This window comes from Streptomyces sp. 11-1-2, assembly GCF_003595545.1.
In the GTDB taxonomy this organism is placed as follows: Bacteria; Actinomycetota; Actinomycetes; order Streptomycetales; family Streptomycetaceae; genus Streptomyces; species Streptomyces hygroscopicus_B.
Genome location: NZ_CP022545.1, coordinates 6519004 through 6633324, shown reverse-complemented (window position 1 = coordinate 6633324; position 114321 = coordinate 6519004). Strand labels below are relative to the sequence as shown.

At 72.1% G+C, this 114321-nt stretch carries 97 protein-coding genes and 2 pseudogenes (2 of these 99 cut by a window edge); 45 read left to right on the top strand and 54 right to left on the bottom strand.

Annotated elements, in window-relative coordinates; translation table 11 throughout:
• A protein-coding gene (locus CGL27_RS28380; protein WP_119990856.1) for an LLM class F420-dependent oxidoreductase crosses the window boundary here: on the bottom strand, positions 1-880 show its 5' portion. Its footprint begins 68 nt before the window's first position; the window shows 880 of its 948 coding nt (coding positions 1-880); it begins with the start codon at positions 878-880; the stop codon falls past the left edge of the window.
• A 212-nt stretch (positions 881-1092) separates the two neighbouring features.
• On the opposite strand from CGL27_RS28380, the gene CGL27_RS28375 reads away from it, so the two are divergent.
• Positions 1093-2139 carry an AraC family transcriptional regulator gene (locus CGL27_RS28375; RefSeq protein WP_078643014.1) on the top strand — a complete coding sequence of 349 codons (1047 nt, stop codon included), beginning with the start codon at positions 1093-1095 and terminating at the stop codon, positions 2137-2139.
• 141 nt (positions 2140-2280) lie between these two features.
• Here the strand turns inward: CGL27_RS28375 and CGL27_RS28370 are convergent, their stop codons facing one another.
• Positions 2281-3510, bottom strand: a complete 1230-nt coding sequence (locus tag CGL27_RS28370; RefSeq protein ID WP_078643013.1) for an amidohydrolase family protein — start codon at positions 3508-3510, stop codon at positions 2281-2283.
• Positions 3511-3667: 157 nt separating this feature from the next.
• Here CGL27_RS28370 and CGL27_RS28365 point away from each other — a divergent pair, with 157 nt between their 5' ends.
• From CGL27_RS28365 to CGL27_RS28355, 3 genes are all read left to right on the top strand, one after another.
• Entirely contained in the window at positions 3668-6130 is a 2463-nt protein-coding gene (locus CGL27_RS28365) for a tetratricopeptide repeat protein (RefSeq protein ID WP_119990854.1), read from the top strand.
• 128 nt (positions 6131-6258) lie between these two features.
• A complete protein-coding gene (locus CGL27_RS28360; RefSeq protein ID WP_119990852.1) occupies positions 6259-9183 on the top strand; it encodes a BTAD domain-containing putative transcriptional regulator in 2925 nt (974 codons plus the stop codon).
• A 214-nt stretch (positions 9184-9397) separates the two neighbouring features.
• Entirely contained in the window at positions 9398-9760 is a 363-nt protein-coding gene (locus tag CGL27_RS28355; protein WP_162953084.1) for a hypothetical protein, read from the top strand.
• 586 nt (positions 9761-10346) lie between these two features.
• On the opposite strand, the gene CGL27_RS28350 is transcribed toward CGL27_RS28355, so the two are convergent.
• On the bottom strand, positions 10347-11957 hold the full coding sequence (locus CGL27_RS28350; RefSeq protein WP_119990848.1) for a FadD3 family acyl-CoA ligase: 1611 nt from the start codon (positions 11955-11957) through the stop codon (positions 10347-10349).
• Between the two features lie 116 nt (positions 11958-12073).
• On the opposite strand from CGL27_RS28350, the gene CGL27_RS28345 reads away from it, so the two are divergent.
• The 3 genes from CGL27_RS28345 to CGL27_RS28335 are packed head-to-tail and all read left to right on the top strand — an operon-like array spanning position 12074 to position 14576.
• Positions 12074-13258: a lipid-transfer protein gene (locus CGL27_RS28345; RefSeq protein ID WP_078643008.1), complete on the top strand. Its 1185-nt coding sequence runs from the start codon at positions 12074-12076 to the stop codon at positions 13256-13258.
• Between the two features lie 8 nt (positions 13259-13266).
• A complete protein-coding gene (locus tag CGL27_RS28340) occupies positions 13267-13812 on the top strand; it encodes an OB-fold domain-containing protein (RefSeq protein WP_240450658.1) in 546 nt (181 codons plus the stop codon).
• Positions 13809-14576, top strand: coding sequence for an enoyl-CoA hydratase/isomerase family protein (locus CGL27_RS28335; protein ID WP_119990846.1), 768 nt, complete (start codon positions 13809-13811; stop codon positions 14574-14576). The genes CGL27_RS28340 and CGL27_RS28335 overlap by 4 nt, the downstream gene beginning before the upstream one ends.
• Positions 14577-14605: 29 nt before the next feature.
• On the opposite strand, the gene CGL27_RS28330 is transcribed toward CGL27_RS28335, so the two are convergent.
• From CGL27_RS28330 to CGL27_RS28315, 4 genes are all read right to left on the bottom strand, one after another.
• Positions 14606-15154 carry a hypothetical protein gene (locus CGL27_RS28330; RefSeq protein ID WP_240450657.1) on the bottom strand — a complete coding sequence of 183 codons (549 nt, stop codon included), beginning with the start codon at positions 15152-15154 and terminating at the stop codon, positions 14606-14608.
• 135 nt (positions 15155-15289) lie between these two features.
• Complete coding sequence (locus CGL27_RS28325; protein ID WP_119990842.1) at positions 15290-15853, bottom strand: hypothetical protein; 564 nt, start codon at positions 15851-15853, stop codon at positions 15290-15292.
• Positions 15854-16009: 156 nt separating this feature from the next.
• Positions 16010-18637: a PQQ-binding-like beta-propeller repeat protein gene (locus tag CGL27_RS28320; RefSeq protein WP_119990840.1), complete on the bottom strand. Its 2628-nt coding sequence runs from the start codon at positions 18635-18637 to the stop codon at positions 16010-16012.
• Between the two features lie 230 nt (positions 18638-18867).
• On the bottom strand, positions 18868-19653 hold the full coding sequence (locus tag CGL27_RS28315) for a VOC family protein (protein ID WP_119990839.1): 786 nt from the start codon (positions 19651-19653) through the stop codon (positions 18868-18870).
• A 500-nt stretch (positions 19654-20153) separates the two neighbouring features.
• Between CGL27_RS28315 and CGL27_RS28310 the strand changes: the two genes are divergently transcribed.
• Positions 20154-20801, top strand: a complete 648-nt coding sequence (locus tag CGL27_RS28310; protein WP_078643001.1) for a TetR family transcriptional regulator — start codon at positions 20154-20156, stop codon at positions 20799-20801.
• A gap of 152 nt (positions 20802-20953) precedes the next feature.
• Here the strand turns inward: CGL27_RS28310 and CGL27_RS28305 are convergent, their stop codons facing one another.
• Both CGL27_RS28305 and CGL27_RS28300 read right to left on the bottom strand, forming a co-directional pair.
• Positions 20954-21436 carry a nitroreductase family deazaflavin-dependent oxidoreductase gene (locus CGL27_RS28305; RefSeq protein ID WP_119990837.1) on the bottom strand — a complete coding sequence of 161 codons (483 nt, stop codon included), beginning with the start codon at positions 21434-21436 and terminating at the stop codon, positions 20954-20956.
• A complete protein-coding gene (locus CGL27_RS28300; RefSeq protein WP_119990835.1) occupies positions 21436-22830 on the bottom strand; it encodes an acyl-CoA dehydrogenase family protein in 1395 nt (464 codons plus the stop codon). Before CGL27_RS28300 ends, CGL27_RS28305 begins: the two co-directional genes overlap by 1 nt.
• 187 nt (positions 22831-23017) lie before the next feature.
• Here CGL27_RS28300 and CGL27_RS53230 point away from each other — a divergent pair, with 187 nt between their 5' ends.
• The 3 genes from CGL27_RS53230 (at position 23018) to CGL27_RS28290 (ending at position 25440) form a co-directional block, all read left to right on the top strand.
• Positions 23018-23146: a hypothetical protein gene (locus CGL27_RS53230; protein ID WP_014054266.1), complete on the top strand. Its 129-nt coding sequence runs from the start codon at positions 23018-23020 to the stop codon at positions 23144-23146.
• A gap of 197 nt (positions 23147-23343) precedes the next feature.
• On the top strand, positions 23344-24522 hold the full coding sequence (locus CGL27_RS28295; RefSeq protein WP_078642998.1) for an acetyl-CoA acetyltransferase: 1179 nt from the start codon (positions 23344-23346) through the stop codon (positions 24520-24522).
• Positions 24523-24747: 225 nt separating this feature from the next.
• Entirely contained in the window at positions 24748-25440 is a 693-nt protein-coding gene (locus CGL27_RS28290; RefSeq protein ID WP_119990833.1) for a pyridoxal 5'-phosphate synthase, read from the top strand.
• A gap of 129 nt (positions 25441-25569) precedes the next feature.
• Here the strand turns inward: CGL27_RS28290 and CGL27_RS28285 are convergent, their stop codons facing one another.
• Positions 25570-26028, bottom strand: coding sequence for a Zn-ribbon domain-containing OB-fold protein (locus CGL27_RS28285; RefSeq protein WP_119990831.1), 459 nt, complete (start codon positions 26026-26028; stop codon positions 25570-25572).
• Positions 26010-26462, bottom strand: coding sequence for a DoxX family protein (locus CGL27_RS28280; protein WP_078642995.1), 453 nt, complete (start codon positions 26460-26462; stop codon positions 26010-26012). Before CGL27_RS28280 ends, CGL27_RS28285 begins: the two co-directional genes overlap by 19 nt.
• 218 nt (positions 26463-26680) lie before the next feature.
• Between CGL27_RS28280 and CGL27_RS28275 the strand changes: the two genes are divergently transcribed.
• The 4 genes from CGL27_RS28275 (at position 26681) to CGL27_RS28260 (ending at position 31847) form a co-directional block, all read left to right on the top strand.
• Positions 26681-27835, top strand: coding sequence for an NAD(P)/FAD-dependent oxidoreductase (locus CGL27_RS28275; RefSeq protein WP_119990829.1), 1155 nt, complete (start codon positions 26681-26683; stop codon positions 27833-27835).
• A 210-nt stretch (positions 27836-28045) separates the two neighbouring features.
• Positions 28046-30295: an acetate--CoA ligase family protein gene (locus CGL27_RS28270; RefSeq protein WP_119990827.1), complete on the top strand. Its 2250-nt coding sequence runs from the start codon at positions 28046-28048 to the stop codon at positions 30293-30295.
• Between the two features lie 16 nt (positions 30296-30311).
• Positions 30312-31127, top strand: coding sequence for an enoyl-CoA hydratase-related protein (locus tag CGL27_RS28265; RefSeq protein ID WP_119990825.1), 816 nt, complete (start codon positions 30312-30314; stop codon positions 31125-31127).
• Between the two features lie 84 nt (positions 31128-31211).
• The gene (locus tag CGL27_RS28260) at positions 31212-31847 is read left to right on the top strand and encodes a flavin reductase family protein (protein WP_240450656.1); all 636 of its coding nucleotides are present in this window, start codon (positions 31212-31214) and stop codon (positions 31845-31847) included.
• Between the two features lie 63 nt (positions 31848-31910).
• On the opposite strand, the gene CGL27_RS28255 is transcribed toward CGL27_RS28260, so the two are convergent.
• Entirely contained in the window at positions 31911-33299 is a 1389-nt protein-coding gene (locus CGL27_RS28255) for an MFS transporter (RefSeq protein WP_346345742.1), read from the bottom strand.
• Positions 33300-33357: 58 nt separating this feature from the next.
• Between CGL27_RS28255 and CGL27_RS28250 the strand changes: the two genes are divergently transcribed.
• Positions 33358-34389 carry a helix-turn-helix domain-containing protein gene (locus tag CGL27_RS28250; protein ID WP_119990823.1) on the top strand — a complete coding sequence of 344 codons (1032 nt, stop codon included), beginning with the start codon at positions 33358-33360 and terminating at the stop codon, positions 34387-34389.
• A 224-nt stretch (positions 34390-34613) separates the two neighbouring features.
• Here CGL27_RS28250 and CGL27_RS28245 read toward each other — a convergent pair whose 3' ends face one another.
• The 4 genes and pseudogenes from CGL27_RS28245 to CGL27_RS28230 form a co-directional block, all read right to left on the bottom strand.
• A complete protein-coding gene (locus CGL27_RS28245) occupies positions 34614-35663 on the bottom strand; it encodes a Zn-dependent alcohol dehydrogenase (RefSeq protein ID WP_119994580.1) in 1050 nt (349 codons plus the stop codon).
• 21 nt (positions 35664-35684) lie between these two features.
• Positions 35685-37150 (bottom strand): annotated as a pseudogene (locus CGL27_RS28240) (aldehyde dehydrogenase family protein).
• Positions 37147-38526 carry an acyl-CoA dehydrogenase family protein gene (locus CGL27_RS28235; RefSeq protein ID WP_119990821.1) on the bottom strand — a complete coding sequence of 460 codons (1380 nt, stop codon included), beginning with the start codon at positions 38524-38526 and terminating at the stop codon, positions 37147-37149. The pseudogene CGL27_RS28240 and the gene CGL27_RS28235 overlap by 4 nt, the downstream one beginning before the upstream one ends.
• A gap of 56 nt (positions 38527-38582) precedes the next feature.
• The gene (locus CGL27_RS28230; protein ID WP_078642981.1) at positions 38583-39494 is read right to left on the bottom strand and encodes an SDR family oxidoreductase; all 912 of its coding nucleotides are present in this window, start codon (positions 39492-39494) and stop codon (positions 38583-38585) included.
• A gap of 110 nt (positions 39495-39604) precedes the next feature.
• On the opposite strand from CGL27_RS28230, the gene CGL27_RS28225 reads away from it, so the two are divergent.
• On the top strand, positions 39605-40531 hold the full coding sequence (locus CGL27_RS28225; protein ID WP_119990819.1) for a cyclase family protein: 927 nt from the start codon (positions 39605-39607) through the stop codon (positions 40529-40531).
• A gap of 372 nt (positions 40532-40903) precedes the next feature.
• Here CGL27_RS28225 and CGL27_RS52295 read toward each other — a convergent pair whose 3' ends face one another.
• The 3 genes from CGL27_RS52295 to CGL27_RS28210 form a co-directional block, all read right to left on the bottom strand.
• Entirely contained in the window at positions 40904-41476 is a 573-nt protein-coding gene (locus CGL27_RS52295) for an ATP-binding protein (RefSeq protein WP_078642979.1), read from the bottom strand.
• Positions 41477-41941: 465 nt separating this feature from the next.
• Positions 41942-42946 carry an acyl-CoA dehydrogenase family protein gene (locus tag CGL27_RS28215; RefSeq protein ID WP_119990817.1) on the bottom strand — a complete coding sequence of 335 codons (1005 nt, stop codon included), beginning with the start codon at positions 42944-42946 and terminating at the stop codon, positions 41942-41944.
• A gap of 8 nt (positions 42947-42954) precedes the next feature.
• Entirely contained in the window at positions 42955-44118 is a 1164-nt protein-coding gene (locus tag CGL27_RS28210) for an acyl-CoA dehydrogenase family protein (RefSeq protein WP_078642978.1), read from the bottom strand.
• A 228-nt stretch (positions 44119-44346) separates the two neighbouring features.
• Here CGL27_RS28210 and CGL27_RS28205 point away from each other — a divergent pair, with 228 nt between their 5' ends.
• The gene (locus tag CGL27_RS28205) at positions 44347-46026 is read left to right on the top strand and encodes an AMP-binding protein (protein ID WP_119990815.1); all 1680 of its coding nucleotides are present in this window, start codon (positions 44347-44349) and stop codon (positions 46024-46026) included.
• 168 nt (positions 46027-46194) lie between these two features.
• On the opposite strand, the gene CGL27_RS28200 is transcribed toward CGL27_RS28205, so the two are convergent.
• A complete protein-coding gene (locus CGL27_RS28200; protein WP_119990813.1) occupies positions 46195-49026 on the bottom strand; it encodes a protein kinase in 2832 nt (943 codons plus the stop codon).
• Between the two features lie 158 nt (positions 49027-49184).
• Positions 49185-51191, bottom strand: coding sequence for a serine/threonine-protein kinase (locus CGL27_RS28195; protein WP_119990811.1), 2007 nt, complete (start codon positions 51189-51191; stop codon positions 49185-49187).
• A 200-nt stretch (positions 51192-51391) separates the two neighbouring features.
• Here CGL27_RS28195 and CGL27_RS28190 point away from each other — a divergent pair, with 200 nt between their 5' ends.
• A complete protein-coding gene (locus tag CGL27_RS28190) occupies positions 51392-52549 on the top strand; it encodes a serine hydrolase domain-containing protein (RefSeq protein WP_240450655.1) in 1158 nt (385 codons plus the stop codon).
• 34 nt (positions 52550-52583) lie between these two features.
• Here CGL27_RS28190 and CGL27_RS28185 read toward each other — a convergent pair whose 3' ends face one another.
• Entirely contained in the window at positions 52584-54290 is a 1707-nt protein-coding gene (locus tag CGL27_RS28185; protein WP_119990807.1) for a glycerol-3-phosphate dehydrogenase/oxidase, read from the bottom strand.
• Between the two features lie 206 nt (positions 54291-54496).
• Here CGL27_RS28185 and CGL27_RS28180 point away from each other — a divergent pair, with 206 nt between their 5' ends.
• Positions 54497-55771 (top strand): nucleotide sugar dehydrogenase, encoded by a 1275-nt coding sequence (locus CGL27_RS28180; protein WP_119990805.1) that lies wholly within the window; start codon positions 54497-54499, stop codon positions 55769-55771.
• Positions 55772-55792: 21 nt separating this feature from the next.
• Here CGL27_RS28180 and CGL27_RS28175 read toward each other — a convergent pair whose 3' ends face one another.
• Together CGL27_RS28175 and CGL27_RS28170 are read right to left on the bottom strand one after the other, a co-directional pair.
• Positions 55793-58111, bottom strand: a complete 2319-nt coding sequence (locus tag CGL27_RS28175; protein WP_240450654.1) for a DUF6049 family protein — start codon at positions 58109-58111, stop codon at positions 55793-55795.
• 406 nt (positions 58112-58517) lie between these two features.
• Positions 58518-59675, bottom strand: coding sequence for a rod shape-determining protein (locus CGL27_RS28170; RefSeq protein WP_078642971.1), 1158 nt, complete (start codon positions 59673-59675; stop codon positions 58518-58520).
• An 89-nt stretch (positions 59676-59764) separates the two neighbouring features.
• Here CGL27_RS28170 and CGL27_RS28165 point away from each other — a divergent pair, with 89 nt between their 5' ends.
• Positions 59765-60118, top strand: a complete 354-nt coding sequence (locus CGL27_RS28165; protein ID WP_119990803.1) for a hypothetical protein — start codon at positions 59765-59767, stop codon at positions 60116-60118.
• A gap of 300 nt (positions 60119-60418) precedes the next feature.
• Entirely contained in the window at positions 60419-61105 is a 687-nt protein-coding gene (locus CGL27_RS28160) for a hypothetical protein (RefSeq protein WP_119990800.1), read from the top strand.
• Positions 61106-61239: 134 nt separating this feature from the next.
• On the opposite strand, the gene CGL27_RS28155 is transcribed toward CGL27_RS28160, so the two are convergent.
• The 4 genes from CGL27_RS28155 to CGL27_RS28140 all read right to left on the bottom strand — a co-directional run bounded on the left by CGL27_RS28155 (position 61240) and on the right by CGL27_RS28140 (position 65625).
• Positions 61240-62367 carry a GuaB3 family IMP dehydrogenase-related protein gene (locus CGL27_RS28155; RefSeq protein ID WP_119990799.1) on the bottom strand — a complete coding sequence of 376 codons (1128 nt, stop codon included), beginning with the start codon at positions 62365-62367 and terminating at the stop codon, positions 61240-61242.
• Positions 62368-62451: 84 nt separating this feature from the next.
• Entirely contained in the window at positions 62452-63954 is a 1503-nt protein-coding gene (guaB, locus tag CGL27_RS28150; protein ID WP_078642967.1) for an IMP dehydrogenase, read from the bottom strand.
• 157 nt (positions 63955-64111) lie between these two features.
• The gene (locus CGL27_RS28145) at positions 64112-64723 is read right to left on the bottom strand and encodes a sigma-70 family RNA polymerase sigma factor (protein WP_078642966.1); all 612 of its coding nucleotides are present in this window, start codon (positions 64721-64723) and stop codon (positions 64112-64114) included.
• Between the two features lie 290 nt (positions 64724-65013).
• On the bottom strand, positions 65014-65625 hold the full coding sequence (locus CGL27_RS28140) for a response regulator transcription factor (protein WP_003948568.1): 612 nt from the start codon (positions 65623-65625) through the stop codon (positions 65014-65016).
• Between the two features lie 408 nt (positions 65626-66033).
• Here CGL27_RS28140 and CGL27_RS28135 point away from each other — a divergent pair, with 408 nt between their 5' ends.
• Positions 66034-66348 carry a WhiB family transcriptional regulator gene (locus CGL27_RS28135; protein WP_078642965.1) on the top strand — a complete coding sequence of 105 codons (315 nt, stop codon included), beginning with the start codon at positions 66034-66036 and terminating at the stop codon, positions 66346-66348.
• Between the two features lie 70 nt (positions 66349-66418).
• Here the strand turns inward: CGL27_RS28135 and CGL27_RS28130 are convergent, their stop codons facing one another.
• On the bottom strand, positions 66419-67327 hold the full coding sequence (locus CGL27_RS28130) for a LysR family transcriptional regulator (RefSeq protein WP_119994578.1): 909 nt from the start codon (positions 67325-67327) through the stop codon (positions 66419-66421).
• Positions 67328-67407: 80 nt separating this feature from the next.
• On the opposite strand from CGL27_RS28130, the gene CGL27_RS28125 reads away from it, so the two are divergent.
• Entirely contained in the window at positions 67408-68076 is a 669-nt protein-coding gene (locus tag CGL27_RS28125) for an MOSC domain-containing protein (RefSeq protein ID WP_119994577.1), read from the top strand.
• 83 nt (positions 68077-68159) lie between these two features.
• Positions 68160-68933, top strand: a complete 774-nt coding sequence (locus CGL27_RS28120; RefSeq protein ID WP_078642963.1) for an SDR family oxidoreductase — start codon at positions 68160-68162, stop codon at positions 68931-68933.
• Between the two features lie 601 nt (positions 68934-69534).
• On the opposite strand, the gene groL is transcribed toward CGL27_RS28120, so the two are convergent.
• The 3 genes from groL to CGL27_RS28105 all read right to left on the bottom strand — a co-directional run bounded on the left by groL (position 69535) and on the right by CGL27_RS28105 (position 73011).
• Positions 69535-71160, bottom strand: a complete 1626-nt coding sequence (gene groL, locus CGL27_RS28115) for a chaperonin GroEL (RefSeq protein ID WP_119990797.1) — start codon at positions 71158-71160, stop codon at positions 69535-69537.
• 91 nt (positions 71161-71251) lie between these two features.
• A complete protein-coding gene (groES, locus tag CGL27_RS28110) occupies positions 71252-71560 on the bottom strand; it encodes a co-chaperone GroES (RefSeq protein WP_014054228.1) in 309 nt (102 codons plus the stop codon).
• Between the two features lie 347 nt (positions 71561-71907).
• Entirely contained in the window at positions 71908-73011 is a 1104-nt protein-coding gene (locus CGL27_RS28105) for a polysaccharide deacetylase family protein (protein ID WP_119990795.1), read from the bottom strand.
• Positions 73012-73055: 44 nt separating this feature from the next.
• Between CGL27_RS28105 and CGL27_RS28100 the strand changes: the two genes are divergently transcribed.
• Entirely contained in the window at positions 73056-74237 is a 1182-nt protein-coding gene (locus tag CGL27_RS28100; protein ID WP_119990793.1) for a methyltransferase domain-containing protein, read from the top strand.
• Positions 74238-74391: 154 nt separating this feature from the next.
• Entirely contained in the window at positions 74392-75801 is a 1410-nt protein-coding gene (locus tag CGL27_RS28095; protein WP_119990792.1) for an acyltransferase, read from the top strand.
• 42 nt (positions 75802-75843) lie between these two features.
• On the opposite strand, the gene CGL27_RS28090 is transcribed toward CGL27_RS28095, so the two are convergent.
• Complete coding sequence (locus CGL27_RS28090) at positions 75844-76314, bottom strand: ATP-binding protein (protein ID WP_119990790.1); 471 nt, start codon at positions 76312-76314, stop codon at positions 75844-75846.
• A 189-nt stretch (positions 76315-76503) separates the two neighbouring features.
• On the opposite strand from CGL27_RS28090, the gene CGL27_RS28085 reads away from it, so the two are divergent.
• The 6 genes from CGL27_RS28085 (at position 76504) to CGL27_RS28065 (ending at position 80841) form a co-directional block, all read left to right on the top strand.
• Positions 76504-77355, top strand: coding sequence for a Scr1 family TA system antitoxin-like transcriptional regulator (locus CGL27_RS28085; protein ID WP_078642957.1), 852 nt, complete (start codon positions 76504-76506; stop codon positions 77353-77355).
• Between the two features lie 10 nt (positions 77356-77365).
• Positions 77366-77578, top strand: coding sequence for a DUF397 domain-containing protein (locus tag CGL27_RS28080; RefSeq protein ID WP_119990788.1), 213 nt, complete (start codon positions 77366-77368; stop codon positions 77576-77578).
• Positions 77579-77659: 81 nt separating this feature from the next.
• Positions 77660-78496, top strand: coding sequence for an arylamine N-acetyltransferase (locus CGL27_RS28075; protein ID WP_119990786.1), 837 nt, complete (start codon positions 77660-77662; stop codon positions 78494-78496).
• A 187-nt stretch (positions 78497-78683) separates the two neighbouring features.
• A complete protein-coding gene (locus CGL27_RS52290; RefSeq protein WP_240450653.1) occupies positions 78684-79763 on the top strand; it encodes a hypothetical protein in 1080 nt (359 codons plus the stop codon).
• Positions 79764-79858: 95 nt separating this feature from the next.
• On the top strand, positions 79859-80422 hold the full coding sequence (locus CGL27_RS52285; protein WP_240450652.1) for a hypothetical protein: 564 nt from the start codon (positions 79859-79861) through the stop codon (positions 80420-80422).
• 86 nt (positions 80423-80508) lie between these two features.
• Positions 80509-80841: a hypothetical protein gene (locus tag CGL27_RS28065; RefSeq protein WP_078642954.1), complete on the top strand. Its 333-nt coding sequence runs from the start codon at positions 80509-80511 to the stop codon at positions 80839-80841.
• Here the strand turns inward: CGL27_RS28065 and CGL27_RS28060 are convergent.
• Positions 80799-81539 (bottom strand): hypothetical protein, encoded by a 741-nt coding sequence (locus tag CGL27_RS28060; protein WP_078642953.1) that lies wholly within the window; start codon positions 81537-81539, stop codon positions 80799-80801. The genes CGL27_RS28065 and CGL27_RS28060 overlap by 43 nt on opposite strands.
• A 213-nt stretch (positions 81540-81752) precedes the next feature.
• Here CGL27_RS28060 and CGL27_RS28055 point away from each other — a divergent pair, with 213 nt between their 5' ends.
• Positions 81753-82619 (top strand): polysaccharide deacetylase family protein, encoded by an 867-nt coding sequence (locus CGL27_RS28055; protein WP_119990785.1) that lies wholly within the window; start codon positions 81753-81755, stop codon positions 82617-82619.
• A gap of 94 nt (positions 82620-82713) precedes the next feature.
• Here the strand turns inward: CGL27_RS28055 and CGL27_RS28050 are convergent, their stop codons facing one another.
• Positions 82714-83649 (bottom strand): alpha/beta hydrolase, encoded by a 936-nt coding sequence (locus tag CGL27_RS28050; protein WP_119990783.1) that lies wholly within the window; start codon positions 83647-83649, stop codon positions 82714-82716.
• Between the two features lie 104 nt (positions 83650-83753).
• On the opposite strand from CGL27_RS28050, the gene CGL27_RS28045 reads away from it, so the two are divergent.
• Positions 83754-86309, top strand: a complete 2556-nt coding sequence (locus CGL27_RS28045) for a BTAD domain-containing putative transcriptional regulator (RefSeq protein WP_119990781.1) — start codon at positions 83754-83756, stop codon at positions 86307-86309.
• Between the two features lie 278 nt (positions 86310-86587).
• Here the strand turns inward: CGL27_RS28045 and CGL27_RS28040 are convergent, their stop codons facing one another.
• The 4 genes and pseudogenes from CGL27_RS28040 to tsaB all read right to left on the bottom strand — a co-directional run bounded on the left by CGL27_RS28040 (position 86588) and on the right by tsaB (position 89337).
• On the bottom strand, positions 86588-86851 hold the full coding sequence (locus CGL27_RS28040) for a hypothetical protein (RefSeq protein WP_119990779.1): 264 nt from the start codon (positions 86849-86851) through the stop codon (positions 86588-86590).
• A complete protein-coding gene (gene tsaD, locus CGL27_RS28035) occupies positions 86848-87966 on the bottom strand; it encodes a tRNA (adenosine(37)-N6)-threonylcarbamoyltransferase complex transferase subunit TsaD (RefSeq protein WP_119990777.1) in 1119 nt (372 codons plus the stop codon). The genes CGL27_RS28040 and tsaD overlap by 4 nt, the downstream gene beginning before the upstream one ends.
• A 235-nt stretch (positions 87967-88201) precedes the next feature.
• Positions 88202-88642 (bottom strand): annotated as a pseudogene (rimI, locus tag CGL27_RS28030) (ribosomal protein S18-alanine N-acetyltransferase); the annotation flags it as partial.
• 26 nt (positions 88643-88668) lie between these two features.
• The gene (gene tsaB / locus CGL27_RS28025) at positions 88669-89337 is read right to left on the bottom strand and encodes a tRNA (adenosine(37)-N6)-threonylcarbamoyltransferase complex dimerization subunit type 1 TsaB (protein ID WP_119990775.1); all 669 of its coding nucleotides are present in this window, start codon (positions 89335-89337) and stop codon (positions 88669-88671) included.
• A gap of 206 nt (positions 89338-89543) precedes the next feature.
• Between tsaB and CGL27_RS28020 the strand changes: the two genes are divergently transcribed.
• Positions 89544-90083 carry a hypothetical protein gene (locus CGL27_RS28020; protein WP_162953082.1) on the top strand — a complete coding sequence of 180 codons (540 nt, stop codon included), beginning with the start codon at positions 89544-89546 and terminating at the stop codon, positions 90081-90083.
• A 57-nt stretch (positions 90084-90140) separates the two neighbouring features.
• On the opposite strand, the gene CGL27_RS28015 is transcribed toward CGL27_RS28020, so the two are convergent.
• From CGL27_RS28015 to alr, 4 genes are all read right to left on the bottom strand, one after another.
• On the bottom strand, positions 90141-90353 hold the full coding sequence (locus CGL27_RS28015) for a hypothetical protein (protein WP_119990771.1): 213 nt from the start codon (positions 90351-90353) through the stop codon (positions 90141-90143).
• Between the two features lie 199 nt (positions 90354-90552).
• Positions 90553-91071: a tRNA (adenosine(37)-N6)-threonylcarbamoyltransferase complex ATPase subunit type 1 TsaE gene (tsaE, locus tag CGL27_RS28010; protein ID WP_119990769.1), complete on the bottom strand. Its 519-nt coding sequence runs from the start codon at positions 91069-91071 to the stop codon at positions 90553-90555.
• A gap of 92 nt (positions 91072-91163) precedes the next feature.
• Positions 91164-92372 (bottom strand): alpha/beta hydrolase, encoded by a 1209-nt coding sequence (locus tag CGL27_RS28005; RefSeq protein ID WP_078647583.1) that lies wholly within the window; start codon positions 92370-92372, stop codon positions 91164-91166.
• Between the two features lie 17 nt (positions 92373-92389).
• A complete protein-coding gene (gene alr, locus CGL27_RS28000; RefSeq protein WP_119990767.1) occupies positions 92390-93544 on the bottom strand; it encodes an alanine racemase in 1155 nt (384 codons plus the stop codon).
• A gap of 83 nt (positions 93545-93627) precedes the next feature.
• Here alr and CGL27_RS27995 point away from each other — a divergent pair, with 83 nt between their 5' ends.
• The 4 genes from CGL27_RS27995 (at position 93628) to CGL27_RS27980 (ending at position 98151) form a co-directional block, all read left to right on the top strand.
• Entirely contained in the window at positions 93628-95142 is a 1515-nt protein-coding gene (locus CGL27_RS27995; RefSeq protein WP_119990765.1) for an NAD(P)H-hydrate dehydratase, read from the top strand.
• A gap of 81 nt (positions 95143-95223) precedes the next feature.
• Positions 95224-95634 carry a hypothetical protein gene (locus CGL27_RS27990; RefSeq protein WP_162953081.1) on the top strand — a complete coding sequence of 137 codons (411 nt, stop codon included), beginning with the start codon at positions 95224-95226 and terminating at the stop codon, positions 95632-95634.
• Between the two features lie 136 nt (positions 95635-95770).
• A complete protein-coding gene (locus CGL27_RS27985; protein ID WP_119990761.1) occupies positions 95771-96907 on the top strand; it encodes a PLP-dependent cysteine synthase family protein in 1137 nt (378 codons plus the stop codon).
• Positions 96904-98151, top strand: a complete 1248-nt coding sequence (locus CGL27_RS27980) for an MFS transporter (RefSeq protein WP_119990759.1) — start codon at positions 96904-96906, stop codon at positions 98149-98151. The genes CGL27_RS27985 and CGL27_RS27980 overlap by 4 nt, the downstream gene beginning before the upstream one ends.
• A 511-nt stretch (positions 98152-98662) precedes the next feature.
• On the opposite strand, the gene CGL27_RS27975 is transcribed toward CGL27_RS27980, so the two are convergent.
• Positions 98663-99031: a holo-ACP synthase gene (locus CGL27_RS27975; RefSeq protein WP_119990757.1), complete on the bottom strand. Its 369-nt coding sequence runs from the start codon at positions 99029-99031 to the stop codon at positions 98663-98665.
• Between the two features lie 16 nt (positions 99032-99047).
• On the bottom strand, positions 99048-100895 hold the full coding sequence (gene glmS, locus CGL27_RS27970) for a glutamine--fructose-6-phosphate transaminase (isomerizing) (RefSeq protein ID WP_119990756.1): 1848 nt from the start codon (positions 100893-100895) through the stop codon (positions 99048-99050).
• 128 nt (positions 100896-101023) lie between these two features.
• Between glmS and coaA the strand changes: the two genes are divergently transcribed.
• Entirely contained in the window at positions 101024-102001 is a 978-nt protein-coding gene (gene coaA, locus CGL27_RS27965; protein WP_107439386.1) for a type I pantothenate kinase, read from the top strand.
• Between the two features lie 12 nt (positions 102002-102013).
• Positions 102014-102934 carry a DUF389 domain-containing protein gene (locus CGL27_RS27960; RefSeq protein ID WP_119990754.1) on the top strand — a complete coding sequence of 307 codons (921 nt, stop codon included), beginning with the start codon at positions 102014-102016 and terminating at the stop codon, positions 102932-102934.
• A 70-nt stretch (positions 102935-103004) separates the two neighbouring features.
• Here CGL27_RS27960 and glmM read toward each other — a convergent pair whose 3' ends face one another.
• The 3 genes from glmM to rplM all read right to left on the bottom strand — a co-directional run bounded on the left by glmM (position 103005) and on the right by rplM (position 105491).
• Positions 103005-104363: a phosphoglucosamine mutase gene (gene glmM / locus CGL27_RS27955; protein ID WP_119990752.1), complete on the bottom strand. Its 1359-nt coding sequence runs from the start codon at positions 104361-104363 to the stop codon at positions 103005-103007.
• 139 nt (positions 104364-104502) lie between these two features.
• Positions 104503-105006 carry a 30S ribosomal protein S9 gene (gene rpsI / locus CGL27_RS27950; RefSeq protein ID WP_078642933.1) on the bottom strand — a complete coding sequence of 168 codons (504 nt, stop codon included), beginning with the start codon at positions 105004-105006 and terminating at the stop codon, positions 104503-104505.
• Positions 105007-105047: 41 nt separating this feature from the next.
• On the bottom strand, positions 105048-105491 hold the full coding sequence (rplM, locus tag CGL27_RS27945) for a 50S ribosomal protein L13 (protein WP_078642932.1): 444 nt from the start codon (positions 105489-105491) through the stop codon (positions 105048-105050).
• Between the two features lie 541 nt (positions 105492-106032).
• On the opposite strand from rplM, the gene CGL27_RS27940 reads away from it, so the two are divergent.
• Positions 106033-106893: a hypothetical protein gene (locus CGL27_RS27940; protein ID WP_119990750.1), complete on the top strand. Its 861-nt coding sequence runs from the start codon at positions 106033-106035 to the stop codon at positions 106891-106893.
• Between the two features lie 51 nt (positions 106894-106944).
• Here the strand turns inward: CGL27_RS27940 and CGL27_RS27935 are convergent, their stop codons facing one another.
• Entirely contained in the window at positions 106945-107700 is a 756-nt protein-coding gene (locus tag CGL27_RS27935) for a hypothetical protein (RefSeq protein WP_119990748.1), read from the bottom strand.
• A 306-nt stretch (positions 107701-108006) separates the two neighbouring features.
• Between CGL27_RS27935 and CGL27_RS27930 the strand changes: the two genes are divergently transcribed.
• Together CGL27_RS27930 and CGL27_RS27925 are read left to right on the top strand one after the other, a co-directional pair.
• Positions 108007-110094, top strand: coding sequence for a glycosyltransferase (locus CGL27_RS27930; protein WP_119990746.1), 2088 nt, complete (start codon positions 108007-108009; stop codon positions 110092-110094).
• A gap of 98 nt (positions 110095-110192) precedes the next feature.
• On the top strand, positions 110193-110729 hold the full coding sequence (locus CGL27_RS27925; protein WP_119990744.1) for a hypothetical protein: 537 nt from the start codon (positions 110193-110195) through the stop codon (positions 110727-110729).
• On the opposite strand, the gene CGL27_RS27920 is transcribed toward CGL27_RS27925, so the two are convergent.
• From CGL27_RS27920 to CGL27_RS27900, 5 genes are all read right to left on the bottom strand, one after another.
• Entirely contained in the window at positions 110723-111928 is a 1206-nt protein-coding gene (locus tag CGL27_RS27920; protein ID WP_119990742.1) for a PP2C family protein-serine/threonine phosphatase, read from the bottom strand. The genes CGL27_RS27925 and CGL27_RS27920 overlap by 7 nt on opposite strands.
• Positions 111925-112944: a SpoIIE family protein phosphatase gene (locus tag CGL27_RS27915; RefSeq protein WP_119990740.1), complete on the bottom strand. Its 1020-nt coding sequence runs from the start codon at positions 112942-112944 to the stop codon at positions 111925-111927. The genes CGL27_RS27920 and CGL27_RS27915 overlap by 4 nt, the downstream gene beginning before the upstream one ends.
• Positions 112941-113324 carry an ATP-binding protein gene (locus CGL27_RS27910; protein WP_078647582.1) on the bottom strand — a complete coding sequence of 128 codons (384 nt, stop codon included), beginning with the start codon at positions 113322-113324 and terminating at the stop codon, positions 112941-112943. The genes CGL27_RS27915 and CGL27_RS27910 overlap by 4 nt, the downstream gene beginning before the upstream one ends.
• A gap of 79 nt (positions 113325-113403) precedes the next feature.
• The gene (locus CGL27_RS27905; protein WP_119990736.1) at positions 113404-113814 is read right to left on the bottom strand and encodes an STAS domain-containing protein; all 411 of its coding nucleotides are present in this window, start codon (positions 113812-113814) and stop codon (positions 113404-113406) included.
• Positions 113811-114321, bottom strand: the 3' portion of a protein-coding gene (locus CGL27_RS27900; RefSeq protein WP_119990734.1) for an STAS domain-containing protein. Its footprint extends 368 nt past the window's final position; the window shows 511 of its 879 coding nt (coding positions 369-879); its start codon lies beyond the right edge, outside the window; its stop codon occupies positions 113811-113813. Before CGL27_RS27900 ends, CGL27_RS27905 begins: the two co-directional genes overlap by 4 nt.

Sequence of the window (114321 nt, the reverse complement as noted above, 5' to 3'; positions counted from 1 at the left end):
CCCGGCAGCGGAACCGCACCTGGATCTGGTCCACCCCCATCGCGGCGTACGCGCGCAGGCTCTCGGCCAGCGACTCCGGCGCGCCGGTCAGGGTGCGGCGCCCCACGTCCCAGCCGGGCTCGCCCACGTACAGCGGTTCGGCGATCGCGCCGATCTCGGCGGGCTCGTCGATCCCCGCTTCTTCCCGCAGCGCGCGCAGCCGGGCGAGCTGGCCGGGCAGCCGGTCCCGCGGATCGCCCTGCGGCAGCCAGCCGTCGCCCCGGATCGCCGCCCGGCGCACCGCCGCGGGCGAGGAGCCGCCGATCCACAGCGGGGGCCGCGGCGTCTGGACGGGACGCGGGGCCTGCCCCAGACCGCTGAACGCGAACCGCTCCCCGCGGAAGCCGGGGAACTCCTCGGGCCCCAGCGCCGCCTTCAGCGCGTCGACCGTCTCGTCCAGCAGCGCCCCGCGCCGGGCGAAGTCCACCCCGAGGGCCTCGAACTCCTCCCGCACATGCCCGGCGCCGACCCCGAGGATCAGCCGGCCGCCGGAGAGGTGGTCGAGCGTCGCGTACTGCTTGGCGGACAGCAGCGGATGCCGCAGCGCGGCGACCGCCACGTGGCTGAGCAGCCGCACCCGCTCGGTGGCCGCGGCGAGCCAGCCGAGGGTGGCCACCGGGTCGTACCAGACGGTGCCCATCGCGGCGGCCAGCCGCCGCGGGATCGCGACGTGGTCGCAGACGGCGAGGTAGGCGAAACCGAGCCGGTCGGCGGCGCGGGCGACCGCGAGCAGCTCGGCCGGGCCGGCCTCCGCCTCCCACGGCTCGGCGTAAAGGGTGGACTGCGACTGGACGGGCAACTGCATGCCGTAGCTCAACCGGCCCCGGGGCAGGACGCGCATGCCGGGCCTCCTCGTCGGTGGACCGCCATCGTCATATCGGACGTCGGCCATGGTGGTATCTGACGGTCCATCAGACAAGGGGTATGGCGTCCTCGTCCCGCATTGGGAGGCCCTGCTAGCGTACGAACGTTCGGACCTCGGGCCCAACGCCCGCCGCCCCGTTCAGGGGCCACCACGGGGGGCACAGTAAGGGGCACACAGAGGGGCACGTGATGATCGAGACGGTCTTCCGCTGCGACGATCTGCCCAGAGCGGATCGGTTCGACTTCTGGCGTGAGCAGATGGCACAACTCATGGCGCCGATGGAGATGAGCAGCGACCACACCCGTGACTTCCGGGGAGAGGTGCGCATCCTCGAGTTCGGCGCCGCCTCCGTGTGGCCCACGAAGTTCCGTGAGATGAACTTCCGGCGGACGCCCAAGCTGATCCGGCAGTCCGACCCCGAGCTGTACCACTTCTCGTTCATCCAGGAGGGAAACCTCCAGGTCTCCCAGTCCCGCCAGGAGGCCGCGCACAGCGCGCAGGGGCTCTACGTCGTCGACACCTCGCGCCCCTTCGACTGTCTGGCCTTCGGCGGCCCTCCCGGAGGCGTGGGCCTGGAGATCCCCAAGGCCCTGATCCCGGTCCCGCACGACCGGATCGACCGGCTGCTCGCCCAGCCCATCCCGGCGCGCGAGGGCGTCGGCGCCCTGCTGACCGGATTCCTCGCCCGGCTGGCCGCGGACCGCGGCTCCTACGGCCCCTCCGACGGCCCGCGCCTGGGGACCGTACTGATCGACCTGGCGGCGGCGCTGCTCGCCCAGGCCGTCGAGGCCGACGACGCCCTGCCGCCCGAGACCCGCCGGCACACCCTGGCCTTACGGCTGCAGAGCTTCATCCAGCGGAACCTGTCCGACCCACGGCTGTCACCGGCCACCATCGCCGCCGCGCACCACATCTCCGTCGGCTATCTGCACCGCCTCTTCCGCGCCCGCGACACCACGGTCTCCGCATGGATCCGGCAGCAGCGGCTGGACCGCGTCCGGCGCGACCTCACCGACCCGGGCCTGTACACCGTCCCCATCCACGAACTCGCCGCCCGCTGGGGCTTCGCCCACCCCGCCGTCTTCAGCCGCGCCTTCCGCGCCGCGTACGGGATGCCGCCCAGCGACTACCGCCACCTGGCACTGGTGTCCAGCGCGCCGGGCGCAACCCCGCGGCGCCCGGTGCGCACGGACTCCCGGCCCTCCGCACCACCCACGGCCCCTGTCACTTCGTAAGGGGTGGGTGACGGCGTTGGGAGGGGGAGGGCCGGTATGCCCCACAGCCTGCCGGAGCACCCGGAGGATGTCATTGACCGGCAGTGACCGCTTTCTTGCTCCTCCGTGACCACCCCGCCGTCCACGCACGGCGGCCCGGCGCTACACCCCCGGCGCCCCCGCCCAGAGCCCGTCCGCCGTGAGCCCCAGCAGGTCGATCGCGTTGCCGCGCACGATCCGCTCCACGACGTCCGGCGCCAGATGCCCCATCTGCGCCTCGCCCACCTCGCGGGACTTTGGCCAGGTGGAGTCGGAGTGCGGATAGTCCGTCTCGTACAGCACGTTGCCGACCCCGATCGCGTCGAGGTTGCGCAGCCCGAAGGCGTCGTCGAAGAAGCATCCGTACACATGCTCCGCGAACAGCTCGGACGGCGGGCGCAGCACCTTGTCGGCCACTCCGCCCCAGCCCCGGTTCTCCTCCCACACCACATCGGCGCGCTCGAGGATGTAGGGGATCCAGCCGATCTGGCCCTCCGCGTACATCACCTTGAGGTCGGGGAAGCGCTCGAACTTCCCGCTCATCAGCCAGTCGACCATCGAGAAGCAGCAGTTGGCGAAGGTGATCGTGGAGCCGACCGCGGGGGGCGCGTCCGCGGAGGTCGAGGGCATCCGGGAGGAGGAGCCGATGTGCATCGCGATGACCGTGCCGGTCTCGTCGCACGCGGCGAGGAACGGGTCCCAGTCGTCGGTGTGGATCGACGGCAGCCCCAGGTTCGGCGGGATCTCCGAGAAGCAGACGGCCCGCACCCCGCGCGCCGCGTTCCGCCGCACCTCGGCGGCGGCCAGCTCGGCGTCCCACAGCGGGACGATGATCAGCGGGATCAGCCTGCCGCGGGCCTCGGGGCCGCACCACTCCTCCACCATCCAGTCGTTGTACGCCCGGACGCCGAGCAGTCCCAGCTCGCGGTCGGCGGCCTCGGTGAAGGTCTGCCCGCAGAAGCGGGGGAAGGTCGGGAAGCAGAGCGCCGACTGGACGTGGTTGACGTCCATGTCCGCGAGCCGGTCGGGCACCGAGAAGGAGCCGGGCCGCATCTGCTCGTAGGTGATGGCCTCGAGTTTGACCTCGTCCCGGTCGTATCCGACGGCGGTGTCCAGCCGGGTCAGCGGCCGGTGCAGCTCCTCGTACACCCACCAGTCCGCGAGCGGCCCGTCGTCCCCGGGTGCGCCCATCTTCGGGGCGAACCGGCCGCCGATGAAGGTCATCTCCTTCAGCGGCGCCCGGACGATGCGCGGCCCGGTGTCGCGGTACCTCGACGGGAGGCGATCCCGCCAGACGTGAGGGGGCTCAACCGTGTGGTCGTCCACCGAGATTATCTTCGGGAAGCTCTCCATGACTGCACGGTAGCGCCGATCTGACGGATCGTCAGCTCACTGGACGCCTCCCGCCAGGATCGGGGGATGCCACGGACACGTCGAACTCTTTACTGACGTACGGCCCGCGGGCACGGCAGACTGGCCGTACAGCGAGGAAGCGTGTGCGGGGGGCACCATGGTCGGCGACGAGCGCCTGGGGCGGCAGGAAGGCTCCACCGGATCCGTACCGGACCGGTGGTGGCGCGGTGACGAGGCGAACCTCGCCCTCGGCGAGGACCCGGACCCCGCCCTCGACCGGACGCGGATCGGGCTGGAGTGGGAGAGCGGCTACCGCGCCGAAGTCGTCCCCGAGCTCCGGCCGCACGCCGCTCCGCGGCCCGCCGCCGCGTTCTCCCGGCCCACCGCCGTGGGCCGCCCGCAACGCCCCCTGGCCGCCGGCACCACCGCCGTCCGCCCCGCGCAACTTCCCGCGGCGGTCGCCGACTTCACCGGCCGGGAGGACCTCGTACGAGAGCTGAACGACCGGCTCGCACCCCCCTCCGACCCGCCGGCCGCCATCGCCATCGCCGGTATCGGAGGCATCGGCAAGACCGCCCTGGCCGTCCATCTCGCGCACACCGCCCGCCACCACTTCCCCGACGGCCAGCTCTACGTCGACCTCGGCGGTGCGGGCTCCTCCCCCGCCGACCCCGAAACCGTGCTCGGCGCCTTCCTGCGCTCGCTCGGCACCCCCGACGCCGCCATCCCGGACGGCACCGAGGAGCGCGCCGCCCTCTATCGCGCCTCCCTCGAGGGCCGCCGGGTCCTCGTCCTGCTGGACAACGCCCGCGACGCCGCCCAGGTCCGGCCGCTGCTCCCGGGCGAGGGCGCACCGGACTGCGTGGCGCTGATCACCAGCCGCGCCCATATGGCCGACCTGGACCGCGCCCACCCGGTCGACCTGGACGCGATGAGCCCGACGGAGGCGTTCGCCCTCTTCGCGCTGATCGTGGGCGAGGAGCGGGCGATGGTCGAGCGCGCGGCGGTCATGGAGGTGGTGTCGTCCTGCTCCTACCTTCCGCTCGCCATCCGCATCGCGGCCTGCCGGCTCGCCTCCCGCCGCACCTGGACCGTCTCCGTTCTCGCCCGCAAACTCGCCGACGAGCGACGGCGGCTGGACGAGCTGCGGGCCGGGGATCTGGCCGTCAAGGCGACCTTCGAACTCGGCTACGGACAGCTCGACCCGGCCCAGGCCCGCGCCTTCCGCCTGCTCGGCCTGGTCGGCGGCCCGGACATCTCGCTGCCGGCCGCGGGCGCGGTGCTCGGACTCGACGTCGAGGAGACCGCCCGGCTCCTCACCTCCCTCGTGGACATCTCGCTGCTGGAGTCCGCCGTACCGGGGCGCTACCGCTTCCATGACCTCGTACGGCTCTACGCACGGGCCTGCGCCGAGCGGGAGTCGCGGGCGGCGGCGGAGCGCGAGGAGGCGCTGTCGCGGCTGCTGGACTTCTACCTCGCCACGGCGGCGCGGGTGTACGCCATGGAGCGGCCCGGCGATCGTATGGTCGAGCACTTGGAGCCCACCGGCCATCCGGGACTGTGCTTCGAGACCTCCAAAGCCGCCCTGGACTGGCTCTTCGCGGAGGGCGACTGCCTGCTCGACTGCGTGCCCAGGTGCAGCGGGGAGACCACCCGCCGCCGCGCCGGGGATCTGCTGCTGGGCGCGCTGGACCTCGCCGAGTCCGGGGCCCGGCCGCGGCAGTACGAAACGGTGGCGCGGGCGGCCGGCGACGCGGCCCACGCCGCCGGGGACTCCCGCACCGAGGCCCGCGCCCGCTCGGCGCTGGGGCATCTGTACAGCTTCACGGGCCGGTACGCCCAGGCCGAGCGCGAGCTTCGGCGCGCGCTGGAGCTGGACGGCGAGGATCCGGTGATCGCCAGCCGCGCCTCCAATCAGCTCGGCATCGTCACCAACGGCCTGGGGCGGTACGACGACGCGGAGAAGTTCCTCGGACAGGCCCTCGACGCGTTCCGCGCCGATGCCAACGAGGCCGGTGAGGCGAGCGCCCTGGCCAATCTCTCCCGGATCCATGTGAGCCGGGGCCGCACCGGGAGCGGTGTGGAACTGGCCGAGCAGGGGCTCGCCATCTACCGCAGGCTCGGCGCCCCGCTGCGGCTCGCCAACGGGATGTACACCCTCGGCATCGCGCTGACGCGTGCCCACCGTCTGGAAGAGGCGTCCGTTCACCTCACCGAGGCGCTCGACCTGTTCCGCGAAGCCCGTCAGCCGCTGTGGGAAGGCATGGCCCATTACCGGCTGGCCGAAATGCATCTGGCAGCGCATCGCCCCACCAAGGCGGTGGCGCACGCCGAACAGTCCCTCGCCCTGGGCGGTCTCGGCGGCGAGTGGCGGCGCTTCTCCTTTCTCACCGTTTTGTCGAAAGCCCTGATGGCGGCCGGGCAGCGCGGCCGGGCCGAGGACTGCTGGAGCCAGGCGCGGGCCCTTCGCGAACGGCTGGGCTCACCCGAGCCCGAGGAGGTGCGCCAACTGCTGGCGACCTCGGCGCCGGACCTCCCGGCGTCCACGGATCCGAATCCCGGCCATCGGGAAGCCTTCGGAGTCGGCCCCCCGGTGTCCGAAAGCGGGCCCTGGAGCTGACGATCCGTCGGTATAACGAGGTCTCGAAGTCGGGCGGGCCTTGTGGAGAGGTCCGGCCCCTACTGACGTGAGGGGTATCGGCAAGGCAAACTGGCCCGTGCAACTGGGAGCAGAGGCAGGGGGAGACCATGACCGGCGAGAAGGAGCGGGCGCAGGAGCAGTCCTTGCGCTTCACCGTGCTCGGACCGGTACGGGCCTTTCGGGGCGAGGAACAGCTCAGCACCGGATCACCGCAGCAAAGAGCCCTGCTCGCCGCTCTGCTGCTGCGCGGCGGGCGCACCGCCACCGCCCCCGAACTCGTCGACGCCCTGTGGGGCGACGATCCGCCGGACGCCGCGATCGCGGCGCTGCGCACCTACGCCTCCCGGCTGCGCAAGGCGTTCACCCCGCATTCGGACATCCTGGTCAGCGAATCGGGCGGCTATGCGGTCCAAGTGGGCCTCGGGGCCCTGGACATCGAGGTGGCCGAGAGCCTGGCGGCGGAGGCGGAGAAGGCCCGGCACTCGGGCGACCGGCTGCGCGCCCATGAGCTCATCGGCCGGGCGCTGGACCTGTGGGACGGTGAGGCCCTGGCCGGGCTGTCGGGGCCGTACGCCACGACCCAGCGCGCCCGGCTGTCGGAGTGGCAGCTCGTGCTCACCGAGACCAGGCTCGACCTCGACCTGGAGCTGGGCCACCACACCGAGGCGGTCTCCGAGCTCACCGCGCTCACCGCCGCCCATCCGCTCCGGGAGCGGCTGCGCGAGCTGCTGATGCTGGCGCTCTACCGCAGCGGCCGGCAGGCCGAGGCCCTGGCGGTGTACAACGACACCCGGCGGCTGCTCGCCGAGGATCTCGGCGTGGACCCCTGCGCGGAGCTGTCCGACCTGCATCAGCGCATTCTGCAGGCGGATGCCGAGCTGGCGGTCCCGGTGGACGACCGCACGCACGCCGGGCCCAGCTTCGTACGCCCGGCCCAGCTCCCCGCGACGGTCGCGGACTTCACCGGCCGGGTCGCCTTCGTCGAGGAGCTGAGCGATGAGCTCGCCACCGCCGAGGGGCGTGTCATGGCCGTGTCAGCAGTGGCCGGAATCGGTGGGGTCGGCAAGACGACCCTCGCCGTGCACGTCGCCCACGCGGCCCGCGCCCACTTCCCCGACGGCCAGCTCTACGTCGACCTCCAGGGCGCCGGCCCGGTGCCCGCTGAGCCCAACGCGATCCTGGGCGCCTTCCTGCGCGCCCTCGGCACCCCGGACAGCGCGATCCCCGAGGGCGTCCACGAGCGTGCCGCGCTCTACCGCTCGATGCTGGACGGCCGCCGGGTGCTCACGCTGCTCGACAACGCGCGCGACGCCGCGCAGGTCAGGCCGCTGCTGCCCGGTACGCCGGGCTGCGCCGCGCTGATCACGAGCCGGACCCGGATGGTCGACCTGGAGGGCGCCCACCTGGTCGACCTGGATGTGATGAGCCCCGAGGAGGCGCTGGTCCTCTTCACCCGCATCGTGGGCTCGGAGCGGGTCAGTTCGGAGCGCGACGCGGCCATGGACGTGGTGGCGGCCTGCGGCTTCCTGCCGCTGGCCATCCGGATCGCGGCCTCCCGGCTGGCCTCGCGCCGCACCTGGACCGTCTCCACGCTGGCGCGCAAGCTCGCCAACCAGCGCCGGCGGCTGGACGAGCTGCGGGCGGGCGACCTGGCCGTACGGGCCACCTTCGAGCTGGGCTACGGCCAGCTCGAGCCGCCGCAGGCCCGGGCGTTCCGGCTGCTCGGGCTGGCGGACGGCCCCGACATCTCGCTCGCCGCGGCGGCCGTCGCCCTGGAGCTGGACACCTTCGACACCGAGGAGCTCCTGGAGTCCCTGGTCGACGCCTCCCTGCTGGAGTCCGCGGCGCCGGGCCGCTACCGCTACCACGACCTCGTACGGCTCTACGCGCGTGACCGCGCGGAGCGGCACCAGTCGGCCGCGGAACGCGAGGCGGCCCTCTCCCGGCTGCTGAGCTTCTACCTCGCCACGGCGGCGCGGGTGTACGCCATGGAGCGGCCGGGCGACCGGCTGGGCGACCACCTGGCCCCCGCCGACCACCCCGGCCTGGCCTTCCCGCATCAGGACGCCGCCTTGGACTGGCTGTTCACCGAGGCCGACTGCCTGCTGGCCTGCGCCCAGCAGGCCGCCTCGGGCACCACCCTGGGCCGGGCGGCGGATCTACTGCTCGCCGCCATGGACCTGGCCGAATCCGGTGCCAACGCCCCGCGCTACGAGGCCGTCGCCCGCGTCGTCAGCGAAACGGCACACACGGTCGGCGACACCCGGGCCGAGGGCCGGGCCCGCACCTGCCTGGCCAAGGTGCGCAACCTCACCGGCCGGCTGGAAGAGGCCGACGCCGAGGCGGAGCGCGCCCTGGCCCTGGGCTCCACGGTCGAGGACCACGTGACCATGGGTCGCGCCCTCACCGAGCGCGGCATCATCGCGCACCTCAGCCGTACCCGCTGGGACGACGCGGAGCGGCATTTCCTCCGTGCCATCGACGCCTACCGGGCCGTGGACGACCAGCCCGGCGAGGCCAGCGCGCTGTGCAACCTGTCCCGTGCGTATGTGGAGATGGGCCGCATCGACAGCGCCGTGGACCTGGCCCGGCAGGGCGTGCGGATCTACGGGAGCCTGGGGCGCACCCTGCGCCTGGCCAACGGTAAGTACGCGCTCGGCATCGCCCTGACCGGGGCCGGAAGCCTGGCGCACGCACTGGAGCAGCTCACCGAGGCCCTCGGCCTCTTCCGTGAGCACCGCCAGCCGCTCTGGGAGGGCATGACCCACCAGCGGATGGCCGAGGCGCATCTGTCCATCGGGCGCCCGGCGGAGGCCGCCACCCACGCCGAACAGGCCCTCGCCCTGCGGGGCATCGGGGGCGAGTGGCGCCGGGCCATCGTGCTGACGCTGCTCGGCAAGGCGCTGCTGGAGCTCGGTCAGAACGAGCGCGCGGACGCCTGCTGGCGTGAGGCGCTGTCAATCCACGAGCGGCTCGGGGCACCCGAGGCGGAGGACGTCCGCGGGCTTCTGGCCCCCGCGACCGCGGCATAGTCGCGCGTCCCGCCGACCGTTCATCAATCGTTTATCGCTGTCCGGGAGTCTTAGTACCGGTCGACCCGTCCCCGCGGGGGGCAGACGGGTCGGTTGCGAGGTCACACCGTAAGGTGGGCGGCCCTTTTGAGACACCTGTCCGGCGACCCACGGGGGAGTCGCCGGGCGGGTGTCAACGGGCCTCTACCGACCAGAGCATCCGATGGAGTTGATCGTGACAAGCACGGACAAGAAGCCCCAGTCCGACACCTACCGGCCACTGGAGGCCGACCCGGCGACCCTCACTCCGCAGGACGAGGGCCACACGCCGGCGCCGCCACAGGTGGCCACCCAGGGCGAAGGCCACACGCCCGCACCGCCGCAGCTGATCACACAGGGGGAGGGGCACACGCCCGCGCCGCCGCAGCTCAGCACCATGGACGAGGGTCACACCCCGGCGCCGCCGCAGCTCAGCACGCAGGGGGAGGGCCACCCGCCCGCGCCGCCGCAGCTCAGCACCAAGGGTGAGGGTCACACCCCGGCGCCGCCGCAGTTGAGCGCCGAGGGCGAAGGCCACACTCCCTCGGCACCCCAGTAGGAGCACCACGGAACGTCGTTCGTATCCAACAGGTAACCGCGGGGCCGATGTCGATGACGCGGAGGGGACGTCATCGGCGTCGGCCCCTCTGTACGGGCGCCTTTGGACGAGCGGCTCCACGCACCACCCGGGCGGGCCCCCTTTCCGCCAAGCTTCGACCACTTCCGGCCAGATGGCCGAACACACGTACCCCTCTTTGTTAATTTGCAGTACAAAATAGATAATCACCCCCCGTATCGGAGGAACCGGAATGACTCGTGCCACAAAGGGCATTGCGACCTTGATTATCGCGATAGGTGCCGCGGTCGGAGCGACAAGCCAGACAGCCGCATTCGCAGCTGCAAGCGATAGTCACACCCCTATCGTCGGCGTGGACAGTAGCGAATACGCCACTGCTGCCGCCCCGGTCCCGCAGGGCGAGGGCCATGCCCCCACCAGCCCGCAGTAGGCGCGGCGAGACGACTTACGAAGGCCGAAGGGGCCGGGCGAACCTGCCCGGCCCCTTGGTGATGCCCCGCCCGCGCACGCCTTGACCCCGCCATGGCCGGGCCACCGCCCGGCGGGTTTCGGGTGGCGGCCGAGGGCTTTACGAGAGTGACCGGCCCGCGCGCAGCTCGGCCTTGAGGACCTTGCCGCTGGCGTTGCGCGGCAGCTCGGCCAGGAACACCACCTGCCGTGGCACCTTGTAGTTGGCCATCTCCCGGCGCGACCAGGCGATCAGGTCGTCCGCGGTCAGCGTCGAATCCGGGCGCCGGACCGCGTACGCCTTGGCCACCTCGCCCAGGCGCGCGTCCGGGATGCCGACGATGGCGACGTCGGCCACATCGGGGTGGCGGGCGATGAGTTGCTCGATTTCGGCGGGATAGGCGTTGAAGCCGCCGACGATGAACATGTCCTTGATGCGGTCGGTGATGCGCAGGTTGCCCTGCTCGTCCATCACCCCGACATCGCCGGTCCGCAGCCAGCCGTCGGGGGTGATGGTGCGGGACGTGGCGATCGGATCCTCGAAGTAGCCGGGGGTGATGTGGTAGCCGCGGACCCAGACCTCGCCCGGCCGCCCCGGGGGGAGTTCGCGTCCGGTGGGGTGGGCGATCTTGACCTCGGTGTCCGGAATCGCGCGGCCCGCCGTGCCCGCGATGACCTCGGGCGGATCGCCACGGCGGCACATCGTGACGGTGCCGGACGCCTCCGTCAGGCCGTACGCCGTCAGGACGGTGGCGACCCCGAGCTCCGAGCGCAGCCGTTCCACCAGCTCCAGCGGGACCACGGCGGCGCCGGTGACGACCAGGCGCAGCGTGGACAGGTCATGGGCGGCGCGGGACGGGTGGTCGAGGAGCGACTGGTGGAGGGTGGGCGGGCCGGGGAGGACGGTGATGCGCTCGGCGGCGATATTGGCCAGGGCCGTCTCCACGCTGAAGACCGGCTGCGGCACCATCGTGGCGCCTCGGCTCAGACAGGCGATGATGCCCGCCTTGTAGCCGAAGGTGTGGAAGAACGGGTTCACGATCAGATAGCGATCGCCCGCCGCCAGCCCCGTGATCTCGCTCCAGGTGTCGAAGACGCGCACGGTCTGGGAGTGCGTGGTCACCACGCCCTTGGGCCGGCCGGTAGTGCCGGAGGTGAAGGTGATGTCGGAGGGGTCCGTGGGGCGCACCGCCTCCGCCCGGGACCGGACCTCCTCCGGCGGCACGGCGTCGCCCATCGCCAGGAAGTCCGTCCAGGTGCGGAAGTCCTCCGGGCCGTTGTCGGCGAGGACGACCACCTCCCGCAGGTACGGCAGGCGCGGCAGGGGGCCGTGGCCCGCCCCGTCCCCCGCCGCCCGGCGCAGCGACGCCACATACGAGGTGCCCAGGAAGGTGCCGGTGATGAACAGGTGCGAGGCCCGGGTGCGGCGCAGCACGTACGCCGCCTCGGCGCCCTTGAAGCGGGTGTTGACCGGGACCAGCACGCCGCCCGCGGTGACCGCCCCGAGCGCAGCCACGATCCAGTCGGTGGTGTTGGGCGCCCAGATCGCGGCGCGGTCGCCCGGTTCGAGACCCGAGGCGACGCACGCGGCCGCGGCGCGTTCGATCCGGGCGCCGAGCTCGGCGTACGAGATCCGGGCGCGGCCCTCGACCACGGCCTCGGCCGGGCCGTACCGCTCGACCGCCGCCCGGATCAGGGCCGGGACGGTGTTCCTCTGTGCCATCCGTTGCATCGGACCGCTCCCCTCCCCGGAACCCGGGACGGACGACCCCACTAGCTGACTACCCGTCAGATTAGCGGTAGCCTTCCCCGCTGTCAGCACCGGTGAACGCGACCACGGAGGCGGCCATGGGGGCGACGAGGACGACGGCGGGGGCGACGGCGGGGGCGACCTTGAAGGACGCGACGGCGATAGCGGGCATCGGGCAGACCCCGTTCGCCAAACGTCTCCCCGAATCCGAGAAGACCCTGGCCTGCCGGGCGATCCTGGCCGCGCTCGACGACGCCGGTATCGCCCCGTCCGAGGTGGACGCCTTCGCCTCGTACACCATGGAGGAGACCGACGAGGTCGAGGTCGCCAAGGCCATCGGCGCCGGGGATGTGACCTTCTTCAGCAAGGTCGGCTACGGGGGCGGCGGTTCCTGTGCGACCGTCGCGCATCTGGCCGCCGCGGTCGCCACCGGACAGGCGAGCGTCGGGGTGGCCTGGCGGTCGCGCAAACGCGGCAGCGGACCGCGCCCCTGGACCAACACCCGGGCGCAGCTGCCCACCCCGGCCCAGTGGACCCGGCCGTACGGACTGCTGCGCCCGGCCGATGAGATCGGGCTGCTGGCCCGGCGCTATATGCATGAGTACGGCGCGACCCGCGATCACTTCTTCAATGTGGCGCTGGCCTGCCGCAACCGGGCCAATCAGAACCCCGCCGCGATCATGTACGACCGCCCGCTGACCCGCGAGATGTATATGACCGCACGCTGGATCAGCGAACCGCTCTGCCTCTTCGACAACTGTCTGGAGACCGATGGCGCGCTGGCCTGTGTGGTGGTGTCGGCCGAGCGGGCGCGCGACTGCCGGCAACGGCCCGTGTACGTGCACTCCGCCGCCCAGGGGCTGCCCGCCCAGCACCACGGGATGGTCAACTACTGGAACGACGACCCGCTCACCGGCCCCTCCTGGGCCGCCGCCCGCCGGCTGTGGAAAACCGCCGACTTCGGGCCGCAGGATGTGGATGTCGCGCAGATCTACGACGCGTTCACCCCGTTGATCCCGCTCTCCCTGGAGGGCTACGGCTTCTGCGCCCGCGGCGAGGGCGCCGCCTTCACCGAGGGGGGCGCGCTGGAGATCGGCGGACGGCTGCCGCTCAACACCGGCGGAGGCGGCCTCAGCGAGGCGTACGTCCATGGCTTCAACCTCATCACCGAAGGGGTCAGACAGCTGCGCGGCACCGGCACCGCCCAAGTCCCCGGCGCCACGACCTGCCTGGTCACGGCGGGTGAAGGGGTTCCCACATCGGCCCTGCTGCTGAGGAGTTGACCGACGCCATGACACAGATGGACACGACGGCTGACGCGACGACGGACACGACGACGGACACGACGGCTGAGACGACGGCTGACACGGCGACGGCCGCGAACGGCGGAAGAGAGGAGTCCGACGGGCTACTGGCGCCCGTGCCCGACGAGGACGGGGCGCCCTTCTTCGCCTACGCGGCGCGCGGCGAACTGCGCGTCCAGTGCTGCGCCGACTGCGGCGAACCGCGCTTTCCGCCCCGGCCCTGCTGCCCCCACTGCCAGTCCTTCGACTGCCTGTGGAAAAAGGTGAGCGGCCGTGGCCGGATCTGGTCGTACGTTCTGCCCCATCCCCCGCTGTTGCCCGCCTACGCGGCACAGGCGCCGTACAACGTCGTCCTCGTGGAGCTCACGGACGCCCCGCGCATCCGGCTGGTGGGCAATCTGGTCGCCGCCGCGGACGCCGCGCTGAACTCGGTCCCGCCGGAGCGGATCCGTATCGGCGCGCCCGTGAAGGCCGCCTTCCACGCGACGGACGGCGGGCTCACGGTGGTGCGCTGGCTGCTGGAGCGGCCATGACGGTCCGCACCCGGGTGGAGGAGAGCGGGGTCGCGGTCGTCACCCTCGACCGGCCCGAGCGGCACAACGCCATCGACCTGGAGACGGTCGGCGAACTGACGGCCGTATGGCGGCGCTTCCGCCACGATGACGCGGTCCGGGCCGTCGTCCTCACCGGCGCGGGCGGCCGGGCCTTCAGCACCGGCATCGACCGCTCGGTGGAGGTCGCGCAGCCGCCGTCGCCCTACGCGATGGACGATCCGCTGCGCACCGTCGGGCCCAAGGCGAACGACCTGTGGAAGCCGGTGGTCGCGGCGGTGGCCGGAATGGCGTGCGGCGGGGCGTTCTATCTGCTGGGCGAGGCCGAGTTCATCGTCGCCGACGAGACGGCGGCCTTCTTCGATCCGCACACCAGCTATGGAATGGTCAGCGCCTACGAGGCCGTCTATATGGCGCAGCGGATGCCGATGGGCGAGGTCGCGCGGATGGCGCTGATGGGGACGGCGGAGCGGCTCTCGGCCCGGCGGGCGTATGAGACGGGCCTGGTCAGCGAGGTCGCCCCGGCCGGTGAGGCCCTTACGGCGGCCATGCGCGCCGCGTCGGTCATCGCGTCGTACCCGACGGAGGCGGTACAGGGGACCGTAAGGGCGCTATGGGCGGCGAAGGAGGCGGCGCTGGCCCAGGCGCTCGCCCAGGCCCCGCAGTTGATCGCGCTGGGCAATCTGCCGCCGGGGCGCCAGGCCGCGCTCTTCGCGGCCCGTACGCCCGGCTTCCGTACGCGGTGAGGCCGCCGGCCCCGGATCGGCTCGGGGCCTCAGGTGGAGCTCGGGTACTTGAGCGCCGAGGTGACCTTGCAGGTGAAGGAGGTCTGCTCGGTGAGGTAGCGGTAGGAGGTGGCGCTGAGGGTCTGGCTGCTGCCGGACGCCACGGTGACGGACTTGTAGTCGGATCCCAGCAGGCTGCCGCCGCTCTGGTCTTCCCACTCGATGGTGATCGAGTAGTGCATGGACTGCGTCTCGGGGTTCCTCAGGTTGAGGGTGTACTGGAACGAGTGGGTCGACTCGTCGTAGTCGCAGCCGGTGGCGGTGATGTCGTTCGTGCCGTTCGAGTTGTAGGTGGGCGGCGCGGAGTAGGTGTAGGAGGGCGAGGGGGCCTCGTACGACGGCACGTCGAGGTCGGAGGGGACGCCGCTGGGCACGCCGGTGGGCAGCCCGGTGGGGAGGTCGGTCGGACTGGACGCCGGGTTGTCGCCGCCGCTCCCGCCCGAGGCGAACCCGCCGAGACCGCCGTCGTGGCTTCGGCCCTTCTTTCCGCAGCCGGTCAGCGCGATGAGTCCGACCAGGGCGACGGCGAATATACGCATGGAGCGGCGTTGCATGGCATTACCCCCGTTGAAAAGACACATTCAAGCCAGCCAGGGCTGGTTGACAAGTGCACGCCACCCTAGCAACGGGTTTTGCTACCCCAAAGTCACCTACAGGCGCGCCTGGCCCGGCTCTCAGAGGACGGAGACGACCTCACACCGCACCACGGTTCCCGACACCGAGGGATCATCGAGCGGCACCCGTACGGTCCTCGACTTCCCCGCGGGGACCCGCACATCGGCGCGCCCGGAGGTCAGGGTCGAGCCGTCCCGGTCCTGGAAGCTCATGTCGACGAGGTAGGTATCGGCCGCGCCCGAGCGGTTGCGCACCTTCACGGTCGCCGCCGGACGGCCGCTCTTGTCCTGGCTCGCCTTGCCCGCGCAGCCGACGACGGTCGCCTGGGGCTCGTTGGACGACGCGGTGCCGCCCGAGGAGCCGCTGGACGCGCTGTCGCCGTAGTCGTCATCGTCGTAGTCGCGGTAGCGGGAGCCACCGGAGCCCGAACCGGTGGTGGAGCTCTCGTCGCCGGAGTCCGAGTAACCACCGGAACCGGAACCGGAGCCCGACCCCGAGTGGTTCGAGGAGGAGCTGGAACAGCCGCCTCCGCCACCTCCGTGGCCATGGCCACGCCCCTTGAACCCGGTCAGCGCCACCAGCACCACGGTGAGCACGGCCGCCAGCCGTAGACCACGCCGCATCACAGACCCCGTCCCCCGACGACCGCGCAGAGAGTTACCCATCGACCTCCCGGCTCCCAGGAGGTCGATGAACGCCCGCAACCGTAGCAGGAATTGTCAGGGACACAGCCCGCGACCAGCCGCCCCGGGCGTCACCGCGTCGCCCTTGGGGATGGGTCAGGCCCGGCCGCCCGACGGCCGGGACTGGCCCGTGCCCTTGACCGCGTCCAGCGCGTAGACGCACCGGTCCTTGCTGCACGCGTACACCACGCCCCCGGCGGCCACCGGGGACCCGGTGATCTCGCCGCCGGTCGCCAGCTTCCAGCGAAGCTGTCCGCCCGCCGCGTCCACCGTATAGAGGCAGTGGTCGGCCGAACCGAAGTGGACCCGGCCGTCGGCGACCACCGGCGAGCCGATGACCTCGCCGCCCGCCGCGAACCGCCACTTGGGCGTGCCGGTGACCGCGTCGAGCGTGTAGAGCGCGCTGCCGCTGCCCAGATGGACCGAGCCGTCGGCCACCAGCACCGGCTCGATCGACTGCCGGGCCTCGGTGGCGATACGCCAGCGGTCGCGGCCGTTCGCCGCGTCCAGCGCGTACACCGTGCCCAGATAGTCGGCGATGTAGATGCCACCGCCGGTCACCGCGGGCCCCGGCGCGTACGCGGGGGCGCACAGGAAGACGGCGGGCGCCTCGAAACGCCACCGCACATCCCCGCGGGCGGCATCGAGCGCGAGCACCCGCGTCCCCGCCGAGACATAGACGACCCCATCGGGCGCCGCCAGCAGACGCAGCGGCACACCGCCGCACGAGGCCGCGTCGCCCACCGGATACGACCAGCGCTCCGCGCCGGTGCGCGCCTCCAGGGCACGCAGCCGCGCGTCCGCCCACACATACACCGTGCCGTCGTGGACGGCCGGGCCGGACTCGGGCGTCTCGAAGTCGGTCTGGAGGCCCTGCATCTCCCACAGCAGCTCGCCGTTGGCCGCCTCCCACGCCTGGACGCCACCGCCGCGCGTCCCGGTGACGACCGTGCCGCGGTCGACCTTGAGGGAGTAGACCCAGCCGTCGGTCGACAGCCGCCAGCGCTCGGCGCCGTCCTCCGCGTCCAGCGCGTACAGCGTGGGGCCGTCGGAGGCGTGGATCCGGCCGTTCTCCACGGCCATCGCCCACGCCACGTCGCGCGTCTTGAACTGGCGTCGGCCGGTGGCCACTTCCAGCGCGTGCACCTCGAACGAGGTCACATACAGCAGATCCCCGGCCACCGCCGGGGTGCCCCAGACGTCGTTGGACATCCGGAACCGCCACGGACGCCAGCGGCCGTGCCCGGCACCTGCGGCATGCGGCTCGGGCGGCTCGGCCGGCGGGGAGTGGGTCGGCGGCGGGACGGCGGCCGTGCCGTCGCCTCCGTTCAGCCCTCCCGTGGTCACCCCGGCAGGCGGGCGCACCCAGCCGGTCGCGGGCCCGGTGCCGTGCTGCGGCTGCGGGTCCCGCGCCTGGTCGGCCCGGAGCCCCGGGCCGATCGGCACCTGTGAACCGGGCAGCCGCACCGACCCGTCGGCCCCGGCGGGCGCCGGGGCGGGCGCGGCGGCGGACGGGGCGGCGTGCCGCCCGGGCCCGATGGAGCCCAGCGCGCTCGGCGGGCTCGCGGCCTCCGGAGCGCGCAGGCCCCCACGCGGATCGCCCACGCCCACGGGCTCCCAGCCGCCCGCACCGGCCGGTCCCGGCGCGGCCGCGCCGTGTCGCCCGCCATGGCCCTCCGCGGGGCCTCCCGCGGCGGGGGCGTACGAGGGCGGCGGCGTGGGCGGACGCTCCGGCGGAAGCGGCGCGGACGGCCGGCTGCCGTCGCTCGCGGCGTGCCCGGGACGGCCGCCGCCGGCCGCGGGCCGGGTGGCGCCGCGCACCTGGTTGCGGCCGCTGCGCTTGCGCTCGATCAGCGCGACGGCGCCGGGCGGCAGCCAGGCCGAGGCCGTACCGCTGTCGTCGGCGTTGGAGGCGAACAGATGCGGGGCCAGCTGGGACTGCAGATCGGCCGGGGACGGCCGCCGCTCGGGCTCCATCTGCATGCACGACTCGATGAGCGGCCGCAGCTCGTCGGGCAGCCCGGCCAGGTCGGGGCCCTCGCGCAGCAGCATGAACACGGTCTCCACCGGGTTGGCGCCGTGGAAAGGCGCATGCCCGGTGGCCGCGAAGGTCAGGGTCGAGCCGAGCGAGAAGATGTCGCTCGCGCCGGTCACGCTGCGTGAGTCGCGCGCCTGCTCGGGCGACATATAGGCGGGGGTGCCGACCGCGACGTTGGTCATCGTCAGCCGGGTGTTCGAAACACCGGAGGCGATACCGAAGTCGATCACGCGCGGGCCGTCCTCGACGACCAGCACATTGGACGGCTTCAGATCCCGGTGGACCAGGCCCGCGCCATGGATGGACTGCAGCGCCTCGGCGACCCCGGCCGCCAGCCACCGCACCGCCTGGGCCGGCATCGGCCCGCACTCGTTGACGATTTCCTCGAGGGAGGGAGCCGGCACATAGGCCGTGGCCAGCCATGGCACCGCGGCGCGCGGATCGGCGTCCACGACGGCGGCCGTATAGAAGCCGCTGACCGCGCGGGCCGCCTCCACCTCACGGGTGAACCGGACACGGAACAGCTGGTCCTCGGCGAGCTCGGTCCGGACCGTCTTGATCGCGACCCGTCGGCCCGATGCCGAGCGGGCCAGATAGACCAGCCCCATGCCGCCCGCGCCGAGACGGCCGAGCACCTCGAAAGGGCCGATCCGCCTCGGATCGTGCTGCGTCAGCTGCTCCACCACTTGCCTGCCACCTCCCCGTGGGGGCTTGAAAAAATACAGCCCCGTGCAGCGTCTCACCGACAAACCAACCGGCGGCACGCATCCTGCATTCTCTCTGGCGAAGGCGGCGGTTGCGAACCCGGGGGCGAATCGTCGTGTCATCGGGCGATACGGAGCCGGGGACCGTCCGGTTCGACCAAGGATCATCTAAGTGCCCTCAGGCCCGTATCGCCCAGTGCTCCGGCCGGGGTTCAGCCTGCCGTCGAGGTCTCGATGACGGCGAAGGTCGCGCCCTGATTGTCCGCAAGGACCGCGAAACGCCCGTACGGCGTATCTTCGGCCGTCTTGAGAACCCGCCCACCCAGCCTGTGGGCCGTGCGCAGCGTCCGATCGCAATCCGCCACCACAAAGTACGTCAGGAAGTGGGCGGGCAGAACGGCCGGGTACTCCTCGCCGATCACGACGCGTCCGCCGATCGCGTGACGGGGGTCCGGGGGCTCTCCGCGCGGCGTCCACAGGACCAGGTCGGCCGACGCGCCCTCGGCGGAGGGCTCCATTCCGTATCCGAAGACCGCTCGGTAGAAGGCGTCCACGGCGCGCGGCTGACGGGTGTGGACCTCGGTCCAGCCGTACGAACCGGGCCCGCCGCGCCGCCCGAAGCCGGTGTGGCTGCCCGCCTGCCAGATCCCGAAGACGGCGCCGCCCGGGTCGGCGGCCGTCGCCATGACGCAGAACCGGTCGATCCACACCGGCGGGGTGATCACCCGGCCACCGGCCTCGCGGATCCGGGCGGCGGTCGCGGCGGCGTCCTGGGCGGCGAAGTAGATGTTCCAGACGGTGGGCATCCGGCCGTCCGGCTTGGGGACCAGCCCCGCGACCTCCTTACCGCCGAGGAGGGCACGGGTGTACGAGCCGTAGTCCGTGGCGATCTCCTCAAAGGCCCAGCCGAACAGCTCACCGTAGAAGCGCCGGCCCGCCGCGAGGTCGGACAGCAGCACATCCGCCCAGCAGGGCACGCCTTCCGCGAATGCCGCCATGGCCCGGGTCCTCTCGCGTCCCTCGGTCCTTCGGAGCTCGGTCCTCGGAGTCGGTCATCGGAGCTCGGAGCTCGGTCCTGGAGCTCGGCCCTGGGTCCTGGAGCTCGGCCCTGGGTCCTGGAGCTCGACCCTCGGAGCTTGCTCACAGCCCGTTTGGAGATGCTTGGCACGTGTTTGGAGCAGCTTGGCTCGTTTACCTCACTTGCCACGCTAACGGGGGATCGCCCGGTCCGCTCGCCCCGGAACTCGAAATATTTGGCCAATCCTTTTCGTGCCAAGACGGATCCGACCGCGTCATCCACCGTTGTTATCCACAGCCTGTTGATAACACAATTCACACGTGTGGGTGAGCGGTGATTGAGGGCTTGACGACGGCGGACAGGGGTCGGAATCAGCCATTCCAGCCTGCTCAGCGCGGCTCACAAACCCTCTCATCCCGCCCTAACCCCATTTGCACGCAGCAGAATCGCGCTCCGATCACCCCTCGGTAAGCTGACGGCATGACAGGACAAGTACGCACAGTCGACGGGCGGGTGGCCGGTCGTCGCGGGCAGGCGACGCGGCAGAAGCTGCTCGACTGCCTCGGCGAGATGCTCAGCACATCCCCGTATCGAGACGTCAAGGTCATCGATGTCGCACGTAAGGCAGGGACCTCGCCTGCGACGTTCTACCAGTACTTCCCCGATGTGGAGGGCGCCGTCCTCGAGCTCGCCGAGGAGATGGCGAAGGAGGGTGCGAACCTGACCGATCTGGTCGCCGACCGCTCATGGGCGGGCAAGTCCGGCGCGGCGGCGTCGGAGGACCTGGTCGAGGGGTTCCTCTCCTTCTGGCGCAAACATGACGCCATCCTGAGGGTGGTCGACCTGGGCGCCGCCGAGGGCGACAAGCGGTTCTACAAGATCCGCATGAAGATCCTCAATTCCGTCACCAACTCCCTTACGGACGCCGTCAAGGAGCAGCAGGCCAAGGGCCGGATCGACGAGGACCTCAACCCCGGGGCCATCGCGGGCTCGCTGGTCGCGATGCTGGCCGCGGTCGCGGCGCACCAGAAGGGCTTCCAGAGCTGGGGCGTCAAGCAGGCCGACCTCAGGCCGAGCCTGACCTGGCTCGTCCACCTCGGCGTCACGGGGCGGAAACCGCCGAAGTAGCGAATCCGCACCCTCCCCCTGCCCCCTCCCTCGGCCTCTCCCTGCCGGCCTCTTGATGCCGGTCGCCCGGCCGAGCCCGCACGTCCTGTCACGCCGCGGCGGATCACCCCGAGTGATCCGCCGCGGCCTTTTTGCGCCCCCGACGGACCGGCTCAGGGCCCCTCGGCGCGGTGGAGGCGGAAGAGGCGGATCTCGCGCTCCACCCGCGACTGATAGCTCGCGTACGGCGGCCAGAAGGCGAGGGCCGCCGCCCAGGCCGCCTCGCGCTCGGCGCCCGCCAGCAGCCGTGCCCGGACGGCGATGTCCCGGCCCCGCCAGCTGATCTCCGCTTCCGGGTGCTTCAGGAGGTTCCCGCTCCAGGCCGGATGGCCCGGGCGGCCGAAGTTGCTGCCGATCAGAAGCCAGGTGCCGCCGTCCTCCGGCATACAGGCCAGCGGCGTACGGCGGGGAAGCCCCGACCTCGCGCCGCGCGCGGTAAGGATCACGCCGGGCAGCATCCGCGCGCTCGGCAGCACCTTGCCGCGGGTCAGCCGGTGGACGGTGCGGTCGAAGGCGGGGATGACATGGGGCGCGACCTTGGCGAAGGCGCGGGTCGAGGACACCTTCCGGACCAGCTTCACGCCGTAACCGGCCATCAGACCGTCACCGCCTTCCGCGGCCCGTCACGGCCGTCGCACCCATCGCGGCCGTCGCGACCGTCGCGCCTGTCAGGCCCATCGTGCCGACTGTGCCCGCCGTATCCATCGTTCCCCCCGCGCCCGTCATGGCCGCCGTAAGGAGCGCGATCGGCCGTGCCGAAGAGTCCCTCCCGTTCCGCGGCCCGGGCCCGCAGCCGGTGGACGGGGCCGAAGAGCAGTTCGTCGGAGGCGGCCCGCTTGAAGTAGAGATGCGCCTCATGCTCCCAGGTGAAGCCGATGCCGCCGTGCAGCTGCACCGCTTCGGCCGCCGCCATGCGCTGCGCCTCCAGCGCCTGCGCGAGCGCGAGCCCGCCCGCGACCGCGGCTTCCGTGCCTTCCGCACCGCCCTGGGCCGCGCCCGGGCCCTCCGCGCCGCCCTGGGCCGCGGCCCAAGCGGCGTAGTACGCCGCCGAACGGGCCGCCTGGACCGCGACGTACACATCCGCCAGCCGGTGCTTGACCGCCTGGAACGAGCCGATCGGGCGGCCGAACTGCTCACGCGCCCGCACATAGCCGACCGTCCGCGCGAGGGCCGCGTCCGCCGCCCCCACGGCCTCGGCGGCGAGCACGGCCGCCGCCGCCGTACCCACTGCCGCCAGCGCCTCCGACACCCCGTCCCCGCTCCCGCCGTCATCCGCCCCCAGCAGTTCGGCGGGTACGTTCCGCAGCTCGATGCGGGCCTGCGGGCGCGTCGCGTCGAGCGCGGTCAGCCGGGTGCGGACCAGCCCGTCCGCCTGCGCCGGGACGAGGAACAGCAGTGTCCGCCCGCGCGTGTAGCCCCCGGCGCGGGCGGCGACCAGCAGCAGTTCGGCGCTGTGCCCGCCCAGCACCTGCTCCACCTGTCCATACAGCCGCCACCCCGCGTCGCCGCCGCTGTCCGGGCGCGCCTGGACACCCCCCGCGCGCCCCCCACCGGCCCACGCGCCGTCCCGCGCTCCTACGAGCCCGAGCACCTCCGGCAGCGCGCGCCCCGGCACCGCGAGCGCCGCCGTAAGGGCGCCCTCCGCGATACGCGGCAGCAGCTCGGCGCGCTGCGCCTCCGTCCCGACCGCGGCGACCAGGGGCGCCGCGAACACGGCGGTGGCCAGGAGCGGCGAGGGCAGCAGCACACGCCCCGTCTCCTCACAGGCCAGCGCCAGCTCGGTGACCCCGCAGCCGACGCCCCCGTGCGCCGACGCAAGGGCGAGGCCCGGCAGCCCGAGCGTCCGGGCGAGCTGCCGCCACAGGGCCTCGTCATAGCCGGGCGCGGTCTGGACCGCCGCCTTGACCTCGTCCGGCCCGCACCGCTCCCGCAGGAGTGTGCGCAGCGTACGGCGGATCTCGTCCTGTTCCTCGGTGAACGCGGCGTCCATCGGCGAGCACCTCCGCTTTCTGACGGACCGTCATACTAGGGACGGGCTCCGGACTTTCCCACCCCTCCGCCCCCCTCCACGGCTAAACTGCCGGCACCTCACCACGTTCCTCCCCACTGGCTCCGCCGGAGCGCAGACCGGCGGTGGCCCTGTCCTCCGGGGCCTATCGGAGGAGCGAGGAGGGGTAATGGACGATCGGAGCACGCAGGAGACGAGCGACGACCGGTGGACCGGCCCTGACAAGTGGCAGGTCATCATCGGAGTGCTGAGCCTTCTGGTGGCGATCGCCGCTTGCGTGGGGCAGTTCCTGCAGTAGCCGGGCGCCTCACGCGTGGTCCGGACGGGGCTTGTGCTCGAGGCGCGAGCACGGCCATACGGGAGAGCGTCCGGACCACCCCCTTCCCCCGGCATGCTCGCGCGCAGCACCCTCGCCCAGCCCCTTTTCCACTCACTCCCCCACCCCCTTTTCCGCTCCCTCTTCCACTCCCTCGAATCTGATGTACCGTCAGATTCATGTCGCCCGCAGCACAGCGCGCCCGTAAGGTCGCCGTCGTCGGCGTCTCCCTCTCCGACTGCGGCCGCGTCGACACGGCCACCCCCTACGCCCTCCACGCCCAGGCCGCCCGCCGGGCCCTCGCCGACTCCGGTCTCGACCGGTCGGTCGTCGACGGCCTCGCCTCGGCGGGGCTCGGCACCCTCGCGCCGGTCGAGGTGGCCGAGTATCTGGGGCTGCGGCCGACCTGGACCGACTCGACGGCCGTCGGCGGCTCCACCTGGGAGGTCATGGCGGCGCACGCGGCGGACGCGATCGCCGCCGGGCACGCCCGCGCCGTCCTGCTCGTCTACGGCTCCACCGCCCGCGCCGACATCCGCGCGGGCCGCCGTACCGCGAACCTCTCCTTCGGGGCGCGGGGACCGCTGCAGTTCGAGGTCCCGTACGGGCATACGTTGGTCGCCAAGTACGCGATGGCCGCGCGACGCCATATGCATGAGTACGGCACCACGCTCGAACAGTTGGCGGACATCGCCGTTCAGGCGCGTATCAATGCCGGGCACAATCCGGACGCGATGTTTCGCGAACCGATCACGGTCGATGACGTCCTGAGCGGCCCGATGATCGCCGACCCCTTCACCAAACTGCACTGCTGCATCCGCTCGGACGGCGGCTGCGCGGTGCTGCTCGCGGCCGAGGAGTACGTACCGGACACCGCGAAACCCCCGGTGTGGGTGCTGGGTTCGGGCACTGCCGTCTCGCATACCACCATGTCCGAATGGGAGGACTTCACGGTCTCCCCGGCCGCCGCCTCGGGGCGGGCGGCCTTCGCACGGGCGGGCGTCCGGCCGTCGGATATCGATGTGGCCGAGCTCTATGACGCCTTCACCTATATGACCCTGGTGACCCTCGAGGACCTGGGCTTCTGCGCCAAGGGCGAGGGCGGGGCATTCGCGGCGAAGGGGCGGCTGACACGGGACGGCGAGCTTCCGACCAACACCGACGGCGGCGGTCTCTCCGCCTGCCACCCGGGGATGCGCGGGCTGTTCCTGCTGGTCGAGGCGGTACGGCAGCTGCGCGGCGAGGCCGGGGAGCGACAGGTGCACAAGGCGGGCGGACGGCTGCCGGAGCTGGCCGTGGCGTCGGGGACGGGGGGCTGGTTCTGCTCAGCGGGCACGGTCGTCCTGGGCCGCGGCTGACCGGGCCCACGCGGGGGCTGGGGACGGTTCGACAGCGGGCCCGCTCGACGGCCGGGAACGGCTCGGTGGTTCGGTGGCTCGGTGGCTCGGTGGCCCAGTGGCTCGGTGGCTCGGTGGCTGGGCCGCTCGACGGCCAGGCCCGCACCGGTCCCGGCTCGGCCCGCCCCGGCTGTACGTACGCCCCCGCTTGCCCCGGCCCGTCGCGGGTGATCGGATGGGTAGCCGATGAGCGATGACCAGAATGAGGCCGAGGAATTCCGCGCACTGCTGCGCGGCCTGCGCGTACCCCATGCGGGCGATCTGCCGGTCTTCGGCCCGGACACAGCCCCGGACGCACCGCTTCCGCTCTTCCGGCGGTGGCTGCGGGAGGTCGCCGAGGCGGGGGAACCCGGCCCGCACACCATGACCCTGGCCACCGCGGACGCCGACCGCCGCCCGTCCCAGCGCACGGTGATGCTGCACGACGCCGATGAGCGCGGATGGCACTTCGGCACCCATCGCACCAGCCGTAAGGGCCGGGAGCTGGCCGAGAACCCGTACGCCTCGCTCGCGTTCCACTGGATGCGGGCGGGCCGCCAGGTGCGCGTCAGCGGACGGGTCGGCGAGGCCGGGCCGGAGGAGAGCGCGGCCGATCTGCGCGGCCGGTCCCCCGCGGCGCTCGCGGCGGCACTGGCCGGGAGCGGACGGCAGAGCGAGGTGCTCGGCTCGTACGAGGAGCTGCTACGGGCCTTCGAGACGGCGCAGGAGCGGGCCGAAGGCGAACCGGACGTGACCGCCCCCACCTGGACCCTGTACGTCCTGGAGGCGGACGAGGTCGAGTTCTACCAGGAGGAGGCGCGGCGGCGGCACGTACGGCTCCGCTACCGCCGCGACCCCGGCGAGCGCGGTGGCTGGCGGCGGGAGCTGCTGTGGCCATAGGGGCGGTGCGGCCGTATGGCGACGACCGTAAGGGTGCGACGAGATGGCGAACGCGACCGTAAGGCGTGCGCCGTTGAGCTGTGCGGCCGTAAGGCGGTCACGCCGTAACGCCAGGCAAGCAACGACCGACTAGACGAGCAGTGGCCGGAAGACGGGAATGGCAGGAGCGTCCCCCTCGGCGGCATCGGCCGCCCGGAACGCCACCCGGAGCCGCATCCCGACGCGCGGGCCGCTCGCCGGGGCCTCGATGAGTTCGGTCATCATCCGCGGCCCCTCGGCGAGGTCGACGACGGCAGCGGTGTACGGGACGCGGGCGCCGAAGGGCGGCAGGTCATTGCGGTGCACCACGGACCATGTGTAGAGCGTCGCGGCGCCGCTCGCCTCCTCCCAGATGACGTCCTCGCTCCAGCAGTACGGGCAGAATTCGCGCGGGTAGTGGTGGGCCCGGCCGCAGTCGGCGCACCGCCGGATCAGCAGCCGGCCCTCGGCCGCGGCGTCCCAGTAGGGGCGGGTGAAGGCGTCGATCTCGGGCAGGTCGAAGCGCGGGGCGCCCGCGGGCGGCGCCGGGCTCACAGGAACAGCCCCCATGCCTCGTCGAGCGACCAGGTCTGCCAGCTCATGCCGAAGAGCCCGACCACGGAGATCAGCACCATCATCGAGTTCTGCCCCTGCTCCGCCCAGTCGTGGATCATGAGCAGGAAATAGAGGAGATTGAGCACGATCGCGCCGACCAGGGCGATGGGGGTCAGAAAGCCGAGCGTCAGACCGAGGCCGAGGGCGAGTTCGGCGTAGACGACCACATACGCCATGACCTTGGGACGGGGTGTGACCACCGCACCGAAGCCGCTGCGGACGAACGCCCAGCGGTGCTTGGCGGCCACGCCCACCGCCCAGCCGATACCGGTGCCGCGCTCGAACCAGTCCTTCTTGTCCTTGTGCCGCCAGCTCTCGAGCCACCACAGGCCGAGTCCGATGCGCAGTACGGCGAGCCATTCGGCCCCGCTGAGCCCGATCGTCCGCATCGTTCCCCACCTCTCCCATCCCAGCGAATCTGACGGTACGTCAGTTTCACGGGCGGGAGGCGGCCCGCGCAAGGGGTCGCACCAGCGGAACAGGGACCGACGGGACACCGGAGCAGCGACCGACAGACCGGCCGTGATCTGTCCGCAATCCATTCGGAATCACTTTGACCGGATCACTTTGACCGAAACCCGTCAAATACCCGGCTACGCTCACCCACATGGCCGACAGCTCCCCCGAGAAATCCTCACCCGTTTATGTGATCGGCGGTGGACCGGGCGGACTCGCCGCCGCTGCCACGCTCAGCCACCGCGGGATCCGCGCCGTCGTCCTGGAGAAGTCCGAGGCGGTCGCCGCGTCCTGGCGCAACCACTACGACCGACTGCATCTGCACACCACGCGCCGGCTGTCCGCGCTCCCCGGCCTGCCGATCCCCCGGTCCTACGGGCGCTGGGTCGGGCGCGACGACGTGGTGCGCTATCTGGAGCGCTACACCGAGCACCACCGGCTGGAGATCGTCACAGGGGTCGAGGTCTCCCGCATCGACCGGTCGTCCGACAACACGGAGTGGGTACTGCGCGCCACGGGCGGCCGTGTGCTGTCCTCGCCCGTAGCTGTCGTCGCCACGGGCTTCAACCACACCCCACGGGTGCCGGACTGGCCGGGCCGCACCGCCTACACCGGTGAGCTGCTGCACGCCGCCCACTACCGCAACGCCCGCCCCTTCGAGGGCCGCGACGTGCTCGTGGTCGGTGTCGGCAACACGGGCGCGGAGATCGCGGTCGACCTGATCGAGGGCGGCGCGGCCCGGGTGCGGCTGGCGATCCGTACCGTGCCGCACATCCTGCGCCGCTCGACGGCAGGCTGGCCCGCGCAGGCGACCGGCATCCTGGTGCGCAGGCTGCCGCGGCGCGCGGTGGACCGGGCGGCGCGGGCGATGTGCCGGCTGAGCATGCCGGATCTGACCGAGCACGGTCTGCCCTGGCCCGACACCGGGCTCTACACCCGCGTACGGGAGGGCGCGATCCCGGTCCAGGACGCGGGGCTGGTCGACGCGGTACGGACGGGGCGGGTGGAGGTGGTCTCGGCGGTCGACTCCTTCGACCTGGACAAGGTGGTCCTCGCCGACGGCTCACGGATCAGCCCCGAGGTGGTGATCGCCGCGACCGGCTACCGGCGCGGCCTCGAGGAGTTGGTCGGTCATCTGGGCGTGCTCGACGACCGCGGCCGCCCCCTCCCCCACGGTCGGCGGACCCTGAAGTCCGCCCCGGGACTGCACTTCACGGGCTATACGAACCCGATCAGCGGGATGCTGCGCGAGCTGGCCATCGACGCCCGGAAGATCGCCAAGACGGTCGCCCGCACGACGGCATGACCGCGGAGCAGGCACCGGGGGCGCGCGACCAGGCGCGCATTCCGCCGCCCCCGCCGTCACCCTGCGTGTTCCCCCCGCCCCGAGCATTCCTGACAGGCCGTCAGTTCAGTAACCTGACTACTGGGTAATGTGACTTGGCGTCAGTTTTGCCGCCGAACCACCCGGTCACCTGCCCGGTTATTGGCCAACGAGCAGGAGTGGCGGATACCGATGCTTGGATCGACCTACGGCACCCTGACCACCAACTCCCGTCATGCCCGCGCCGTCGCCTGCGGGCGCGCCCCCGGCCCCGCCGTGCACGCCTCCAGCAGGGAGGCGGCGGGCGGGACCGTCGAAGGCGCGGACGACGTGGACGTCAGCGGGCGCCCGCTGCACTCCGCCGTCCCCGATCTGGACCGCTTCTTCCATCCCGAATCGGTGGCCCTCATCGGCGCCTCCGACGCGGACGGCCGTCCCAACACCGGTATCACCCGCCAGCTCCTGGCCTGGGCCGAACGCGTCGGCGCCCGGCTGCACCCGGTGCATCCCTCCCGTCCCGCCGTCTTCGGCATTCCGTGCGTACCGTCCGTGGCCGCGCTGCCCGAACCCGTCGACCTCGCCGTCCTCCTCGTCCGTGACCCGCTCCCGGTCATCGAGGAACTCGACGGGAGCAAGGTGAAGTTCGCCGTCGCCTTCGCCTCCGGCTTCGCCGAGACCGGCCCCGAGGGCGCCGCCGCGCAGGCCCGGCTGGCCGCCGCGGCCCGCGGCGCCGGGCTGCGGCTGCTCGGCCCCAACACCAACCTCAACGCCTTCGAGAAGTTCCGCGACGACCTCGGCGGGCCCGCCATCGCCCTCATCACCCAGTCAGGCCACCAGGGCCGCCCGGTCTTCACCCTCCAGGAACTCGGTATCCGGCTCAGCCACTGGGCCCCGACCGGCAATGAGGCCGATCTGGAGACCGCCGACTTCATCTCCTACTTCGCCGACCGGCCCGAGGTCGGCGCCATCGCCCTGTACGCGGAGGGGCTGAAGGACGGCCGCAGCTTCCTCCTCGCCGCCGACCGGGCCGCCCGCGCCAAGGTGCCCGTCGTCGCCGTGAAGGTCGGCCGCACCGAGACCGGCGCCCGCACGGCCGCCTCCCACACCGGCAAGCTGACCGGCTCGGACGCGGTGGTGGACGCGGCCATGCGGCAGTTCGGCGTGATCCGCGTGGACGGCCTGGACGAGCTGCAGGACACGGCGGCGCTGCTCGCCCGCGCCCGCCCGCCGCTCGCCGAGGGCGTCGTGGTGTATTCGATCTCCGGGGGCACCGGGGCCCACTTCTCCGACCTCGCCACCGCTGCGGGCCTCACCCTGCCCACCCTCTCCACCGAGAAGCAGGCCGAACTCCACCAGTGGATACCCGGCGATCTCAGCGTCGCCAACCCGGTCGACAACGGCGGCCACCCGGTCGGCGACTGGCGCGGCCGCAAGATCATCGACGCGATCCTGGCCGATCCCGCCGTGGGCGTGCTGATCTGCCCGATCACCGGCCCCTTTCCGCCCATGAGCGACAAGCTGGCACAGGATCTGGTGGAGGCGGCGGAACAGACGGACAAGCTGGTGTGCGTGGTGTGGGGCTCGCCGGTCGGCACCGAGGACGCCTACCGCACCACCCTGCTGGGCTCCTCGCGCGTGGCCACCTTCCGTACGTTCGCCAACTGCATCACCGCCGTGCGCGCCTATCTGGGACACCACCGCTTCAGCGCCTCCTACCGCTCCCCCTTCGACGACGCCCCACGCACCCCGTCCCCGTCCCTGCGCAAGGTGCGCGATCTGCTGCGCCCAGGAGGCCGCCTGAGCGAACACGCGGCGAAACAGCTGCTGCGGGCGTACGGCATCCGGGTGCCGCGCGAGCAGCTGGTGACCAGCGCCGCCGCGGCCGTCCGCGCCGCCGGGCTCGTGGGCTATCCCGTCGTCATGAAGGCATCCGCGCCGCAGCTCGCCCACAAGACCGAGCTGGGGCTGGTCCGGCTGGGGCTGACCTCGGCCAGCCAGGTCCGCGACACCTATCGGGAGCTCACCGACATCGCCCGCTGCGAAGGTGTCGAGCTGGACGGGGTGCTGGTCTGCCAGATGGTCCAGCGCGGGGTGGAGATGGTCGTCGGCATGAGCCATGACACCCTCTTCGGCCCGACCGTGACCGTGGGTATAGGGGGTGTGCTCGTCGAGGTGTTCCGCGACTCCGCCGTACGCGTCCCCCCGTTCGGCGAGGACCAGGCGCGCGCGATGCTCGCCGAACTGCGCGGCCGTGCCCTCCTCGACGGTGTGCGCGGCGCTCCCGCGGCCGATGTGGACGCGCTCGTGGAGGTCGTGCTGCGTGTCCAGCGCATGGCCCTGGAGCTCGGGGACCACCTCGCCGAACTCGACGTCAATCCGCTGATGGTGCTGGAACGCGGCCAAGGCGCCGTGGCACTGGACGCGCTGGCGATCTGCCGCTGACCGATGGAGCGTTCCCATGACCTCTCCCTCCCCCGAAGAAGCGCTTGACTCCGTTGTACGGCACACCACTGACAACGGCGTCTCGTGGATCACGCTCAACCGCCCCGCCGCGATGAACGCCATCACCCCCGACCAGCGAGAACACTTGATTTCGCTGCTGGACCACGCCTCCGCGGACCCGACCGTCCGGGCCGTCGTGCTGACCGCCACCGGCGAGGGCTTCTGCGCGGGAGCGGATCTGCGCGGCGCACCGGCCGCGGCGGAACGCGTCGCGGGCGATGTCGCCCGGCTGATCCGCGGCGGAGCGCAGCGGCTCATCTCCGCCGTCCTGGACTGCGAGAAGCCGGTGATCGCCGCCGTCAACGGCACCGCGGCCGGGCTCGGCGCCCATCTCGCCCTCGCCTGCGATCTGGTGCTGGCCGCCGAATCGGCCGTCTTCATCGAGGTGTTCATCCGCCGCGGTCTGGTCCCCGACGGGGGCGGTGCGTATCTCCTGCCCCGGCTGACCGGCCCGCAGCGCGCGAAGGAGCTGATGTTCTTCGGCGACGCGCTGCCCGCCACCGAGGCCGAGCGGCTGGGCCTGGTCAACCGGGTCGTCCCGGACGACGACCTGGCCAAGACCGCCCGCGCCTGGGCCGAGCGCCTCGCGGCCGGCCCCACCCGCGCCCTCGCCCTCACCAAGGCGCTGGTGAACGCCTCCCTGGAGTCCGGCCGCCCGGCCGCGTTCGCCGCCGAGGCGGCGGCGCAGGAGACCAACATGACCACGGCCGACGCTCAGGAGGGTGTGAGCGCGTTCGTCGAGCGCCGGCCCCCCGTCTACCGAGGCCGCTGAGAGACCCACGCCGCCAGAGAAGCCAGGAAAGCCGTCACAAAAGTCAGGAAAGCCGTCGGACAAGCCAAGAAAGGGGGACGGGCCATGATGGGACACGCCGGTATGGCCGCCACCGCCGTCCGCTACCTCCGGGCGGTCGGCTCGCCGACCGCCTCCGTACGACCGGTCGAACCGCTGCCCCCGCCGGAGCTGCGCTGTGTGCGCGACGATGAGCGGCCCCCGGTCGACCCCGCCGAATTCCGCCGCGTGCTGGGCCATTTCGCCAGCGGGGTCACCGTGATCGCCACCGTCGACGGGACCGGCCCGACCGGCTTCGCCTGCCAGTCCTTCGCCTCGCTGTCCCTGGACCCGCCGCTTGTCGCCTTCATGGTCGCCCGCACCTCCACGACCTGGCCGCGCATCGCCCGCGCGGGCGTCTTCTGCGTCAATGTCCTGGGCGCCCACCAGGGCGAGCTGTGCCGCGCCTTCGCGGTCAGCGGCTCCCGGCGCCCCGACAAATTCGCGGGCGTCCGCTACGAACCGTCCCCCGTCACCGGCTCACCGCGTCTCGCGGACGTCCCGGCGTGGATCGACTGCGCGGTCCACGCCGTGCACACGGGCGGCGACCATCTGGTCGTGGTGGGCCGCGTCCGGGCCCTGGGAACGGACGAGCCCGCGGCGCGATCGGGGCCGCTGCTCTTCCATCGCGGCTCCTTCGGGGAGTTCACGGCGCTTCCGTGAGCCCGCGCGGCCTTCCGTAAGGCGCCGTACGGCCTTCCGTGGGCCCCGTAAGGCCGCGCGACCCTAGACCGTCGCCGCCGCGGCCTGCGCGTTCGGGCCGCGCCGGATCACCAGCGACATCAGCGCGGCGATCGCGCACAGCGCCCCCGCGCCGTACCAGACCAGGTTGTACGAGCCGAAGGCGTCCCGCGCCATACCGCCCACGAAGGCCACGACGCCGGCTCCCACCTGGTGGGAGGCGAGCACCCAGCCGAAAACGATCGCGCTGTCCTCCCCGTACTGCTCCCGGCACAGCGCCATGGTCGGCGGCACGGTGGCGACCCAGTCGAGACCGTAGAAGACGATGAAGAAGATCATCGGCGGATGCACCGCGTCGTCCAGCAGGATCGGCAGGAACATCAGGGAGAGGCCGCGCAGCGCGTAGTACATGGCCAGCAGCCGGCGCGCGTCGAAGCGGTCGGTGAACCAGCCGGAGGCCACCGTCCCGATGATGTCGAAGACGCCGATGACGGCGAGCAGGCTCGCGGCGGCCGTCACCGGCATGCCGTGGTCGTGCGCGGCGGGCACGAAGTGGGTCTTGACGAGGCCGTTCGTCGAGGCGCCGCAGATCGCGAAGGTGCCCGCGAGCAGCCAGAAGGTGCCGGTGCGCGAGGCCGAGGCGAGCGCCTTGACGGCCCGCCGGGCCGCGCCGCGCCGGGGTGCGGGCCGCGGGGTGGGCGGCCCGTCGGCGCCGTACGGGGCGAGCCCCACGTCCGAGGGGTAGTCGCGCAGCAGCAGCCAGACCAGGGGGACGATCGCCAGTGCGGCGATCGCGACGGTCAGCGCGGCGGGCCGCCAGTCGTGCCGTTCGACGATCCAGGAGAGCAGCGGCAGAAAGATCAGCTGCCCGGAGGCCCCGCCCGCCGTGAGGATGCCGGTGACCAGACCGCGCTGGGCGACGAACCACCGGTTGGTCACGGTGGCGGCGAAGGCCAGCGCCATGGAGCCGCTGCCGAGACCGACCAGCACGCCCCAGCAGAGGATGAGCTGCCAGGGCTCGGTCATGAAGACCGTAAGGCCGCCACCGGTCGCGATGACGGCGAGCGCGGCCGCGATGACCTTACGGATGCCGAAGCGATCCATCAGAGCGGCGGCGAAGGGGGCGGTGAGCCCATAGAGGGCGAGGTTGACGGAGACCGCGAACCCGATCGTGCCGCGCGACCAGCCGAACTCGTCGTGGAGTGGATCGATGAGCAGACCGGGCAGGGAGGCGAATCCGGCGGCACCGATGATCGTCACGAAGGCGACGGCGGCGACCGACCAGGCGCGGTGCGGAAGGCGCGGGAGGGCCCGTCGTGGGGGCCGGTCGGGCTGCTCGCCCTGTTCGGGAGCTCCGGAAAGTTCGGTTGTCTGCGTCACCGGACCAGCATTGAACAGCGGTTCCGTCACGACGAGTGGCCCGTGGGACAGCATTCGCTAGGATCGGGCCACGCCCCTTGAGGGGCCATGTCCGAACGACGGGAGGCCGGAAGTGCCCCAGTCCCCGCCCGGTAAGGCCAACGGGCGCCATCGCGTCGTCGTCCTCGCCCTCCCCGGTGTGATCCCCTTCGAGCTGGGCATTCCGTACCGGATCTTCGGCAAGGCCCGCTCCGTCGACGGCCGGCGGCTGTACGAGGTGGTCACCTGCACCGTCGAGCCCGGTCTGGTGCCCACGGACGCCGACTTCCCGATCGCCGTGGAACTCGGCCCGGAGGCCCTCGCCGAGGCCGACACCATCCTGGTGCCCGCCTCGTACGCACTCGGCCCGGTCCGCGAGGAGGGCCGGATGACCGAGCCGCTCGCCGCCGCGCTCGCCCATGCCCGGCCGGGCGCGCGCTGGGTGTCCATCTGCACCGGTTCGTTCGTGCTCGCCGCCGCCGGTCTTCTCGACGGCCGCCCGGCCACCACCCATTGGTCCAGCGTCGGCCAATTCCAGCGACTCTTCCCGACGATCAAGGTCGATCCGAATGTGCTGTTCGTGGACGACGGCGATGTGCTCACCTCGGCCGGTGTCGCCTCGGGGATCGACCTGTGTCTGCATCTGGTGCGGCGCGACCACGGCACGGCCGTCGCCAACGACGTCGCCCGGCACAGCCTGGTGCCGCCCCACCGCGACGGCGGCCAGGCCCAGTACATCCCGCGCCCGCTGCCCGAGCCCCAGCAGGCCACCACGACGACGGCGCGCGCCTGGGCGCTCGGCCGGCTGGACCGGCCCATCTCGCTGCGGGAGCTGGCCGCCCAGGAGTCGATGAGCGTACGGACGTTCACCCGCCGCTTCCGCGAGGAGGTCGGCGTCAGCCCGGGGCAGTGGCTGACCCGGCAGCGGGTCGAGCGGTCCCGTCATCTCCTGGAGGACACCGATCTGTCGGTCGACCAGGTGGCGCGTGAGGCGGGTTTCGGCTCCCCCGCGTCCCTGCGCCAGCACTTCCAGGCGGCCGTGGGCGTCAGCCCGACCGCCTACCGCCGCACCTTCCGCGCGGGCGCCGAGGCCGGTACGGCTTCCGGCGCCGACGCCCGCGCCTAGGCCCTCCGGCAGGTCTTCGCGGGAAGCGGGACAGGGCCTGGCCCGCTCAGCCCGTCACGGCCGCTTCCGCGCCCCCGAGCCGCCAACTGCGGATGCGCCATCCATGCGGGAACGTTCCACCTGGGCAACGTAACCAGCGGCGCCCACAAGCGGGGGAACGGCGATCGGAAGGCGGGTGAACAGCCCTCGTCGTCAAGACGCCGCCGGAAGTGGTCGGAAGCCCGTCAGAAGGTGAGCACGGCGCGCGCCACCCGGCCGTGGTGGGCGTCGTCGGCTGCCTTGGCGAAGTCCTCCAAGGGGTAGGTCCTGCTGACCAGTTCGTCCAGCAGCAGCAACCCCTGCCGGTAGAGGTCGGCGTACAGGGCGATATCGGCTTGCGGACGTGAGGAGCCGTAGCGGCAGCCCAGGATGGACTTGTCCAGATACATGGAGGAGACGCGAAAGGCCGCCTCGGCGTCGGCGGGCGGCACGCCGAGCAGCACCGCCTGGCCGTGCCGGTCGAGCAGATCGACGGCCTGACGGATGAGCCGGGTCGAGCCGACGCACTCGAAGGCGTGGTCGGCGCCGGTCGGCAGGATCTCCCGTACGGCGTCGGTGGAGGGGACGAAGTGGGTGGCGCCGAAGCGCCGGGCCAGCGGCTCCTTGGCGGGGTTGGAGTCGACGGCGACGACGGGGAACGCCCCGGCGATCCGGGCCCCTTGCAGCACATTGAGCCCGACTCCGCCGCTGCCGATGACGACGACCGACTCACCGCGGTCCACCTTGGCACGGTTGAGCACGGCGCCGACGCCGGTCAGGACGGCACAGCCGATGAGGGCGGCGGAGACGAGCGGGATCTCCTCGGGGATCCGCACCACCTGGACGGCGGTGACGAGGGTGCGCTCGGCGAAGGCGGAGTTCGAGGCGAAGTTGTACAGCCGCTCGTCGCCGCGGCGGAAGGGCCGGGTCGGCCGGCCGATCGCGGCGCGGCACATGGTGGGGCGGCCCCGGGCACAGTCGGCGCAGGTCCCGCAGTTGGCGAGGGTGGACAGCGCCACATGATCGCCGGGAGCGACATGGGTGACGCCGGGCCCGACCTCCTCGACCACGCCCGCGCCCTCGTGGCCGAGAACGGCGGGGAGGGGGAAGGGGATGGTGCCGTCGACGACCGACAGATCGCTGTGGCACAGCCCCGCGGCGGCGATGCGCACCAGCACCTCGCCGGGGCCGGGGTCGCGCACCTCCAGGTCCTCGACCACGCGCGGCGCCGTGCCGTCGAAGATGACGCCTCTCAACCTCATCACCCTTCCGGTGCCTCAGGAGACCCAGACCAGCGACTGGAGTTCGCTGTACGCGTGCAGGCCGAACGAGCCGCCGTCGCGGCCGACTCCGCTTTCCTTGAACCCGCCGAACGGCGTCTCGGGGTGGCGCTGGGCGGTGTTGATGCCGACGTTTCCGCTGCGCAGACGGGCGGCGAGGGTCCAGGCGCGGCCCGCGTCGGCGCTGAAGACATAGTCGTAGAGGCCGTAGGGGGTGGCGTCGGCGATCCGCACCGCCTCGTCCTCGTCGTCGAAGGGCAGTGCCACGACGACCGGTCCGAACAGTTCCTCCCGCGCGACGGTCATCGCGGGGTCGGCGTCGGCGATGAGGGTGGGGGCGACGTAGAAGCCGGGCTTGCGGGCGGGGCGTTCGCCGCCCACGACGATCCGGGCGCCCTGCTCACGGGCGCCGGAGACATACGCCTCGACGCGATCGCGCTGCGCGGCGGAGATCAACGGACCGACGATCGTGGAGTTATCCACAGGGTCCCCGATCTTCAGTGACTCTGCGTAGTGTGTGAGTGCGGCGATGACCTTCTCGTACAGCGATCGATGGACGAGCACACGGGTCGGCGCCGTGCAGATCTGCCCGCTGTGAAAGGAGAAGGTCGAACCGACCGCCCCGACCGCCGACGCGATCGCTCGCTCGTCGGCGTCCCCCAGGACGATGGCCGCGCCCTTGCCCCCCAGTTCCATCAGGGTGCGCTTCATCGACCTCCCCGCGGATTCGGCGATCTTCTTACCCACGGCGGTGGATCCGGTGAAGCTGACCATGTCGACACCGGGGTGCGCGACCAGCGCCTCGCCGGCGGCCGCGCGCGAGCCGGTGACGACATTGAAGGCACCGTCCGGGAGCCCGGCCTCCTTGAGCAGGGGGCCGAGTTCCAAACAGCACAGCGGGTCCTGCGGCGCGGGTTTGGCCACGACCGTATTGCCCATGGCCAGGGCCGGGGCGGCCTTGCCCGCGAGATTCGTGAGAGGAAAGTTGTAGGAGGTGATGCAACCGACGACACCGAGAGGACGGCGGACCGCTGCCGCTCCGATCAGCCCGCCGGGCGCCAGCGGGGTGGCGGCCATGGGCAGCGGGGTGAGCGGCACCGTGTCCGGTTCGAGGGCGCCGCGCGCATAGCGGCGGAAGCGGTCGATCGCCGGGGGCACCTGGAGGGAGGAGGTGACGCGCAGCGTCGCCCCGGTCTCCGCCTGGACGAGGGGCACCAGGTCCGGGGCGTGCTCGGCGAGCAGATCGGCGGCCCTGTCGAGTACGGCGGCGCGCTCCCGGGGGCGGTGCGCGACCAGCCGTCGTACGCGGCGCGGGCGGCCCGGACGGCGGCGTCCACATCGGCCGGGTCGGCCTCGGGGGCATGGCCGACGGCCTCCTCGGTGGCGGGGTTGATGACGGGGTAGTGCCCGTTCCCGGGATCCCGCCACGAGCCGCCGATCCAGTGCGCATAGGTCTTCGTCATCGGCGTGATTCCTTGGGGAGGTGAAGTACGCGCTCGGCGATGATGGTGCGCTGGATCTCGTCCGAGCCGCCGTAGATGGTGTCGGCGCGGGAGAAGAGGAAGAGACGCTGGAAGGCGTCGAGTTCGTACGGCCGGCCGGCGGTCCAGCGCGCCGGGCCGAGTGCGGCCGCGGCGCCTCTCACCTGCACGGCCAGCTCGCCGAGCCGCTGATGCCAGCCGCCCCACAGCAGCTTGGCGACGCTGGGCGCGCCTTGGTCCCGCGGGCCGGGATCCCGTGGGCCGGGGGCCTGGGGGTCCGCGCCCCTCGGGGGGAGGTCATGGGCGGCACCCTTCCGCGAGGCGGGGTCCCGGGCGTCGTTCGGGGCGAGGTGAAGGGCAGGGTCCCGGGCGGGGTTGGGGTTCGGGTTGGGGTTCGGGTTGGGCTTCTGTGCGGCGCCCAGAGTGCGCAGTGCGTTCCAGCGCATGGCCTTGAGCTCGGCCCACTGCCGGATGAGCCGGTCACGCAGGACGGGCTCCTCCGCGGCGCCGGTCTCCAGCGCCAGCCGCACCACCCGGCTCAGCTCCTGGGCGAAGCCGATCTGCTGAACCAGGGTGGAGACCCCGCGCTCCACCGCGAGCAGGCTCATGGCCACGCGCCAACCGTGGCCCGCGCCGCCGACGAGGTGTTCGGCGCGGGCCACGGCCCCGTCGAAGAACACTTCGTTGAACTCCGCGGTCCCGGTCAGCTGCCGGATCGGCCGCACCTCGATCCGTCCCGGCTGGTCCATCGGCACCAGCAGAAAGGAGAGTCCATGATGGCGCTGTGAGCCCTCCTCGGTGCGTGCCAGCACAAAACACCAGTCGGCTTCATGGGCGAGGGAGGTCCAGATCTTCTGCCCGGTGATGCGATAGGTGCCCTCGCCCGGGTCGCGGACGGCGCGGGTCCGCAGCCCGGCGAGGTCCGAGCCCGCGTCGGGTTCGCTGTAGCCCTGGCACCACAGCTCCTCAGCACGGGCGATGGGCGGCAGAAAGCGGGCGCGCTGTGCGGAGTCGCCGTGCGCGAGCAGGGCGGGCGCGAGGAGGTTCTCGCCGATATGGCCCAGTCGGCCGGGCGCCCCGGCGTGGGCGTACTCCTCGGCCCAGACGACCTGTTGGGTCAGCGTCGCGGCGCGGTTGCCGTACGCCCCGTCCGTACGGTCCCAGCCCAGGCCGATCCAGCCGCCCGTGCCCAGCTCGCGTTCCCAGGCGCGGCGGGCGGTCATATCGCCGCGCGCCTCGCCGGGGTGGCCGCCGGGCTCCTGCTTGAGGGCGGCGAACGGTCCGATGAAGTGCTCGGCGAGCCAGTCACGCGCCTCGGCTCGGAACCGCTCGTCCTCCGGTCCGAAAGCGAAGTCCACAGCCTCTCCCCTCGTCGGCGCTGCGGTGTTCCCTGCAAGCCCTGCCGTTGTCGCGGTCAGGCGTTGGGGCGTTGGCCGGTGGCGGCCGCCTGGGCCATGGCCTCCAGCTGGGCCAGCATCGGCATGGGGTCGGTGCCGACCGTGCCCGGGAGGAAGTCGGCGATCTTGTCCGGGGTCCAGGCGCCCTCGGTGTATCCGGCGCGCAGCTCACGAGGTTGAGCCCAGACCGCGATCTTTGGGCCCGCGATCGTATAGACCTGCCCGGTGATCCGCTCCGCGCGGGCGCGTTCGCTCAGCAGATAGACGACCAGGGCCGCCACGTCCTCCGGCTCACCGATCTCCTTGAGCTCCATCGGCACGTTGGCGGACATCCGGGTGCGGGCGACCGGTGCGACGCAGTTCGCCGTGACGCCGTACTTGTGCAGCCCCAGCGCGGCGCTGCGCACCAGGGAGATGATCCCGCCCTTGGCGGAGGCGTAGTTGGCCTGGGCGACGCTGCCCTGGTGGTTGCCGCTGGTGAAGCCGATCAGGGTGCCGGAGCGCTGGCGGCGCATCACCGCCGACGCCGCCCGGAAGACCGTGAAGGTGCCCTTGAGATGGGTGGCGACGACCGGGTCCCACTCCTCCTCGGACATGTTGAAGAGCATCCGCTCGCGCAGAATCCCCGCGACGCAGACGACCCCGTCCAGCCGTCCGTACTGGTCGAGCGCGGTGTCCACGATCCGCTGGCCACCGGCCATGGTCGAGACGTCGTCGGCGACCGCGACCGCCTCACCGCCCGATGCCACGATTTCCTTGACCACGGCCTCGGCGACCTCGCTGCTCGGTTCGCCGCCCTCGATCGAGACCCCGTAGTCGTTGACGACCACCTGTGCGCCTTCGGCCGCGCAGGCCAGAGCCACCGCTCGCCCGATACCGCGTCCGGCCCCGGTGACGGCGACCACCTTGCCGTCCAAGAAGTTGCCCACGTCGCGTCCCCTCCCGGCGTTTCTGACGGTCCGTTAGATTTTTGAGCAGACGCGGCCCGAGTACAAGCCCTCGCGCACAAACGTCGACCGGGAACGACGAAGGAGACGCCATGCCGCTGCCAGCCGAGTTCCACGAGATCGCCAAGCGCGTCAACAACTGGGGCCGCTGGGGGACGGCCGACGAGATCGGCACGCTCAACCTGATCACCGATGCCGTGATCCGGGAGGCCGCCGCGACGATACGGACCGGACGTCGCATCCCGCTCGCGGTGCCGCTGCGGCAGGACGGCATCCAGACCGGAATGATCCCCGGGCGAATCAACCCGCTGCATACGATGATCGCGGTCAACTTCGAGATGTTCGGCCCTGGCACCGTGGCGACCAGCGACGACGCCGTGACGATGGGGCTCCAGGCCGGTACCCACTGGGACGGGCTGACCCACGTCTCGCACTCCGGCAGGATCTACAACGGCCGCCCCGCCGACTCCATCACCCCCCATGACCGCTCCGCCTTCAGTGGTATCGAGAAGGCGGGACCTCTCGTCTCGCGCGGGGTGCTCCTCGATGTGGCGCGGGCCCGGGCCGCCGAGCGGCTGCCCGAGGGGCATACGGTCACCCCCGAAGACCTCGACGCCGCCGAGGAGCTGGCCGGGACGACGGTGCGCCCCGGTGATATCGCCCTCGTCCGCACCGGGCAGATCCAGCGGTATCTGGCGGGCGAGAAGGAGGCATACGCCTACCCCTCACCGGGCCTCTCCCTGCGCACACCGGAGTGGTTCCATGCCCGCGATGTGGCGGCGGTCGCCAATGACACCTTGACCTTCGAGGTCTTCCCACCGGAGATCGAGGACCTCTGGATGCCGGTCCACGCCCTCGACCTGGTCGAGATGGGCATGCTCCAGGGCCAGAACTGGAATCTGGAGGAACTCTCCGATGCCTGTGCCGAGGAGGGGCGTTACGCCTTTCTGCTGTCGGCCCCGCCCGAGCCGTTCGTCGGCGGCACGGGCGCACCTGTCGCCCCCGTGGCGATCCTCTGACGCCCATTCCCCTGGCGCCCGATCCCTCCGACGTCTTGACTCCCTCGACGCCTTGGCGCCTTGGCGCCTTGACGCCTTGACGCCTTGACGCCTTGGCGCCTTGGCGCCTCCAATGCGCGCACCGGGCGGCGCGCGTCGCCCAGGAGGGGACGGCGGGTCGCTGTTCTCGGGCGGCGGTGCGCTCATGCGCGCCCCGAGCACGGCACCGCGCACCGCCACCCGGCTCCCGACACTGAGCCCTGGTTCAGCAGCGGGGGCGCGACCCGCACTCGCCAAGGAACGTCACCGTGAACACAGGGCTCACAGAGACACCACAGCCCTCGGCGTCCCCTCGCGACGAATCGCTGGCCCTAGGGTGATCAACCGAACACGTCACGTCAACACCTGGTCTGGACTTTGCCTGGTTCGCCCCATGTGTGACGGCGCATGAGAGGCCGCTCGCCTCATGGAAAGCGGCTCCTCGCCCTTCGCGCGGTCGATTTCACACCAGATCCGCTTGCCGGAGCCCTCCGGCTGCCAGCCCCATCGGTCGGCGAGACCGTCGACCAGCTCCAAACCGCGCCCATGAGTGTCCTCCTCATCGGCACAGCGCTGGCGCGGCGCGCGGTCGCTGACGTCGGCGACCTCGACCCGGACCGTTCCCAGACCCGCGCCCCGGCTCACGAACGGCCCTGGGACCCCGCCCCCACCGACACCGCCACCGTTCCCGCCGCCGCCCCCGCCGCCCATCGACTGGGCAGGGAAGAGCATCCGCAGCACGGCCGGACAGCCGGTGTGCACCACGGCGTTGGTGACGAGTTCGGAAATGAGCAGAATCAACGTCTCAGCGAGCGGCTCGTCGGCTCCGATCCCTGATCCGACGAGCCGCGAACGGGCCCACCTACGGGCACGGCTCACCTCCGCCGGATCGGGCCGGACCTCCATCTGCGCCTGAAGCACCTGCACTGCTCACACCATCCGAACCGGCACACACATCGCCTTGTACCTCCAAGAGGTCACGGACCGTGACGTTCCCCCAGCTAGCGCTGGGAGACTTGCGCGACAGCATGGTTGACGTACAGTCACCCCAACAAGCGCTTCGGTCATATTCCAGCGCCAAGGAGTATGCGTGGGGCATACTGTGCGACACACGTCCTGAGGACTCGAACACCGAAGCTCAGGCGTCGCATACCCTGTCCGAGCGGGGCACGTCGGCATGCCCGGAATCGCCCCATGGGCAACGCCGGGCTTCTTGCACCCCATAAGCGCTCGCACCCCACGGAGAGTACCCGAGCCCGGGCCCGACTCCCCCCTGTGACGAGTCACGCCTAGGAAACAACCTGGTATCAACGCTCGGTCACCTCAGACACTCTGGGGATCTCCCCAGAGAATGCGACATCCCGACAATTCAGGCGTATCCATCGAGCTCGGCTACAAACATGTTTCAACGGTCGACACGAGCCCGGCCGCAAGTTCCTCCTCCGCCGCCGCCGCGCACTGCCACTGACCTGCCCGCACCCAGGCCCGCTTGAGATGCAGATGGACATCCGCCTCCCAGGTGAAGCCCATCCCGCCATGGACTTGTAGACAATCGCGGGCATTGTGGACAGCGGCCTCATCGGCGAGCAGCTTGGCGGCCGCGATGTCACCCGGGTCTTCTGTGACCGCTGCCGCATACACCACACTTCTGGATGATTCCGCGCGTACCAGCATCTGGGCGCACAGATGCTGTACGGCCTGGAAGGCGCCGATCGGCCGACCGAACTGGGTGCGCCGCTTGGCGTGGTCCACCGCGAGTTCGACCGTTCGGGAGGCGCTGCCGAGCTGTTGTGCCGCGGTCAGCAGCGCCGCCTCGCGGCGCAGCCGGGCGGCGATCCCCGAACGGCCCGGCCCCGCCTGGTCCTGCCGGGTTCGGGGCGGGGCCGTCCGGTGCAGCGGGGTGGCCGGGTCAACGGACCGTATCGGTTCCGCCGCACGCGCCACCTCCGCCGCCGGGATCAGCTCGACCGCCGTCGACCCCAGCGCCAGCACCGCGTCGGCGCAGGCCAGATGCTCCACCGGCGCCTGCGCACCCTCCTCGTCCAGCGCCGTCACCACCGTCTCGCCCTGAACAGCTCCCGCCGCCAAAGCCCCCGAAAGCCCCGCCGCCAGTTCCGTCGCGACCAGCGGCCCCGGCAGCAGCGCCCGGCCCGCCTCCTCGAAGGCCAGCACCGCCTCCGGCAGCCCCAGCCCCACCCCACCCGCCGACTCCGGCACCCGCAGCGCGAAAAGACCCGCCGCGCCCAGCTCCCGCCACAGGGCCCGGTCCAACTCCGCACCCCGCTCCGCGTCCCCGTCCACCACCGCCCGCAGCCGGGTCCGCGGAAAGCGCCGTTCCAGCAGCTCGCGCATCCCCGCCCGCAGCGCCCGCTGGTCGTCCGTGAGCTGGAAGTCCACGGCCCCGCTCACCGCCCCTTCGGCAGGCCGAGGATCCGCTCGGCCACGATGTTCCGCTGAATCTGCGAGGTCCCCGCCGCGATCGTGTACGAGAGCGACGAGAGCCGGTCCGCGACCCACTCCTGACCGGCGTCCAGCGCGTCCGGCCCCAGCACCTCGGCGGCCGCCTCGTACAGCTCCTGCCGCACCTGTGAGAAGCGCAGTTTGAAGACCGAGCCGCCGACGCCCGGCACCCCGCCGGTGCGCTGCGCCTCGCTCACATTCCACTGGGTGAGCCGCCACAGCGCCGCGCACTCCGCAGCGAGCCGCCCCAACCGGCGCCGCAGCACCGCGTCGTCCCAGCGTCCGTTGGCCTTCGCCGTCCGGGCCAGCGCCTCCAGCACCCGCCTGCAGGCGACCACTTCGCCCACGAAGGCCGTACCGCGCTCGAAGGAGAGGGTCACCATGGTCACCCGCCAGCCGTCGTTCTCCTCCCCGACCCGGTGGGTGACCGGCACCCGCACCTCGTCCAGGAACATCTCGGCGAACTCCGCCGTCCCGGCAAGGGTCCGCAGCGGCCGTACCGTCACCCCGGGCGCGTCCATCGGCATCGCAAGCCAGGTGATGCCCCGGTGCTTCGGCGTGTCGGCGTTTACCGGCGCGGTGCGCACCAATAGTTCGCACCAGTCGGCGATCTCGGCGTGCGAGGTCCAGATCTTGCTTCCGCTGACGACATACGTATCGCCGTCCCGTACCGCCCGGGTGCGCAGCGACGCCAGGTCGGAGCCGGCGTCCGGTTCGGAGAACCCCTGGCACCACACCTCGTCCCCGCGCAGGATCGGCGGCAGCCAGCGCGCCCGCTGCTCGGGGGTGCCCTCGGCGGCGATGGTGGGGCCCGCGTGCAGCAGTCCGACGAAACCCGCGCCCACATAGGGCGCGCCGGCCCGCTCGGTCTCCTCCAGAAAGATCAGATGTTGGGTGGGCGTCGCGCCCTGGCCGCCCGCGTCCTTGGGCCAGTGCAGCCCGGCGTACCCCGCGTCGTGGAGCATGCGCTGCCAGCCGCAGTCATAGGCGCGGCGGCCGGGCCAGTCGGCCGGATGCGGGCGGTCCGGCAGCATGGGCAGGGCGTCGGCGAGCCAGGCGCGCAGCCGGTGCCGGAAGTCCTCCTCGTCCTCCGTGAAGGCGAGATCCATCAGCGGCCGACCTCCCTTTCTGATGGCCCGTCAGGCAAGGCGGGCATCCGCAGGCTAGTCCGCACCCCCTGGACCGACAAGGCGCGCGGCCTTACGCTTCCAGCACTATCTGATGGTCCGTCAGCTACCGTCCGGGACGGGCCGGGTCGGGTCGGCGCGGTTCAGCTCCCGCGCCACGAGAACGCGATCGCCTCGAACGGTTCCGGAAGAGTTCCACGGGAGGCCGGGATGACCGACGTCGCGCACGACGCGCAAGAGCTCGGCAGCTCGGCGACGCTGTGGGAACTGCTCGAACGGCGCGCCGCGCTCACCCCCGACGCCCCCGCCCTGCTGCAGGCCGGCGCCTCCGCCCGCCATGACCGGCGGCTGACCTTCGGCGCCCTGCGCACCCGCGCCGAGCGGACCGCCGCCGGGCTGTACCGGATGGGGATAGGCCCCGGCAGCCGGGTCGCCTGGCAGTTGCCCACCCGGATCGAGACGGTCGTGCTGACCATGGCGCTCGCCCGCCTCGGCGCCATGCAGGCCCCGCTGATTCCCTACTACCGCGACCGCGAGGTGCGGTTCGCGCTCCGCGAGTCCGGGGCGCGGTTCTTCGCCGTGCCCGGCCCCTGGCGTGGCTTCGACCACACCGCGATGGCCCGGCGCCTGGCCGCCGAACTGCCCGAACCGCCACTGGTCTTCGAGGCGTACGACACCCTGCCGGTGGCCGACCCCAAGGCCCTGCGGCTGCCGCCACCGCCCACCGACGGGCGGGACGTCCGCTGGATCTACTGGACCTCGGGCACCACCTCCGACCCCAAGGGCGTGCTGCACACCGACCGCAGCCTCATCGCCGCCGGTGCCTGCCTCGCCCACGCGCTGCGGCTCGGCCCGGACGACGTGGGGTCCATGGCCTTCCCGTACGCCCATGTCGCCGGGCCGGACTACACCGTGATGCTGCTGCTGTACGGCTTCCCGGCCGTGCTGCTCGAGCACTTCTCCCTGCCGGAGTCGCTGCCCGCGTACCGGCGGCACGGGGTGACGGTCGCGGGCGGCAGCACCGCCTTCTACTCGATGTTCCTGGCCGAACAGCGCAAGGACCCCTCGCGCAGGCTCATCCCCACCCTGCGGCTCCTCGCGGGCGGCGGCGCGCCCAAACCGCCCGAGCTCTACTACGAGGTCGTACGGGAGCTGGGCTGCACGCTCACCCACGGCTACGGGATGACCGAAGTCCCCATGATCACCATGGGTGCGCCGGACGACACGGACGAGAACCTCGCCACCACCGAGGGCCGGCCGCCCCGGGAGATGGAGATCCGGGTGGTGGACGGGCAGGTGGGGCTGCGCGGCGAGGCGGTCTGCGCCGGATATCTGGACGACGCCGAGACCCGTAAGGCGTTCGACGCGGACGGCTTCTTCCTTACCGGCGACCTCGGCCATCTCACGGAGAGCGGCCATCTGGTGCTGACCGGCCGTGCCAAGGACATCATCATCCGTAAGGGTGAGAACATCTCGGCCAAGGAGATCGAGCAGCTGCTCTACCAGCACCCGGACGTGGGTGATGTGGCGGTGATCGGCCTGCCCGACCCGGACCGGGGCGAGCTGGTCTGCGCCGTCGTCGAGCAGCCGGCGGGGGCGGAGGCGCTGACGCTCGGCCGGGCGGTGTCGTATCTGCGCACGGCGGGGCTGTCGGTGCACAAACTGCCGGAGCGGCTCGAAGTGGTGGACGCCCTGCCCCGCAATGAGACGCTCCGTAAGGTGCTCAAGTACCGGCTGCGGGAGCGGTTCGCGGAGCACGGCGCCCCGGCGGCACGGGACGACGCCCAGGCGGCACGCGAAGAAGCCCGCGCCCGGCCCGGCGGATCGTCGTCGCGGGACGGTGCCCAGGCCCGGTCCGATCCGGCGGATTCGTCGCGGGACGGCTCCTGAGGCCTAGGGTCCTTCTGACGGATCTCCGTGGGCGAAGGAGCGGCGTCCGGTGCGTGCTCTCGGCGTGCCGCGCGGAGGCCCTCGTAGCGGAGCTACTTGGGTTTTCGCGCGGTGCGGCGAGCGGGCGTGCCGGGCGTCGCGACGCCGCGGAGATCCGCCAGAAGGGCCCTAGCCGTTGGTCGTGCTGTACGTGGCCGTGGCCTGCTCGAAGTAGCGGTTGACCGCGCTGCGCTCGTCGGACGGGCCGATGACCAGGACCACGTGGTAGCGGCCGTCGATCAGCATCGCGAGATTGCGCGCGTACACGTTCCGCCCGCTGCTGTCGCGCCAGCGGAACGAGCCCTCCGCCATCGCCGTCCGGCCGACGTCGATCCGCCGCAGCCCCGAGGACGAGGCCCAGGACGAGCCGCGGAAGGCGGACAGTTCGGCCTCGCGGTCCTGCTGGTACGCCATCGGGTCGCCGCCGAAGTCGGACATCTTGTCCCGTCCGGCCACGACCACCAGCTCGAAGTCGCCGCCGATGTAGCGGATCTGGCCGCGGCCGTTCTCGCCCCGGCGGGTCCAGTCCTCGTGGACGGCGACCTTGAAGCCCTTGGGGTCCTTGCGGACCGCGAAGCCCTTCGCCAGCCCGGCCGGGTCGGTGGACTGCGGCTCCTGGTCGCCGGGATCGGCCGGCTTTCCGGCCTCCCCCTCGTTGCCGTCGCCGTCTCCGGGGTCGTTCGGCGCCGCGCTCGGCGTACCGGCCGAACCCGTACGGCCCTGGCCGTCGTCGTCCTTGGCGCGCGGCATGAACATCATCGCGTAGACCACCGCCGCCGCCAGCGCCAGGAAGATCAGCAGCAACAGCATCCGCCCCAGCCTGCGCGGCTTGCGCTCTGCGGGCGCCGACGCCTGCCGGGTCTCCCGGGCCTCCCGAGGCTCTGTCTTCTCCCGGGGCGCCCGAGTTGCCCGAGTCTCCCGGGGCGCCCGAGCCTCCCGGGCCTCCCTCTTCTCCCGCTTGTCGCGCCGGTGCCGGGCGGGCCCGGCCGCCGCGTCGGCCGCCGCCGCGGGGCGGCGGCCCCGGCCCCTGCGCACCAGCCAGCCCCGCCGGCGGACGATCGGCAGCCGCCGGGGGTCGGACGCCCCGCCCGCGCCGAGCGACGGCACCGTGACCGTACTGCTGCCGACGTCCGGCTCGGGCGCCGACCGGATCAGGGACCGCAGCCAGCCGCGCAGCTCCTCGAAGTCCGGGCGCTCGGTGGGGTCCTGGCGCATCAGCGACTCGACGACGGGGCGCAGCGGACCGCATTCCTCCGCGTACGCGGGCGCTTCCCCGCAGACCATCTGCACCAGCTCGGCGGCGCTCTCCTCCGGGTACGGGGCATGGCCCTGGACCGCGCGGAACAGCAGCGCGCCGAGCGCCCACAGATCGGCGGCGGGGCCGACCGGGGGCGCCAGCCGCCAGTTCTCATGGACCGGTCCGGCCTGCTCGGGTGCCCACCGCTCGGTGACGGCGCCGACCACGACGATGCGGGCCTGGCGGGCCCGTTCGGCGGCGAGCGCGGTGGCGGGGCCGCCAGCGGCGGCTCCGCCGGTGTCCCAGGAGCCGCCGCCTTCGGAGGCGGCCGGCTGGTCGCTCTCCGCACGGTCCGGCTGACCGGGCCATCGGGCGCCGCCGGGCTCCGGCTCGGGCTCGGACGTGGCTGCGGGGGCGGGCTCGGGGGCCTGCGGGGAGCGGGTGGCCGCCTCGACGTTGGCCCGCGCGGCGGCTCGCGCGCCCGCCGCGTAGGCGGCGATGGCGCTGGCCCGCGCGGCCCGGGCGGCCGCGCTCGGCGCGTCGGCACCGGCGCCGCCCGGTTCGCCCTCCCTGCTTCCCGGCTGCCCCGCCCGGCGCGGCCCGGGCAGTCCGCCGGCGGCCCCCTTGTCCCGGTAGGGAGCCATGGGCCCGCCGGTCCCCGGACCGAACGTCACCTGATCCCGGTACCCCGGACCGCCGAGGCCGGGCCCCGAACTCGTCTCCGCCGCCCCGTGGTCGCCGTAAGGCGTCCGTGGCTCGGGCGGGCCCGTCTCCGTGCCGTGGCCGCCGTGCTCCCGGCCCTCGGTGTCGGGCCGCGAACCGGCCTCCGCCGGTTCATGGCCACCGTAAGGACCGCCCGGGGGCAGGAAACCTCCGGCGGCCCCCTGGTCGCGGTAGCGCGGGCCGCCGTTCGGCCGCGCCTCGCCGCCCTCTCCCGTTCGGGCCGCGGGGATGGCGGCGCGCCCTTCGTCTCCTCGCCCGGCCTGGCCCTGGGGCCGGTCCGGCTGATCGCCGGAGCCCGCCGGGCCCTGCGGCAAGGCGGCCGGGGGCTCATCCGGCCGGGGCTCCTCCACGGCGGGGTCGCCGGTCGAGGGCGAGGGCGCGGGCGCCGGAACGGGGTCGTAGCCGCACAGCGCCTCTTCCGCCGCGCCCGCCGCCAGCCCCATGAGCATCGCGCGGCCGTCGTCGCACAACAGCACCGTACGGGCGGTGATGTTGCGGTGGACCCAGCCATGGGCGTGCAGGGCGCCCAGCGCCGTAAGGACGTCGTTGGCGACCTCGGCGGCGCGGTGCGGGGACAGCGTGCCCTCGGCGAGCAGCGCGGCCAGCGGGCGGCCGGAGACCAGTTCGCTGACGATCCACAGGCTTCCGGCCTCCGCGAAGACATGGAAGACCTGGCCGAGTCGCGGATGGTCGGGGATCTGCGCCGCGGACGTCGCCGCCGCGATGGCGCGCCGGACGGCCGGATCACCGCCGCCCCGGGCCGTACGCCCGGTACCGGCGAACGTGCCGTTCCGCCCCGCGGACTCAGCGCCGCCGCCCCACCGCGCGCCCTCGTCGACGACTTCGGCGTCGACGACCTCCGGCAGCGGTATCTGCCGCAGATGGACTTCCTGTCCGCTGTAGGTGTCGAAGGCGCGGGTCTCGATGAGTTCGTACTCATCGGCGGGGGGAAGGGGCAGGCGATAGCGGTCGGCCAGCACCCGGCCCGCGTACTCCTCCACGACGCCTCCCCAAGCGCGCGATCAACGCCGCCCTCATCAGCGATCAGCGCAGCATGAAACCGTCAAATGCGGTCGTTTTTGGGCGGGTTCCAGCGGCTGCGCACAGTCTAGGGCCTCTCACAATACGTGCCCGAACGACGCTTCGCCGACAGGAGTGTTCAGTCCGTAATCTTGAAGGTGTTAAAGGCGGTCTCGCGGAGGGTGACGCACTCCTTGTCGTCCCACTTGCTCGCCTCGCAGGTGATCAGTATGGCGAAGCCATGGCTGCCGTCCGCCTTGAAGCCGCGGTTGAGCACCCGGACCCGCTTGCCGTCCTGATCGCGCTCGAACTCCCAGTCCGCGACGGTCGGATAGCCGTTCCAGTCGATCGACTTGATGCCGAGGCCCTTGTAGCCGGCCATGGTGCGCCGGGCGTTGTCCTCGCCCTTGCGCCAGTCCGCCTCCGCGTCCGACCTCGGCGCGTTGGTGAAGTCGATCTGAATACGCGGAATGCTGGACCCGCCGTAGTACTTACGGCTTCCGGCATAGCTTCCGGAGTGGACCGACCAGCCCTTCGGCATGGCCATGCTGAACGGGAAGTCGGCGGACTTCACGGTCTGGTACCCGTCGGGCAGGCCGCCCTTACCGCCGCCGCCCTTGCCCTTACCGCTGTCGTCGCCGCTTCCGCCACGGCCCTTGCCCGAGCTGTCGTCCGAGCTCTCGGAGGCGTCCTTGCCCGGCTGCGAACCCGACTTTCCGCCGGAGTTCCCCGCCTTCGGCGACTCGCCCTCCGACTGGCCGGCCTTGTCGGCGCCCTGGTCGTCCTTGGCGCCGCCCGAGGCCCCCGCGGAGGTGGACTTGTCGCCGCCCGAGGCACCCTTGGCCTTGTCGCCACCGTCCCCGCCGTTACTCAAGACGACGGCGAGCACAGTGCCCACGATGGCGAGCACCACGACCACCGCGATGATGATCAGCGTGCGCCTGGGGACCACATCGGTGATCGAGGCGCGCGGCGGTGCGGCGGGCCGCGGGGCGGGCGCGCCCGCGGGCGTCGCGGCGGCCGGCTCGGCCTTCGCCGCCGCGCCGGACTTCTTCGCGCCGGACTTCGCGGCCCCGGCCTTCGCGGCCCCGGACGCGCCGGACTTCACCGCCGGCTCCGCCGCGCCCCCGGTGTCCGCCTTCTTCATGGCCGCCCCGGCCGTCGCGTTGCGCACGGCCTTCAGCGCACCGCGCCTGCGCTCCGAGACGACCGACTCCTTGGCCCCGGCGGCGGCCTCGTCCTCCGCCGACGGGGCGGGCGGCAGGCTCATCGTGCGGGTCGCGTCGGCGGGGACCTTGGTCTCCTCGGGGGCGCTCACCGCGTGTTCCAGCAGCGCCCGCGCCCCGGCGTCGTCGAGCCGCAGGGCCGGGTCCTTGGTGAGCAGGCCGTAGATGACCTCCTCCAGCGGGCCCGCGTTCTTCGGCGGCTCCACCGGCTCGGTCATCACGGCGGTCAATGTCGCTATGGCCGTGCTCTTGTCGTACGGCGGCACACCCTCCACCGCCGCGTACAGCAGCCCGCCCAGCGACCACAGGTCGGCCGGCGGACCCGGCTTCTGGCCGCGGGCCCGCTCCGGGGAGATGTAGGAGGGCGCGCCGACGAGCATGCCGGTCGAGGTCACCGACGGGTCGCCCTCGACCTGGGCGATACCGAAGTCGGTGAGGACGACCCGGCCGTCGTCCGAGATCAGCACGTTGGAGGGCTTCACATCGCGGTGCAGGATGCCCGCCTGGTGGGCGGCGCGCAGCACATCGAGGACGGCGAGCCCGACCTCGGCGGCGCGCCGCGGGGTCAGCGGGCCGTCGTCACGGACGGCATCGGCGAGCGAACGCCCCTCGATGAGCTCCATGACGATCCACGGGCGGTCGTCCTCGTCGACCACGTCATAGACGGTGACGGCGCCGTTGCTGCGGATCCGGGCGATCGCCTTCGCCTCGCGCAGCGTGCGGGTGATGAGCCGTCTCTTCTCGTCCTCCTCCACGCTGGACGGGAAGCGCAGCTCCTTGACCGCGACCGTACGGCCGAGGGTCTGATCACTCGCACGCCAGACCGTGCCCATGCCGCCCTGACCGAGGATCTCCCCGAGCCGGTACCGCCCGGCGAGGAGGCGCCCAGTCGAACCCTGCGTCTTCTCAGCCTCCGACATGCGACCCCTCTGCGAATCTACCCACCCTGAACCCACCCTGGGAGAGCGTCCATTGTCTCTCATCCGCGGACCCGGAACCGCCCGGGGTCCGGGGCGCGGCGTGGCGGCCACCGCGGTACCTGCGACCATCTGGAGGTACGCAGGAAACGGAGGTCCGTGTCATGCCCATCTCCGCCATACGATGGCACAGGCGGAGCCGTATGCCGACCGCTGTGGCGCTCACGGCCGCCCTCGGACTCGCCCTGTCCGGCTGCGGAACGGCGGCCACGGAAACGGGCCGGGACACCGGCCCGCGGGCGAACGCGGGCGCGGGCGGTGGTCATGGCGGCGCCGTGCGCACCGCCGTACGCCGCTTGGCCGCGCAGGGCAACGCGCCGGGGGCGGGGGTGCTCATCCGCCGGGAGGGCGGGGGCACACGGTTCATCGCGTCGGGGGTCGCGGACGTCCGCACCGGACGCCGGATCCACCGGAGTGACCACTTCCGAGCGGGCAGCCTCACCAAGACCGTCATCGCGGCGTTGACCCTGCGGCTGGCCGCACAGGGGCGGCTCGGCCTGGACGACACGGTGGAGAAGCACCTTCCGGGACTGGTGCGCGGCCACGGCAACGACGGCCGGAACATCACGATTCGTCAGCTTCTGAACCACACCAGCGGGCTGTTCGACTACACCGAGGACCCGGCACTGGCGCGTCAGCTCTCCGCCGCGGCCGACCGCATCCGCACCCCCGCCTCCCTGGTGCGGACCGCCCTCACCCACCGCCCGTACTTCGCGCCCGGGGTCAAATGGCGCTATTCCAACACCAACTACGTACTGCTGGGCATGGTCGTCCAGCGGGTCACCGGCCGCTCCTACGCGGCCGAGGCCCGGCGCGAGGTGCTCGGCCCGCTGCGCCTGCACGACACCTCCTTCCCCGGCACCCGCACCGCCCTCCCGGCCCCGCACGGCCGCGCGTACACACGGGACAGCGGGGCCCGGAGCGACGGCGACCGTCGCGATGTCACCGACCTCAACCCCTCCTTCGCGGGGGCCGCGGGGGAGCTGGTCTCCACGCTCGACGATCTGAGCCGCCTCCTGTCCGGGCTGCTGCGCGGCACGGTCGTGCCCCGGGCCGAGCTGCGGCAGATGCGGAACACCTCCGCCTCCGACGGCCAGTACGGCATGGGTCTTTTCCCGGTGCGGCTGCCGTGCGGGGTGACGCTGTGGGGCCACAACGGCGAGATCAACGGCTCCTACGCACTGGCCGTGGCCACCCCCGACGGCCGCCACACCCTCACCTACCGGCTCAACAGCACGGCCCGTTCCGGACTGACCGCCGAAACGTCTCTCCTCGAGGCCGAGTTCTGCCCTCGCCGGTAAGACACCGACCTCCCACAGCGAGATCACGCACCTCCTACAGCGGAATGATGTCCGGCGCGCCCAGCCGCGCCGCGTCCGCCGTCAGATCGTCCGGCTGCCGCTGGGACTCGCGCTCGGCCTCCACCCGCTTCTCGTAGTGCTGGACCTCCCGGTCGGTCTGGTCCTCGCCCCAGCCCAGCACGGGCGCCATCAGCTCGGCCGCCTCACGGGCGCAGCGCGTACCGCGGTCGAAGGTCTCGATCGAGATGCGGGTGCGGCGGGTGAGGACGTCGTCCAGATGGCGGGCCCCCTCGTGCGAGACGCCGTAGACGATCTCGGCGCGCAGATAGTCCTCCGCCCCGGCGAGCGGCTTCCCCAGCGACGGGTCGGCCGCGATCAGGTCCAGCACCTCCTGCGTCGCCGAGCCGTAGCGGTTGAGCAGATGCTCGATCCGCGCCACATGCAGCCCGACCTGCCGGCCGATCCGCTCCCGGGCGTTCCACAGCGCCTTGTAGCCGACGGCGCCGACCAGCGGGATCTCCTCGGTGACGCAGGGCCCGACCCGGCGGTCGAGGCCGTGCACCGCCTCGTCCACGGCGTCCTTGGCCATCACCCGGTACGTGGTGTATTTGCCGCCCGCGACCACCACCAGGCCCGGCACCGGATGGGCCACGGTGTGCTCGCGCGAGAGCTTGCTGGTGGCGTCCGACTCCCCGGCCAGCAGCGGGCGCAGCCCGGCGTAGACGCCCTCCACGTCGTCGCGGGTCAGCGGCACCGCGAGGGCCTCGTTGACATGCTCCAGCAGATAGTCGATATCGGCGCTGGAGGCGGCCGGATGGGCCTTGTCCAGGTCCCAGTCGGTGTCCGTGGTGCCGACGATCCAGTGCCTGCCCCAGGGGATCACGAACAGCACGCTCTTCTCGGTGCGCAGGATCAGCCCGGTCGTGGAGTGGATGCGGTCCTTGGGGACGACCAGGTGGATGCCCTTGGAGGCCCGGACATGGAACTGGCCGCGCTCCCCGATCAGCGCCTGCGTCTCGTCCGTCCACACCCCGGTGGCGTTGACCACCTGCCGGGCGCGGACCTCGAACTCACCCCCCTGCTCCAGGTCGTGCACCCGGGCGCCGACCACGCGCTCGCCCTCCCGCAGGAAGCCGACCACCCGCGCGCGGTTGGCCACCTGCGCGCCGTATTTCGCCGCGGTGCGCACGAGCGTGGCGACATAGCGCGCGTCGTCCATCTGGGCGTCGTAGTACTGCAGCGCCCCGACCAGCGCGTCCTTCTTGAGGCAGGGCGCGACCTGCAGCGCCCGCCGACGGGACAGATGGCGGTGGGCGGGCAGCCCGCGGCCGTGCCCGGAGGAGATCGACATGGCGTCGTAGAGCGCGACGCCCGATCCCGCGTAGAGCCGCTCCCAGGCCCGGTGTTTCAGCGGATACAGGAACGGCACCGGTTTGACCAGGTGCGGTGCGATCCGCTCCAGCAGCAGCCCGCGCTCCTTCAGCGCTTCGCGCACCAGTGCGAAGTCGAGCATCTCCAGATAGCGCAGTCCGCCGTGGATCAGCTTGCTGGACCTGCTGGAGGTCCCGCACGCCCAGTCCCGTGACTCGACCAGAGCGGTCTCCAGGCCGCGCGTGGCGGCGTCCAGCGCGGTGCCCGCGCCGACCACTCCGCCGCCCACGACCAGCACATCGAGCTCACGGTCCGCCATCCGGGCCAGCGCCTCGCCGCGCTCGGCCGGTCCCAGTGCCGGTGTCTTCACCGCTGCCTCCCGTTGCGATCGACGTCACGCCGCCCTGCCGATTTTCCTGGCTTTCGCTCTTCCGTGCCATGCCGCTGCCGCGCCCACCGCCGCGACACCGCGTCAACACCTCCCATCAATACTGAATACGAGTCATATTTCCGCTTAGTCTGTCTGTGGGGGGTTTGCGCCATCCGACATCGTCCCGGGAAGGACGACACGACGTCATGCCCGCAGATCTCGCCGTCATCGGACTCGGTCATCTCGGTATTCCTCTCGCCCAGGCCGCCACCGCCGCCGGCGTCCGTACCGTCGGCTACGACCCCGATCCGCGCCTCGCCGCCGCCCTCCGGTCCGGACGGCTGCCCTCCGGCTCGGGCGGCGAGGGCCGGCTGTCCGCCGCCGAACTGCGCCGGATGGCCTCCCAGGGCTTCCGGATCACCGCCGACCCCGCCGAGCTCGGCCGCGTCCGCACCGCCGTGATCTGCGCACCGACCCCGCTCGGGGACGACCGCAGACTGGATCTGTCGGCGGTCGGCGAGGCGGCCCGTACGCTCGCGGCGCGGCTGCGTCCGCACACCACCGTTCTGCTGGAATCGACCGTGTACCCCGGCACCACCGAGGAATTCCTCCGTCCGCTCCTCGAGGAGGGATCCGGGCTGCGGGCCGGGCGCGACTTCCACCTCGCCTACTCCCCCTGCCGCCACGACCCGGGCAACCGCGCCCACGGCCCCGCCAACACCCCCAAGGTCATCGGCGGCCTCACCCCCGCCTGCACCGAGGCGGCCGCCGCCTTCTACGGCCGCTTCACCGAAAAGATCGTCCGGGCCCGCGGCACCCGCGAGGCCGAGACCGTCAAGGTCCTGGAGACCAATTACCGGCACGTCAACATCGCCCTGGTCAACGAGATGGCGGTGTACTGCCATGACCTCGGCGTCGATGTGTGGGACGTGGTCCGCTGCGCCGAGACCAAGCCGTTCGGCTTCCAGTCCTTCCGCCCGGGCCCCGGTGTCGGCGGCCACGGCGTGCCGGTCGACCACGGCCATATGGCCGACCAGCAGCGCGGCCTCGGCCTCCCGCTGCGCATGGTGGAACTCGCGCAGCAGGTCAACGGGCGGATGCCGGGCTATGTCACCCGCCGCTGCACGGCCCTGCTCAACGAGTACGGGAAGTCGGCACGCGGCGCGCACGTCCTGCTGCTGGGCGTCGGCTACAAGGCCGACGTCGCCGACGCGGAGGGCTCGCCCGCCCGGGAGATCGCCTCCCGGCTGATCGAGCTGGGCGCCCGGCTCAGCTACCACGACCCGCATGTCGCGCGATGGCGGGTGCTGGGGCGCGAGGTGGAGCGAGCCGACTCGGTGTACGAGGCGGCGGCCGACGCCGACCTGACCGTCCTGCTGCAGCCCCACCGCACCTACGACCTGCAGGGACTCGCGGTGAAGGCCCAGCTACTGCTGGACACCCGGGGGGCGGGACCCGCGGGGACGGCGCACCGGCTCTGACCAGCCCTGACCCTCGCTTGGTCAACGCCGCCGCATACGCCGCGGCCGGAACGCGGCCGCCAGCACGATCAGCGCCGTCCCGCCCAGTACGAAGATCACCGCGCCGGACGGCACCGACCGCACATCCGCCGTGAACGTCATCGGCGCACCCCAGGGCAGTCCGTCGGCGGTGGTGTAGAGCTGGGCGGTCAGCCGTACCGGGCCGTTCGCGTACGCCTTCACCCGGATCCGCACCGTACGGCTCACCGCCCGTGACGCCCGGACCGGCATCGCGCGGTCCCGGGCGTTCAGCCGCTCGGGGCGGCTGGAGAGGACTCGCAGCTCCACCCCGGTGAGGTCCTGCTGCAGTCCGTTGTCGACGGTGACCGGGATGGTCGCCGAGCCCCCGGCCACCACCACCATGGACTTCGGCACCAGCCGCACCGACGCGATCGAGGCGGTCAGATAGCGGGACACCCCCCGCTGGTACGAGGCCGCGCCCGACGAGTCGGCGCGCCAGGCGGTCGCGACGGAGCGGGCCAGCGCGGCCCGGACGGACGCGAAGGTGGCCCGCGCGTCCGACAGCACCTTGGCCAGGGCGCGCATCCGCCGCCGGTCCCGTACCACCGCCGCGAGCCGGGCGGGCGGCAGCTCGGAGGCGTGCCGGGCGAGCGGATAGCCGTCGAAGCCCCGCAACCGCCCCGCCGTGGGCTTGCGCAGCGCGGCCGCGAATCCGGCCGGTTCCAGCCACCCCGCCTTCCGGCCCTCGGCCACCACCGTGAGCAGCACCCGGGCGACCGCGAGCGGCATCCGGCGCGGGGGCACCATCACCAGCTCGCGCCGGGCGTACGGCAGCTCCCGTGCGGCCGTCAGCGTCTCGGCGAGCAGCCGCTGCCGCAGCAGCAGCCGGGCGGGCTCGCCGGAGGCGCCCGCGGCCGGGTGGCTCGCGAAGAGCTGGGCGGCGATCGCCGCGTCGTAGCGCAGCGCGGTCGTCCCGCCCTCGAGCGAGACGGCGCCGTCGTCGGTGGCCCCTTCGGAGACCAGCTCGCCCTCGGAGGCCACCCCGGCGCCGGAGGCGAGCACCGTGTCCAGGCCGAGCTCCTTGGCGTACCGGGCGATCCCGTCGTCCAGCTCACCGCCCGCGGGCCAGCCCACACCGGTACGCGCGTGAACGCCCAGCGCCCGGTCCACCACGCTGCGGCCGGTGCGGGAGGCCCGGCGCAGCAGACTCGCGAGCGGGGCGCCGCCGCCGCGGGCGAGCGAGGCCAGATCCGGGTCCGCGTACGGCAGCTCGATCACCTCCCGGCCCCGGACCGCCCTGCGGAGCGCGGCCAGCCAGTCCGCCGCCGCCTCGCCGCCCTCACCCTCGATGGCCTCCTGCGGATCGCTGTCGCCGGGCGTACGGGCCACCCGGTACCCGGCCGCCATGGCCCGCGCCTGGACGATCAGATCCGGGTCGAGGACCCAGGTGACCGGCTGCCCCTTGCCCATCTCGACCAGCCGCCGCAACCGGCCGCCCGGCCCGAAGGCGGCGGTCAGCTCGTCATCGCGGAAGACCGGCAGCACGCTGTCCTGGGTGCGCAGGGTCAGCGCCTCCATTCGCGGAGTGTCGAGGACCGGCCACAGCACGGTGGTGCGCAGCGGCTCCAGCCGCGTGGTGTCGGGGTACGCGGACAGATGGGTGCGGGTCAGCCCGAGCACCGTCCCGGCGGCGGCGCCGCCCGCGCGGACGACATCTACGGTGAGCGCGTACGACCCGGCGTCGTCCAGCTCCAGGTCGGGGACGGGCACGGTGAGCCGGAAGCCGCGCTCGGCGCCGGTCGGCAGCGCGGCGAGGCGGGCCGTGCGGCCGGGCACCTCGGGGCCGTCGGCCCGGGTCAGGGGCGCGCGGCGGGCGACGGCGGAGAGCCCGCCGCGGGTGTCGATCGCGCCGGACGCGCCGATCCGCACCCCGATATGCGCGGGCCCGAGACGCCGCCCGGAGGTATTGGTGACCCGCCCGGTGATCCTCAGGTCGCCACCCTGGCGGATCACCGCGGGGGTCAGGGAGGCCAGTTCGACGGACACGGGGTACGACCGCGAGGGGCTCTGCGCCGGGGTGACGCCGTACGAACGCGACGGGCCCTGAGGAGCTGTCATGGCGCCGTACGAACGCGATGGGCCCTGCGCCGCGGTGACGCCGTACGTCTCGCGGCCGGGCGCCGGGCCCACGGCCTCGGCGGGCCCGGTGGGCGTCACCGGTACGGAAGTGATCGCGACCAGGATCGTGGTGACGGTCGCGACGACCGCCCGCCCGTACGTCCCGCCGCACCCCACGACCACCACCTCGACGCCCGCGTCTGCCGTCCGCCCGCGCCGCACGGGACCGACGCGGTGTCACCAGCCCACCACGCCGGGGACGATGCCGCACGCTCAAGACCCCCACCCCGGGGAGGGGTCTTGGGAGACCCCGGGCCCTGGGGAGCCTGGCGGGACCCGCCCCGGGGCGGGTCCCGCCAGCACGGCGCGGCCCTAGGCATCACGCCCGCACGGCGCGGCCCGGTCTGTAGCCCCGAGACATCACACCCGCACGGCGCGGCCCGCGACGTCACACCCGCACGTGCGGCCCCGTGCCATCGCACCCGTAAGGTGCAATCCCGGGCTGTGGCCCCGGGGCGTCACGCCCGCACGCCCCGACCCGAGACGTCCCGCACGTACGGCCCCGGGGCGTCAGCCACACAGGTCCGGCCCGCGGCGGGCCACACCCGCACCGTGCGATCCCAAGGCATCACACCCGCACCGTGTCCGGCCGACGAGGCCGTGCGTCCATCGCGGTGCGCAGTGAGGCGAAGTCCTCCACACAGCGGCCGGTGCCGATGGCGACACAGTCCAGCGGGTCGTCGGCCACCAACACGGGGATGTTCAGCTCGCGCCCCAGCCGTACGTCCAGACCGCGCAGCAGGGCACCGCCGCCGGTCAGCACGATGCCGCGGTCCATGATGTCGCCCGCCAGCTCGGGCGGGGTTTCGTCGAGCGTGGCCCGGACCGCCGCGACGATGCTGTCCACCGGCTCGGCGAGGGCGTGCCGTACCTCGTCCGCGGTCAGTTCGAGCACCTTGGGGAGCCCGGTCGCCTGGTCGCGGCCGCGGATGGTGCAGCGGTCCGGCGGCAGCAGCGCCTGGGTGTCCTCGGGGTCCTCGCTCTGGCCCGGGATGAACACCTCGACATTCCGCTCGGGCCGCCGGACGGCCTCCGACACCCGGGGCACGGACAGCGACCCGGCGGGCGAGGCGGATCCGATGGAGACCTTGATCTCCTCGGCGGTCCGCTCGCCGATCGCCAGCGCGTACTGCTTCTTCACATAGGAGGTGATCGCCACATCCATGGAGTCGCCCGCGGTACGCACCGACCGGGCGGTGACGATGCCGCCCAGCGAGACCACGGCGACCTCCGTCGTACCGCCGCCGATGTCGACGACCATGCAGCCGGTCGGCTCGCTCACCGGCAGCCCCGCCCCGATCGCCGCCGCGATGGGCTCCTCGACCAGATGCACCTGACGCGCCCCGGCCTGAGTGGCCGCCTCCATCACCGCGCGCCGCTCAACGCCCGTGATTCCGGAGGGCACGCAGACGACCACACGGGGACGGGCGAGCCGGCGGCTGCCCATCACCTTCTTGATGAAGTACCGCAGCATGCGCTCGGCGATCTCGAAATCGGCGATCACGCCATCGCGCAGCGGTCGCACGGCGACGATGTTCGTCGGCGTCCGCCCCATGGTCTCCTTGGCCGCCGAGCCCACCGACAGCACACTGCCGTCGGCTGTGTTCACTGCCACAACCGACGGCTCATTGAGCACGATGCCCCTGCCCCGTACGTACACCAGTGTGTTGGCGGTGCCGAGGTCGATACCCATGTCACGCCCATTGAACGACTTGTTCTGCGCCATAAGTTGACATTATTGCTTATGCCGGATTCTGTCCCGGCACTGATGTCATTCGCACCACCGTACGGCTATGCCGCTGCTACCTTGCGGTCGTGATCGCGTCCGCGGCTTCCGCAGCTCAGGCCCCACGACCGGCCCATGGTCTCGCGGCGGGCATCGCGGCGGCGCTGCTCGGGGCGCTGGTCTTCGGCTTCATTCAGGGGAAAATCGGCCACCGCGGCCAGGAGGTCGGCTACTGGGCGCTGTGCATCGGGCTGTTGACCGGCGCCGCGCTGGGCAAGCTGGGCGGCCGCGCGCCACTGCTGGCGCTCATCGGCATACCGCTCGCGGTGGTCGGCGTCTCGGTGGCGCAACTGCTCGGCGTCGCGGTGCTGATGGGGGACGAGAGCTCCTGGCCCACCACGGACACCCTGATCGGGCACTTCGGCCTGGTCAGGGACCACTGACGGGATGACATCCTGGGGCGCAACGACATCAACTTCTACGCCGTGGCCGGCGCGGAGAGTTACCTCGTCGCGAAGCGGATCACCGAGTAGCGGCCGACGAAATCCGCATATGCCGGGCCAGCGTGTCTCCGTCCGGTCCCAGCCATGTCACGGACGTCAGACACGACTTGTCTGATTGTCATGCCTGCCTGTTACTTTTATGGCTCGAAAGTTTCCATCCGCGTTCCCAGCCCGCAGCCGCTCATCAGCTCAGCTGCCCCCGGAACGCGGTCTCAACACCTTCATCCCCGGGGGAATTCCATGAGCCAGAACTGGCAGCAGCCACAGCAGCCGGGTGGCTACCCACAGCAGCCCGGCGGTTACCCGCAGCAGCCCGCCCCGCCCCAGCAGGCCGGTGGCTACGGCACCCCGCAGCCGGGCTACGGCTACCCGCAGGGGCAGCCCCAGCAGCCGCAGCAGCCCCAGCCGCAGTACGGCGGCGGCTTCCCGCCGCCCGCGCCGCCGGTCGGCCGTCCGGGCAACCCGATGCTGGCGGTGGGCGCTGCCATCGTGGCCACTCTCGTCGGCGCGTTCCTCTACGCGTTCCTGCTGAGCGCAATGGCGGACACGGACAAGACCCCGCCGGAGGTCACGCAGTTCGGCTACGCCGGTGTGGTCGTCGGTGCGCTCATCGGTCTGGCGATCGCCAAGCTGGGCGGCCGCAACACGGGGCTGTGGGTGGTCGGCGCGGTGCTGGCCCTGGCCGCGGTGTTCCTCGGTGAGCTCTACGGCTACGCGATGATCCTGCACGATGTGATGAGCAACTACGCCGACAAGATCGGCGGCGGCGCCAGCAGCCAGGTGCTCTCCTCGAACGAGATCTTCTTCGACCACTTCAGCGACCTGTGGAAGTCGTGGAAGGAAGACTCGGACGCGCTGACCTACATCCTCATGGCGCTCGCGCCGGTCGCCGCGGTCAGCACCGCGTACCGGATCAGCAACCGCTGACCGCACGCGCGACGCGCACACAGCGACGCAAAGGAAGGCCCCGACCGCGATGCGGTCGGGGCCTTCCCCTTGCTGAAGAACGTCCCGCTGTGAAGAACGTCCCGCTGTGAAGAACGCTCAGCCGTGAAGCAGGCTCAGCTCTTGTCGCGGGCCGACGGGGCGACCGTGACCTCGACCCGCTGGAACTCCTTCAGCTCCGAGTAGCCGGTCGTGGCCATGGCCCGGCGCAGCGCACCGAAGAAGTTCATCGAACCGTCGGGGATGGAGGAGGGGCCGAGGAGGATCTCCTCGGTGGAGCCCACCGTGCCCAGGTTCATCCGCTTGCCGCGCGGCACCTCGTCGTGCACGGCCTCCATGCCCCAGTGGTGACCGCGGCCCGGTGCGTCCGTGGCCCGCGCCAGCGGGGAGCCCATCATCACCGCGTCCGCGCCGCAGGCGACGGCCTTGGGCAGATCGCCGCTCCAGCCGACGCCGCCATCGGCGATGACGTGCACATAGCGGCCGCCGGACTCGTCCATGTAGTCCCGGCGGGCGGCGGCGACATCGGCGACCGCGGTCGCCATCGGCACCTGGATGCCCAGCACATTGCGGGTGGTGTGCGCGGCGCCGCCGCCGAAGCCCACCAGCACACCGGCGGCGCCGGTGCGCATCAGATGCAGCGCGGCCGTGTAGGTGGCGCAGCCGCCCACGATGACCGGGACGTCCAGCTCATAGATGAACTGCTTGAGGTTGAGCGGCTCGGCGGCGCCGGAGACATGCTCGGCGGAGACCGTGGTCCCGCGGATCACGAAGATGTCGACGCCCGCGTCCACCACGGCCTTGGAGAACTGCGCCGTGCGCTGCGGGGACAGGGCGGCGGCGGTCACCACGCCCGCGTCCCGCACCTCCTTCAGGCGCTGGCCGATCAGCTCTTCCTTGATCGGCTCGGCGTAGATCTCCTGCATCCGGGTGGTCGCGGTGCGCTCGTCCAGCTCGGCGATCTCCGCCAGCAGCGGCTCCGGGTCCTCGTAACGGGTCCAGAGCCCTTCCAGGTTCAGCACCCCGAGGCCGCCGAGCTCACCGATGCGGATCGCGGTGCGGGGCGAGACCACCGAGTCCATCGGCGCGGCCAGGAACGGCAGGTCGAAGCGGTAGGCGTCGATCTGCCAGGCGATCGAGACCTCCTTGGGGTCCCGGGTGCGACGACTCGGCACAACGGCGATGTCGTCGAACGCGTACGCCCTGCGGCCGCGCTTGCCGCGCCCGATCTCGATCTCAGTCACGTGGGTGCCTTTCCCTGTTCACGAACAGCCGTCCCAGTATCCCTGCCCGGACCTGCGCAGGGTCGCCCGGGTGAACGGCGCGGGTCAACGGCCGGAGTAGTTCGGCGCCTCGGTGGTCATCTGGATGTCGTGCGGGTGGCTCTCCTTGAGACCCGCCGAGGTGATCCGCACGAAGCGGCCCTTCTCCTTCAGCTCCGCCACATTGGCCGAGCCGACATAACCCATCGACGCCCGCAGACCGCCCACCAGCTGGTGCGCGACCGAGGCCAGCGGACCGCGGTAGGGCACCTGGCCCTCGATGCCCTCGGGGACCAGCTTGTCCTCGGAGAGCACGTTGTCCTGGAAGTAGCGGTCCTTGGAGAACGAGCGGGCCTGGCCGCGCGTCTGCATCGCGCCCAGCGAACCCATGCCCCGGTAGGACTTGAACTGCTTGCCGCTGATGAAGACCATCTCGCCCGGCGACTCCTCGCAGCCGGCCAGCAGGCTGCCCAGCATCACCGTGTCCGCACCGGCGGCGATCGCCTTGGCGATATCGCCCGAGTACTGCAGACCGCCGTCGCCGATCAGCGGCACCCCGGCCGCGTGGCAGGCCCGAGCCGCTTCGTAGATCGCGGTCACCTGCGGCACGCCGATGCCCGCGACCACGCGCGTGGTGCAGATGGAGCCCGGGCCGACGCCGACCTTCACTCCGTCCACCCCCGCGTCGATCAGCGCCTGGGCGCCGTCCCGGGTGGCGACATTGCCGCCCACCACATCGACCGAGACATTCGACTTGACCTTGGCGATCATGTCGAGGATGCCCCGGCTGTGGCCGTGTGCGCTGTCCACGACCAGGAAGTCGGCACCGGCCTCGACCAGCGCCTGCGCCCGCTCGTACGCCTCGTCGCCGACGCCGACGGCGGCGCCCACGACCAGCCGGCCGCCCGCGTCCTTCGCCGCGTGGGGATACTTCTCGGCCTTCACGAAGTCCTTGACCGTGATCAGGCCCTTGAGCAGGCCCGCGTCATCGACCAGCGGCAGCTTCTCGATCTTGTGGCGGCGCAGCAGCTGCATCGCGTCCTCGCCGGAGATCCCCACCTTGCCGGTGACCAGCGGCATCGGGGTCATGACCTCGCGGACCTGGCGGCCCCGGTCGACCTCGAAGGCCATGTCACGGTTGGTGACGATGCCGAGCAGCTTGCCCACCGCGTCCGTGACCGGCACACCGCTGATGCGGAACTTCGCGCACAGCGCGTCCGCCTCGTGCAGCGTGGCGTCCGGCCGGACCGTGATCGGGTCGGTGACCATGCCGGACTCGGAGCGCTTGACCAGGTCGACCTGGTTGGCCTGGTCCTCGATGGACAGATTGCGGTGGAGCACGCCCACCCCGCCCTGCCGGGCCATGGCGATGGCCATCCGGGACTCGGTGACCTTGTCCATGGCGGCGGACAGCAGGGGCACATTCACCCGGACATTCCGAGAGACCCTGGACGAGGTGTCGACCGCGTTCGGCAGCACCTCGGAGGCGCCCGGCAGCAGCAGCACGTCGTCGTACGTCAGCCCGAGCATGGCGAACTTCTCAGGCACTCCGTCGACGTTGTCAGTCATGACACCCTTCCAAATGGTCTTGCCCCAGCGCGGACTCCCATGCTAACGGGCTCCCCGAGTGCCTCATTCCGCCCTGTGGATAACTTCTCAGTGAGCTGCTGAATACGGAAGGCACAACGAGGTAACGAGCGCGACCGGGGACCGGCAGGCCCTCGGATCACTGCTCGGCGAGCGCGCGCAGCCTGCTCAGGGCCCGGTGCTGGGCGACCCGCACCGCTCCGGGGGACATGCCGAGCATCTGGCCGGTCTCCTCCGCCGTCAGCCCGACCGCGACCCTCAGCAGCACCAGCTCGCGCTGATTCTCCGGAAGGTTGGCCAGGAGCTTCTTGGCCCATTCCGCGTCGCTGCTGAGCAGCGCCCGCTCCTCGGGCCCCAGCGAATCGTCCGGCTGCTCCGGCATCTCGTCCGAGGGGACGGCCGTGGAGCCCGGGTGGCGCATGGCGGCCCGCTGCAGATCGGCGACCTTGTGGGAGGCGATGGCCACGACGAACGCCTCGAAGGGCTTTCCGGTGTCGCGGTAGCGCGGCAGCGCGCACAGCACCGCGAGACAGACCTCCTGCGCGAGGTCGTCCACGAAGTGGCGGGCATCACCCGGAAGTCGGGACAGCCTCGTGCGGCAGTACCGCAGGGCCAGCGGATGGACCAGGGCCAGCAGGTCATGAGTGGCCTGCTCGTCCCCTTCGACGGCGCGCCCGACGAGGGCGCCGATCGGCCCCGTGCCCCCGGGAGCGCCCTTGGCGGCTCCTGGGTTCTCGTCGTTACGCGGCATCCATCCATGGTGCCTCGGGCCGGGTGGCTCCGTGGCACCGCGTCCGTAGTTGTGCGCTGAAGCGTTATGAGCAGGTGCGCCGGCTGTCGTCACGTCCTGCGCTCTCCCCTCACGCCCGACCGACTCGTCCCCGAGGAACTCCACACCTTCAAGGATGCGGCATAGCGCGGGGAACTGGTACAGGCCACCGCGACAGGGCCCGCCGCGCACGCTCTCGCCCCGCCCGCCACCCGGCGGGCGGGGACCGTAGCGCCCCCGCTGCGCAGCACGTCAGAACGGTCGTGGCCGAGTCAGCGGACCAGACCCCAGCGGAACCCGAGGGCCACCGCATGGGCCCGGTCGGACGCGCCGAGCTTCTTGAACAGCCGGCGTGCGTGCGTCTTGACCGTGTCCTCGGACAGGAACAGCTCACGGCCGATCTCCGCATTGGAGCGGCCATGGCTCATGCCCTCGAGCACCTGGATCTCCCGCGCGGTGAGGGTGGGCGCGGCGCCCATCTCGGCCGAGCGCAGCCGGCGCGGGGCCAGCCGCCAGGTGGGGTCGGCGAGCGCCTGTGTCACGGTGGCGCGCAGCTCGGCGCGCGAGGCGTCCTTGTGCAGATAGCCACGGGCGCCGGCGGCCACGGCCAGCGCGACGCCGTCGAGGTCCTCGGCGACCGTGAGCATGATGATCCGGGCGCCCGGGTCGGCGGAGAGCAGCCGCCGCACGGTCTCGACCCCGCCGAGACCGGGCATCCGTACGTCCATCAGAATCAGATCCGAGCGGTCGGCGCCCCAGCGGCGGAGGACTTCCTCGCCGTTGGCCGCCGTCGTCACACGCTCGACGCCGGGCACGGTCGCCACCGCACGGCGCAGCGCCTCTCGGGCAAGCGGGGAGTCGTCGCAGACGAGGACGGATGTCATGGCCGTCCTCCGCAGCTGATGCGCGTCACCTTGAGCCTCCAGGCTGGTACATATCGTCACCTGAGCGATTGACAGCCCCGGATATCTGTCCGAGAGCTTTACCCATCAACCGCCTCCGCACTCTCAACGACGGTCACCCGAAAGAGTTACGGGGTTCGGCGGCCACCTTCGACACTCTACGTGAGGGCCCGGACACGGAGCAGCTTCGTCGCACAGGTCGCGCCCTTCGCGTCTCCCCCATAGGGCAGCCCCCGAGGCAGTCCCTTCGGTGGCATTTGGCGACCTTGCTTCCAATTTGCCGGTCTGTGTGGCTAGATTCGCAATGAGTCATATTTACATCTACTTACACCGTAGATGTACGACCCAGGACGCAGCGTCCGCAGCCGATCGCATCGAGGAGATAAGGCAATGGCAGATTTCTCCCGTCTTCCCGGCCCGAATGCCGACCTGTGGGACTGGCAGCTCCTGGCCGCGTGTCGCGGGGTCGACAGCTCGCTCTTCTTCCACCCGGAGGGGGAGCGCGGCGCTGCCCGCAGCGCACGCGAGATGTCGGCGAAAGAGGTGTGCATGCGCTGCCCGGTACGAGCGCAGTGCGCCGCGCACGCCCTCGCCGTACGCGAGCCTTACGGAGTGTGGGGCGGACTGACCGAGGACGAGCGCGAGGAGCTCATGGGGCGGGCACGCCACCGAGCGGTCGCCGGCACCGGAGCCCCCGGAGCCTGATCGGAGTCCGGTCGCAGCCAATCGAAGAAACGTTCCTTCTGCCACCACCCGGTGCGCGAACGCCCGCCGCTCACCTGTGGGCCGCCTGCTCCAGCCGGTCCAGCGTCGCCGCCACCGCCGGGACGCGGGCGAGGTCGGGCAGGGTCAGCGCCACCACTTCCCGGCGCACCGCAGGTTCCACCTCCAGCGTCGTGGCGCCCTTGGCACGTACGGACTCCAGCGCCAGCTCGGGCAGCACCGCGACCCCCAGCCCGGCCCCGACCAGGCCGACGACCGTCGGATAGTCGTCCGTCGCGAAGTCGATCCGCGGCGTGAACCCCTCGGATTCGCACACCTCCACCAGATGCCCCCGGCAGCGCGGACAGCCCGCGATCCACGGCTCCCCGGCCAGCTCGGCGATCCCCACCGCCCCGGCGCCCGCGAGCTTGTGCCCCTCCGGCACCACGCCCACCAGCCGGTCGTTCAGCAGCGGCCGCAGGACCAGGTCGTCCCACTCGGCACCGCCCGAAGCCTCCTCGCTCATCTGCGGATACCGGAAGGCCAGCGCGATCTCGCAGTCGCCCGCGCGCAGCATCTCCACCGAGCCCGGCGGCTCGGCCTCCACCAGCGAGACCCGGGTCCCCGGATACGCCGCGCGCATCTCGGCGAGCGCCATGGGCACCAGGGTCGAGCTGCCACTGGGGAAGGACACCAGCCGCACCCGGCCCGCCCGCAGCCCGGCGATCGCCGCGACCTCCTCCTCGGCGGCGGTCAGCCCGGCCAGGATCCCGGTGGCATGCCGCACCAGCGCCCGGCCCGCCTCGGTCAGCCGCATCTCCCGCCCGCTGCGGATCAGCAACGGGGTGCCCGCGGCGCCCTCCAGGGCCTTCATCTGCTGGCTGACGGCAGGCTGGGTGCAGCCCAGCTCGCGGGCGGCGGCGGAGAAGGAACCGGTGGCGGCCACCGCGCGCAGCACCCTGAGATGGCGGGCCTCGATCATGCCTCCGAGCATAAGCGACCCTTGGGTATGGTCCGGGATATTACGTCGACGCTTTGACCGCCCTGCCCTACCGTGCGGTCATGCTGCAAACTCCAGCCGTTCTCACGGTGAATCTGGGCCGCGCGACGCCGACCGACTACAGCGACTGCCCCACCGGCACCGGTATCGACAAGCGTCCCGTCGAGCGCCCGGTACGGGTCGCGGCCCCGGGGCCGAAGGGCCAGGGTGGCAGCGGTCTGTCCGGTGACTCGGTCTGCGACACCCGCCACCACGGCGGCGACGACCAGGCCGTCTACGCCTACGCCCGCGAGGACCTCGACGTCTGGGAACAGGAGCTGGGCCGCGAGCTGGCCAACGGCGTCTTCGGCGAGAACCTCACCACCAGCGGCATCGACGTCAGCGGCGCCCTCATCGGCGAGCGCTGGCGGGTGGGGAGCGAGCTGCTCCTGGAGGTGACCTCACCGCGGATCCCCTGCCGTACGTTCGCGGGGCGGCTGGGCGAGCGGGGATGGGTCAAGCGGTTCACCCAGGCCGCCGTCCCCGGGGCCTATCTGCGGGTGCTCGAACCCGGCGAGGTCCGCTCGGGCGACCCCGTCGAGATCGTGCACCGGCCCGACCACGAGGTGACGGTCGCCTTCCTCTTCCGCGCCGAGACCACGGAGCGGGAACTGCTGCCGAGGGTGCTGGTGGCGGGCGACGCACTCCATCCGGAGGCGCGGAAGGCCGCCCTCAAGTACCGGTCCAGCTGACGGAAGTGTTCATTCCGGCCCAGATCGCTCACGGTCCCGCTCGGCGGTCCACCAGGGCCTGCCGTGGCCGATAACGTGCGCGTATGACGACTGCATTGATTACCGGAACCACCGCGGGCATCGGGGCCGCCTTCGCGGGCCGGCTCGCCGCCGACGGGCACAATCTGGTGCTCGTCGCACGCGACGAGAAGCGGCTGCGGGAGCAGGCGGCGGATCTGCACGACCGGCACGGCGTGGAGGCCGATGTGCTGGTGGCGGACCTGTCCGAGGATGACGGAATCGCCGCGGTCGAGGCCCGCCTCAGGGACCGCACCCACCCGGTCGATCTGCTCGTCAACAACGCCGGTTTCGGCAACCGCGACCGCTATCTGGAGGTGCCGATCACCGATGAACTGCGGATGCTGAAGCTGCACTGCGAGGCGGTGCTGCGACTGACCAGCGCGGGCGCCGAAACGATGCGCAGCCGCGGCCGCGGCGGGGTGATCAACGTGGCCTCGATCGCGGCCTTCTTCCCGCGCGGCACCTACGGGGCGAGCAAGGCGTGGGTCGTGCAGTTCACACAGGGCGCGGCAAAGGACCTGGCGAGCGCGGGCGTACGGCTGATGGCGCTGTGCCCGGGGTTCGTCCGTACGGAGTTCCACGCGCGAGCGGGAATCAAGCGGGAGAGCGTGCCGAGCTGGATGTGGCTGGACGCCGACCGGCTGGTCACGGCGGCCCTGAAGGATTTCGCCCGGGGCAAGTCGCTGTCCATCCCGGACCCGCGCTACAAGGCGATGACAAGCCTGGCCAAGCTGGCCCCGCGCTCGGCCCTCTCCACCCTCTCCTCCAAGGTCGGCCGCCCCCCGGCCAAGGCATAGCTCTCCCGGGATTACCCGCCCCGAAACCGCACCAGCGCCTCCGGCGGACAGCCCCCACCCCGCCCCTTCCCGAAACCAGGGGGCTCCGCCCCCTGGCCCCCCACCGGGGCTCCGCCCCGGACCCCGCTCCTCAAACGCCGGAGAGGCTGAATAGCGATCCGCCCCGGACCCGGTCTTCAAACGCCGGAGGGGCTGAATTCTCGGCCCCCGGGCTGAACGTGAGCCGGACAGGCGCCCGGTGCCACCGGCGGGTGGCCGCCGACGAGACGGGAGGGGGTGGGGTCGCAGGGGTGGTGTCCTGGACGCTTTCGCATATTTGTGGCGCCAACCCCCGGCCCACCCCACGCCCCCGGGCACCGGCGCCGTAAATATGCGGTCCAGGGCGCCGCACCGGAGACCCCACCCCCGCCACCCACCACGCACCCCACCGCGCACCCCGCACGCGCCGCACCGGAGGCCCCACCCCCGCCACCCACCACACAACCGACCGCGCACCCCATCAACCACCACACACCCGCACCGCGGGACAAACAGCGAAGGCGCGGCCGCCCCCCAGGGCGGCCGCGCCTTCGCACAGCAGCGACGTGCAAACGCAAGTGCGTCAGTGCGCGTGACCGTGACCGTGGCCCCCGGCGTCAGCCTCATCCTCGGCCGGCTTCTCGACCACCAGCGTCTCGGTGGTGAGCAGCAGCGAGGCGATCGACGCCGCGTTCTCCAGCGCGGAGCGGGTGACCTTGACCGGGTCGATGACGCCGGCCTTCACCAGGTCGCCGTACTCCTCGGTGGCCGCGTTGTAGCCGTAGCCCTTCTCGAGCTCGGCGACCTTCGAGGTGATGACGTAGCCCTCGAGACCGGCGTTCTCGGCGATCCAGCGCAGCGGCTCGACCGCGGCGCGGCGGACGACCGCGACACCGGTGGCCTCGTCGCCCTCCAGGCCCAGGCTGTTCTCCAGCACCTTCGCGGCGTGGACCAGCGCGGAGCCACCACCGGAGACGATGCCCTCCTCGACCGCGGCGCGGGTCGCGGAGATGGCGTCCTCCAGGCGGTGCTTCTTCTCCTTGAGCTCGACCTCGGTGGCCGCGCCCACGCGGATCACGCACACGCCGCCGGCCAGCTTCGCGAGCCGCTCCTGCAGCTTCTCGCGGTCCCAGTCGGAGTCCGTGGCCTCGATCTCGGCCTTGATCTGGTTGACGCGGCCGGTGACCTCGTCGCTCTTGCCGCCACCGTCGACGATCGTGGTGTCGTCCTTGGTGACGGTCACGCGGCGGGCGGTGCCCAGCACGTCCAGACCGACCTGGTCCAGCTTGAGGCCGACCTCTTCGGCGATGACGGTGCCGCCCGTAAGGGTGGCGATGTCGCCGAGCATGGCCTTACGGCGGTCACCGAAGCCCGGGGCCTTCACCGCGACGGCGTTGAAGGTGCCGCGGATCTTGTTGACGACGAGGGTCGAGAGGGCCTCGCCCTCCACGTCCTCGGCGATGATCAGCAGCGGCTTGCTGGCGTTGGCCTGGATGATCTTCTCCAGGAGCGGCAGCAGGTCCTGGATCGAGGCGATCTTGCCCTGGTGGATCAGGATGTACGGGTCCTCGAGGACGGCCTCCATCCGCTCCTGGTCGGTGACCATGTACGGCGAGAGGTAGCCCTTGTCGAAGGCCATGCCCTCGGTGAAGTCGAGCTCCAGGCCGAAGGTGTTGGACTCCTCGACGGTGATGACACCGTCCTTGCCGACCTTGTCCATCGCCTCGGCGATCAGCTCGCCGACCTGCTTGTCCTGCGCGGACAGCGCGGCCACGGCGGCGATGTCGGACTTCTCGTCGATCGGGCGGGCGGTGGCCAGCAGGTCGTCCGAGACGGCCTTGACCGCCGCGTCGATGCCCTTCTTGAGGGCGGCCGGGGAGGCGCCCGCGGCCACGTTCTTCAGGCCCTCGCGGACCAGGGCCTGGGCCAGCACGGTCGCGGTGGTGGTGCCGTCACCCGCGATGTCGTTGGTCTTGGTCGCCACCTCCTTGACGAGCTGGGCGCCCAGGTTCTCGTACGGGTCCTCGACCTCGACCTCGCGGGCGATCGTGACACCGTCGTTGGTGATGGTCGGAGCACCGAACTTCTTGTCGATGACGACGTTGCGGCCACGGGGGCCGATCGTCACCTTGACGGTGTCCGCAAGCTTGTTGACGCCACGCTCGAGGGCGCGACGGGCGTCCTCGTCGAACTTCAGGATCTTCGCCATGAGTTGCGTATGTCCTCTCAAACGAACCGCGCCCCGACCCCGGTTTCAGACGCGGGCACCGGGGCACGGCTCATAGGCAAAACTTCGGTGATTACTTCTCGACGATCGCGAGGACGTCGCGAGCCGAGAGGACGAGGTACTCCTCGCCGCTGTACTTCACCTCGGTGCCGCCGTACTTGCTGTAGAGCACGACGTCACCGACGGAGACGTCGAGCGGAAGGCGCTTGCCGTCCTCGAAGCGGCCCGGGCCCACGGCCAGGACGACGCCCTCCTGGGGCTTTTCCTTGGCGGTGTCCGGAATGACCAGGCCCGAGGCCGTGGTCTGTTCGGCGTCGAGCGGCTGGACCACAATGCGGTCCTCGAGCGGCTTGATGGCAACCTTGGAGCTGGTGGTCGTCACGATCCGACCTCCCCCTTCGGAGATCTCACGGGGTCAACTGTCTGAGGTGGCGACCAGGTGGATCCGTCGTCGCGGGTGCCGGACCTGCCCGTCGCTGTATCTCTTGGCACTCATCGGTCCCGAGTGCCAGCCTCGACATTATGACGCGGTTAGCACTCAGTCAACTAGAGTGCCAAGCGACGTGGTGGCGAGCCCCCGCTCGCCACCTCCTCACCGCCTTACGGCCGCCACGCTCCGGGGGGGCTGCGACCACGTCCCGACTCTCTCCGGAACCACGGGCACTCCGCGCAGCCCCGCCCCGCTCCAGAGCCCCAGGCCGTCTGCGCGGCCCCTCCCCCCAGGCGCCGTCACACATAGTCCTCCAGCCGCCCGATCGTGAAGCCCTGGGCCTGGATCGCCCGCACCAGCGCTGTGATCCACTCGGTCATCGACTGCCCCTCAAGCTGCTCCGGCCCCCGGAAGTGCGCGAGGATGATGTCCCCCGGCAGCAGATGGTCGCCGGAGCGGTAGGCCAGCCCGTGGGTCTCCATCTCGGCGCGCCACAGCACCACGGTCCGCGCGCCGCAGAAGCCCGCCGCCTGCAGCGTCGTCTCGTCGTACTCCCCGAAAGGGGGACGGAAGAGGCGCGGCTGTTGACCGAAGCGGTTCCACAGGATGTCCCGCTGGCCGCAGATCTCCCGCACCTGGTCGTCGTAGGCCATACCGGCCAGGCTGGGGTGGGTGAGGGTGTGGTTCTCCATGGGATTGCCGAGCCGGCGCAGCTGGTCGAAGTAGTCGTAGTGGTCCCCGATCACGTTGTCGGTAAGGAACGCGGTGAACGGCAGCCCGAGCTCGCGGGCCTGCTCCACGAAGCGCGGGTCCTTCTCGATCCCGTCGTCGATCGTCACGAAGACCACCCGCTGGTCGGTCGGCACCTGCCGCACGATCGGCGGCAGCCCCCACTGCTGCGGCCCCGACCGCCCGAGCGCGGGCTTGACGGCGGGCGGGGCCGGAGGCCGCTCCAGCGGCCGGTCCAGCCCCCAGCGGCGGTAGGCGTCGGAGGCGCCCACCGGGGCCGAGCGCGACAGCGCGGAGCCCGTGCCGGACGTCCCCGCGGCCGGGGGCGAGGCGGACGCCGAGGCGTCACCGGAGCGCGGCGGCACGTCCGGGAACGCGCCGTCCCGGGCCTCACCCTCGTACCCCTCGTACCCCTGCCCGGACGACGCCGATGGCCGCCGCTCCGGCTCCCGTCCGGACGGCGGCTGCGAGGGCGACGGCGGGTCGTCCAGCCGGGAGGCGAGGGAGGGCGGCGGCATGGGAACACCGTGACGGGAGCCGGTGTGCGGCTCGGTGGCGGCGCCGAGGGATCCGCAGGCCGTGAGCACGGCTGCCGCGCCGACGAGAACCAGACAGCGAGGAAAACCAGTCTTGATCATCATCACATAAGCGATCTTCGGTCCAGGGGCGCGCATATGCGCGCCGTACGCGGGCGAATGCGCTCACGGGAGCGGGGAGAATGGGCCATGTGGACGTTGACGCCTTCGACTCACTGCTCGGCGACGAGGGGCAGGCGCTGCTCTCCGGGCTCCGCGACTACGACCCGGCGAAGGAGCTCGCCACCGCGACGCGGCTGCGCCGGGACCACCCCCCGGCGCTGGTCTCGGCGGCCCTGACCCAGGCCACGCTGCGGCAGCGGGCGGTGGCCAAATTCGGCCCCGAGGACGCGCACCGCATGTACTTCACGCCGAACGGCGTCGAGCAGTCCACCCGCACCTCCGTCGCCGCGTATCGCGCCGCCCGCTTCGCGGAGTTCGGCGTCCGCCGCATGGCCGATCTGTGTTGCGGCATCGGCGGCGACGCGATCGCGCTCGCCCGCACCGGGATCTCCGTACTCGCCGTCGATCGCGATCCGCTGACCTGTGCCGTCGCCCGCGCCAACACCCAGGCGCTCGGCCTGGCCGAACTCATCGAGATCCGCTGCGCCGATGTCACCGACATCGACACCCGGCCCTTCGACGCGGTCTTCGTCGACCCGGCCCGGCGCGGCGGCCGGGGCCGCGTCTTCGACCCCGAGGCGTACTCCCCGCCCCTCTCCTGGGCCATCGAGGCCGCCCGCACCACCCCGCGCGCCGCCCTCAAGATCGCCCCCGGCGTGCCGCACGAGGCGGTCCCCGAGGACGCGGAGGCCGAGTGGATCTCGGACCACGGCCAGGTGAAGGAGGCCGTCCTGTGGTTCGGCACCGCCCGCCCCGGGCTGCGCCGCGCCACCCTTCTGCCGAGTGCCCACTCCCTCGTCGGCACCCCGCACCTTCCCGCCCCCGAGCCCGGCCCGGTCGGCCGCTGGCTCTACGAGCCGGACGGGGCCGTCATCCGCGCCCATCTCGTCGCCGATGTCGCGGCCCGCGTCGGCGGTCGGCTGATCGACCCGACGATCGCCTACATCACGACGGACGAGCTGCGCCCGACGCCGTTCGCCACCGCGTACGAGATCACGGATGTGCTGCCGTTCAACCTGAAGAGACTCAAGGCGCTGCTGCGGGAGCGGGAGGTCGGCATCGCCACCATCAAGAAGCGCGGTTCGGCGGTCGAGCCGGAGCAGCTCCGCAAGAAGCTCCGGCTCGAGGGCGGAAACGCCTGCACCATCGTGCTGACGCGCTCGAAGGGCTCCCCCACGATGCTCCTGGGGCACCCCGCCTAACACGGCCACGACCGCCGAGAAAGATCGAAGCCGAACGGAAGTTGCGGAATTTCCCTAAACCCGGCTCCAGTCCATGAGGCCGCCCGCACCGGGGAGTTAGGGTCAACGCGTCGACGCGACAGCGTGTTCGGTCCCGACGAAAGAGCGTGTGAGTATGACGGCATCCGCCACCGAGAGCGGCGCCAAGCGAACGTTCACCGTGCGCGCCGGAGAAGCGAGCGGTGACCGCATACGGCTGAGCGTCTACGACATGCTCATCGGTCCGATCTATACACCGCGCGCCTTTTTCTACCGGGAGACGCTCGACGGCGAGGCGCTCCGCGCCTCCCTTGCCAGGACATTGCGCAACTTCCCGATCCTTTCCGGCCGCATGAAGAGGGATCCCGACGGCGGCCTCAGTGTGCTCTGCGACGACGGCGGTGTGCGCTTCGTCGAGGCATACGCATCCGAGCCCATGCCGGACTACGGGCCTCGTCATACGGCGAAAAAGGGGCTGGAGCGCCATCTCAGTCACGCCATGCCGTTCTGGGTGGTTGACCACGATACGCCGCTTTTCACGGTGAAGCTCACTCATATGAAGGGCGGGGGCTCCATCCTGGGCCTCACGATGAACCACGCCGTGGCCGACGGGTCCAGCTATATGAGCTTCCTGGAGAGCTGGGTGAACGAGCACCGGGGCCTCGGATACGCCAAACCCAGCCACGACCGCGGCGTCATCGACACGCTCGGCGCGTCGGCCACAGGTGACACCCGTACGGGCGGCGCCCATTTCACCGTCACCGGGCGAGCCCAGAAGGCCGCCTTCATCGGCCGCGCCCTGATGGGCAGCCTCGGCAACGTGACGACGGTGACCACCCGCTTCACGGCCGCCGAACTGGCCACGATGAAGGACGCCGCGATGGCCGACCTCGCGGGCACGAAGCAGTGGGTGTCGACCAATGACGCGCTGACCGCCCATCTGTGGAAAGTGCTCGGCGAATTGCGTGACCGTCCCGACGCGAGCGAGGAAAGGCTCGGTCTCATCGCCGACTTCCGTTCGTTCACCGGCGAAGCCATACCGGATGACTACTGGGGCAACGCCGTCACCAACACCCGGCCCGGAATGACCGCGGCCGAACTGCGCGCCCGCCCTCTCGGCGAGGTCGCCGCGGCGGTCCGCGCGAGCCATGCCATGAACACGGAGGAGAGGATCCGCGAGGAAACGGCGTTCCTCCGCGCCGAACGCGATGCGGGGCGCTTCAAGCGCGTCATGAACACCATGGCCCTGGACGCGTTCGACAGCACCATCGCGATCAACAACTGGTCGAAACTCCCCTTCTACCGCATCGATTTCGGCCAGGGCGCCCCCTTCTGGTACGACTTCACCTCGATCCCCATTCCCTCGACCGTGCACATAGCGCCGACCCCTGCCGACCAGAACGGCGCCCGCGATGTACACATGGCACTGCCCCGCACCCAGGTCCGGGCCCTTCAGGAGCCGTCCTGGGCGAGCCGGTTCCACCGTTACGCGGAGTCCGGCGAGACATTTCCGCTGACTTTCATGGACGCCAAAGCCAAGCGGTAAGGAAAGCGGCACGGAAAGTCGCGCGACCGTAAAGCGCCGAGGCTAACCCTCGCCGTCCTCCTCCTTGCCCGCGAGTTCGAACCAGACCCCCTTCGCGTACGTGCCGACCGTGTCCCCCTGCGCCGTCCCCCACGCGTCGGCAAGGGCCGCCACCAGTCCGAGGCCGCAGCCATGGAGACGATCGCCCTCGGGGAGGCGTGCGGCGGTGGGGAGTTCGGCGGAGGCGTCGTAGACCAGGACGCGGAAGCGGGGCGGCTCGATCACCACGCGCAGCATGAGGGAGTCGCCCTCGGCGTGCAGAAACGCGTTGGTGGCCAGCTCCGAGGTGCACAGCGTCGCCGTGTCGACCAGTTCCTCCTGCCCCACGGAGTTCAGGACGCAGGCCACGAAGTCCCGGCAGACCTTGGGGGAGGTCGCGTGGCGACTGCTCTGGAGGGTGTAGACGTACGGGTCGCTGGAGGGAACGGGCGGGCGGCGTGGGGGACGGTCGTCGGACTCGTGATCGGAATCCATGGGGCAACTCCCTGTGAGGGGGCCGACAGCGCGCGTACCGTTACGGCGATCAACGCGCAGTAGCGGCAACGGCACCTACGGTAGAGGTCGTCACCTAACTAGTGCCACCAGATCGCCGAAATTAGTGAGTAGATAGACCCATTCGTGGCCACGCGCCACACTGGGTGACGACCCACGAGAAAGGCAGGCATGGCTTCGAGGACCACCATCACGGCACGTCAACGCCGACTTGGCACGGAGCTTCGGAGGATGCGCGAGCACGCGGGTCTCACCATCCAGGAAGCGGCCGACCGGCTGGGCACCAACCGCTCGCATGTCACCAACATGGAGCTGGCACGGTTCGGCGTCAGCGAAGAGCGCGTACGCACACTCGCCGCCAACTACGCCTGCCCGGACAAGGCATACGTCGACGCGCTGGTAGCGATGGCGACCGAGCGCAAGCGTGGCTGGTGGGAGGAGTACCGGGGGACACTCGGCGCCGCCGGTCTCGATCTGGCGGAATTGGAGTACTTCGCCACGAGCCTGCGCGTGGTCGAGCTGATGCACATCCCTGGACTCCTCCAGACCGAGGACTATGCCCGGTCGGTACTGAGCACGGCCGTACCCGGCTGGTCTGCCACAGAGCTCCGCCGAAGACTCTCCCACCGTATGAAGCGCCGGGACATCCTGGACCGGGACGAGCCTCCACCCTGCACATTCATCATCCACGAGACCGCGCTCCGCGTACGGTTCGGCGATCGGCGCGTGCTGTGCGCGCAGCTCGACAGACTGCTGGAGTCCTCGGACCGCCCGAACGTCTCCGTTCGGGTTGTCCCGATCGCGGCCGGAGGATTCCATGTCGCCGGTATCTCCGTCACCTACGCCACAGGTCCGGTGCCGCAGTTGGATACCGTTCAACTCGACGTCGCGCAGGACGCGGCGTTCCTCGACGGGGAGTCCCAGCTTCTGAACTACCGGGCGGTCATGGACCGGACCGAAGAGCTGGCGTTGTCAGAGAAGGAGTCACGTGACTTCATCCGCGAGACCGTTCAACACATGTGAGGGCGAAAGAATGTCCGAGGCCAACTGGCGCAAGTCGTCATACTCCGGCGCGGGGGACGGAAACTCCTGCATAGAACTCGCCCTCATAGGCACGACCGTCGCCCTCCGCGAGAGCGACGACCCCCGCACCGTCCTCGCCACGACCCCCGTGAAGCTGGGAGCCCTGCTCAGGTCCATCAAGGCGGGCGAGCTCGATCACCTCGCGGCGGCATCGAAGGCGTAAAGGACCTACGTCCAGGGGACCAGGTGCGGCCCCACCATGAGCGGAGGCCGGTGCCGGGGCCGCGGCGTTACGGTCGGCAGTATGGAACCGGCCCGCACCGACCTCGATCTTGACGCCTATCTGGCCCGTATCGGCTGGACGGGCGACCGGCGCCCCGCGCCCACCGCGGAGACGCTGCGGGCGGTGCATCGGGCACACCTCACGTCCATCCCGTTCGAGAACCTCGAGCCCCTCCTCGGCTCGGCCCCCTCTCTCGCCTTCCCCGACCTCGAGGCCAAGCTGGTCCGCAGCCGGCGCGGCGGTTACTGCTACGAGCACAACACGCTGCTGACCGCCGCCCTCACCGCGCTCGGCTTCGGCGTCACCGGCCTCTCCGGCCGGGTCCGGGTCGGAGCGGCCCCCGGGGCCGTCCGTCCGCGCACCCACATGCTGCTGCTGGTCGAGATCCCGGGCGAGGAACGGCGTTATGTGGCCGATGTGGGCTTCGGCAGCATCGGCAGCCTCCTGGAGGCCGTGCCGCTCGTGGCCGGCACCGAGTTCCACGACGGCCCCCGCCGCCATCGCTACGTCCGCGAGCCGCACCCCGGGGGGCTGGAGGACCTGTGGGTGTTCCAGGCGTTCCTCGACGGCTCCTGGCAGGACCAGTACGCCTTCACCCGGGAGCCCTGCCACGCGTCCGACTACGTGGTGATCAACTGGTACGTCGCCACCAGCCCGCGTTCGCCCTTCCAGCACAGCCTCTACGTCCAGCGCACCACCCTGGACCGCCATCTCTCCCTGTCCGGGCGGACCCTGGTCGAGACCGGCTCCGACGGCACCCGTAAGGAGCGCCAACTCGCCGACGGCGACGAGGTGCTGGGCGTTCTCGCCGCCGACTTTTGCATCGAATTGCCCCCGGACACGGTCCTGCCGGGCTGACCCCTCCGCCCACCGCGCCCACGACTCCCCCACCACGCCGGGCCGTCCAGTCCCTTCGACCGAGGAGAAACAGCAGGTTGCCGACTGTTGATTCGGTTGTTGGCCGTGGTTGGCCAGGGTGTCGCTCGATGGGGTGAACGGGACCGCTTGTGGGGGTGTTGGGGGCGTGGGGAATGCATGATCGGTGGTGGCGAGTTCGTTCGAGACGGCCGAGGGGGGGTGGCTGGTGGCGCGCAAGCGGGGGAGGGGGCGCGAGCTGCGTGTGATAGCTGCCCCGTTCACGGTGGCCGCTCCGTGCGGGGCGCGGATCCGGGACCGGCTGAAGGATCTGACGGCGGCGGATGTGAAGGTCCTGACGCTGGTCGGCGAGCATCTGGGCCACCACCAGCGGGCCGATCTCGCCTCACGCGTCCGGACGGGGAACGTTCCGGCGCGGCAGACCGGGCGGGCAGGGCGGAAGAAGCGGCTGACGGCGGTGTCCTCGTCACGGTGGGCGGGTGCGATGACCCGGGTGTCGGAAGACCAGTACCGGCTGTCGATGCGCTGCCTGATCGATGAACGGGCCGGTCTGCGCTGCCGCATCCGGAAGATCGAGCAGCGGCTGGCGGTGGCGTGCGGGCACAGGCAGGGCCGAGTGCGCGGGTATGCCGACCGGGCTGAGCGCTGGCAGAAACAGCGGCACCTGAGCAAGCTCCAAGCCCGGCTGGCGGTGGTGGAGCAGCAGATCGACCAGGGGCGACCGTCGGTCACGGTGGGCGGGCGCCGGCTGGCCAGGACCCGTCACCGCCTCGCGGAGACCGGCCTGGCCGAGACCGGCTGGCGGGAGAGGTGGGATGCGGCGCGGCTGTTTCTGACCGCCGACGGCGAGTCCGGGGCCCCGCACGGCAACTACACCATCACCGTCGACCCCGCAGATGGCTCGCTCACTCTGGTGCTGCCAGAACCCTTGCGATATCTGGCCAACGCCCCGCGCGGCCGCTACCGGCTCTCCTGCACGGTCACCTTCCACCACCGCCGCCCGGAGTGGCTGGACCGGGTCAGCGCCCACCGGGCCGTGCGCTACGACATCGTCCATGACCCCGCCCGCGACCGCTGGTACCTGGACGCCTCCTGGTCCACCAGCACCACCCCACCCCCCCCAGCCCGGAAGAGATCTGGGCGTCCGGCGCGAGGCTGCTCGCCGTCGACCTCAACGCCGACCACCTCGCCACCATCGTCCTCGACCCACACGGCAACCCCATCGGCGAACCCCACACGATCCCGCTAAAGTCAACCGGCCCCACCACCACACAGGACGGACGCCTGCGAGCGGCCGTCACCCGCCTCATCGCCCTCGCCCACGAGCACGACTGCGCCGCCATCGTGATCGAGAACCTGGGCTTCTCCGACGCCCGCACCACCGGCCGGGAGACCATGGGACGCGGCCGCCGGGGCAAGGCCTTCCGCCGCACCGTGGCCCAGATCCCCACCGCACGCTTCCGCGAACGACTGCGCTCCATGGCCTGTCACCAGGGCCTGGCCGTCATCGCCGTCGACCCCGCATACACCTCGATCTGGGGCGAGAGGTACTGGAAGAACCCACTCCAGCAGCAGACCAAGACCACCGTCACCCGGCACCACAGTGCCGCTGTGGCGATCGGACGGCGTGGCCTGGGACACAGGATCCGGCGTCGGCCAGGCGTGACCGCACCCGACCAGAGGATCGGGCGGCGGAGAGCTACCGGCCAGACCGCATCCCTGCCCAGGCCACGCGGGACCACGAGCCCACCCAGGACAGCGGGCACGCCCCACCAGGGCGGCAAGACCCGACCGCGCCGAAGTGACCAACTCGTGCCGCTCCCCGACCTCGAAGACCGTTCGCGAGGTCACCAGGCCCCAAACAGCCTGGTCTGTGATGAGTTGGCGGACACCGGCCAACTTCCATAGGAGCGGTGGCTCTCCACACCGGCCCCGGTCATGGCACGATCATCCCGCGAATGGGCCGATGGGAGGATGGCAGAGACGGATGGAACATGAGTAAAGACAAACTGTCCGTATCGGACCAGGATCTGTCGGATCTCATCAAAGACCTTGAGGGAATGCTCAGTTACCTTGAGGAACAGATCGAGCGTCTCGGCCACCTGAAGCAGTCGGTCGACCCGGACGACCACAAGGGGCCCGCCGCCGCCGCGTACAAGAAGCTGGAGCGCGACGCCTATATGGACGCCGTGCGGATCAGGCAGCTACTGACCCGCATCGAGGAGGCGGCCAAGCAGCGCGGGGAGAGCCCGAACGAGCGGTACGAGGAGCTGCGGCACCGCTTTCAGTCACTGCAGAAGCCGTCGTCGCAGAAGCCGTCGCCGTAGGGGGAGCCGGGACCGCGCGTGTCCGGACCACACGTGCCCGGATCGCGGGTGTCCGGACCGTGGGCAGCCCGGCCGTGGGTATCCGGAACGCCGGTGCCGGGGCGGAGTTCGCGGCTGACCAGGCGGTAGTAGTCGATCGCCTTGGCCATGCCGAGCGCCCCGGCGACCGCGAAGACGATGCCGATACCGGCGACGGTGCCAAAGCTCTCCGTACCGATGTCCGCGAAGACGGCGAACCCGCCCAGCGCCAGCCCGAGGCAGGTCAGCACGATGGACGGACCCAGCCAGAGGAGCGCGCCGCCGGAGACGCGCCAGTGCGGCAGCGTCTGGGGATCACGCTCCAGCTCCGCCCAGTCGCGGAGGCACGCGCCCACGAAGACGTCGCGCCGGATGCCGGATGCCACCCCGAGGCTGGAGGGGACCGTGGCGCCCAGGGCCAGACCCAGGAAGATCACGCCCAGCACGTGCTCGATGATCTCGCCCTTCACCAGGAACTGGAACCCCGAGACCGCGAGGCTCCACCCCAGCGCGAAGACGAGCGTGGACAGCCACAGCAGCAGCGCCCGATGCGGCGCCAGGTACCACCGCGCCAGCGCCCCCATCGCCCGCGCCCGCTCGTCGAGCAACCCGGCGCGGTCCTTCCACGGCCGCTCGTCCGGGCCGGGCGGCGGTGGCGGAAGCTCGATGGGCGGCGTCATGACGTCCTTCCTCACGGCACTCATGGCACTGCTGGCACGCACGTCACTCGTGGCACTCACAGCACAGCGGGATACGCCGACGCAGTCTCTCAGCTCACGCGGTCACTCCTCATGCGAAGCCCCGCTTGACCTTCTCACTGATGTGAGGGTTTCACGATGCCCATCAAGCGAACCGAACCGAACCGCCGCACCGCACCTATGAGGTGAGCTCTGATGGACAACCAGCTCTTCGACTACAGCCCCATCGTCGAGCGCGAACCGATCCACTGGCCGGACGGCGCCCGCGTGGCCTTCTACGTCGGGCTGAACGTCGAGCACTACCAGGTCGACCGCCCCTCGACCAGTATCTTCGCCGACACCAGGGCGCTGGCGCCCGACCCGCTCAACTACGGGTGGCGGGACTACGGGCCCCGGGTGGGAATCTGGCGGCTGATCGAGAGCCTGGACCGGCACCAGGTGCGGGCGAGCGTGATGCTCAACTCCGACGTCGCCGAGCGCTACCCCCAGATCATCCGGGCCGGCCGCGAGCGGAACTGGGTGTGGGCGGCGCACGGCAAGAACAACTCGATCCTCCAGGCGGACATGTCCCCCGAGGAGGAACGCGCCTACCTCACCGAGGTGATCGACACCATCGAGAAGGCCACCGGCAGCAGGCCGCGCGGCTGGCTGGGACCGGCGCTGACCGAGACCTTCCGGACCCCGGAACTCCTGGCCGAGCTGGGGCTGAGGTACGTGCTCGACTGGGCCAACGACGACCAGCCGTACCGGCTGAACGTGCCGGGCATGCTGAGCGTGCCGTATTCGATCGAGGTCAACGACGTCCAGATGTTCGTGGGCAAGAGCCTCAGCGGGGCGGATTTCGTCCGGATCGTCAAGGACCAGTTGGACCAGCTCTACGCCGACGCGGCCACCAGCGGCCGGGTGATGTCCCTGGTGCTGCACCCGTTCGTGATCAACCAGCCGTTCCGGCACAAGTACGTGGACCAGGCGCTGGAGTACGTCGTGAACCACCCCGGGGTGTGGGTGACGACCAGCGACGAGATCGCCGAGCACTACGCCGGGACGGCGGTGACGGCGTGACGGCGGTGACGGCGTGACGGCGGTGACGGCGTGACGGCGGTGACGGCGTGACGGCGGTGACGGCGAGGCTTTGGCGGACGCCGAGACTCTGGCTCTAGCGGGCGAGCAGCTCCCGCAGGTGCTTGGCGATGTCGGCGGGTGCCTCCTCGGCCATGAAGTGGCCGTAGCCCACGGTGTGGTGCTCCAGGTCGTCGGCCCAGGCACGCCACACCGCCGCCGCGTCATAGCCGAGGGCGGCGCCCCAGTCCTGCTGGAGCACGGTGACCGGCATCGTCAGCCGGCGCCCGGCGTCCCGGTCGGCCCGGTCGTGGTCGACGTCGACACCGGCGGAGGCGCGGTAGTCGGCCACGATCGAGGGCACCGCGGCGCGGCAGGCGTCCAGATAAGCGGTGCGGACCTCGGCGGGGATGGCTCCCGGGTCGCCCGCCCACAGGTCCAGGAAGTGGCCGAAGAAGTCGTCGGGGCAGGCGGCGATCATCCGCTCGGGCAGCCCCGGGGGCTGGGCCATCAGATAGAGGTGGAAGCCGACCGCGGCGGTGGTGCCGCGCATCACGTCCCACATGTCGAGGGTCGGCAGCACGTCCAGGCAGGCGAGATGGCTGATCGCGGCGGGGTGGTCGAGGCCCGCCCGGAAGGCGACCAGGGCGCCGCGGTCATGCCCGGCCAGGGCGAACCGGTCATGGCCGAGGGCGCGGGCCAGGGCGACGATGTCGGCGGCCATGGTGCGCTTGGCGTAGGCGGCGCCGTCGGCATTGGTGTCGGCGTCGACATCGGCATCGGCATCGGCATCGGCAGTGGCGTCGGTGTCGGCGGCCGGTTTGTCGCTGGCGCCGTAGCCGCGCAGGTCGGGGCAGATCACGGTGTGGTCGGCGGCGAGGTCGGCGGCGACATGCCGCCACATCAGGTGGGTCTGCGGGAAGCCGTGCAGCAGCACGAGGGGACTGCCCGAGCCCGCGACGGCCGCGTACAGGGACACGCCGTCGGCGACGGGGACGCGCCGGTAGTCGAAGCCGGGGATGAGAAGGCCCATGTTTCCGCCCTTGCTGTGGATGGTCCGGGTGACCAGGTGTGACCAGGTGCCTGTCAGCCTGCCGGGTGCGGATGAGCATCCGATCAGCGCGCTACGGTGACCGCATGCGGGTCGGGTTCGGGGTGCTGGGGCCGGTGGTGGCCTGGGACGCCGACGAGCGCGCCATCGCGTTGAAGGGGCCACGGCACCGCGCGGTGCTGGCCCGGCTGATCGTCGCCCGCCGTCGCGTCGTACCCGTATCCCGGCTGGTCGACGACCTGTGGACGGAGCCGCCCCCGGGGGCGGTCGGCGCGGTGCGTACGTTCGTGGCCGCGCTGCGCCGCGCGCTGGAGCCGCAGCGCCCGCCCCGCACCCCGGCCCGGCTGCTGGTCACCGAGGGGCCCGGATACGCGCTGCGCGCCGATGCGGACGCGGTGGACGCCTGGCGCTTCGAACAGGACGTGTCCGCCGCCGCGGCCCTGCCGCCGGACGGCGCACTGCCCCGGCTGGAGCAGGCACTGGGCCGGTGGCGCGGCCCCGCGTACGCGGAGTTCGCCGACGAGGACTGGGCCCGGGGCGAACGCGCCCGGCTGGCGGAGCTGCGGCTGCACGCCGTCGAACGGCAGGCGGAGGCCCGGCTGGCGCTGGGCCGAGCCGCCGAGGCGGTCCCGGACCTGGAGGCGCATCTGGCCGAACACCCCTGGCGTGAGGGCGCCTGGCGGGCGCTGGCCCTCGCGCTGTACCGCACCGGCCGCCAGGGCGACGCGCTGGCGGTCCTGCGCCGGGCCCGGACGCTGCTGGTCGAGCAACTGGGCGTGGACCCGGGCCCGGAACTGCGCCGCCTGGAGACGGACATCCTCGACCAGGCGCCCCACCTCGACCCCGCCACGGCCCGGGGCGGAGCGGCCGCCCAGGTATGGGCGGAAGCGGCCGCCGCCTACGACCGCACGGTGGCCTCCGGCGCACGGGCCCGTCTGGAGTCCACGGTCGGCCTGCTCCGCGACCTCTCGATGGCGGGGGGCGACGGCCTGCGGACGGCCCGGCAGCAACGCGTGGCCGCCGTCGCGGCGGCGGAGGAACTGGGCGACCCGGAACTGACCGCCCGGGTCATCGGCGCCTACGACGTCCCGGCAATCTGGACCCGCCTGGACGACCCGGAACAGGCGGCGTCGATCGTAGCCGCAGCTGAACACACCTTGGCCGCGCTCGCGGCCGGTCCCGGGGTGCCAGACGAAGGGGCCCCTGGCGTCGAGCCCCCTGGCCACGGAGCGCCCGGTCGTGGGGCGCGTGGCCATGGGGGGCCTGGCCATGGGGCAATCGGCCCAGGGGCGCCCGGCCCCAAGGCAACCGGCCAGGAGTCCTCAGACCACGAGGCGCCCGCTCACGGGGCCTCCGGCCATGGGGCGCCCAGCCATGAGACAACTGTGCACGGGACGCCCGATCACGAGACAACCGGCCCCGGCGCGCCCGACCACGAAGCACCGGGGCGCGCGGTGACCGGGCATGAGGGCCGCGGTCACGAGGCGCCAGGCAACGAGGTCCCCAGCCATGGGACAACCGCTCACGAGACCCCCACCCACAAGGCAACGGATCACAAGGGCCCTGCTCACGAGGACCCCGGCCACGGGGCAACCGGCCGCGACACGCTTGGCCACGGCGTGCCGGAGCGCGCGGTGACCGGGCATGAGTTGCCCAGCCGCTGGGCCTTCGGCCACGAGACCGTCGGGCCCGGGAGCACCGCCCCTGGGGGGAACCTCGGCGCGCCCGGCCACAGCACGCTCGGGCACGGCCCTACGGGCAACGCAGTCCCGCGTCATGAGGCGGTGCGGGCGCGGCTGTTGGCCACGATTGCCGTCGAGTCGCGTGGCGGTCGTTCCGAACGTGGCCGCCAAGCAGCCCGGCAGGCCGAGGAGATCGCCCGGCGGCTGGATGATCCCGCGCTGCTGGCGTTCGCCCTCAACGGCGTCTTCATGCAGACCTTCGACCACGCGGGGCTGGCCCCGCGCCGGGACGCGACCGGAGCCGAGCTGATCGCCCTGTCGGCCCGGCACGGCCTGGTCACCTTCGAGGTGCTCGGCCATCTCATCCGGCTCCAGGCCCGCAGCGCGCTCGCGGACTTCGCGTCGGCCGACCGGCACGCGGCCGCCGCCGACCGTCTGGGCCAGCGCCATGAGCGGCCGCTGGTAAGCGTGTTCACTGAGTGGTACCGGGCACTACGGCTGGCCGCGACGGGGCAGGCGGCCGAGGCCGAGGCGGCCTACCGGGACGCGGCCACACGGCTGGACGGCGCCGGGATGCCCGGTCTGGAACACGGTCTGCTGCCGCTCGCGCTGCTCTGCCTGCGCGTGGAACAAGGGCGGCCCGCCCCGACCGACGCGGACCTCGACTGGGGGCCGTACGCGCCCTGGGCCCGCCCGCTGGTACTGCTGGCCCGGGACCACCGCGCCGAGGCCGCGGCGGCGCTGCGCGCGGTCCCGGAGCCGCCCCGCGATCTGCTGCTGGAGGCCCTGTGGTGTCTCACCGGCCGGGCGGCCATCGCCGTCGGCGACCGCGAGACGATGGCGCGCGCCCGCACCGCCCTTGCCCCGGCGGCGGCCGAGCTGGCCGGGGCGGGCAGCGGACTGCTCACCCTGGGCCCGGTCTCCCGGCACCTCGCCGATCTCGCCCATGCCCTCCGGTGAGGGCGTGGGGTACGCCGGGGGCACGGGGTACGACCGGGGACGGCACCGTCAGGGGCCGTACAGCCGGGGCGCGCGGTACGGCCGAGGGCCGCACAGCCAGGGATCAGGACACGGCCAGGCCCGCCGCACAGCCAAAGCGCAAGACACAAGCCGAGGCCGCCGTACAGCCAGAGCACGCGGTACGGCCGAAGGCGCGCCACACAACCGAGGCGCGCCGCACAGCCGAGGCGGGCCGTAATGGCCAAGGCGCACCGTATGGCCAAGGCGCGCCGTGTGGCTCAGCTCTCGTCCGTGAGCGCCTCGAAGCGCCAGCGGTGCACCGCGCGTCGGGCCAAGTCCTCCCCCGGTTCGGGGAGTTCCGGCAGGCCCGGGGTGTCGTAGGCGCCGTCCCACCAGGTGATGACGAGGACGCGGTCCTCGGGCGCGCGGAAGGTCTCACGGCGCAGCGGGGCCGGGTCGAGGGGCTGGCGGGCGGCCCACGCCAGCATCTCCTCGCCCTTCCCCGCCACGGCTCGGGCTTCCCACATCAGCGCGACGGTCATGCGTACAGGTTCTTCCGGCTCAGCTCGTGCACATGGTCGTGGGAGTGTGAGTGGGCGTGGGCGTGCGCGTTCGGGTCCGGGACATGCGGATCGGTCACCGGAAGCGAGGAGTCCGCCGACAGGTCCCAGGCCGAGGCGGACCGTCCCCGCGCCACCATCTCCGCGCCCAGCGCCGCGACCATCGCCCCGTTGTCCGTGCACAGCTTCGGCCGCGGCACCCGCAGGGTGAGGCCCGCGTCCTCGCAGCGGCGTTCGGCCATGGCCCGCAGCCGGGAGTTGGCGGCGACGCCACCGCCGATCATCAGATGCTCCACGCCCTCGTCCTTGCAGGCGCGGACGGCCTTACGGGTCAGCACGTCCACGACCGCCTCCTGGAAGGAGGCCGAGACATCGGCGACCGGGACCTCCTCGCCCGCCGCCCGCTTCGCCTCGATCCAGCGGGCGACCGCGGTCTTCAGCCCCGAGAAGGAGAAGTCGTACGCGGCATCCCGCGGACCGGTCAGCCCGCGCGGGAAGGCGATCGCGTCCGGATCGCCCTCGCGGGCGATGCGGTCGATGACGGGGCCGCCGGGGAAGCCCAGGTTCAGCACCCGGGCGATCTTGTCGAACGCCTCGCCCGCCGCGTCGTCGATGGTCGAGCCGAGCGGGCGGACGTCGGAGGTGATGTCGGGCGCGAGGAGCAGCGAGGAGTGGCCGCCGCTCACCAGCAGCGCCATCGTCGGCTCGGGCAGCGGCCCGTGCTCCAACTGGTCGACGCAGATGTGGGAGGCGAGGTGGTTGACGCCGTACAGCGGCTTGCCGAGGGCGTAGGCGTACGCCTTGGCGGCCGAGACGCCGACCAGCAGCGCGCCCGCGAGCCCGGGGCCCGCGGTGACGGCGATGCCGTCGAGGTCGGAGGCGGCGACCCCGGCCTCCTTCAGCGCACGCTGGATCGTGGGGACCATCGCCTCCAGATGGGCGCGGCTGGCGACCTCGGGGACGACACCGCCGAAGCGGGCGTGCTCGTCCACGCTGGAGGCGACGGCGTCGGCGAGGAGGGTGTGGCCGCGGACGATGCCGACGCCGGTCTCGTCGCAGGAGGTCTCGATGCCGAGGACGAGGGGTTCGTCAGCCATGGGTCTCGGTTCCTTGTACTGAGGTCGCGGGGTTCGCGGTGTTCGCGGAATTCGCTGTGTTCGCTGTGGACGCGCTGGTCTCGGTGGACGCGCTGGTCTCGGTGGACGCGCCGGCGTCAACGGGCGCGCTGGTCTCGGTGGGCACACCGGCCTCGGGGGACACACCACTCTCGGGGGACACACCAGCGTCGCCGTCCGCGGCAGTCGCGATGCCCCCCGTCGTCACACCCGGCGCCGCCGGGTCGGACAGCCGCATGACCAGGGCGTCCACATTGCCGGGCTGGTAGTAGCCCCTGCGTATGCCGATGGGCTCGAAGCCGAAGCGCTCGTACAGCCGCTGCGCGCGGGCGTTGTCGACCCGCACCTCCAGCAGCACCTCACGGCATTCGAAGGCGGTGGCGGCCGTAAGGAGGTCGGTGAGGAGGCGGGCGCCGAGGCCGGTGCCCCAGTGGTCGCGGGCGGAGGCGATGGTCTGGACGTCGCCGGTGCGGTCGAAGACGGCGAGCCCGGCGTATCCGACCAGCCGGGGCCCGCTCTCCGCCACCACGTAGTGCCGGGTCGCGTCCCGGCCCCTGGCGTGGGCGAGCTCGGACCAGAACATCCCCCGCGACCAGGCGTCCTCGGGGAACAGCTCCTCTTCGAGCTCCATCACCCGGTCCAGGTCCCACCAGCGCATCTCGCGCAGCGTCACGGTCGCGCCGCTCACTTCGGGGTGACCACCTTGTAGTTGGCGGGCACCTTGGCGTCGGGCCGGCGCAGATACAGGGGCCGGGGCGGCGGCAGCTCCTCGCCGCGCGCCAGCTTCTCGGCGGCGAGCGAGGCGAGCGCCCCGGCCGACTGATACTCCGGCATCCCGGGCGGTACGTCGGCGAAGGACGCCGGGTAGAGCAGCGCGCCCGCGCCGACCACGGGCAGCCCGGCGACCCGCTCGGCGAGATCGGCGGGGTGGTCGACGGCGGGCTCGGTGACGCGGGTCCGGGCGTCGTCGTAGCGCGCCCAGTAGACCTCCTTGCGCCGCGCGTCCGTGGCCACGACGAAGGGGCCGTCCAGACCGGCCAGCCCGGCGGCGTACGCGATCCCGTCCAGGGTGCACAGCCCGTGGACGGGGATGCCGAGGGCCGACCCGAAGGTGGCCGCGGTCACCAGGCCCACGCGCAGTCCGGTGTACGGGCCGGGGCCCGCCCCGACGACGATCTCCGTCACCGCGGCCAGCTCGGTGCCCGCCTCTTTCAGCGTCCGGTGCACGGCGGGCAACAGCAGCTCGCCGTGGCGCCGGGCGTCCACGTCCGAGGACTCGGCGATCACTGCGGAGCCGTCGTGCAGGGCGACGGTCACGGCGGGGGTGGCGGTATCAAGAGCGAGCAACAGCACGAGAACAGCCTACGGCGCGCCGGAAGGTCGTTCTTTCGTACCGACCTTTCGTACCGACGGTGGAACAGCTCGGTCACCGGTCGGCCGGAGCGCGGCGGGGCGGCGGGCGCCGGTGCTACCGTCGCCGTAAGTGTGTACGGGCCGTCAGCACGTACTGACCGCAGGAGAGGGTTGCCGCCGTGCCAAGGAGCAGTACCGGGCCTGCTGTGGCCGTACTCACCGCCGCCGCGCTGGGCGTCGTCGGGTTCCTCGGCTACCAGGCCGCCGCGACCGCGCCCGACCATCCCACTCAGGCCCGGCCCGGGTCGCACGCCGCCGAATCCAAGAAGAAGGACAAGGACGGGGCGGGGGCGAAGCAGAAGTCCACCGCCCTTCCGGCCGGCTCCGGCACCGGCGTACGGGTCGTCTACGCACTGGGCGACAAGCGGGTCTGGCTGGTCGGTGCCGACGGTAAGGCCACCCACACCTTCCAGGTGGGCCCGAGCCCGGCCAGCCCCGACCCGGGGACCTATTCCGTGACCTCGCGCAACAAGGGCGGGGTCGGATCGGACGGAGTGCAGGTCGAGCACGTCGTCGTCTTCCACTCGGAAGGGGGGGTCGTGTTCGGTTTCAGTGCGGCGGTGGACGGTTCGATGCCGGACCCGAACGCGCGCAAGCGGACCGGGGCCGTCCGGGAGAGCCGGGCGGACAGTGCGGCGATGTGGGACTTCGCCCAGGTGGACACGAAGGTCGTCGTCATCCCGTAGCCCGGTAGTCCGGTGGTCCCGTAGTCCGTAGCGGAGATGACGCAGCCGCGACGGGCGCTATGCCGCGTCGCGCTCCTCGTCGTCCGCCTCGGGCTCGGACTCGAACTCGGCTGACGCGGGCGTCCGGGCGGACGCGGGCCTCTCCTCCTCGGCCGGCCGCGGGGGCGTCGAGACCGCGCTCGCCGCCGCACACGCCGCCAGGAGCTCCGACATCGACGGTGACCGGTCGTCGCGCGCGCCGGTCCCGGCCACAGGGTCGTGGGCCGACATGGATGCCTCCTGAGGGTGCTGGGGCAGTCGAGCGGAGTTAGGCAGACCTAACCCACGCTTTCTCCCCCCATGTGACCACGGGCGATGCCCGGAATGCAACAGCATGCCGACGGCTTGTCGGAAACTACCCGGCATCTGCACGCGAGCTCTACCCGGCGGTTCTGCCGGGCCGGGCCGCCCCGCGGCGCTACCCGCCGCGCTACCCGGCGAGCGACGCCAGGTCCTCCCCCGCCCAGCGGGGGCCGACGCCCGTCACCACCACATCCCGTACGTCGTCCACATCGGCGGCCATCGCGTCCGTGACCGCCATGTCGCTGCCCACCGTCCGCTGGATCACCACATGCAGCCGGTCGTCCGCCAGCCCCTCGACCTTCCCCTCGCCCCACTCCACGGCCACCACCGAATCCGGCAGGGAGACGTCGAGGTCCAGGTCCTCCATCTCGTCGAGGCCGCCGTTCAGCCGGTACGCGTCGACATGGACCAGCGGCGGGCCGTCGCCCAGCGAGGGGTGCACCCGGGCGATCACGAAGGTGGGGGAGGTGACGGCGCCACGGACGCCCAGGCCCTCGCCCAGCCCCCGCGTCAGGGTCGTCTTGCCCGCGCCGAGTTCACCGGTGAGCAGGACCAGATCGCCGGGGCGAAGCAGCTTGGCGAGTCTGCGGCCCAGGTCCCGCATCTGGTCGGGAGAAGTGACGGTGATGCGCGTGCCTACGTCCATACTCGCCGATGGTACGGGCACGAAAAGCCCGGCGCGGACCGGTACGAACGCCCTGGCCGGGCGGTCGGACAGGCCAAGCGGGCCCCCGCTCCTCAGCCCGACACGCCCCACTTCGCCCGGTCGCCCGCCCCGTCCACGGCCCGTGAGAGCAGCTCGGTCAGGTGGCCGTTGACCACCTCGGGATGCTCGAGGATCACCAGATGCCCGGCCTCTTCGAGGATCACCAGCTCAGCCCCGGGAAGCAGCTCCGCGATCGCCTCGCTGTGTTCCATCGGGGTGATCAGGTCCTTGTCGCCCGCGAGCACCAGCACCGGCCGCCCGTCGAAGTGCGGCAGCGCGGCCGCCTTGTCGTGGGCGATGAACGCCGGGTAGAACTCCGCCACCACATCGATCGGCGTCGCCTCGATCAGCCGCTCGGCGAACCGCGCGACCCCCGGGTCCACGTCCTTCGAGCCGAACGAATAGCGCTTGATCAGCCCCGCGAAGAGATCGGCGGTCGCCCGCCGCCCCCGCTCGACCAGGTCGGCCTGCCAGCCCAGCGCCTTGAGCAGCCCCGGCAGCACCCGCCGCACCGCGTTCACCCCGACCACCGGGAGGCCGAAGCTGACCTCGCCCAGCCGGCCCGCCGAGGTGCCGATGAAGGCCGCGCCGATCACGCGCTCGCGCACCAGGTCGGGGTACTGCGCGGCGAGCGCCATCATCGTCATCCCGCCCATGGAGTGGCCGACCAGCACCAGCGGGCCCTCGGGCGCGGCCGCGTCTATGACCGCTTTCAGATCGCGGCCGAGCTGGTCGATGCTGATCGCCTCACCGTCCGCCTGGGCGCAGCCGCGCGCCGAGCGGCCGTGGCAGCGCTGGTCCCAGTAGACGGTGCGGACCACCTCGCGCAGCGCGGAGCGCTGGAAGTGCCAGGAGTCCTGGCCGAGGCAGTAGCCATGGCTGAAGACCATGGTGACGGGGGTGGGGGTGCGGCGCCCGAACCGCCGCTTGCGCCGCGGCGAGGGCGCGGCGGCGTTCTCCCGCACCTCTTCGACCTCGTAGTAGAGCTCGGTGCCGTCGTCGGCGATCGCCCTGCCCGGGGTGCCGCGCAGGGTGCCGTACGGGCCCTCGGCGTCCAGTGCGAGCCGGGCCTTGCGTCGTACGCCGCGGCCGACCGTCAGCCGCTCGAGCGCGACGCCCGCGGCCGCCCCCGCCGCGAGCACGCCGATCGTGGCTCCCGCGAATCCGGCGCCCCGGCGCCAGCTCACGGCTGTGGCCCCCGCCGCGACTCTCGTCGCCATCTCTGCCGTACTGCCGGCCATGCTCTCGTCGCCCATGGTCAGTTCCCTGTGCCCCCGTCCTCACCTACATAAACGCGGGGGATCCGGGCCGAGATTCGCGTCACGATCTCATAGGCGATCGAGCCCACGGCACGTGCCCAGTCCTCGGCGGTCGGCTCGCCCCGGTCACCCGGACCGAACAGCACCGCCTCGTCCCCCGGGGCGGCGGTGTCCCCGCCCAAGTCCACCACGAACTGGTCCATGGCGACCGTACCCGCGATGGTCCGCCACTTTCCCGCGACCAGCACCGGGCCGGTGCCCGAGGCATGGCGCGGAATGCCGTCCCCGTATCCGACGGGCACCAGCGCGAGGGTCGTCTCGCCGGGGGTCACATAGCGGTGCCCGTAGGAGACGCCGTGCCCGCCCGGCACCCGCTTGACGGAGGCGAGCGCGGCGGAGAGCGTCATCACCGGCCGCAGGCCGAAGTCGGCGGCCGTGCCGAGTTCGGGGCTCGGGGAGATGCCGTAGGTGGCGATGCCGGTCCGGACGAGGTCGAAGTGGGACTCGGGCACGGTCAGGGTCGCCGGGGAGTTGGCCAGATGGCGCACCTCCGGCCGCAGCCCCGCCTGTTCGGCGTGCGCCACCATTTCGCGGAAGACCGACAGCTGGGCACCGATGGACGGATGGCCCGGCTCGTCCGCGCAGGCGAAGTGGGACCACAGCCCCGTCACCCGAATGGCCCCTTCGGCCTCGGCCGCGCGGGCCTCGTCGACCAGGGCGGGCCAGTCGGCGGGCTGGCAGCCGCTACGGCCGAGCCCGGTGTCCGCCTTGAGGTGGAGCCGCGCCGTACGGCCGCACGCGCGGGCCGCCGCGACGACCTCGCGCAGCGCCCACAGCCCGCTGGCCGAAACGTCGATATCCGCCTCGATCGCCTGCCGCCAAGGCCCGCCGGGCGTCCACAGCCAGCACATCAGCCGGCCCGTGTCCCCCGCCGCCCGCAGCCCGAGCGCCTCCTCGGGCGTGGCCGTGCCCAGCCAGCTCGCGCCCGCCTTACGGGCGGCGCGCGCACACGGGATCATGCCGTGGCCATAGGCGTCCGACTTGACCACGGTCATCAGCTCGGCCGTGGGCGCCGCGTCGCGCAGCGCCCTTACGTTGGCCCGTAGGGCGGCCAGATCGACCACGGCACGGGCGCGCATAGGTGTCTCGTCCATCTCCGTCAGTCTCTCAGGCCGATCAGCCGACCGGAGTGTGTGCTTCCACGCACGGAGTGCCCTCTGTTCGGGAGACTAAGAGCATGAGGATTGCCTACAGCGTGGAAACCGTAAGGGCCGCCGAGCGCGAACTGATGGCGCGGCTGCCCGAAGGAGCGCTTATGCAGCGCGCGGCGGCGGGGCTCGCGGCCGCGTGCGCCGATCTGCTGGGCCGGGTGTACGGCTCCCGGGTGGCCCTGCTCGTCGGCAGCGGCGACAACGGCGGTGACGCGCTCTACGCGGGCGCCCGGCTGGCCCGCCGCGGCGCCGGGGTCACGGCGGTGCTGCTCAACCCCGAACGGGCGCACGGGGGCGGCCTTGCCGCCTTGCGGGCGGCGGGCGGGCGGGTGGTGACCGCCGGTGGCGGGGCGGCGGGCGGCAGCGCGGCGACAGGCGGTGGCCCGGCAGCGGGCGGCAGCGCGGCGGCGGACGGCCGCGCCGAAGCGGCCGTCGCGCGCGCCGATCTCGTCATCGACGGAATCGTCGGCATCGGCGGCAAGGGCGGGCTGCGGCCCGACGCGGAGCGGCTGGTCCGGGCGGTGCGCGGTATCGCCGTCGCCGTGGACCTGCCCAGCGGGGTCGACGCCGACACCGGCGAGGTGCGCGGCTCCGCCGTGCGCGCGAACGCCACGATCACCTTCGGCGCGTACAAGCCGGGGCTGCTCATCGACCCCGCCCACACTCACGCGGGCGCCCTGCGGCTGATCGACATCGGCCTGGACGCCCATCTCCCGGCCGACCCCGACGTGGAGGCGCTGCAGCACGAGGACGTGGCGGCGCTGCTGCCCCGGCCCACGCCCGAGAGCGACAAGTACCGGCGCGGCGTGGTGGGCGTCGTCGCGGGCTCCGCCCGCTACCCGGGCGCGGCCGTCCTGGCCGTCTCGGGCGCGCTGCGGGGCGGCGCGGGGGCGGTGCGCTACGTCGGCCCCGCTGCCGACGACGTCATCTCGCGCTTCCCCGAGACCCTCGTCCACACCGGGCCCCCGGCCAAGGCGGGCCGCGTCCAGTCGTGGGTCGTCGGCCCCGGCCTCGGCGACGGCGCGGCGGCCAAGCACTCCCTGGACGACGTCCTCGCCTCCGACGTCCCGGTCCTGGTCGACGCCGATGGGCTCCACCTGCTGCCCACCGGGAGCGACCTGCGCAAACGCGAGGCGGCGACCGTCCTCACCCCGCATGCGGGCGAGGCCGCGGCGCTGCTCGGCGTGAGCCGCGAGGAGGTCGAGTCGGGCCGCCTCGCCGCCGTGCGGGCCCTGTCCGAACGCTACGGCGCGACCGTGCTCCTGAAGGGGTCCACCACGCTGATCGCCGCCGAGCACCAGCCGGTACGCGTCAACCCCACCGGCACCGGCTGGCTGGCCACGGCGGGCAGCGGCGATGTGCTCTCCGGACTGATCGGCTCCCTGCTCGCCACGGGCCTCCCCGCCCGCGATGCCGCCTCCGTCGGCGCCTACCTCCACGGCCTCGCCGCCCGCCGCGCCACGACCCCGCATGGCGCGCCCATCGCGGCGTACGACGTCTCGACGGCGCTGACGGACACGTGGCGGGACGTGCTGGCCTGACGGCGTAGGCGATCACTCATGAGAGGGAGGGGCCTCGACCTAACAAGCACCTTATGCAGTTGATCGGTTACTTTGAGCGATGTGACTGTCGGAGTGCCGCACCGTGGCGGCCGGACCGGGTGGTGGGCCCTGGCCGGGCTGGTCACGGCGCTGGCCACGTTGGTCCATCTCCTTGTCTGTGCGCACGGGCCCCAGCGGATGGGCGGCGTGGATTCGCTGAGTGCTGTCCGCTCGGCGGTGACGGCGCCCGTCGCGACCGGCGACCATCCCTGGACGGCGGACGGCGATGCCGCCTCGCGCTGTCACGACGGGGACGAGCCCGGCTGGGTCCAGCAGGACTGCCCCCTGGTGTTTCCCGCCGCGGTGGCCGCCTCCGGCGCCGCGTTCGCCTCGGATGACCTGCCGCCGCCCGGTTGGCAGGCGGGAGCGGGCGGAGGCAAGAGGGCGCCGCCCGCCGAGCGCCGGGCGGTACTGGGGGTCTGGCGGATCTAGAAGCGGCCGCGCCGCCGCGCGCGGAGCGGGACGCACATCGTCGCCGTTCACGTGTCCGCGGCGGTACGCAGGCCATCTTCTTCTCCAACCCGAGCGGCCGGCCCCGTCGCGGGGCGGGCCGTCGAAAGAGACGCCGATGAACACCATCACCGCTGTGACTTCCCCCTGCCCTCCCGCCGGCCTGCTGGCCGCGACCGCACCCAGCGTGCGGACCCCGGCCGGGCTGGTCGGCAACACCCCGCTGCTGTGGGTGGGCGAGCCGTTCGCCGCCCCGGGCCGCGGCTTCTGGGCCAAGCTGGAGGGCGCCAACCCCGGCGGGATCAAGGACCGCACCGCCCTCTACATGGTCCAAGCCGCCTGCGGCCGGGGCGAGTTGCTGCCCGGTGCCCCTATCGTGGAATCGACCTCCGGCACCCTGGGCCTCGGACTGGCGCTGGCCGGGAACGCCTTCGGCCACCCCGTCACGGTGGTGACCGACCCCGGCATGGAGCCGATGATGAGCAGTCTGCTGGCCGCCTACGGCGCCACCGTCCACGTCGTGGCGGAACCGCATCCGGTCGGCGGCTGGCAGCAGGCCCGCCGGGACAAGGTCGCCGAACTGCTGGCCGCCCGCCCGGACACCTGGTGCCCGGACCAGTACCACAACCCCGACAACGTGGCCGCCTACCGGCCGCTGGCCCATGAGCTGGTCGCCCAGCTCGGGCGGATCGACGCCCTGGTGGTCAGCGTCGGCACCGGCGGCCACTCGGCCGGGGTCGGTTCGGTGCTGCGCGGCTTCTTCCCCGACCTGAAGGTGGTGGGCGTGGACACGACCGGCTCCACCATCTTCGGCCAGCCCGCTGCCCCGCGGCTGATGCGCGGCCTGGGCAGCAGCATCCATCCCCGCAACGTCGCCTACCACCTCTTCGACGAGGTCCACTGGGTCGCCGCCCCCGAAGCGGTCTGGGCCGCTCGGCGGCTGGCCCGCTGCCACTACGCCACCGGCGGCTGGAGCGTGGGCGCGGTCGCGCTGACCGCCCGCTGGCTCGCAGGGGTCCTGCCTGCCGAGGCCCGGATCGCCGCGATCTTCCCCGACGGACCCCAGCGGTATACCGGCACCGTCTTCTGTGAGACCTACTGCCGCGAACACGGTCTGCTGCACGACTTCCCGCCCGACGCACCGCAGGAGATCGCCCACCCCCGGGAGCGGACGGTCACCTCCTGGACCCGGTGCACCACTGTGACCGACCCGCTAGCCGACCTCACCCACACCACGGCGGGGGTGCGGCGATGAAGGCCCTGTGGCGCAGCACCCGCTCCTTCCCGCCCAGCGCCCAGCTGTTGATGGCGAACCAGTTCGCCATCAATCTGGCGTTCTACATGCTCATGCCCTACCTCGCCGCCCATCTGACGGGGGACCTGGGCCTGGCGGCCTGGGCCGTCGGCCTGGTCCTCGGGGTGCGCAACCTCTCCCAGCAGGGCATGTTCCTGATCGGCGGGACCCTCGCCGACCGCTATGGCTACAAGGCTCCGATCATGGCCGGATGTCTGCTGCGGACCGGCGGGTTCGCGCTGCTGGGCTGGGTGGATGCGCTGCCCGCCCTGGTGATCGCCTCGGCAGCCACCGGTTTCGCCGGCGCGCTGTTCAACCCCGCCGTCCGCGCCTACCTCGCGGCCGAGGCGGGGACGCGGCGGGTGGAGGCGTTCGCGACGTTCAACGTCTTCTACCAGGCCGGGATGCTGCTCGGCCCGCTGGTCGGCCTCGCGCTGCTGGCCGCCGACTTCCGCCTCGTGTGCACGAGCGCGGCTTTGATCTTCGCGCTGCTGAGCGTTCTGCAGTGGCGGGCCCTGCCCGCCCGCCACGCCGGCGAGACAGCGGCGGGCGGCGCGGGGGTGCTGGCGCAGTGGCGCACGGTCGTCGCCAACCGACCGTTCCTGCTGTTCTCCGCCGCGATGATCGGCTCCTACGTGCTGACGTTCCAGGTCTACCTGGCACTCCCGCTCGCCGCCGACCGGGCGCTGGGCACGGACGGCACAAAGGCCACCAGCGGCCTGTTCGTGCTCTCCGCCGCCGTCGCGGTGGCCGGACAGCTGTGGCTGACCGGCTGGGCCAAGCGGCGCTGGAGCGCGGACCAGGCCCTGGTCCGCGGGCTCACCGTGATGGGCCTGGCGTTCCTCCCGCTCGCCCTGACGCCGTCCGCCGGCGCGGCGGTCGTGGCCGCGCTCGCCGCCGCCGTGACACTACTCGCGGTGGGCAGCGCGGTGGTCTACCCCTTCGAGATGGACACCGTCGTCTCCCTCGCCGGGGACCGCCTGGTGGCCACCCACTACGGGCTCTACAACACCGTCTCCGGTCTCGGCATCACCCTGGGGAACCTGGCCACCGGCGCGATCTGGGACCACGCCCAACGCCACAACGTCACCTGGCTGCCCTGGCTGGTGCTGACCGCCACCGGTCTGGGCTGCGCGGCGGCCGTGCGCGCCCTGGCCCGTAACGGGCGCCTCACCACCCCCGCACCCCAGCCCGTGCCCGCCTGACGACCCGCCACCAGGCGCTCCGGAATCGGGCCGGGGCAGGGGGCCACCGACGGGTGGCCGCGAGACGGCGGGAGGGGGCGGGGTCGCACCCACCCGACACCCGGCCCCCGGGCCGAACACGGAACAGGCAGGCGCCCTTGTGCCACCGGCGGGTGGCCGCGAGACGGCGGGAGGGGGCGGGGTCGCACCCACCCGACATCCGGCCCCCGGGCTGAACGTGAGCCGGACAGGCGCCCGGTGCCACCGGCGGGTGGCCGCCGACGAGACGGGAGGGGGTGGGGTCGCAGGGGTGGTGTCCTGGACGCTTTCGCATATTTGTGGCGCCAATCCCCGGCCCACCCCACGCCCCCGGGCACCGGCGCCGTAAATATGCGGTCCAGGGCGCCGCACCGGAGGCCCCACCCCCGCCACCCACCACACAACCGACCGCGCACCCCAGCAACCACCACACACCCGCACCGGCATCCGCACCCGCACCCGCACCCAGCGGAACGCGCACCCAGCGGAACCCTCACCCCTCCGCGATCACCACCGCCGACGCGACCCCCGCGTCATGGCTCAGTGAGACATGCAGCCCCCGCACCCCCAGCCGCTCCACGCATACGGCGACCGTGCCGCGGACGGAGAGGCGGGGGCGGCCGCTGGGCTCGGTCAGGACCTCCGCATCGGTCCAGCGGAGGCCGCCGGGCGCGCCCAGGGACTTGGCCAGCGCCTCCTTGGCCGCGAAGCGGGCCGCCAGCGAGGCCATGCCACGGCGTTCCCCGCTCGGCAGCCACAGCTCGCGCTCGACGAACAGCCGGTCGGCCATCCCCGGGGTGCGCTCCAGCGCTTCCGCGAAACGGTCGATACCGGCCACGTCGATGCCCACGCCGACGATCACGCCGTCATCCGTCGGGTCACTCCACGGTCACCGACTTGGCGAGGTTCCTCGGCTGGTCGACCTCGTTGCCGCGCGCCGTGGCCAGCTCGCATGCGAAGACCTGCAGCGGCACGGTGGCGACCAGGGGCTGCAGCAACGTGGGCGTGGCGGGGATCTCGATCAGATGGTCGGCGTACGGGGCCACCGTCTCGTCCCCGCGCTCGGCGATGACGATCGTGCGGGCGCCGCGCGCCCGGATCTCCTGGATGTTGGAGACGATCTTGTCGTGCAACACCGACCGCCCGCGCGGCGATGGGACGACTACCACGACCGGCACATCCTGCTCGATCAGCGCGATCGGCCCGTGCTTCAGCTCACCCGCCGCGAAGCCCTCGGCGTGCATGTACGCGAGCTCCTTGAGCTTGAGCGCGCCCTCCAGGGCGACCGGGTAGCTCACGTGACGGCCCAGGAACAGGACGGTGTTCTTGTCCGCCAGGGTGCGGGCCAGCTCGCGCACCGGCTCCATGGTCTCCAGGACCTGGTCCACCTGGGTCGCGATCTCCGACAGCTCGCGGATCACGGAAAGGATCTCGTCGCCCCACTTGGTGCCGCGCACCTGGCCCAGGTAGAGCGCCACCAGGTAGCAGGCCACGAGCTGGGTGAGGAACGCCTTGGTGGAGGCGACGGCGACCTCGGGCCCGGCGTGGGTGTAGAGCACGGCGTCCGACTCGCGCGGGATGGTGGAGCCGTTCGTATTGCAGATGGCCAGCACCTTCGCGCCCTGCTCCCGCGCGTGCCGCAGCGCCATCAGGGTGTCCATGGTCTCGCCGGACTGGGAGATGGCGATCACCAGCGTCCGCTGGTCCAGGATCGGATCGCGGTAGCGGAACTCGCTGGCCAGCTCCGTCTCGCAGGGGATCCGGGTCCAGTGCTCGATGGCGTACTTGGCGATCATGCCGGCGTGGTAGGCCGTTCCGCACGCCACGATCACGACCTTGCTGACCTCGCGCAGCACCGAGGCGGGGATGCGCACTTCGTCCAGGCAGAGGTTCCCGGCCAGGTCGATGCGGCCGAGCAGGGTGTCCGCGACGGCCTTCGGCTGCTCGGCGATCTCCTTGAGCATGAAGTAGTCGTAGCCGCCCTTCTCGGCGGCGGAGGCGTCCCAGTCCACGTGGTACGGGCGGACCTCGGCCGGCGCCCCGTCGAAGTCGGTGACGACCACACCCTCCCGGCGGGCCTCCACGACCTGGTCCTGGCCCAGCTCGATGGCCTCGCGGGTGTGGGCGATGAAGGCTGCCACGTCGGAGGCGAGGAACGCCTCGTCCTCCCCGACGCCGACTACCAGCGGCGAGTTGCGGCGCGCCCCGACCACCACATCGGGCGCGTCCGCGTGCACCGCGACCAGAGTGAAGGCGCCCTCCAGGCGGCGGCAGACCTGCCGCATCGCCTCGGCGAGGTCGCTACAGGACGAGAACGACTCGGCGAGCAGATGCGCCACGACCTCGGTGTCGGTCTCGGAGGCCAGGTCGTGGCCGCGCTCGGCCAGCTCGGCGCGGAGCGCGGCGAAGTTCTCGATGATGCCGTTGTGGACGACCGAGACCCGGCCCGCGTTGTCCAGGTGCGGATGGGCGTTGGCGTCGGTCGGGCCGCCGTGGGTGGCCCACCGGGTGTGGCCGATGCCGGTACTGCCGGTGGGCAGTGGTCGGTCGGCCAGCTCCTTCTCCAGGTTGGCCAGCTTGCCCGCCTTCTTGGCGGCCGCCAGCCCGCCATCGGCCAGCACGGCGACGCCCGCCGAGTCATAGCCGCGGTACTCCAGCCGCTTGAGTCCGGCGAGGACGACATCGAGGGCCGACTGCCCTCCCACATAACCAACGATTCCGCACATGGACGCAGCGTACGACCCCCGGCCCCGGGCCGGGGTGACCGACCCCACGCCGGGGCACCGGTCACTCGGCCGGTCCCTGGCATGACAATGAGGGGGTGATCACGTCAAGCGCGCGCGAGGCGCGCACCGTGCGCGGCCCGCAGCGGCGGAGCGGCGAGGCGACCCCGTATGTGGATCTGTCCCGCGCCGAGTGGAGCGCGCTGCGGGACAAGACCCCGCTGCCGCTGACCGCCGACGAGGTGGAGAAGCTGCGGGGACTCGGCGACGTCATCGACCTCGAAGAGGTGCGGGACGTCTATCTGCCGCTGTCCCGGCTGCTCAACCTCTACGTGGCCGCCACCGGCAATCTGCGCGGCGCGCTCAACACCTTCCTCGGCGACACCAAGCGGGGCAACGGCGCCCAGCCCGGTACGCCCTTCGTCATCGGCGTGGCGGGCAGCGTCGCGGTCGGCAAGTCGACCACCGCCCGGCTGCTCCAGGCGCTGCTGGCTCGGTGGCCCGAGCATCCGCGGGTGGAGCTGATCACCACCGACGGCTTTCTGTACCCCAACGCCGAGCTGCGGCGCCGCGGGCTGATGTCCCGTAAAGGGTTCCCCGAGAGTTACGACCGCAGGGCGCTGACCCGCTTCGTCGCCGATGTGAAGGCGGGCCGGGCGGAGGTGTCGGCGCCGGTCTACTCACACCTGATCTACGACATCGTGCCGGACGAGCGGCAGACCGTGCACCGCCCCGACATCCTGATCGTCGAGGGGCTCAATGTGCTGCAGCCCGCGCTGCCGGGGAACGACGGGCTGACCCGGGTGGGGCTCGCGGACTTCTTCGACTTCAGCGTGTACGTGGACGCCCGGACCGAGGACATCGAGCGCTGGTACCTGGGACGCTTCAGGAAGCTGCGCGAAACGGCCTTCCTGGACCCGTCCTCGTACTTCCGCAAGTACACCCAGGTCTCCGAGGAGGAGGCGCTGGACTACGGCCGGATGATCTGGCGGACCATCAACAAGCCCAATCTGAAGCAGAACGTCCAGCCCACGCGGGGCCGGGCGACGCTGGTGCTGCGCAAGGGGCCGGACCACAAGGTCCAGCGGCTGTCCCTGCGCAAGCTGTGAGGAGCGTACGCGATGCTGCACTTGCGGTTGATCGTCCCCGCCGACCGCACCGAGGCGGTGGTGCGTGCCGTCGAGAAGACGGTCGGCACCACCCATCTTGTGGTGCTGCCGGGCGCCGCCCGCAACCCCGCGGGGGACGTCGTCATGTGCGACGTGGCGCGCGAGGCCGGGGACGGTCTGCTGGGCGAGCTGCGTGAGCTGGGGCTGGACGAGACCGGGTCGATCGCGGTGGAGAACATCGACCTGTCGCTGTCCAAGCGCGCCGACAGGGCGGAGGAGGAGGCGCCCGGCGAGGGTGCGGACGCGGTCCTGTGGGAGCACCTGGCCGACGCCACCCATGAGGAGTCCACCCTCTCGGTCACCTACCTCGCCTTCCTCGCCATCGCGACGATGATCGCGGCATGCGGTGTGGTGCTGGACAACGCGATCCTGATCGTCGGCGCGATGGCGGTGGGCCCGGAGTTCGGGCCGCTGGCGGGGCTGTGCACCGCGCTGGTGCGGCGCGCGCCGCGGCTGGCCGCCCGCTCGGCGATCGCGCTGCTGGTCGGGTTCGCGGCGGCGATGGCGCTGACCACCGGCTTCGGCGTGGTGATGGACGCGTTGGGTCTCTTCAGCAGGGAGATGCTGGACGCCGCCCGGCCGAACACGGACTTCATCTGGAAGCCGGACATGTTCTCGTTCGTGGTCGCCGTGCTCGCGGGAATCGCCGGAACGCTCTCGCTGACCTCGGCGAAGTCCGGCGCGCTGGTGGGTGTGGCGATCTCGGTGACAACGGTGCCGGCGGCGGCCAACGCGGCGGTGGCGCTCGGGTATGGGGAGATCGAGCAGATGTGGGGCTCTACGGAGCAGTTGCTGCTGAATCTGGTGGGGATCGTGGTGGCGGGGACGCTGACGTTGGGCGTGCAGAAGGTTTTGTGGGGGCGGCGGGGGTAGCCTCCCCCGCCCCGCCCCGCCCCTTCCCGCAGCAGCGATCTGCGGGACGGGCGGGGAGGGGAGAGATCCGCTAGCCCAGGGCCGACTTCACCGCGTCCGCCAGGCGTCCGGCGACCGAGCGGGCCTGTTCGATGTCGGCGGCCTCGACCATGACCCGCACCAGCGGCTCCGTGCCCGACGGGCGGAGGAGTACTCGGCCGGTCTCGCCCAGCTCGCGCTCCGCCTCGGCGACGGCCGCGGCCAGGTCGGCGCTGGAGGCGACGCGGGACTTGTCCACGTCGGGGACGTTGACCAGCACCTGGGGCAGTCGCTCCATGACGGCGGCGAGGTCGGCCAGGGTGCGGCCGGTCGCGGCGACGCGGGCCGCCAGCAGCAGACCGGTGAGCGTGCCGTCACCGGTGGTGGAGTGGTCGAGGACGATCACATGGCCGGACTGCTCGCCGCCGAGCGCGTAGCCGCGGGTCTTCATCTCCTCCAGGACATAGCGGTCCCCGACCGCCGTCTGGACCAGCTCGACGCCCTCGCGCTTCATGGCCAGCTTGAAGCCGAGGTTGGACATCACGGTGCCGACCACCGCGTCCCCCCGCAGCTCGCCCGCCTCGCGCATGGCCAGGGCCAGGACGGCGAGGATCTGGTCGCCGTCGACCTCGCGGCCACTCGCGTCCACCGCGAGACAGCGGTCGGCGTCCCCGTCGTGGGCGATGCCGAGGTCCGCGCGGTGCTCCACGACGGCGGCCTGGAGCCGGGCGAGGTGGGTGGAGCCGTAGCCGTCGTTGATGTTGAGGCCGTCCGGGTCGGTGCCGATCGTGACGACCTCGGCCCCGGCGCGTGCGAACGCCTCCGGGGAGACCCGGGCGGCGGCGCCGTGAGCGCCGTCGATGACGACCTTGAGGCCGTCGAGCCGGTTGGGGAGGGCGCCGACCAGATGGGCCACGTAGGCGTCGAAGCCCTCCTCGTAGGGCCGGAGCCGGCCCACCCCGGCGCCCGTCGGCCGGTCCCACGGCTCACCGGAGGCATGCGAGCGGTAGGTGGTCTCGATACGGTCTTCCAGCTCGTCGGCCAGCTTGTGGCCGCCGCGGGCGAAGAACTTGATCCCGTTGTCGGGCATCGGGTTGTGGCTCGCGGAGAGCATCACCCCGAGGTCCGCGTCCAGCGCCCCGGTCAGATGCGCGACGGCCGGCGTGGGCAGCACGCCGACCCGCAGGACGTCCACTCCGGCGCTGGCCAGCCCCGCCACCACGGCCGCCTCCAGGAACTCCCCGGACGCTCGCGGATCCCGCCCGACCACCGCCACCGGCCGGTGGCCCTCGAAGGTTCCCGCCTCGGCGAGCACATGCGCCGCCGCTACCGAGAGGCCGAGCGCCATCTCAGCCGTCAGATCGACGTTGGCGACGCCGCGCACACCATCCGTACCGAAGAGTCGTCCCACTGGTGTCCTCCGAAGTTACGAGCTGGGGGGCAGAAGCTTGCTTGTAGGTATACGCCCCCTGGTGGCGATAGCCGAACGCCCCGGGGCACAGGTGGTGCCGCCGGGGCGTTCGGGTGAAGCAGCGGTGCCGCGATGGGCGTCAGCGCTTGCTGTACTGAGGCGCCTTGCGGGCCTTCTTCAGACCGGCCTTCTTACGCTCGGTGGCGCGGTCGTCACGGGTCAGGAAGCCGGCCTTCTTGAGGGGGGCGCGGTTGTTGTCCACGTCCGCCTCGTTCAGCGCGCGGGCGATGCCCAGACGGAGCGCACCGGCCTGGCCGGACACGCCGCCGCCCGCGATGCGGGCGATCACGTCGTAGCGGTCGTCCAGCTCGAGCACCTTGAAGGGCTCGTTGACTTCCTGCTGGTGAACCTTGTTGGGGAAGTACTCCTCGAGAGTACGACCGTTGATCTTCCACTGCCCGCTGCCCGGCACGATGCGGACGCGCGCCACGGCGTTCTTGCGACGCCCGGTGCCGGCGGCCGGCTGCGGGTCACCGAAGCGGGAAGCGAGCGACTCGGAGGTGTACTCCGACTCGACCGTCTCAACGCTCTCGGTGGTGTACTCCTCGACCTCGATGGGGGTCTCGGCGGTGGTCTCGGCCACGATGCTCCTCAGATTCTCTTCGTCGTAAGGGGTGGCCGGGACTACTGCGCGACCTGGGTGATCTCGAACGGGACCGGCTGCTGAGCGGCGTGCGGGTGCTGGTCACCCGAGTACACCTTCAGCTTCGAGAGCATCTGACGGCCCAGGGTGTTCTTGGGGAGCATGCCCTTGATGGCCTTCTCGACGGCCTTCTCCGGGTTCTTCTCCAGCAGCTCGTCGTAGCGGATGGAGCGCAGACCACCCGGGTAGCCGGAGTGGCGGTACGCCATCTTCTGGGTCCGCTTGTTGCCGGAGAGGTGCACCTTGTCGGCGTTGATGATGATGACGAAGTCACCAGTGTCGACATGCGGCGCGTACACCGGCTTGTGCTTGCCCCGCAAGAGGGTGGCGGCCTGAGTGGCCAGACGGCCGAGAACAACATCGGTGGCGTCGATGACGTGCCACTGACGCTGGACGTCGCCGGGCTTGGGGCTGAACGTACGCACGGTCGTAGCCTTCGCTTCTTCAGTGAGTGGGGTCTCCCCGGATCCGCTAGGACCGAGGGGACGGGTCCGGACAAGGCCACCCGGACGATCACGACAGCCTTGGCCGCACCTCGGTGACGCATCCGAGTGCCTGCCGCTGGTCATCGGCCCGGTGGACCGGCGTAACGGCCTCTCACGTGAGAACGAGCAAGCCAATACGCATAACGAACTGGCAGAATACCGGCCCGCCCCACCGCGGGTCAAAACGCCCCCGCGCTTGCGGATGGATCCGCCAACCGTATGCGATCGCGGCCCGCACCCCTGGAGCGCCGCCCGAGCCCGCACGCCTCACAGAAGCTCCGTCCACCGCCGGGGGCGCCTGCCCACAGGGGCACCACGGCCATCCTGGCCGAACGCGGACATCGCAACGTCACAACACACCCCCGCGAGTCAAAACGCCCGCGCGCCGCGGCTGGGCCCCCGACGCGGGCCGGGCACGGTCCGCGCCCGGCGTCCCGCCGGTGGGTCCAAAGCATCACCCGGCCGGTCTAAGATGCGCGCCATGAGCTTTGGGCAAGGGGGGCCTTACGGGCCCGGGGGATCTCAGCCGCCTCAGCCGTCGACACCGGACTGGTCGGCGCTCGCCGACCAGTCAGCCGCGCGCAACCGGCGCCGCAAGCTGCTCTTCATCGGCGGCGGGGCGCTGGCCACCGCCGCCGTCGCCGCGATCGTCGCCACCGCCGTGGTCAGCAGCGGCCACAAGGACAAGGGCGGCGGCGACTCGGCCGGCGGGCTGCCCACCCCCCAGGACCTCCCCAGCGAGTCGGCGGCGCCCGAGCCCACCTTCTCCGATGTCGCCCCGCCCGCGCCGCCGAAGCCGCTGGACATCATCTCCAGCGCGCGGCGGGACAAGGCGCCGCTGTCCGCGGTCACCCTCTTCCCGGAGAAGCGCGCCGCGAAGGACGACCGCTCGTACACCAAGGCGGCGTCCGCCTCCACGACGAGCTGCGCCGCCGGCACCCAGGGGGCGCTCGGCTCGGTGCTGACGAACAACGGCTGCCGCAAGCTGCTGCGGGCCACCTTCTCCCGGGACGGGGTCGCGGTGACGGTCGGCGTCGCGGTCTTCGACGGCACGGCGGCGGCCGAGAAGGCCAAGGACCAGTACAAGCCCAATATCGCCTCGCTGACCGGCGGGGGCGTGCCGGCCTTCTGTCGCCGGACCGCCTGTCAGAGCTCGGCGAACGCGATCGGGCGGTACGCCTACTTCACGATCTCCGGCTATACGTCGGGCAAGGCGGTCACGGCGTCGGACACCGCCGCCCTCCAGGCCGGGCGCGATGTGGCCGACTACACCTTCCGCCGCATCCTGGCCCGCGGCAGCGCCCAGGCATCGGCGGAGGCGGCCGCCACCACCGGCAACTGAGCCGCCGCCGACTGAGCCCCCGGTCCCCCCGCCGGGGGCACCGGGAATCCGCTACGACGCGGCGCCCCGCGTCGCCTTCTCCACCTTTGCCACCTGCGCGTCCACCAGCGCGGCCGGGATCTCGGACTTCGCGGGGTCCGCGATGTTGACCCCGAAGAACACCGTCACCTGCGGCCCCGTCCGCACGACCGTGAACTTGATGACGGCGTTCTCCTTGCCCGCGTCATGCAGGCTGAAGGCCACCGCCTCGTCCCCGCGCTTCGGCGCGTCGAGCGGTGTCACCTTCGTGACGTCCGCCTTCGCCCCGGTGCCGTCCTCGGCCGGGAAGCCGCCCCGGCAGGCGGTCACCGCCTCGCGCAGGTCCTTCACCGTCCGCTCGGCGTCGCCCGGCCCGTAGGAGGAGATGCGGATCAGGCCGGCGCCGCCGACCTTCGCCTTGGTGAGGTCGGTGGCGTAGGCGCGGTGGACGCTGGCCTTGGGCGCCGGGTCGTAGCGGGTGCCCATCAGCGCGGCCAGCGGCTGGCAATCGGCCTTCGCGGACTTGGCCGAGCCGCCCTCGCTGACCTCCTTGTCCGTCATCTTCTGGACTTCGAGCCCCTTGACCTCGCCCTTGGTCAGGGCGGCCCGCTCCAGGGCGGACGCGGACAGCGGCTTCGCGGCCGGGGCGGTGCTCGCGGGCTTGTCGTCCTGCTTGGCGCCGTCGGACTTCCCGTCGCCGGAGTCGCTGCCGCATCCGGTCATCAGCCCCAGCGCCGCCACCGCCGCGATGGCCGCGCCCATGGTCCGCTTCGCACCGGACTCGTTCATTTCTCTGTCCACCCCTGGTCGATATCGGGCCCGTACGGCCACCGCACGGACACCCCGCAGACTCCCAGACCACCGGGAGGGTTGTACTCCCTTTCCCGAATGTGGTGGTTCCCATATCACCATGCGCATAAGCAACCTTCGCGGCCCAGACCAGTCTTACCGACCGATCGGTCCTTACTGGCTTCATACCGGCATCACACCGGCCCCATATCGGCCCAATGCAGCCTGGTTCGGAACCAGAACGAAGCACGGCCTCGGAGGGGAGGGCACGCCGCGGCGGATCAGCTACGCCGCGCGTACATCACCATGAAGATTTCTTTCCTGCTCCACAACGCCTATGGCATCGGTGGCACCATCCGGTCGACCTTCAATGTGGCCGGGGCTCTCGCCGCTCACCACACCGTGGAGATCGTCTCCCTGATCCGCACCATCGACACCCCGAACCTCCCCCTCCACCCCGCCGTACGGCTCAGACCCCTGATCGACCTGCGCCCCCACGACGACGGCGTCCGGGCGGGCGACCTCGGCCATCCGCTGCTGTCGCGGCCCAGCGCCCATGTCCCGGACGCCGAGGCCAGGGGCACCACCAATTTCAACGCCCTCACCGATGAACGGGTCGCCGGCCATCTCGACCGCACCGACGCCGATGTCGTCATCGCCACCCGCCCCGGCCTGGTCATCTACCTCGCCGCGCTCGGCCGCACCGGCCGCTTTCTGCGGATCGGCCAGGAGCACCGCCTCTACGGCACCCACCGCGCCGAGATCCGTGCCGCCTGCGACGCCGCCATACCCCATCTCGACGCGTACACCTCGGTCTCCGAGGCCGACGCGGCCACCCACCGGGCCCACCTCCCCGGTGTCACCACCCGGCTGACCGCCCTGCCCAACGGGGTGCCCGCCACTGGGATCGAGCCCTCCGACGGCCGCGCCAAACTGGTCGTGGCCGCGGGCCGGCTGATCCCGGTCAAGCGCTACGACCTGCTGGTGGCCGCCTGGGAGACGGTCGCCGCCAAACATCCCGACTGGCGGCTGCGCATCTACGGCCGCGGCCCCCAACTCCCCGCGCTGCGCCGTCAGATCGACAAGCTCGGGCTGGCCGATCACATCACCCTGATGGGCGCCCACTCCCCCATCGAGACCGAGTGGGCCAAGGGTGCGATCGCCGCCGTCACCTCCCGCGAGGAGTCCTTCGGCATGACGATCGTCGAGGCGATGCACTGCGGGGTGCCCGTGGTCGCCACCGACTGCCCGCACGGGCCGGGCGAGATCATCACCGATGGCCGGGACGGGCTGCTGGTGCCGCTCGGCGACGCCGACGGGATCGCCAAGGGACTGCTGACCCTGATCGAGGACGGCGAACTGCGCCGCTCGATGGGCGAGGCGGCCCGTATCGCGGCGCGGCGGTACGCCCCGGAGCGCGTGGCGGCCTCCTACGAGCGGCTCATCGAGGAACTCCACACCGCCCGCGGCACCGAGGCCCCGGCCGGGCGGCGCCGTACGGTCACGCCCCTGCGCGGCCGGGCGACCGGGACGCCGCTGGCCGTCACCCTCAAGGGCGCGGTCAAGCAGCTGGTCCGCAGGCCGCTGCGGCCCATCGCGTCCTGCCGGGTCACCGCCGAGGGAAATCTGTCGGTGCTGCTGGAGCCCGCCGAGGTGCGCGGCGGCGGGCTCGAACTGACCGTCACCCGCCGGAAGAGCGACGAGGCGCCGCTCCGCGTTCCGCTTCTGCCCCCGGCGGGCATCGCGCCGTCCGAGCCCTGGACGGCCACGCTCGACCGCGCGACGCTCGATCTCGCCGAGGGCCGCTGGGATCTGCATGTGGTCCGCCGCTCCGATGGCGTCCGCCGCCGGGTCGGCTGCCGCTTCGCCGAGGGGCGCGGGCTGTTGGACCTGGAGCCGCTGCCCGGCTCGCCCGTCGCCTGGTGGATCCCCTACGCCACCGTCGACGGCTTTCTCGCGCTGCGCGCCTGGCGGCGCCCGGTCCACGCCGAGGCCCGGGTGATCCGTATGGACGCCGAGGGGCTCGCCGTCGAAGGCACCCTGTACGGGGCGCGCTTCGGGCCCGGCGCCGCCCCGACCGCGGTGGCCACTCCGTCCCGCGGTCCGGCCCGCTCGTTCCTCACCGGTGCCACGGCGCTGGACGGCGGCCGGTTCCGCTTCACCGTCCCGTACGAGCGGATCCAGCAGGCCCGTACGGACGACGAGGGCGTCGCCGCCTGGACCCTGACGCTCCATAAGTCCGCCGGGTCCGAGATCCCGATCCCGATCGGCCGCATCGTGGGCGACATTGTGGACCGCAACAAAACGGACCTCTTCCCGGTCACCCACGGTGTCCGGCCCCACCTCACCGGCACCGGCGACCTCACCATCATCTCCCCCATCACAGACAATTGAGAGACGTGAGTCATAGGTGCGGTGTTTGCCGCGGAGATCACCGGTAACACTCGGTGATACCAGCCTCGAGCGAGGAAGACTCTGCGGAAGGCATAGCGATGTCAACTGTCACGCTCATCATCCTGGTGGCGGCCCTGGCCGCCATTGCCGGCCTTGTGATCGCCCCCTCGGTCCGGCAGGGCCGCAAGGGCGAACTGCCGGTCCGAAGCCTGCCCTCGGAAGCCAGGGAGCAGTACGCGGCGCGGTGGGCGGGAGTGCAGGAGCGATTCGTGGACTCTCCCGGGTGGGCGCTGCGCGAAGCCGACCGGCTGCTGGGCGCCTTGGCCGTCGACCGCGGCTATCCGGCCGAGTCCGACGGCAAGCGGATGGACGCGCTGTCCATCCGTCACCCCGGGGAGATCGACGGCTACCGCCGACTGCACGCCATGGCGGCACAGGTGCACGAGGGTCAGACCGCCGAAGCCGCCACCGAGCGGATGCGGGAGGCCCTGGTCGCGGCGCGGCCCCTGTTCGAGCAACTCGTGCGCGCACAGCCGCACGACGAGCGCCCGCTCCCGCCCCCGGTCCCCCGCCAGCGAGATCTTCAGCGGGGCCGTATCCCGCGGCAGCGCTTCGGCCCGGCCGCCGATCACTGACCGGTGAGCCGCACCGCCAGCGCGAGGGTGTCATCCGGATGCAGGATCACCGTGTGCATATCCTCCGCGATGGCGCCGGGGACCTCCTCGATCGGGCTCTGCAGATGCTTGTGCGCGGCCTCGATCAGGCGCCTCTCGCCCTCGATCGGGTCCCGGCGGCTCTCGGTGAGCCCGTCGGTGTAGAGCAGGAGGAGGTCCCCGGGGGCCAGCCGCTCGGTCAGCGGGGTCTCGCTCCCGGGCAGCGGAAAGCCGATCCCGCGCCCCCGGGCCTCCAGATAGCGGGCCGTTCCGTCGCGGCGCAGCAACAGCGCGGGCGGATGGCTCCCGTTGGCCAGCCACAGCTCACCGGTGACGGGATCGATCCGGGCGAGCAGCACGGTGGCCATCACGGCCCGGTCGAAGGGGTACAGGATCTCGTCGGTGCGGGCCACGATCGACTGGAGGCGGTGGCCCTCCAGGGCGAGGGTGCGCACCGCGTGGGTGACGTTGAGCGCGCTGCGCGTACTGGTCACCCCATGGCCCAGGGCGTCCACGATGGTGATGTGGACGGTGCCGTCGGGCAGCACGAACCAGTCGTACAGATCCCCGCCGGTCGGCGCGTCGGTGCCGGCCGGCTCGTAGTGCACGGCGAGTTCGAGACCGTCGGCCTCGATGAGCGGCGGGCGCAGCGCGTCCTCCAGCTCCCGCAGGGTCTGGCCGTGCGCGGTGCGCAACTGCTTGTCCCGCTCGTCGAGCTGGACGTAGAGCGCGAGCACCCCGCTGTTGGTCTCCTCGAGTTCGTCCTTGAGGCGGCGGTGCTCGGCGGTGAGCGCGTCGGCGGCGGCCAGAACGGCGCGCAACTCCTCCGCGGCGAGGGCGTCGTCGCCGGGGGCCTCCTCGGCGTCGTCCACCGGCGGGCCCGCCGGGAGGCGCCAGACCACCTCGTCCTCGGTCACCGCGTCGGGGGCCATCGGCAGCCCCGCCGCCGGCCCCGTATCGCCCGGCGTCCGCAGCACCACCGTGAGCAGCCCTGCGCCCGGGTCGTACGCCCACTCGAGGCCGGTCTCCCGCCCGGCGCGCAGCGCCGCCCCGGCGGCCTCGGCGGCGGACAGCACAAGGCGCCCCCGGACCTCCGGGTCCAGGGCGTGCTCCCGGGCCAGCGCCCGAACGGCCCGGCTGAGCCCGGCCGTCGTGGCGCAGGTGAGGTTCCTCGTCGTCATGGAAGCCTTAAGGGTGACCTGGCCGCGAGCACCGTGGCGTCGTCGCGGACGCGGCGATGGCCATGGGCGAGTGCGGCGGACAGCAGGGACGGCGGAAGACGGAGCACGGCAGGGGGCGGGTCCAGCGCCCAGCGGGCGTCTATACCGTCGCTGTGCAGCACCGCCGTGGCGCCCTGGGACAGCGGGAAGCCGTGGACGCGCGGGGTGGGCATGCCCCAGCCGACGATCCCGGGCTGTCCGATCAGCCGGTGCTCGACCCCGCCCGGGGTCAGGGCGAGGGCGCGGATGTTGCCGATGCCGCAGTAGTCGGCGCGATCGTGGTGCAGCCGCAGCAGCCCCACGGCGGCCCCGCGGGTGTGCCGCAGGGCCCGGTTCATCCGGGTGAGCGCGTCCGGCAGCGGCCGGTCGGGGTCGGTGTGGAAGGTCCGCAGCGCCGCCTGGGCCGCCTCCTCGGCGGCCCGGCCATGGCCGAGGCCGTCGAGGACGACCGCGGTGCGGGCGGTGTCCGTGTCGACGATCCCGCGGGCGTCGCCACAGCCCTCCTCCCCTTCGGCGGGCAGACAGATCGCGCCCACCCCCTGCCACTCCGGCCGCTGCTCGCCCGGCGCGGTGAGGCGGGCGCAGGCCCAGGTGCCCGCTTCGGTGCCGTCGGCGCTGCGCATGGTGAAGTGGGTCGCCATCCTTTTGACGGCGCCGAGCCCGACCCCCAACGTGCCGGAGGTGGTGTAGCCGTCGGCCAGACAGCGCTCGGGGTCGTGCATACCGGGGCCACGGTCGGCGGCGAGGATCTCCACCCCGTGGCCCAGCGGCAGCGGCTGGACGTAGAGCGTCCCGTCGCTGGCGTGCTTGTCCAGGTTGGTCGCCAGCTCCGAGGCGATCACCGCCGCCTGATCGGGCAGCGCCCCCGGCAGCTCGCAGTCCCGGGCCACCGCACGCGCCGTCTCGGCGGCCAGATGCACGGCGCTGTGGTGGTCGACGCGCACCTGGGCGGTGGGCACCGTGAACGGACGGGTCACCGGACCGCCCAGCGGGTGACGACCACGACGGTGCCCTCGCCCGGGCCGGTGCGCACCGTGAACTCGTCCATCAGCCGCCGGGCGCCGCCCAGCCCGTGGCCCAGGCCCGAGCCGGTGGTGAAGCCGTCGGTGAGCGCCGCCTCGAGGTCCGCGATGCCCGGCCCCTCGTCCTTGACGGTCAGCCGCAGCCCCCGCCGTCCGGAGGGCTCGCGCGGATAGTCGAGGGTGACGGTGCCGCCGCCCCCGTGGACATAGGCGTTACGGGCGAGCTCGCTGGCGGCCGTGACCACACGGGTCTGGTCCACCAGGCCGAAGCCCACCGCGATGGTGGCCGCGCGCACCGCGTGGCGGACCGTCAGCAGGTCCTCCTCCGTGCGCACCGGATACGTGGCCGGCGCGGGCGGGCGCCGGCTCTCCGCCCGAGCGGGCCGCTTGGGTCCGTGGGAGGCGAGGGTGGATTCACCGGGCAGTGCCACGTCGGGCCCCTTCCAGGGGCTGCGGGGCCTGCCGCCACCCCAGCGCGGCCAGCCCCTGCTCCGGATTGAGTGCGGTCTCCACACCGACCAGTTCGATGCCCAGCTCGACCAGGGTGATCGCCACCGGCGGTCGCATCCCGGCCACGATCACCCGGGCCCCCAGCAGCCGGGCCACCGTGGTCAGCTCCATCAGCGTCCGGGCCACGAAGGAGTCGATGACCTCCAGCCGGGAGATGTCGATGAGCACCCCACGGGCGCCCTCGGCCGAGATCCGCTCGGTGAGCTCCTCGGTGAAGGCGATGGCGGTCCGGTCGTCGAGCTCGTTGAGCAGGCCCGTGACCAGGACATCTCCCAGCCGCAGAATCGGAACGCCGGGCTGAGGCTGACCGGTCACCGGCCGTCTCCTTCGTCACCGTCGGGACCGGGCCCGTCGATCAGCTTGATCGCGGCGGCCAGCGCGTCGGCCAGTGTCCCCCGCGTGAGGATGGTGGACAGATCGATGCCGAGCTGGGCGATGGTCTGGGCGATCGAGGGGCGGACCCCGCTGATCACGCAGTCCGCGCCCATGAGCCGCACCGCGTTGACGGTCTGCATCAGATGCTGGGCGACGGCGGTGTCCACCGTCGGCACACCCGTGATGTCGATGATCGCGACCAGCGCCTCATGGTCCTGGATGGCCTGGAGCAGATTCTCCATCACCACCTGGGTCCGGGCGGTGTCCAGCGTGCCGATCAGCGGCACCGCCAGCACCTGCCGCCACAGCCGCACCACCGGTGTCGACTGCTCCATCAACTGCTGGCTCTGCCGGCGGATGATCTCCTCCCGGCCCTCCACATACGTCTCGAAGGACAGCACCCCGGCCACATCCAGCAGCCGGTTCATGAAGACGGCCGAGGCGAAC

Coding starts and splice junctions, on each gene's coding strand:
- alr (WP_119990767.1), bottom strand. CDS start 93,544: ATGGACGAGACACCTATGCGCGCCCGTGCCGTGGTCGATCTGGCCGCC.
- CGL27_RS27980 (WP_119990759.1), top strand. CDS start 96,904: ATGAAGGCCCTGTGGCGCAGCACCCGCTCCTTCCCGCCCAGCGCCCAG.
- CGL27_RS28125 (WP_119994577.1), top strand. CDS start 67,408: ATGCTGCAAACTCCAGCCGTTCTCACGGTGAATCTGGGCCGCGCGACG.
- CGL27_RS28005 (WP_078647583.1), bottom strand. CDS start 92,372: ATGGCCGGCAGTACGGCAGAGATGGCGACGAGAGTCGCGGCGGGGGCC.
- CGL27_RS28140 (WP_003948568.1), bottom strand. CDS start 65,625: ATGACATCCGTCCTCGTCTGCGACGACTCCCCGCTTGCCCGAGAGGCG.
- CGL27_RS28015 (WP_119990771.1), bottom strand. CDS start 90,353: ATGTCGGCCCACGACCCTGTGGCCGGGACCGGCGCGCGCGACGACCGG.
- CGL27_RS28040 (WP_119990779.1), bottom strand. CDS start 86,851: ATGACCGTCGCGCTGATGTGGGAAGCCCGAGCCGTGGCGGGGAAGGGC.
- CGL27_RS28180 (WP_119990805.1), top strand. CDS start 54,497: ATGCCCGCAGATCTCGCCGTCATCGGACTCGGTCATCTCGGTATTCCT.
- CGL27_RS28290 (WP_119990833.1), top strand. CDS start 24,748: ATGAGCGATGACCAGAATGAGGCCGAGGAATTCCGCGCACTGCTGCGC.
- CGL27_RS28085 (WP_078642957.1), top strand. CDS start 76,504: ATGGCTTCGAGGACCACCATCACGGCACGTCAACGCCGACTTGGCACG.
- CGL27_RS27930 (WP_119990746.1), top strand. CDS start 108,007: ATGAAGATTTCTTTCCTGCTCCACAACGCCTATGGCATCGGTGGCACC.
- groL (WP_119990797.1), bottom strand. CDS start 71,160: ATGGCGAAGATCCTGAAGTTCGACGAGGACGCCCGTCGCGCCCTCGAG.
- CGL27_RS28365 (WP_119990854.1), top strand. CDS start 3,668: ATGGTCGGCGACGAGCGCCTGGGGCGGCAGGAAGGCTCCACCGGATCC.
- CGL27_RS28260 (WP_240450656.1), top strand. CDS start 31,212: ATGATGGGACACGCCGGTATGGCCGCCACCGCCGTCCGCTACCTCCGG.
- CGL27_RS28210 (WP_078642978.1), bottom strand. CDS start 44,118: ATGGATCTCGCCTTCACGGAGGACGAGGAGGACTTCCGGCACCGGCTG.
- CGL27_RS27960 (WP_119990754.1), top strand. CDS start 102,014: ATGCTGCACTTGCGGTTGATCGTCCCCGCCGACCGCACCGAGGCGGTG.
- CGL27_RS28065 (WP_078642954.1), top strand. CDS start 80,509: ATGAGTAAAGACAAACTGTCCGTATCGGACCAGGATCTGTCGGATCTC.
- CGL27_RS28295 (WP_078642998.1), top strand. CDS start 23,344: ATGTCGCCCGCAGCACAGCGCGCCCGTAAGGTCGCCGTCGTCGGCGTC.
- CGL27_RS28205 (WP_119990815.1), top strand. CDS start 44,347: ATGACCGACGTCGCGCACGACGCGCAAGAGCTCGGCAGCTCGGCGACG.
- CGL27_RS28275 (WP_119990829.1), top strand. CDS start 26,681: ATGGCCGACAGCTCCCCCGAGAAATCCTCACCCGTTTATGTGATCGGC.
- CGL27_RS27985 (WP_119990761.1), top strand. CDS start 95,771: ATGAACACCATCACCGCTGTGACTTCCCCCTGCCCTCCCGCCGGCCTG.
- CGL27_RS28130 (WP_119994578.1), bottom strand. CDS start 67,327: ATGATCGAGGCCCGCCATCTCAGGGTGCTGCGCGCGGTGGCCGCCACC.
- CGL27_RS28300 (WP_119990835.1), bottom strand. CDS start 22,830: ATGGACGCCGCGTTCACCGAGGAACAGGACGAGATCCGCCGTACGCTG.
- tsaD (WP_119990777.1), bottom strand. CDS start 87,966: ATGGCTGACGAACCCCTCGTCCTCGGCATCGAGACCTCCTGCGACGAG.
- CGL27_RS28090 (WP_119990790.1), bottom strand. CDS start 76,314: ATGGATTCCGATCACGAGTCCGACGACCGTCCCCCACGCCGCCCGCCC.
- CGL27_RS53230 (WP_014054266.1), top strand. CDS start 23,018: ATGGACGATCGGAGCACGCAGGAGACGAGCGACGACCGGTGGACCGGC.
- CGL27_RS28105 (WP_119990795.1), bottom strand. CDS start 73,011: ATGCGCGCCCCTGGACCGAAGATCGCTTATGTGATGATGATCAAGACT.
- CGL27_RS28345 (WP_078643008.1), top strand. CDS start 12,074: ATGGGGGCGACGAGGACGACGGCGGGGGCGACGGCGGGGGCGACCTTG.
- CGL27_RS28360 (WP_119990852.1), top strand. CDS start 6,259: ATGACCGGCGAGAAGGAGCGGGCGCAGGAGCAGTCCTTGCGCTTCACC.
- CGL27_RS28060 (WP_078642953.1), bottom strand. CDS start 81,539: ATGACGCCGCCCATCGAGCTTCCGCCACCGCCGCCCGGCCCGGACGAG.
- CGL27_RS28135 (WP_078642965.1), top strand. CDS start 66,034: ATGGCAGATTTCTCCCGTCTTCCCGGCCCGAATGCCGACCTGTGGGAC.
- CGL27_RS28255 (WP_346345742.1), bottom strand. CDS start 33,299: ATGCTGTCCCACGGGCCACTCGTCGTGACGGAACCGCTGTTCAATGCT.
- tsaE (WP_119990769.1), bottom strand. CDS start 91,071: ATGGACGTAGGCACGCGCATCACCGTCACTTCTCCCGACCAGATGCGG.
- CGL27_RS27920 (WP_119990742.1), bottom strand. CDS start 111,928: ATGACGACGAGGAACCTCACCTGCGCCACGACGGCCGGGCTCAGCCGG.
- CGL27_RS28340 (WP_240450658.1), top strand. CDS start 13,267: ATGACACAGATGGACACGACGGCTGACGCGACGACGGACACGACGACG.
- CGL27_RS28045 (WP_119990781.1), top strand. CDS start 83,754: ATGCGGGTCGGGTTCGGGGTGCTGGGGCCGGTGGTGGCCTGGGACGCC.
- CGL27_RS28285 (WP_119990831.1), bottom strand. CDS start 26,028: ATGGGGGCTGTTCCTGTGAGCCCGGCGCCGCCCGCGGGCGCCCCGCGC.
- CGL27_RS28055 (WP_119990785.1), top strand. CDS start 81,753: ATGGACAACCAGCTCTTCGACTACAGCCCCATCGTCGAGCGCGAACCG.
- CGL27_RS28330 (WP_240450657.1), bottom strand. CDS start 15,154: ATGCGTATATTCGCCGTCGCCCTGGTCGGACTCATCGCGCTGACCGGC.
- CGL27_RS28350 (WP_119990848.1), bottom strand. CDS start 11,957: ATGCAACGGATGGCACAGAGGAACACCGTCCCGGCCCTGATCCGGGCG.
- CGL27_RS28325 (WP_119990842.1), bottom strand. CDS start 15,853: ATGCGGCGTGGTCTACGGCTGGCGGCCGTGCTCACCGTGGTGCTGGTG.
- CGL27_RS28145 (WP_078642966.1), bottom strand. CDS start 64,723: ATGCCGCGTAACGACGAGAACCCAGGAGCCGCCAAGGGCGCTCCCGGG.
- CGL27_RS28310 (WP_078643001.1), top strand. CDS start 20,154: ATGACAGGACAAGTACGCACAGTCGACGGGCGGGTGGCCGGTCGTCGC.
- CGL27_RS28315 (WP_119990839.1), bottom strand. CDS start 19,653: ATGGCGGCATTCGCGGAAGGCGTGCCCTGCTGGGCGGATGTGCTGCTG.
- CGL27_RS27925 (WP_119990744.1), top strand. CDS start 110,193: ATGTCAACTGTCACGCTCATCATCCTGGTGGCGGCCCTGGCCGCCATT.
- CGL27_RS28095 (WP_119990792.1), top strand. CDS start 74,392: ATGACGGCATCCGCCACCGAGAGCGGCGCCAAGCGAACGTTCACCGTG.
- guaB (WP_078642967.1), bottom strand. CDS start 63,954: ATGACTGACAACGTCGACGGAGTGCCTGAGAAGTTCGCCATGCTCGGG.
- CGL27_RS28120 (WP_078642963.1), top strand. CDS start 68,160: ATGACGACTGCATTGATTACCGGAACCACCGCGGGCATCGGGGCCGCC.
- CGL27_RS28190 (WP_240450655.1), top strand. CDS start 51,392: ATGCCGACCGCTGTGGCGCTCACGGCCGCCCTCGGACTCGCCCTGTCC.
- CGL27_RS27995 (WP_119990765.1), top strand. CDS start 93,628: ATGAGGATTGCCTACAGCGTGGAAACCGTAAGGGCCGCCGAGCGCGAA.
- CGL27_RS28170 (WP_078642971.1), bottom strand. CDS start 59,675: ATGGCGCAGAACAAGTCGTTCAATGGGCGTGACATGGGTATCGACCTC.
- CGL27_RS28265 (WP_119990825.1), top strand. CDS start 30,312: ATGACCTCTCCCTCCCCCGAAGAAGCGCTTGACTCCGTTGTACGGCAC.
- CGL27_RS28075 (WP_119990786.1), top strand. CDS start 77,660: ATGGAACCGGCCCGCACCGACCTCGATCTTGACGCCTATCTGGCCCGT.
- CGL27_RS28100 (WP_119990793.1), top strand. CDS start 73,056: ATGGGCCATGTGGACGTTGACGCCTTCGACTCACTGCTCGGCGACGAG.
- CGL27_RS27940 (WP_119990750.1), top strand. CDS start 106,033: ATGAGCTTTGGGCAAGGGGGGCCTTACGGGCCCGGGGGATCTCAGCCG.
- CGL27_RS28335 (WP_119990846.1), top strand. CDS start 13,809: ATGACGGTCCGCACCCGGGTGGAGGAGAGCGGGGTCGCGGTCGTCACC.
- CGL27_RS28160 (WP_119990800.1), top strand. CDS start 60,419: ATGAGCCAGAACTGGCAGCAGCCACAGCAGCCGGGTGGCTACCCACAG.
- CGL27_RS28195 (WP_119990811.1), bottom strand. CDS start 51,191: ATGTCGGAGGCTGAGAAGACGCAGGGTTCGACTGGGCGCCTCCTCGCC.
- CGL27_RS28280 (WP_078642995.1), bottom strand. CDS start 26,462: ATGCGGACGATCGGGCTCAGCGGGGCCGAATGGCTCGCCGTACTGCGC.
- CGL27_RS28050 (WP_119990783.1), bottom strand. CDS start 83,649: ATGGGCCTTCTCATCCCCGGCTTCGACTACCGGCGCGTCCCCGTCGCC.
- CGL27_RS28080 (WP_119990788.1), top strand. CDS start 77,366: ATGTCCGAGGCCAACTGGCGCAAGTCGTCATACTCCGGCGCGGGGGAC.
- CGL27_RS28305 (WP_119990837.1), bottom strand. CDS start 21,436: ATGGCCGGTTACGGCGTGAAGCTGGTCCGGAAGGTGTCCTCGACCCGC.
- glmS (WP_119990756.1), bottom strand. CDS start 100,895: ATGTGCGGAATCGTTGGTTATGTGGGAGGGCAGTCGGCCCTCGATGTC.
- CGL27_RS28270 (WP_119990827.1), top strand. CDS start 28,046: ATGCTTGGATCGACCTACGGCACCCTGACCACCAACTCCCGTCATGCC.
- CGL27_RS28375 (WP_078643014.1), top strand. CDS start 1,093: ATGATCGAGACGGTCTTCCGCTGCGACGATCTGCCCAGAGCGGATCGG.
- CGL27_RS28225 (WP_119990819.1), top strand. CDS start 39,605: ATGCCGCTGCCAGCCGAGTTCCACGAGATCGCCAAGCGCGTCAACAAC.
- CGL27_RS27935 (WP_119990748.1), bottom strand. CDS start 107,700: ATGAACGAGTCCGGTGCGAAGCGGACCATGGGCGCGGCCATCGCGGCG.
- CGL27_RS28370 (WP_078643013.1), bottom strand. CDS start 3,510: ATGGAGAGCTTCCCGAAGATAATCTCGGTGGACGACCACACGGTTGAG.